Here is a 115343-nt window from a genome sequence, read left to right as displayed (position 1 = left end):
TTGCCCGCTTCGCTTGAACTGCAAGGCATTCGCCGAAAACAGCATCGTCGAATTTCCGCCCAGCAAGAAACACATTCAAAAAGACTGGCACGGCACCGTACTCGTCATCGAAAGCGCCGATCACAAAATTCTAGCCATTCACGGCGGGCAAAAATTTTTCAAGAACCAGTTTACGCTACCGCATTTTGAATCACCGCGCAACGCCACCGCAGGCCTACCCTCCCAAGCCGAGGCGTACGTCAACGCAGACCAAGTTACAGACGTTCAAAACATCGGAAATTTCAAGCACAATATCACCATCCATAAAATGGATTGCGATGTTTTGCACATACGCCTTAAAACAAAGGCCCCGCAGCATTGCGCTCCAGAGCTTCGGTGGGTCAACATTTCCCAGACCCAAGAATTTTTCGCAAACAGTTTCTGCCTGAAAGCGCTCGCCCTGCTACATTAAGCCCTAAAAAGTCTTCCTCGCCTGACAAATGAAGCGAATGCGGTCATAGCCACCGTTAACCGTTTCCATTTCTTCGTCCGCAAGCACATGCATGAGCGTGCCCGTCAAGGTAATGCCATACTTCGGGAACATCTGCGAGAACGAAGCATCCCACGCCCAGTCGCCCTTCACGACCATCGGATTTTGGCTGCGCAAATTCCACTTGGCATCGCTTCTGTAGCGCAACGAATGGGAAATCTTGAAAGTCTTGTTCAAGAGCCAGTCACCTATAAAGCCGGTGTAGAATTCAGCCGGAGTCACTTCGGCATTTTCCACGGGGCCATCGATATGTTCAAAGCCTACCATGGCCGTGAACTTGAACATATCGCGGTACCAAGTATTGAAACTCATTTCTGCAGACAAGCCCTTAATCCAGGCATCGATGCGAGAAACATTTCCAAATCGGGTTTCCAGCCCATATTCTTCATTATAGTCGTATTCATCAACATCGAAAGTTTCGGCACCATGTTCTGCCCAAATGCTGCCACGGCCACCGATCGAAACAAAACCGCCTAACGTATCTACATACGAAGCATAAGCTTGAATCAAGTTCATCTGGCCGTCGGCCGTCAAATCTATTTCGCGACCGTCGTAAAACTCCTTCGTATCGGCAAGCGGATTCAAGCGAGAACCTGATATATTCTTGACACCCACTACAACGCCCATATTTTCAGGTGCAGGAGCCAAGTATTGGACGCTATCTTGAACAAGCCAGTCTTTTTCGTTCACGCCGAGGGTCACGTCAGCGGTCAAGCGTTGTAAGGGCTGCACACGCATTTCCAAGAAAGACCACATCACACGATCTTCCTCAAGTTCCGTATACACCGTACCTTCATCATCGACCGCACGGAATGCGACACCGGCTGCAATCTGGTAGAATTTCTGCTGACAGGCCTTGCCGCACTTGTAGTAAACAGAGCCGTTCACTTCCTTACGGGAGCCATCTTCTTTTTTGTGCAAATTTTCAAATTCGATATCTTCGTAGGCGACCGTCAACGACAAATCCTTGATGTCGGCACGGGCTTCTACACGGGGCTTGTAATGCGAGGGTATCCAGCGAGAGGTCGCCGTATACGTCCAGAGGTATTCTTCGCCCGCCAAGATTGAAGCGTTCACGAATGAATTCGTGTAGCCGAGGCCGCCGTATGCCGTACTGAACATTGCCCAGTTCGCGCCCAAGTGCGTGTAATTGTCATCTACCATATCGCGGCGGTAGGCGTAAGCGCCACTGCAGAAATGGTCATCCTGGAAAAATCTTGCCGTTGCCCACAAGCCTTTGTAGCTAGGAGAGCGGAAACCGCCTTCTAAAATCGGCGTCCGGTTTTCGGGGCGGTCATCACCTTCGGTAATAAAATCCTGATAAATCAAGTCACCCAGTTCATTGCCTGTTTTCAGCCATACACCCGGTTCAAGCGGAGTCCACGAAGGCGTTCCCGACCAGCGATTAAACAGCAGACGATTCCGCATCTTTGCAGGAGTCCAAAGTTCACTTTCAGAATGCAAACCGCCCGCACTCATCGGCCGGTCAAAGGCATAAGTCGGGCCGCCAATCAAGAACGTTCCATCGGCACGGGTTTCATATTCCATGCCTTCCATTTCGGCCGGAATCTGGGCGAAAGCAACAGAAGCCGTCAACAAAGATACGAGAGCAAAATTCTTCATTACCAAAGCTTCCTTTCTATATAAAGGCCCGCATACAACATATTAGAACGCTTAGGCAAAGTCCAAATTTCTTCCCACAAGACATTAAAGCCTGCGCGATAATTTTCCGTGTTAAAAATCGCCAAATTCAAGCGCGCAAACCAGCCGAATTCTGTTTCGTTATCGCCAAGCGTTCCTCCCGGCAACCAATAAATATCATCCTTGACTACGTCGTCACCCAAGTCGGCGCGGGTCCAGTTGCAAGCAAAGCCGCCACCAACCACAATGGGGCTAATGGCAGGCAAACGCCAGTCAAGCCCGAGTTTACCCGAAGCTTGGTGCACTCCGTCATAAGGCACTACATCGGGACGAGGCTTAAAGTAGGCATAGTGAAACATCACCACGCCATCGACATTTTTCCAATAGGAATAACGGAAATTGAGACCGCCGTACAAAGTATTTTTAGTTGCATCAGCCAGGTCGCCAAACGGGTAGATTTCGCCACCTTCAATTCCGAGATACGCTTTCGAGAAGGCAATATCTTCCACATTTCCTGATTCACTTTGGGCAAATGTTGCAACAGCAACGCCTAAGGCGAATAAAACAATCTTTATTAAATTCCCCATAAGTTCCTTTTACTCTCAAGCTTGTTTAAGACGCAAGGCTTGAGCAAAAAATCCATCAAAACGAGAATCGTCTAATCCCGGATACGCAGGCTCACCCACCTTTTCAAATTCGGGGCGTTCCTTGACAAAACGGTTAATGACCTTGGTGGTTTCTTCAGGATCAGGACTGCAAGTTGCATACACCAGAATTCCACCCGGAGCAAGTTTTGTCGAGGCAGCCTGCAAAATCGAATACTGCAATTCTGCCAATTCCTTGACCGATTCCGGCGTTATACGGTAAACAGATTCCGGACGACGCGCAATCACGCCCATGTTGCTGCAAGGAACATCGAGCAATATCCTGTCAAAGGGGTAAGCCTCGCCAGAAGCGAGTACATCACGGCATTCCACGCGGACATTCGTAAGGCTCAAGCGATCCACGACATCGCGCATCTTAAGCACGCGCGATTCAGACACATCACTAGCGAGAATATCGAGCGAAGAATCCATCTCGGCCATAAGGGCCGCCTTTCCGCCAGGGGCTGCGCACGCGTCCCAAACCTTAAGGCCAGGCTTCAAGTCCAGCAGTTTCACGACTTCGTAAGCCGAGGGATTCTGCATGCTGAATTCGCCCTTCGCAAAAGATTCCGATTCCAGAATCAGCTTGAGTTTTGCGTCGGCGGGCACCAGAATGTAGCGGTCGTAAAGAATGCTTGCGCCCGTGAGCCCGAGCTTTTGGGCAAGCACCGGCGCAGAAGTCTTCTGCAGATTCACGCGGATCCATTCCACGGGGCGCTCAAGCGTCGCTTTCGCGAGCGCTTCGGCGCGTGTACCGCCATAAATGTCGAACCACCTGCGCACCAGCCATTCGGGCACCGAATTCTCGATGGACACGCGCCGCACCTTTTGAGGTGGGAGCGCCGGCAGCCCGGACTTGCGCGCGGCATGCAGCACCGCATTCACCAGCCGCGCGGAACCTTCTTGAAGGTTCGCCGCCTTCGCAAGCTCCACGCTTGTCGAAACGGCGGCATGGTCCGGGATTTCCATAAAGAACATCTGGAATATTCCCATTTCAAGTACCGTCGCCACTTCAAGTGAGGGCTTTTTCTTTACGAGAGTCTTTAAAAAGTATTGCAGGTACAAATGCCTGCGACAAACGCCCAAGGCAAGTTCCATCGCGAAAGGCGAAAGTCCGCTTTCCTTGATAAAGCTTCCGTCCTTCTGCCAAAGCACAAGGACGCGAAACGCCTCCATTCTCTCTTTCAGCGATTCATCTAGCAAAAGCAAAGTCCTTCACGCTTCTGGATTCCGCGCATAAAGTCGGCCACCGGCATCGGCTTCTTGCCCTCGGCCTGAATCTCAATCACTTCGAGAACGCCTTCGCCCGTGCCCACGTAGAACCGGTTATCCTTGAATTCCACCGCGCCCGGGGCGAGTTTCGGGCCATTTTCTGGAGTATCCGTCTTGCGCAAGTAAACCATACGGCCACCCAACTTTCCATAGCCACCCGGCCACGGATTGAAGGCGCGAATTCTATTGTGGATTACTGCAGCGGGCAAATTGAAATCAATCAAGCCTTCTTCTTTTTTGAGCTTCGGAGCGCCACTGGCCTGCGCATGGTCCTGCGTCAAATCCTTTTCACGGCCTTCGAGCAACTGGTGAATCGCATCGTCCAACGCATCGCAACCGGGAGCAACCATCTTGTCCAGCAACGATGCTGTCGTATCCTGATGGTCAATCACCACCGTCTTCTGCGCAAGAATCGGCCCGTGGTCCATTTTTTCGTCCAGGCGGAACACCGTCACGCCCGTTTCAGGGAGTCCGTCGGCAATCGCACGCTGCACAGGGGCAGCACCGCGGTACTTAGGCAACAAACTTCCGTGAACATTCACCGCGCCATGCTTGGCAACCGCCAGAATATTCTTCGGCAAAATCGAATAGGCAACCACCACGAACAAGTCCGCATCGAAGGCGCGCAGGGCGTCCTCAAATTCGGGCGCTTTCAAGTCGATCGGCTGGAGTACGGGCAGCCCGTATTCGAGGGCCAGTTGTTTCACTGGCGGCGGCGTTAACACGCGCCCACGCCCTGCCGGCCTGTCAGGTTGCGTCACCACAGCCACCACGTCTGCAAAGTCCGATTCCTTGAGATGCTTCAAAAAACAAGCCGCGAATTCCGGCGTTCCCATAAATACGATTTTCATAACATGAAATATAGAATATACTTTTCTACATTTGCACCCGTCATGAGAATACCGCTCCAACTTGCCGTGATTTTCGCCATTTGCGTCGCCGGGGAATTTCTCCACCGCATCGTAGGCGTACCCCTTCCGGGGAATATTATCGGCATGGTCCTGCTCTTGATTTTACTTTGTTCAAAAATAATCAAGCCGGAGCAGATTTCGGGAGTATCGAGTTTTTTCCTGAACCACCTGGCCCTTTTCTTTTTACCGCCGAGCATTGCCATCATGGTCGTCGGCGACGAAGTCCTTTCCAAGTGGCCACTTTTGCTGTTCCTCTGCATCGCCTTCACGCTTATCAGCATCGCTGTCGGCGGCCGCGTTACGCAATTGTTCATTCGTAAGCAAGAATACCGCGAAAATTTGGCCCTGCGCGCAGAACGCCTCGCCGACCGAGCATCCCGTAACAAGGCAAACGGGGGGCAACAATGAACGCCATCATCAATTCTCCCCTGTTCGGAATCTTGCTCACGCTAGTCACCTTCGAAATCGGCGTCACCATCAGCAAAAAATTCAAGTATTCCTTCCTGAATCCGCTCCTAATCGCAAACATCCTGATTGTAGGATTCCTGCTCATTACAGGAATCAGCCTCGAAAGTTACAATGTGGGCGGCGACTACATTTCCGTCATGCTCTCCCCCGCCACCGTAGTGCTCGCGGTTCCCCTCTACAGGCAGATTTCCAAACTCAAGCAATTCTGGAAACCGATTCTCGCCGGAATTTTCGCAGGCAGCCTCACCTCTCTTGCCTGCGTCATTGTCGTAAGCAAGCTTGTCGGTCTCAGTGAAACACTCATGCTTTCGCTCTTGCCCAAGTCCATCACGATTCCCATGGGTTCCGTCGTATCGGCTCAAATTGGCGGCATTCCACCAGTCACCATCATTGCCATCACCATTACAGGAATCACGGGTGCCGTTTCCGCCCCTGCCGTATGCAGGTTCTGCCGCATCAAGCACAAGGTGGCCCAAGGTATCGCTATCGGCACCGCAAGCCACGCGCTTGGCACCACCAGAGCTATGGAAATGGGCGAAGTTCAAGGCGCCATGAGCAGCCTCTCCATCGGAGTCGCGGGCCTATTTACCGCAATCGTCACCCCGATCATTTTAAGCTTGATTCCTTAGGCTGCTACGCCTTTCCCACCAGAATTTCGGCGACAATACTTTCACTTTCAGGAATTTCGCACAATTCTTTCAATTCGTCTTGATAGAAGAACCTTTCGCTACGCACGGTCCTGCGAAGCAGTGTTGCAGACAAAGTCATAGACTGCGCAAAATAGCCTGCATTCAAGTTCATATAACGGTAAGCGCGCTCGCCCAACAAGTTGCAGGATTCATTCAAGTCTGCCGTCAGAATCACCGCATAGGCCGTGTTCTCGGCCGTTTCGGGAGCCAAATGACACTTGGCAAACTTCTTGACATTCAGCATGCCCGACTGCATGTAGATGGACTTGCGCACAGGCACGTAACGATACACACCCGGGTAGACAAACATCACATCGAAAGAGACTATCCAGATTTTCAAAAGGCCCGCACCGAACAAATTGATTTGTCCCACTTCAAGCCAACGAAGCATACTGGAGAAATCATCCAAATCCAGTCCCGCCTTCTTAAAGGGCAAATGATTGTTCAGAGGAGTCTCAATATCCGAAATTTTATCCAAATAGTGAGCAGCATCGAATTTTGCGGGCGTCAGCGGAAATTCATCACCCGGATAAGCCTGCGTCGAAAGTCTGCGAATGCGAATGCACTTCAAGAGGTCTGTAATATTTTCCACGCGGTTTTGGCGCATAAACAGCGACGGATAGCGGGTCGAATCATAAGTAACGACATTGTCTGCCGCCTGCAATTCCGTCAAGTCGCCGGCAGAAGCCTCCATTTCGCTTCGGTTTGAATAAGCGGTTTCGCCGACACCGCCATCGACCGAATCAAACGCCAATTCGCAGTATTCCGGAAACACAGCCAAGGCTGCCAGCGGAATTTCAGTCGAAGGCAAATTCAAAGCCACGGCAATTTGGTCATCTACAAAACCGCTCAAGGCAAAAACTTTTGCCCCCTTGGACTTCGAATGCAACAAGACACTGCCCGCACAGGCCCCCACATCTTGCATCACCTGCGCATAAGCCGCTTCTCTAAAGCGCCAAACGGAACGTTCCAAAAGTCCCGTAAAAATGTAGAGCATCGGAGCTTCTTCGGCAAAATCCTTATCGGGAAAGGCATCCACGATTTTTTTCATTTCTTCTTTGCCGCCAATGCGCACCAATTGTCCCTTTACATCGGGAGCATTGCTTTTGCCGGCAGCATCGTACACATACACGCCATTAGGAATCTTTCGCCCTCGCATGACGACGTAAACACCGACCGGTTTCAGGTTATCGCCCGAAATGTAACCGTAAGAGGGGACTTCCCCTTTCTGCAAATCAATGCGGTTGCATCCGGCATAGCGCCTATCAACCATTTTCTGTGATTCCCAACACAAATCTATAGGCTTCTCCTTCCGGGCAAAGCTAATGGATTTATGGTAATTTTCAGAAAAAAAGCGCATTTACGAGAAAAATAGCAAAAAAAAGCTAAAACAGAGTCCAATACACCCGATACACCTACACGAAAACAAACCTATTTATCAAGTTCTTCGCGTTCATTTAATAATAGATTTAGGGTAAAAGGGAATTGGGACAACCCAAGGTTTCAAACAAAATGAGGTTCACATGAATTTCAAGACTAAAACAAGTTTAGCACTCTCTGCAGCGGCACTTCTCTTCTTGAGTGCCTGCGGTGACGATTCCAGCAAGTCGGCTGCACCCGACGAACAACCGGTTGTCACTCCAACTGATTCTACAACAACTCCTTCCCCGCTTCCAGATAATTCCACTGAGATTCCGGGCGACTCTACCGCAAACCAAACCGATTCTACCGCAACGCCTTCGGATACAACGAATAAGGGACCTTCAACCAATCCTGACGAAGGAACCATCATCACTCCGCAAGGCAAGGGCTTGCTCGTCGATGACTTCGAAGACGGTGACAACCATTCGGCAACTATCGACGATTATTGGTACACTTACAGCGATAACGACAACGACGGAGCCTCTGTCATCACGACCCCTGTAAACGAAGACGGAGACATGGTCGCCGGCGCCGTCAACAACGGTTCCAAATACGCCCTGCAAGTCAACTACACGCTTGACAAGGGCGAATACGCATACGATCCGTATGTGGGTTGGGGCATTCAGATTGCCGAAGACGATGCCAACGGTCGTTTCGGCGGCCTTACCTACTGGTACAAGGGTGGCGCACACGAAGTCCATATCGAAGTTTCCGACGTCAAGGACTACGACGTTCACCTGGCAAAGGTCAAGGCCTCTCGCACCTGGACCCAGGCCGTTATCCGCTTCAAGGACTTGGTCCAAGGCGGCTGGGGCAAAGAAGTCGCCTTTGACGCCAAGCATATCAGGGCTATCAGCTTCCAAGCCAAGGGTAACGCCAAGGTCTCTAGCGATTCGCTCTTTATCGACAACATTTACTTGCAAGACACTTCTGAAGTCGAAGCGGACAAGCCCGACATGACCATCAACGACCCGGTCATTCCGAAGGTCGAATTCACCGAAGCCGAAATCACGGTCACGAACCCGTTGCAGGCAAAGGCCATGAAGTACTTGAACAAGGGTATCAACTTTACCAACTGGCTCGAAAATGCCGACGGAAAGTTCAAGGAATTCGTCTTCGACGAAACCGACATCAAGCTTTTGGCCGACAACGGAATCAAGAGCCTTCGCTTGCCCATTGACCTTGACCTGTACGCTACCAACCGCGACACATTTGTCAAGGACACCACGGGAACCGTCGAACTCGCCTTTGACGACAGCACTCTCTTTACCGTTCTTGATTCGTTCGTGGAATGGACCGCTGCAAACAACATGTCGTTCGTGATCGACTACCACGAATACGATAATGGCTACAACAAGACCAGCGCCAATAACAACAAGTATATCCAGATGATGGCCGAAACTTGGAAGCATGTGGCCGCTCACTATGCCGAAAATCCGCGTGAAGACTTGTTCTTTGAACTGTTGAACGAACCCGACATGAGCGATGGCAAGGTGACTGCCGCCCAGTGGACCGTTGCCGCCCAGGCCATGATCGATTCTATCCGCAGCGTCGACAAGAAGCACACGATTCTCTTCGGCGATGCCCAGTGGTATTCGATCAGCTTGCTCGCCAAGCGTACCCCGTTCACCGACAACAACATCGTCTACGTGATTCACACTTACGAACCGTTCGTCTTCACCCACCAGGGTGGTTCCTGGACAGACTACGCCACCATCAAGGGAATTCCGTTCCCCTACGATCCGGCCAAGTGGTCTACAGTTTCTGGCGACTTCGGTGTCACCAAAAGCACTCAGAGTTATGTGAAAACGAATGTCAAGAACTACTACAAGACCGGCAGCAAGGAAGCCATCATGGCAGAAATCCTGAAAGCCAAAAAGTGGGCAGCCACCAACAATGTTCCGGTTATCATCAACGAATTCGGCGCATTGAACCTCCGCTCCACGGCTCAGGACCGCTTGAACTACCTGACTGCTATGCGTGAAATCTGCGACACGCTCCAGATTCCTTGGACTCACTGGGGCTACACCGGCAACTTCTCGCTGTTCGAAGGTGACCTCAAGGGCACCAAGCTCATCGACGGTATCGACAAGGCCCTTGGCCTCGGCATTGCAGAATAATAAATAAGCTTAAACATCAACTCCTTAGAGCCGCGTAACCATCCCAGGTTGCGCGGCTTTTTCCTCCCTTTTTTGTATATTGTAGTTAACTATGCGTGCGTCTATTTCGAATTTTTTATTTGTTTTAACAGCAGGTGTTCTAACGGCAAGTGTTTCTTCCTTCGCCGTAGGCTTTTACGGCAACAACAGCGACATTCATTGGAAGGCTGCAAGCACCGACCACTTCAACTTTATCTACCCAGCCGAATACAGTTCGCACGCATCCAAAATTTCCGCTTACGCCGAAGCGGTCTATGATTCCGTGGTCAATCGTTACCACCACGACTTACCCGGCCGAGTGAATGCGACTCTTAACAACGCCCTCTACAGTAACGGCAACGCCATTCCGAGCGAAAATTCCATTAATCTTTGGCTCACCAACTGGGATTTTAAAATCCGCAGCAGCCATGGTTGGCTTTCGGACGTGGTGACTCACGAATTCAGTCACTTGGTGAGTATCGAAAACGCAAGCAAGTTCAAGCCGAGCATTTACGGTTTGCAAATCAGCTATACCGACTATTATAACGAGCGTACCACCCAGGATTTTGCCACTCTGATTCCCTTTACGCTGCAACCGCTCTGGTTTGCCGAAGGTACTGCGCAATACGAATCAAGCCGCATGGGTTTTGACGCCTGGGACACCCACCGCGATATGTTGCTTCGCGTGGCTACCCTGAACGACTCTCTCCTTACGCTTCCCTACATGCACGAGTTCTCGGACAATTCCCTGTTCGCCGAACTGGGCCCTTACACCCAGGGCTTTTCGCTAGTGCGCTATATCAGCCAGACTTATGGCGAAGATGCCATGCCGAAAATTTGGCACGAGATGTCCAAATATCACCGGCTCACTTTGGACGGAGCGATTAAGAAGGTTCTAGGCATTAGCGAACAGGAACTTTACGACAACTGGAAAGCGGAAATCACCAAGCATTACCGAGCCCAACGCGACAGCGTAGGTCACCTTGTCGAAGGCATCAAACTCACCGAAGGATCTTTCTGGCAGGACTTCCCCGTTGTCGCAGGCAACGAACTTTACGGCGTTTCAAACTTCGGCGGACTCTGGTTCGACGGCGGACTCTTTAAAATGAAACTCCCCGGCACAGACAAGGTCGACTCCAGCGCCAAGGATTCGAGCAACAATATTGACGGCGTCGAAATCGGCGAAATTGAAATCGAGAACGAGACCGACATCATTGACATTGGTGACTACGCAAAGCACGGCTTTAAAATCAAGAAGGGATGGATGGACAAGGGCATCGATGTTCACCAAGACAGCATCCAAGGCCCCATTCTAGCTTACGTCAGCTACCAAAATCGCGATAAAGATGGCCATGCTCACTTTGACATTGCCGTCAGCGACACCAACAAGAATGAACTTTATGTCACCTACCTCGCCGACGCCGTTTATCCCGCCATTGATGCCCAAGGTACGACCATTATCTTTGCGATGCGCGAACCCTACAGCACACGATTCAAACTGGCCAAGGTTCCCTACCCCAAGGATATCAGCGACTACACTTCCGAAGATCCTGTCGACATTTTTGTACCTGACGCCAAATTCGACTACTACAATATCTACAGTCCGAAATTCAGCCCCGACGGCAAACGCATTGCGTTCGGATTCTTCGATAACGAGACTCGTGGCATCGCCGTTATCGATAGCGACGGCAAGAATTTCAAGATTGTCAGCACCGAAGGCTACGACGAACGAGACGTAAACTGGCTAGACGACAACAAGATTGTCTTCGCCAGCAACCGCAACGGAATTTTCAACCTAATTGAAAAAGACTTGACTTCTGGCGTCGAAACCCCTCTGACCAACGTTATCGGCGGCGCCTTCACTCCCGTACTCGCCGGTGACACGCTCTACTTTACGGAATACGACAAGGATGGTTTCTCTCTTTACAAGATTGCCTATACCACCGTTCCCATGATCGATGACACCACGGTCACCGTCACCGAACGCGACAGCATCATCCAGATTGCAGACACCACGTGGAATTGCGAAGACTCTTCCGTCACCGATTCCTGCACCAAGGTTCCTGCCGTTGCCCTCCGCGACTCCGTTCTGAAAGTCACTGACACCACGCGCACCATTACGCAAAAGCCAGCCCCTGCCGCCATTACCCTGCAAGGCAAGCTTTCCGAACGTATCGTAAAGCCCATTGAAATGACCGACATCGAACTTGCAGGCATCGAAAAGGACTACAAACCCATTCCATTCGTTCCCCTGTTCGTTCCCATGGTCGTCTTCAGCGAAAACGCCCCCGACCTCACCGTCTTCGGCGACGGCAAAGTCAAGGCCAAGGCAGGCCTTGCCGCTATCCTTTCGGACCCGCTCAAGAAAAACACCGTGCAAATCGGATTCTTGTTGGAACTCGGCAACGGCATCGACTATATCAACGGCGATGGCCTCAATCCCGAACAGGAAAAAGAATTCTTCGTTTCTTGGGAAAACAAGAGCACTCCTATTGACCTCTCGCTCAGTTACACCTACGCCAACTACACCAGCAAGGACACCATCCGCTACGAAGATGTACGCGCCAATAATGGCGACAGCATCGGCATTACCCACTACGCCATTCCGATGCAAGCGATCATGGCCGGGGCAGGCTACAGTATTTTCAAGAGCATCGACACCTTACAAGTCGCAGTCGGCTACGACTGGGCAAACTTCAACCTCTACGAAGACAATTTTGACTGGACTTACCAGAAACGCTTGAGCATGCTCGTCGCCCTCGGCCTTTATGGCGATCATGCCGAAGGCTCCGAAATCAACGGTCAAGGAAACGGAATGCGCTTCTACTTGCAGTCCTCCAATTCCGACTTGTACCGCCCAGGCACCTTCGCCGAAAGCTTTACCGTTAACGCAAGTGGTAAAATCACGCCCAAGTACCGCAACTTCCACATCAACGAAGTGGGCTTGAATCTTTACGGCAGCATCCAGAGTCCGCTTACCGGCGCCCGCCTTGCGGCCGGCGGCAAAATCGCCGGCATATATAAGTGGAGCACCGACGCAAAGCAAGACACTCTCGACTCTTACTACTACGACGCCTTATTCCTCGAAGGTTACCCCTACCTGCGCAATTCCGAAAACTACACGCTAGCCGGCATGCGCACCGCTATCGCCGAACTCCATTACCTGTTCCCCGTGTACGACGACTGGCGCAAGAGCGCCTGGATTTTCGAGACCCGCAGTTTCTACATCGATTTGTTCTCGCAAATGGGTGCCGCCTGGAACGGCAAATGGTTTGACACGGATAAGTTCACCGACCACCGTTTCTGGGATCGTTCTGTAGGCCTCACCTTCCGCATGAGCAACCGTATTTTCTACAGCACGCCCTTCGACATTTCGCTTACGCTCGCCCGTGGTCTAAGCCGCATCGGTGAAGACGAGAACCTGCATGGCGGAGAAAAACTTACACCGATTGACCTTCCGGTAATTTCCGAAAGCATCGCCCCCACGAGAATCAAATTCTCCATTGGAATGGGGTTTGTTAATAGTTGGCAATAGCCAAGAGTTTGGCAGTAAAAGAAAGGCGGACTTTTGCCCGCCTTCGTTGTTTTAAAGTTCGCCGTATTTTTGTTTGGGCTTGACTTCGCCGGGGAGCAACTGTCCGGGACTGGTGCGTTCAGCGTCGCGACCTGTAAAATTCGGATTGAACTGTTTGACCTGCGCCTTTTTCTGTTCGGCCTGCAAGTCAAGCATATGCCGTTCCCATTCCTGCATGGCCTGATCCAGTTCGTTACGGGCGTTCAGCATGAGTTCCTTCAGCTGCATCAGTTCCAGCATCTTGTCACGCTTCATGATCCACAGCTCTTCTTCTTCGGGCATTCGCTCGATATTAAAGAGCAGGTTCATGTATTCTTCTTCGGCAGCGCGATAAGCCTTTTCCATTTCCTTGTAGACCATGTAACGGTCATCGACCATCGTCTGTTGCGGCGACGGATGCGTGGAACAACCCGCAAGAACGAGCGCGCCAACAAGCAAGGATACGTAAAAAGACTTGCACATTCCGATTTATTCCTTAGCTTCTTCCGTTTCGGGTTTCTTCACGGTGTAAAGGCGTTCAAGCGTAATCTGACTCTTGAAGGTGGTAGTATCCTTAGTTTCAGGGTTCACCATCGTGTGCGTTCCGACCTTGACTTCGCGCTCCTGACAGGGGATGCCCGTCGTGGGGTCAATCATCACCTCAAACTGAGTCTGGTATTCCGCCTTAAGTCCCTTATTGTAGTGTTTGAACTTTTCAGGAACAATGTTGCTATTCACGTGCTGTTCCCAGATGTAGTACGGGAAACTTTCCATTTCCCACAAGTACACGACATAATCCAGGCAACGGCGGTGGTCACGGTTTTCAAAGCCCTTCACCACCACGGAATCCACCTGAATCAAAGCAAAGTTCAGACGGCCCTGATCTTTAAGCATCTGCGTAATGTTGCCCTTGGCAGGCACATCGCCCAACAGCATGTGGTCCATTTCCCAGCGGTGCTTTTCAAGGCGTCTCAAGTGCGGTTTGTATTCCGGGTTCAGAAGCTGTTTACGCCAGACCTCGGGCATGGGAATGCGGGCTAGCAAGGAATCATAGCCATTGTCGAGGCCATCTACGCTTTTTACCTCGCGGTCAATAGCCTTCAAGTCCACCGACTTCACGCGCCAAGCCAGTTCCGAAGGCATGTAGTTCTTAAGATATCCGCGAGACTTGTCCATCACGTAATCGCGATGAACCTTCAGGGTGTCGCCCGAATTAGAATAGGTCAAGTTCGCATAGGCGGCAGTCACCGTCCCCATTTTTTCTTCACCCTTCAGGTCTATCGTCGAAAAATAACCTTCGGCATAAAGTTCTACCGTAACAGGAGCGTCCACCTTGTAGCTAACGTTGACTTTTGATTCACCGCAACCGCCAAGGATAAGGGCAGCTGTGACAGCGCATAAAATTTTCTTCATGTGTTACCGATTTTTAGTAAGGAGAATCTGTTTAGACAAAAGCACCTTGCCGTCGCCACTGACTTCAATGACAACCGGACCCGGTTCTTTTTTACGACATAGTTCGCGAGCAGTCATCACACCCATATGATGGCGAGACTTGCCCTGCAGCGTGTAGACCCACTGCTTGTCACTAACGGCCACTTCGTGGTCCCAAATCTTTTCACCCTTGTGGGCAATCGTACCTTCGTAGAAGGATGTCTTGAGCATCGAAAAGTCAAAGCTCTTTCCGTAACGGAACTGCACTATCAGCGGGTCTCTCATTTCGAACTCGCTCATGGTATCGGCCACGACATCGAGGGCCGGGTTCCATTCCCTGCCGCAAACGATTGCGGTTTCTTCGACCGAACACCCAGCAAACAGGCATGCGGTCACTATCGCAAACAACCATTTTTTCATACTCGCCTCCATTGCTTACCGAATAAACTAGAAAAAACTCTTTTTTTCGGCTATCGCGAAAGGATGAACATCATCTCCAAATGGGGCGTCTGGGGATAAAAGGCGAATCCTTCCGCCTTTTTGAGGCTAAACCCCGCCTGCGCAAATTTTGCATAGTCACGGGCAAGGGTCACCGGATCGCAAGAAACATAGATCAGTCTGTTAACAGAACTTTTCACAATGGCGTCAAGAGCTTCTACGGGGAGGCCGGTACGGGGCGGGTCCACAATCAAGGTTGCGGGTACATCCACCACGTTTTTCACAAGCCATTCTTCGGCAGGCGCCGAGACATTATCGGCCCCGTTTAAATTCACCTTGGCATGTTTAAGGCAACCTTCTTCGCGTTCCACCGTCGTAATCTTCTTGAACTTGTCCTTCAGTATCGCTGCAAAGAATCCGACTCCGCTGAACAAGTCTATCAGCCAAACATCGCTAGCTTCGCCGCTTGCAATGCCCGCATCAACAGCTTCTTGCACCGACTGTACAAGCTCCGGCAAAAGGGATAAGTTGCTCTGGAAAAATACCGAAGCATCTGAACGGATTTGCGAACCTGCTATTTCTACAACGCTGATGGCACTCTTTTCAAAGTCTTGCGCAGGCATGCCCTTATAGAAATAGCTGATGTCACCCTTGCCGTTATCAAAGAGATTCACATCTAGTTCAAAATTCCTAGGCGGTCGCTTAGATACCTTCATCGATTCTTCGAAAATCTTCGACGCATTTTCTTTCAGGAATGCATTGAGCGCAGGCGTTAGCACCGGGCAGTTTGCAAACGGAATCATTCCGTTGCTTTTTTGCATACGGAAACCGTAAACAATCTTGCCGTCTTTTTTAGAGGCAATCACCACACGGGCGCGATTTCTATAGCCCCACGCAGGGCCGACATGAATCTTGAAATCATCAGGCAAGTCCGCATGAGCCAACCGTCTAAAATTTTCACGTTCAACCTGTTCCAAATAAGACGCCTGTTTTTCGCTTGCCAAATGTTGCAGGCTACAGCCGCCGCACTTACCAAATAAAGGGCACTTCGGTTCCGCGCGGTCGGTACATTTTTCAAGCACTTTAACAACCCGACCCCGCGTAAAATCCTTCTTGTTCTGCAAAAGTTCAACTTTACACAATTCGCCCGGCAGCCCCCCCTGCACAAAGCATACGCGACCATCTGGCAGGCGGGCCATTCCTTCGCCGCCCTGTACCATTTTTTCTATGCGGAGCTCATAAATCACATTACAAATATAGCAACGAGATGTGGATTATGGAATGTGATTAGTTTTCACCCGTAACCACTTTCTACCTCGCGCCCCCTACCTACTTTTCTTCAAAAGGTCTAGATTTATAGAAAACAAACAAGGATGTTATTATGGAGTTCAGAAAAATTCTTTCCCCCGTTCTTGCGATAACTGCTCTTGGTACGAGCAGCCTGTTCGCAGCAACAGCCTACATGAACCAGGTCGGTTTCTTGACCAAGGGTCAAAAGCAGATGGCCGTTATCGGCGCCGAAGGTAAAGAAATCGTCTTCAAGTCCGAAAGTGGCGAAGAAATCCTTAAGGTCACCGCCCCCGAGGCCCAAGTCTGGATTCCCGCAGGCGACACCGCCGCATCCTTGGTTGATTTCTCTGAAATCCAAGCCGCAGGCAAGTACCAAGCCTATCTCGATGACGAACCTATCGGTCACCCCATCACCATTGGTGATAACGCCCTCGAAGATGCTGGCAAAGCCTCTATCAAGTTCTTCTATTTCCAGCGAGCCTCTACCGCCCTCGAAGAAGAATATGCGGGTATTTATGCCCGCGCCGCCGGCCACCCGGATACAGCGGTAAAATACCATGCCTCTACTGGCAAGACTGATCTCAATGCCACCTTTAACGGTTCGAAGGGCTGGTACGATGCTGGCGACTACGGCAAGTACATCGTGAACTCCGGCATTTCTACCTACACTTTGCTGCAGCTTTACCAGCAGAACAAGGCCTACTACGATACTCTGAACCTGAACATTCCCGAAAGCAAGAACAATGTTCCGGACCTGTTGGATGAAATCCGCTGGAATTTGGACTGGATGCTTACCATGCAAGATGACGATGGCGGCGTCTTCCACAAGCTCACCACCAAGCAGTTTGCCGGCACCATCATGCCCGCCAAGGCAACCGCCCAGCGCTACGCTATCGGTAAAGCTGTAGAAGCTACTTGGGACTTTGCAGCAGTCGTTACGCTTGCTTCCGAAATTTACAAGCCCTACGATCCTGAATTTGCAGAAAAATGCATTATTGCAGCCCAAAAGGCTCACAACTGGGCAATCGCTCACCCCTATGAAGTTTACGAACAGCCCAAAGATGTCGGCACAGGTTCTTATACAGGAGCTACCGACTGGGCATCCAAACTTTGGACTCTCATCGAAATGTACCGCGTCAGTGGCGACACCACTGTTGTAGCCGCCATCAAGAAGCTCCCCATCAATAACAAGAAGGCCAAGCTCCAAAGCTGGCAGAACAACTACATGTTGGGAATTTTCTCCATCGCTATGAGCCCCGACGCCTTCGAGCCCGAAATGGTGGATTCTGCAAACGCCATCATCATTAACATGGCCGACAATTTCATCAAGTCCCTCGACAACAACGGCTACGGTATCGCTCTCGATAAAGACGACTTCTACTGGGGATCCAACGGCGTTGCCGCCAACAAGGGCATGGTTCTGATTCACGCCTACATTCTGACCAAAGAAGAAAAGTACATGAACGCAGCCCAGAGCATTGTGGACTACATCTTGGGTCGCAACCCCATTGACAAATCATACCTCACCGGCTACGGTGTCAACCCGGTCATGAATCCGCATCACCGCGTAAGCCAGGCTGACAGCATCGAAGCCCCTGTTCCGGGAATGGTTGCCGGTGGCGCCAACGCTTCGGCTACGGATTGCGCCAAGCAATACAACAATGCAAATGCTGTTGCCAAGTCCTATTATGACAATTCCTGCAGCTACGCAACCAACGAAGTGGCCATCAACTGGAACGCCCCCTTTGCCTACATTATCGGAAGCTTGCAAGCTATCGCAACAACCGGTACCACTTACGACGTCAAGACACCGGTCAACGCCAAGTACGAACTTACTACGATTCCGGCAGCCCGCAACCGCATCAAGTACGCCAAGCCTCAAGAAGGCAAGCGCCTCGTAATCCGCGGTCAAAAGGTCCAGCTCGAATACACCGACAAGAACGGAATCAAACGTTACTTCAGCATTGGCGGCAAGAAGGTCCGCTAACGGAAACAAGTTCCTCCCAATCCCACCCAATACAAAACAAATGCAGCATCATCCGATGCTGCATTTGTTATATCAAGTTCTTGATTGCATCTTGCAATTGCGCTTCGTCGCCCGAATTATCAATAAAGCGCAATTTCTTATTTGGAAAAAGCCGAGTCCATTCTTCTTCATTATCTTTGGCCGATTGTAATTCAATGCGGCGCTCCGCATCTTCTTCACTAAAGCCGCGATTTGCGATCAGGCGACTCTTGCGGACATCCCGAGCAGCGCACACCACCCAAATTTCATCCAGGTGCTTTACTAGCTCAGGGACATTTTCAAATAGGGCTGCCTCGACAAAAGCCGGATTCGCATGCAACAGGTACTGAGTCAGCGCCGGGTACACTAACACCTCCAGGCGCTTTCTTGCCGTCGGGTCGCTAAAGACCAAATCTGCCATACGGCTCCGGCTAATGCCCTTCTCCGTCAGCATCTCTTCGCCGAATTCGTTGGCAATGGCGGCGCGTAAAGATTCATTGTCTCGGTACAAGTGATGCACAGCCACATCCGCGTCAATCACGCGGATTTTACGGTCGCGCAAAATGCGACCGACCAGCGACTTTCCTGCACCAATTGTTCCTGTAATGCCTTTCATACCGATAAATTTAGTAGAAAGCTAGACTATTTTCCGAGAGCTATCAGACAAATACCTAGAATCACTCCCAGCAAGGCGACAAACTTCATCTTGCTCTTGCGTTCCTTGAAGAAAACAAGTCCTGCAAAGAAAGAGATCAGCACGCTGGAACGGCGGAACACCGTGATAATCGAAATAAGGGCATCTGGGTCGCTCACCGCCACAAAGTAGCAACGGTCCGCCACAATCAAAAGCACTGCCACTAAAAGCATCGACCAGCGGAATTTAAAGGGAGTCGTCTTGTGCCGCGTCGGGAACCAAGTAACGGCGCAAATCACGAACTGCCAAAGCATCATATAAATGCTAAACCACACCTGAACCGTAAGGGGGTCAAAGTTCATGCGCTGCAAAATAAACTTGTCGTACACGCCGCTACAGGCCGCCAAAAGCGTACCCAGCACCATGCAAATCACCCAGCCGTTGCTAAAGAAATGGCCCATTTCTTTACGGCCTGCAAGGCTTAAACCCACATAAGAGCAAATACAGATGGCTACACCTATCCACTGGAGCGCAAAGGGGCGCTCACCCATAAAAGTCACGGCAATAAAAATCGTAAATACGGGAGCAAGCGCGCGAATCGTGGTCGCGATGCTCAAAGGCAAATGGGCCAGAGCGTTATAAGTCAAAATCCAGCTGCCGCCCACAATGGCCGCCTTCCCGAACAAGTAAACATGGCTCTGCAAAGGCAAGGATTCGCAATGCCCTGTCAAAAGGAGCGGGCTCATAAAGAGGGCGTAAAAGGCGCTGCAAAAGAACAGTGTCACACGGACCGCATTGTCCTGCACCGACTTTTTCTTGGCAAGATCATAACACCCCAAAAAGAATGCCGAAAGTAAAGCTAAAACGAACCATGACATAGCGTGCAAAATTTAGAAAACCCTCTTGCCAAAGCGATATTTTAAACATATTTTTATCTTAACTTTAACAAAAGGATCCAATATGGGAATCAAAGGCAAAGCATCGTCCCTGCTCGAAGAATTCAAAGCCTTCGCGTTCAAGGGTAACATCGTCGATATGGCTATCGGTGTAATCATCGGTGGTGCATTCGGCAAAATCGTCACCTCCTTCGTTAACGACATCGTTATGCCGTGCGTTACCGCCATTATCGCCATGGGCGGCGGCAAGGATGCTGGCGAAGGTCTCAAGGCTCTCGCATTCACGACGGCCGAAGGCGTGACCATTCCTTACGGAAGCTTCATTGGTGGCATCATCGACTTCCTCATCGTCGCCATCGTGGTGTTCATCGTCATGAAGAAGTTCCTCGGCTTCATGCAGAACATGCGCAAGAAGGAAGAAGCCCCGGCCGCTCCTCCGGCACCTCCTGAACCGTCTGCCGAAGAAAAGCTACTCACCGAAATCCGTGACTTGCTGAAAAAATAATTGGCTGTTGGCAGAACTTAGAGCCTAGACTAATGAGACCCCGCTTAAAATGCGGGGCCTTTTTTTGCCCAAACGTCTATCCGCCTACAGCCAACTTCCTACCGCCTACTTCCTACTGTCTACTGCCTACTTCCGACTCTAATCTCCGCATCAGCCTTAAACGGCAATTCCTCTAGCTGCGGAGTCGCAATAATTACTTGGCAAGACTTTTCACGAATGAGTGTCGCCACCGCATCGCGACGGTCCACATCTAGTTCAGCAAAAATATCGTCAAGCAAAAGAATCGGTTTGCTCAGGTAGCGAGAAGCTACGTCTACCGCGGCAAATCGCATGGCAACTGCGGCACAACGGCACTGCCCCTGGGAACCCGCAGAACGCATTTCGCTTTCACCAATGCATAAGCCCAGATCATCTTTATGCGGCCCGGACAGCGTAATTCCCTGAATCTTTTCGGCAAATTCCAAGCCAGCAAGCTTGCGGCGGTAAGCTTCACGCAAGGCGTTTTCGTCCACAGAACCGTCTTCGGATTCTCCTGAATCCGATGCAATATAAAGTCCACTCCTGTCTGCCGCCATGGCAACCTTGTCGAGTTCGGATTCGTCCAGGAATTCCGCGCCATCGAGCGCATCCAGTTCCTTAAGGATAGAACTCTTGTAAGCGCAAGCAATTTCGTCGACCCCGCCCGAAAGTTTGCGGTAGTAGCCCGTAATGATCGAAGAAATCTCTTTGGAAAGTTCAATACGGGTCGCCCAAAGTTTTGCACCCAAATCCACCAGCTGTTCCGTAAGCACATGGAACAGTTCTTCGCCGCCGGTAGCGGCTCCATCGCGCTTGTATTGACGCAGCCACTGGTTACGCTGTTGCAGCACGCGGCGATAACGTTTTAGCACAGAGGCATTCGCCTGCGAACGGTAGCAAAGGATTTCATCGAGCCAGCGTCTGCGCACTTCGGGGGCGCCACGCAAAAGTTCAATATCCGAGGGTTGCATCACCACGGCAGGCATACGACCGAAAAAAGCCGTCGGCGATTTCAGGCTCACTCCATTCTCGCGGACATCGCTACTGCGACGTCCCACGCGAATTCCGCGATTAACACATTGACCGGAATCGTCAAAGCATCCTCGCAGAATCAGTTCATCGCCCTTCCAGGCGATCATCTCTTTCAGGTCCTTCGCCCTGAAAGAAAACCCCTGGGCAAGCAGGTGCACCGATTCCAGTATAGAAGTCTTTCCGCAGCCATTAGGACCATGAGCCACCGTAATGCCGGGCCCGAACTCAGTCTCAAACCCGGTAATGCTACGAACGCCATCTATAAAGATTTTTGAAATCACGGGATAGAGCCCCGCAGACCAAAGCTAAGAGGAGTCCAGATTCCCGCTTCCGTTTCGTAAATCAAGGCGTAGTTCACGTCGAAGGGATACTTCTTCTTGCCAATGCGAATCTGGAACTTGTAGCCTGCACCTACGGTCCAGTCCAAGTCATCCATACCCAGACGCAATGTACCATCGGGAATCACTTCGCATTCAAAGCCCACGCGCCCTGTCCACACGTGCAAATCGGGGTCAAAAGCCAACAAGGTGTCGGCAATCTGGTAATCGAGCGCTTCCATCCAGGCGTAAACAGGCATGCCCGCAATCCTGGAACGATACCCCACACCGATCTGCAACACCTTCGGACGCACGCCATCGGTACTTTCGACAGAGTTGTCGGTGCTTGTATTCTTGCTCCACTTTGCAGACAAATTTTCGCTGAAGCTCAAGTTACGGATAACCACAGAGGTAGACCACTTGTCATTCCACTGTCTAAGCCAACTCAAGTTGAGAGTCACCGGACTGCGGTAATCATCCACCAGTTCAATGCCCTCGTAATATTCCGAAATGTCCATATTATCGTAACTCATGGACAAAGAAATACCAAAAGCGTCTCGACGGGTGGCACGGTAAGCAAAGCCCAAGTACATCATGGTAAAGTAAGGCGTTGCCGTACCCATGGTTTCATCGTCTTCGTTAATAACGTCAAAGTTCAAGTCGCCACGGTAAAGCATGGCAAAACCCACGCCCATGCGCCTACCCACCTTGGTTTCAAGACCCAAGGAACCACCCATACGGTCCAGGTCGCGCTTTTCGGCATTCAAGTTGTACACAAAGTTTTCGCGGAAACCGAGAATGGCCGGGTTCCAGTAAGCCGCCGGCATCGATGCCGTATCCGCAGAACCCGTATTACCACGGCCCAATTCGCGTGTTCCTGCACCCATACGTTCCACAAAGCCGTCAAAGCCACCAAGCGTCGCTTTCTTGCCCGCAAACGCCGATGCCGTTAAAAGCAAAAGCATTATGCATATAAGACCAAGATTCTTTCGTCTAAACATCATTACTTGTGCCCTCCCAAGGTCATCACCTTGCCCCAGCCGATATGGCCGTGGTTATCCTTGACACGCACATAGTAAACGCCCATGGTGCAAGCCTTGCCGGCCTTGTCGCGACCGTCCCAGAAATCTTCCTTCGGGTTCGTGCTGCGCGAAGCATCGGCATCGCGATGAGCATCCTTAACAATGGTGCGAACTTTTCGCATGTCGTAACTAAACACGTCGATCGTAATCTTCGATTCCTTGCTTACCTTGTAAGAAACCAGCGACTGGTCACCAGCCGTAATCACTGACGGCACCATGCGAATGGATCCCAGGTTTCCACCTAGTTTGGCGCGGTTCAAGATGGTGCTCCAAGATTTACCCGAATCCGCCGAGACCGCAATGCCGTTGCCGTAAGTAGAAATGGCTAGGCCTTCCGTCTTGCTATCCAGCGGGAAGGAGCAAATAGAGGTAATAATCGCATCGCGGTCGGTGGCACCCGTAGCATAACCGTACAGCCACTGGTTCTTACCGTCTTCGTCCATATCCCAAGCGCGAACACCTGCTGAATCAAGTTTGAAATAGCCACTCACGCCACCACCCGGGCCAAGAACAGCCACATAGGCCACATTCGCGATAAAGGCTACGCCACTCACCGTGTAGTCGCCATCGTCATATACGTCCTTCTTCTGCTTTTTACCGGCCGTATCCAAGAAATCCACCTTCGCAAAATCCTTGGCGCCTTCACGCAACACCCACAGTGCACCCTTCATCGACTCCTTTTCCATACGCGAAGTCTCGGCAACAATCGTCAGCGGATCGCCACCCATCCAAAGTCCCGTAACGCGGGCATTGGTATCAAGCACCGTAGAAGCCTTGGACAGTTTGCCATCGACAGAACGCTTCCAAAGCCCCTTGGAAGTCGCAAGCCAGAGTTCACCGGTAGCAGGCTCTTGCTTTACGTCAAAGATACGAGGATTCATCTCGTTTTTCCACTTGTAATTTACCTTGGCCGTATCCAATGCACCCGTCTTCAAGTTCAATTGGAACGTTGACGCTTTAGGGCTACCCCCCGAAACATCGTAAAGTCCAAGGCCTGCAGCACCGCGGGCAAACCAGAGATGTTTCTTGGATGAATCAAAGGCAAAACCGCTAACGGCATAGTGCATCGCCGAATCTATATCCTGCAAAGCCTCAGGAGTGGCAATAGGCGTTTCAATCAAGTTGTCAATGCCGCGAACCGAGAAGAATCCGCTAGGCTGCAAAGAATTGCCATCATCGTCAAGACCGAACATGGGCAGCACATAGCCAAGCTTGCCCGCATAAATCGATGGCGTACGGCGATGCTCTGCAAGTACATCGCTAAAGATTCCCGCCTGTACGGCCGACATGGAATCGGACACCTGTTCCTGCTTGGATTCGGCTACCTGCACACCTGTCGCACCCACCTTCAAGTCCAACAAGGTCACGCCACTATAAAGGTCACCTCTTGAAAACACCCACAGGCTTCCTGCCTTCCCCGTCGAGTTCACGTTCAACGCATAGTTGCTGAACAATGTTTCTGCAGCAAAGGCTGGGAGTGCCGCCAGCGCAAGCCACACGCATTTTCTTAAAATCTGCTTCATAAATTACCGCATGTCAATTTCGTCAACGCCCTTGATAGGCTTATACTTGAAGTCTTCCGGCTTCCAGGACTTGACCACCGAAAGGTTCACGATATTGTACCAGGAACCGTTTCCGGTAGGATCGACCGTATAAAGACGCTTCGGAGAAAAATCCTTTTGCGAAAGCCACACTTCCATCTGGGTAAACTGCCCGGCATACTTGGACGGATCCAGTTTAAGCACCCACATTTTCTGCTTGTTGAATTCGCCTTCCGAAATTTCCTTCGCCTTGCAGTTCAGGTACTTGAACAAGAGTTCTGAAGGGTGTAGGGAACTAGACAAATCTTCCACCGACTTAATAAGCACTTGCTTCTGATCCACATTGTGCTGCCACAAGTCCTCGCCATCGCTGTAAAACTTGATGCCAGCCATATCCAATACAAAACGGTCCCCTTCAGCGACCAGGAGTTTTCCATTTTGAGAAGCGATGTCCGGGGAATCCGCATAAAAAACCTGCACCTTGAATTCAAGCTTCCAAGCTTTTCCCGACTTGAACCAAGCCTTGGATTTTTCCATAGCTTCGTCTGCCGAAATAGCGAAAGCACTCTGCAATGCCAACAGGGCATAAATTACAAACAGCCTAATAAAACTCATGCGTTTGAACATCAAGAGACCTCATGAATAGGAATATGGGCAAATTTACAAAAATCGCACGGTCTTGAATTGGCTTTTTCCTTCGGATATTTCTATCTTTGCACAAGAAATTTCAAATCATATTGGAAACTGATATGCGCAAATTGATCATGCCACTGGCAATTTCCTCTGCCGCCACATTGGCTCTCGCCGCCGACATTCAAGTCCACGGCGACGTGAACATGGACTACGCCAGCTATTTTGACAGCGATTTTGACCCGACCAACGCCGGCAACCAGGACATCGACCTTGCCCTGCACGCCCACCTCGACGAAAACATTTCCGTTATCGTCATGGGAACCACCCATAGCACTTTTGTAAACGAAAACGGCGACTTGGAAGAATCTGAAGTCCGTCACGGTCTCGCCCGTTCCACCGCCATGGGTTCGGATGGCCGCTACAACTCCTTTGATTTTGACGGCGTCCAGTTCCGCTGGGATGTGAGTCACCAGGTTACCCTTATTTTCGGTGACATGACCTACAGCGCCGGTACATTCAACTATTACTTCTGGCGCGACGCCTCCCGCTACGCCGTCATTACCCGCGAAGAAAGCCTCCGCGGTTTCGGTGCCGAAGTAGGTAACGAAAAGTACGGCAAGGGAGCCTTCTACTTGGGCGCCTCCGACGACACTGACCACACGGTTTCCATGTTCGCCACCTACGCCTTCCCGCTCCTGAACCACACCGACGAACACTTGATTATCAAGCCGAGCCTCGACTGGGTGTTCGGTTCTGACATCGGTCGCCCCTACACCTACGTTCTGGGGACCGAAGTGGACTACTCCAAGAGCTTCGAAAAGTTCAACTACGGTATCTACGCCGTTTGGGGACTCCACCCGTACAAGGGCAAGGGAACTCACTCCTTCTTGCTCGAACCCAGCATGAACTACGCCATTTTCAACCTGGGCGCCACGTTCTTCTACGCCATTACGGACAAGGATTATCCTGCTGACGAACAGCTCATGACCGACGACCAGATGCTGTTCGCCGTCGAACCCAGCTTCAACATTCATAAGAAGTACACCCTGGGTGTTTCTTATGAATACCACGATCCGGACCGCGAAGTACATAAAGACGACTTCCAGTTCCTGGGCATGAACCACTACCTCTACCCCACCATGAATACGGAAATCGTTATCTGGTACGGTTACAACTTCACCGACACCGACGAAACTCCGTTTGGCAAGGCAAGGTTTTCCCTCGGTTTGAGCGGCAAGGCTAGTTTCTAACAAGACCGCTCGGCTCTATCGCATAATAAAAAATGTGATATCGCCTCGCTCTCGCAATCGCCCTCGGTTAACACCCGAGGGCTTTTTGCTCACAGAAAACCGCTCGCGCCCAATCTAGACCGCTTGCGCCCAATCTTAAAAGTTTAAATAACCGTATAAAAGTCGGGCGACAAGCTCGGCTTTTTCTCACTAGCCGGGCCACTGAACTTTGTTCAGTGAACTAAGGCTCGTTCGCCCAAAACTAGCCTTCTTTTAAATTCCCCTTATATGTAAAAGACGGCTCGGTAAACCGAGCCGTCTTCAAATACGCCAAAGGATTTTACTACTGGCCCAAGTACTTACGGCCGATACCGAATTCATCCTTGTATTCGATGTAATCCGGAACAAAGTCCTTCGCATAAGAGAAGCTTACGTTCACAGAGCACTGGAATTCGTTCATCAACTTGCCCTTGCCCTTGAAGCTCTGCTTCTTCTTTTCGATCTTTTCCTGACCCTTCTTGCCTACGAGGACTTCAGCTTCGCACCAGCCGCTGTTACCCTTGGCAAAGACTTCCTTGCCGTCGGTAGAGACGAGCTTGATCTTGCTCGGGTCGAGTTCAGTGTTGTTACCCGTAGAAGCCCAGAACTGGAGTTCAGCAGAAAGAGAACCCGGAGCCATCTTGAGGGTCGGCATAGCCATGACATAGCCCCACTTGTCCACGCGGCGGCTGACCGGTTCACCGATCTGTTCACCGAAGATCAAGAAGTAACCGCGAGTACCCTTACGGCTCTTGTTCAAAGCAGCCTTCACGTCGGCATTTTCCGGTGCCATTTCGGCAATCTTCATAATCTGGTATTCGCTCACCACCGGGTCAGATTCGCCCACGGCTTCGGAGAGGTTCTTGGCAACGTAAGCGTTTTCAGCTTCGGTGCGGATAGCCTTCACGGCAGCTTCACCAGCACCCTTGGCCTTTGCAGTCACCAAAGCGGTGTCAATCTTTGCGAAAGCGTTCACGATGGTACCGTAATCCATGCCTTCCTGGGAAGCCTGCATCTTACCGATGTTGGCAAGCGTCGTCACATATTCCTGGACAACATCTGCATTCTGGACTTCAGCCATGTTCACGGAAGCCTTGTCGAAGTAACCATTGATAAGGTCGCTGTTCAGGTCCTTCTTGGCTTCAGTTTCGGCGGCACGAACCAGGGCGAGCGTGAAGTTATCATAGAATTCATCGGACATGCTACCCTTCTTCTTAGCCTCAAGGTAAGAATTGATAGCGTTGCGATAACGACCTTCCTTAAGGTGTTCGTCACCGCGCTTTTCGTTAGTACCCTTACAGCCGACCATCGTGAATGCGACGGCGGCAGCCAGAGAGGCAATAAAGAGTTTTTTCATTTGATTTTCCTTCAACTGAGTGATTTTGTTTTGTAATAATACCTTTTTTCCTAGGAATTTAATTCCGAGGATTATTCTTTCTAAAAATAATTAAATAAATTTATGTTATACTTTATCTATAGGTAAATTTTTATTTGGAGTATTGAGCAGGAATGAACATCCTTGTCGTAAGCCCCGAGGCCGGAAACTGGCGAAAAACCAGCCCTCTGGCAACTGCGGTTAACCGCATGACCGACGCTTTTGCAAGCGCCGGAACTACGGTTCTTACCTGTTCTCCGTTCTTCAGGAACCTCATGGTTGACGTAGACAGCTACAGCTGCGTTTACAGCGGCGTCGAAAAGCTGCAGGGCAAGCCCTACGAAATCTGGGTTTCCGAAAAGGACCCCCTCCACACCTATATCTACAATGAAGAATACTTCGGCAGGCCCTATGTTTATGGGCCTCCCCAGAGCGCTCCGTATTCGGACAACCATATCCGGTTCGCATTCCTTGCATCGGCCGCTCTAGCCTATGCCGAAGAGACAAAATTTGAATGCAACGCCATTCTTGGCCACGAATGGGGCGGCGCCCTCGCCGGCGCCCTCGCAAAGACCACCTACCAGGCCTTCGCAAGCAAGATTCCGTTCTTCTTTACCGTCCACAACATCACCTACGACTTCCATATTCCTTCCAGCGAAATCGAAAAGATCGGTCTTCCCCGCAAGGATTACAATATGGACGGCTACGAGTTCTGGGGTAAAGTCAGCCTGCTCAAGGTGGGAATTCTGTACGCCACCAAGGTGCTGTTCCCCTCGCCCGGCTACCGCGACGCCATGCTGAACACCAACCTGCCCGGTGGCATCAGCGGATTCTTGAACAGGAACGCCGACAAGCTCATCGGCGTACAATTCGGCGTCAGCTACCAAGTCTGGGACTTCAACAAGGACAACCTCCCCATCAAGGAAGCCAAGGCAAAAGCCCGCGCACAGTTGCAATCTCAGCTGGGCGTAGACTTCGACGGCAAGTTGGTTCTTTACGTGCACCTGGACGAAGAAGCGGGCAACACCTCTGAAACCTTGGCCACCATCCTTTCGGACATCGCGCGTCTTGACATATTCATTATCGTAGGCATTTCGTCCAGAAACGGAGAATGGACCTACTACCAGGATTTCGCCAAGCAGTATCCAGACACCATGTACGTCCAGGATTTGGATTCTGAACTGCAAGACAGCACCATACAACTGCGCGACACCCTCGCCGGCTCCGACGCCCTCTTCGCAGCGAACCTCCGCGAGCCTTCGTCTTCGATTATCCTTAAAGCCATGGCTGCAGGAACGCTCCCCGTTACCGGGCGCACCGTAGGCGTATCTACGATGCTCACCCACTATTCCCTGGAAACCGCCGGCGAAGCAAACGCATTCTTGGCAGACGACGCCAACGCGCCACACCAAATGCTGCGTTGTGTAAAAGACGCCGTAAACGTCTACAAGACCGAAGTGGCCGACTGGGACAAGTGCGTCGTAAACGCATACAGCGGATTCCATTACGAATGGTGCAGGACTATCTCCAAATACCTGCTCATTTTCGGCGAATTGGGACTTTAGGTCTCTTTTGGCAAGCTTCGGTTACACTCTTTTACTCGTTCTAACCGCCGCCATCTGGGGGTCGGGCTTTGTAGCCCAAATTGAGGGCAACGCCTTCGGGCCGTTCACCTTTTCGTGCATACGCTGCTTTATCGCGGCAGGCTTTTTGGCCCTGACTTTCAAGATTCTTGACATTTTCGGCAAAAGTCCGCGCAGGCCACACAACCGCGAAGAGCGGATTCTACACTGGAAAGCCGGATTCTTTTGCGGGCTCGCCTTATGCACGGCCATGAACTTGCAACAGCTGGGAATGTATCTCGGCACCTCCGCCGGAAAGTCCGGATTCCTCACAGCATGCTACATCGTACTTGTGCCCGTTGTAAGATTAATCCTCGGTCATCGCATTTCGGCAAAGACGTGGGCTTGCGTCGTCATCACGACCTTCGGGCTTTACCTGCTCTGCATCAAGGACGGTTTTTCGCTGGAACTTTCGGATGGTGTTTCGCTGCTGTGCGCTCTCGCCTTTTCAATCCATATTTTGGTCATCGACAAGTTCGTGAACAAAGTCGACCCGATTCGAGTTTCGGCGATTCAGTTCCTCACTATCGGCGTTTTGACGGCACCGCTCATGATTGTTTTCGACATGAAATTCCCTGTTATGGACTTTAGCACGATTGCTGCCGCGCTTGTCAATCCAAGAGCAGTTGCGGGCCTCTGCTTTGCCGCCTTCTGCTCTAGCGGAATCGCCTACACGCTACAGATTGTTGCTCAAGACAAAGTAACCCCCACCATCGCCTCGCTTACGATGAGTCTAGAATCGGTATTCGCCGTATTTGCGGGCTGGGCAGTTCTAGGGGAACAACTTTCAGCCCGCGAAATCTGCGGTTGCGCCATCATGATGGTCGCCATCGTTTTCGCACAACTTAGGCGCTAGCTTTCTTTTTTGCAGGCTTTTTAGGGGCAAGTAATTTCTTGAGCGAGAACTTTTTCTTGCGGCCAGATCCACGGCGCTTTTTCACAAACAACAAACCGCCCACAACCAGCACGACACCCACAAAAAGCGAGAGCAACGCACTGCGAGTGAACCCTGCGATAATATAGCTGACAAAACTTATCGACGCCACGCACAAGGCGTAAGGCAGCTGCGTTTTCACATGGCTCACATGGTTACATTCAGCGCCTGCGCTTGCCATGATTGTCGTATCCGAAATGGGTGAAATATGGTCACCGCAAACGGCACCCGCCATGCAAGCGGAAATCGAAATAATCATGAGACCAGGATCAACGCTAGAGAACGCGGCCACCACAATCGGAATCAAGATGCCAAACGTACCCCACGAAGTTCCTGTCGAAAAAGCAAGACCGATTGCCACCAAAAAGATGATAGCCGGCATAAAGTTCATTAAAGTTACAGCACTTCCCGAAACGATTCCCGCCACATAGTCCTTTGCGCCAAGCGTATCGGTAACGCCCTTCAGACTCCAGGCAAGCACAAGGATAATGATTGCAGGGACCATCGCCTTGAAACCTTCAGGCAAACATTCCAGGCACTTGTTGATTTTCAAAACCCGGCGACCCATGTACCAAACCACGGTCAGAAAGAATGCACCAAAGCTGCCAAGCACAAGTCCCACCGAAGCATCGCTTGCGCCAAAGGCTTCGACAAAACCCTTGTGAGCCTCTCCACTCGAAAAGAAGCCTCCCGTATAAACCAAGCCCGCCACGCAGAAGATGATCAGCACCACTATCGGGAAAATCAAATCGAGAACCGTTCCACGGGCTTGCTCGACATTCATTTCATCCATCTTGGCCGTAATTATGTCTGCAGCCGATTCGCTCCTTCTCATCGGCCCAAAATCGACCTTCAAAAGAACAAGGGCAAAAAGTGCCACAATCGTCAGTAAAGCATAGAAATTGAACGGAATCGCTTTCACAAAAAGACCAAGACCATCTTCGCCTTCGACAAAGCCCGTTACCGCAGCCGCCCAGGAACTCACCGGTGCGATAATACAAATCGGAGCCGCAGTTGCATCGATCAAGTAGGAGAGTTTTTCATGGCTGATCTTAAATTTATCCGTAACCGGACGCATCACGCTGCCCACCGTAAGGCAGTTGAAATAATCGTCCACAAAAATCAAGATACCAAGAACTATCGTCGCTATTTGCGCACCAACTTTAGTTTTGATATGTAACTTCGCCCAGTTTCCAAACGCCGCCGCAGCCCCCGACTTATTCATGAGGGCAACCATTGCGCCAAGCATCACCAAGAAAAACAGAATACCCACATTCCACGGGTCCGACACCTGTTTGACCATTCCGTTCTTGAATACCGCATCCAAAAATCCGGGAAAACTCCCCTGACTAATGAAAAGCCCCCCGATAAGGACGCCGATAAACAACGACGAATAGGCTTCTTTGGTAATGAGGGCTAGGACGATCGCCACAATAGAGGGGACTAACGCCCAAAAAGTGCCATGAAAAAAGGACAACGCTTCTACAGCTTGCTGTTCCATAATCTGATTCCTTGCTGAACATCGTAATTATAGTAAATCCTAAAAAAACAGCGAGCGCCGCGCCTTGTTGACAAAAATTAACGTAAAAAATCGGAACAAAAGTTTCCACTTTAAAAAAAAGAATGTATTTTATTTACACATTTACGAGTGCAGAATTCACTACACTCTAATTGGGATTGGATGTATGAACAAATATAAATATCTATTGCCAGCGGCAATTATTGCCGCCGGTTTTTGGGCATGCGGCGACGAAAACACGACCGCTACCGAATGTACCACAGAACAGTGTCTCATTGACAAATATGGCGAATTTAACGCAGATTCGGCAAATTTAGCCAATCAGCAGCCGCCTGTCGAGACAATCGACTTTGAAATCAACGAAGGGCCGAACGTGATTGACGTGCCGGCAGACTCATCGGGAGCCACCACCCAGGAACCGGGCTCAACACCGCAAGATTCCAACCAAACAGGCAACCCCGTTGACGTTCAAAACGACTCTATTCCAAATAATTCTTACACATCTTCAAGTTCTTTGACCACAGAACCGGTTGTTGCATCTTCGAGCAGTGGACACCATCATCACCGCTCTTCTAGCAGCTCTGTCGGCGACGTGAACCCCGTCGAATCCAGCTCCAGCGAAGAAGAAGTCATTCCGCCGACACCCGGCAACGACTTCGTGGAAGATCACCGCAGCGAATGTCAGATTGGCAACATTCCTACAAGCGTGGATAACGCGAAACTCCCCGACCCGTTCAAGGGTCTTGACGGCAAGCGTATTTCTAGCAAGGCCGATTGGAAGTGCCGTCGCGAAGAAATCGGCGCCATGTACGAAAAACTCATGTTCGGCGAAAAGCCGCGCAATCCCGAAAAGGTCGAGGGCAAGAAGTCCGGCAACAAATACACCGTCACCGTTACCGACAAGGGCAAGTCCGCCTCCTTCGACGTCACCATCAACAGTGCCGGCACCAAGGACAAGCCGAAGCCGGCCCTCATCGGCCTGGACCAGGGATTAGGCGCATGCGGAAGCCTCGGCTCCTCGACCAACGGCTTGGACATCGCCATGATAACCTTCAATACGAACAATGTCGCTCCCGAAAGCGGTGGCGGCAAGTTCTTCCAGCTTTACAACGGCGGCCAGGGCACCATTATCGCCTGGGCATGGGGCGTGAGCCGCCTGATCGACGCTTTGGAAAAAGACCCCGATGCAGGCATCGATGTCAAGCACCTGGCTGTTAGCGGTTGTTCCCGCCTGGGTAAGGCAGCCCTCGCCATCGGCGCTTTTGACGAACGCATTGCGCTCACCATTCCGCAGGAATCCGGTTCGGGCGGCGCATCGCTTTGGCGTGTAGGCGCCCAGGTCAACAGGCAGAAAGGCAAGCAGTTCGTGCAGGGCCTGGCCAGCGCTGGTTCCGAAGGCAAGTGGATGATTTCTAGCTTCAAGAACTACGACGGCAGGGAAAATACGCTCCCGTTCGACCAGCACATGCTCGTGAGCATGGTCGCCCCGCGTCCGCTCCTCATCCTCGATAACGCGGGCCAGGAATGGCTGGGCGAAGTGCCGTCTAACTACTGCGGTCAGGCTTCTCTCGAAACCTACAAGGCTCTCGGCGTGACGGAAAATTACACCTATAGCCAGGAAGGCGGCCACGCGCACTGTTCGCTCCCGAACGGACAGTTCGACGAAGTGAAGGACTTCATCAATAAGTTCCTGCTCGGCAAGGACGCCAAGACGGGTAAGATTGATTATTCCAAGAATACGCAGACAATCAACTTCAAGAAGTCCGAGTGGATTGACTGGGAAACTCCTGCGCTGAACTAAGATTCCTCTAGAAGACCAAACACCTCAAAGACCTTCGACGCAAGTCGGGGGCCTTTTTTGCATAACTTTTTTGCATATTTTTATGCGTTTTGCCCCATTGAGCCTTGACAAAACCCCTAAAAATTTCTCTATTTGGAGGCACATTTTTAAGTTTAACCCTTAACGGAGAAACAACATGCCTTGCGGAAAGAAAAGAAAGCGCAGGAAGATTGCGACTCACAAGCGTAAGAAGCGCCGTCGTCGTGACCGTCACAAAAAGAAACTTCGCTAATATCCGTTAGCATTCTATTGTGATTTCCTGTTAAAGACGGAGTGTAAAAGCTCCGTTTTTTAATTTTTTTTGTTTTACGGGCTTGCCCAAAGGAATCAAAAATGATTGATCGCAACAAGCACTTCCTCCGCCTCATGGACTGGAGCGAAGAAAAAATCCTGGAAACTATCGAAATCGCTTCTCGCCTGAAGGCAGAAGTCCACGCCGGCAAGGTGTCTGACCGTCTGCATGGCCAGAACATCGCCATGTTCTTCGAAAAGCCCTCGCTGCGAACTATCACCACATTCCAGGTGGGCATGAACCAGCTCGGCGGCCACGCCGTGTTGCTCGCACCCGATTCCATTGGCCTTGGCAAGCGCGAAAGCGTCAAGGACGTCGCCCGCTGCCTCAGCCGCTGGGTAAACGCCATCGTAGTCCGCTGCTTCAAGCAGGACCTGGTGGAACAGCTCGCCGAATACGGCAGCGTCCCCGTTGTGAACGCCTTGACCGACGACTACCACCCGTGCCAGGCAATCGCATTCGCCCAGATGATCAAGGAAAACCTCGGCGGATTCAAGAATGCCGACGGTAAGCCGAAGACCGTCGCCTTCATCGGTGACGGCAACAATGTGGCCAACTCGTTCCTCGCCCTCGCCTCCAAGGTGGGCATGAACTTCACGCTCGCCTGCCCGAAGGGCTTTGAACAGCCCGCCAAGGTGGTCGAAGAAGCTCAAGAAGGCTTGAAGAAACACGGCTGCCAGTACCGCGTATTCCACGATCCGAAGGAAGCCGTCAAAGACGCCGACATTCTCTATAGCGACGTGTGGGTCTCCATGGGTCAGGAAGGCGAAAAGGCCACCAAGCAGTCTCACTTCTTGCCGTTCCAGATCAACGACGAACTCCTGAAGCTCGCTCCGGCTCACTGCAAGGTCAGCCACTGCCTGCCGGCTCACCGCGGCGAAGAAATCACGGACTCCGTGATGGACAACCTCAACGTGAACATGAGCTTCGAAGAAGCCGAAAACCGCTTGCACGCTCATAAAGCCGTATTATGGCAAGTGATGCCTCCGTTCGCTAAATAAGCGGATTTCTCAGAAAAAATTTAAGCTCGGCGCTGCCGAGCTTTTCTAGTTGTCTGTTAAAATTTTTTAGATATCGTCTTCATCATCAGGGATTATTCCCGTCCGCTGAATTTCTTCGCAGTATTCAGTCATCTCCGGAGCAATGAAAGGGAGCGGGTTAAACGAGCTCGGCACAGCTATACGTTCTGTAATCGTATTGTCACCACAAGTCACATTCACAACCGCACCATCTTCCTCCACTTCACCTGCATCGACCTTAGCTTCTGCACAGAACGCATTAATAGAATCCAGAGGCATGGCCGGCAAGAAATCAAACTGGATGAGAGTCACAAGAGAATCCATTTTATACTCATACAAAGTTGTAATCGACCCCGAATCCGGCTGAACAGCAACCATCTCAAAAGCGGTTCCCGTTTTTTGGGTAATCTTGCAAGTGGCTTTGCCAGAAGTTGAAAAAGCATTCGGGTTCGGGTCATCAATCACAGGCGTTTCGTTTGAACCAGGTTCCTCCGGAAGATTTACATCACTATTTTCCGACAGGTACGCATTCATCGTTTTACAGACTTCTTTAGCAGATTCCAAAGCTCCATCAAAGCCAATTTCGGCACCAGCGATTTCATGAATCTTCATGGTCCGGCCATCACATGTTACAGTCGCATTCTTCGTTAAAGCCTCTTGCTTGTTCGATTCACATAGCGACTGAATCATTGCTTCCGGCACAGATTCGTCGTATTCGGTCACGTAATCATTTTCTGCTTGTCCACCTGCTATTGTAGTCGTAATCGTTGTCTTCGCACCATCCTCTTTCATTTTTATGACAAAGGAATTAGCGGAAAGTTTTTCTACTGAACAAGGAACTTCGGTAGATGTATTCGCAGAAACAGGATCTGTTTTTACAATGGAACTATTAGCATCATCACCATTTGTTGTACCAGACTGTTCCGAGACATTGTCCTTAGGTTGTTCATCGTTTTTTGGCGATGTAGAACTGTCAGAATCGCAAGCGGTAAAAACCAAGGCCACTATAGCGGCGGACAGGAATAGTTTTTTGAGCATATAACCCCCTTTTCGGATTAAAAATTCACCTTCTTAATATAATATATCTTTTCTATATTTGCACGCGAAAATGTTCAAGGAGCAAGATATGTCTTTTATCCAGGAACTTAAGGAAAAGGTTTTAGGCGGTTACGAAATCAACCGCGAAGAAGCAATCAAGCTTTTAGGTGAAAACCTCAACGAACTCACGAAAGCCGCCAACGAAATCCGCGAAAAATTCCACGGCAACGACTTTGACTTCTGCTCGATCGTGAACGCCCGCAGCGGCCGCTGCTCCGAAAACTGCAAGTACTGCGCCCAGAGCAGCTACTACCACACCGGAGCCCCCGAATACAAGCTTCTCAGCGCCGACGAAATCGTTGCTGACGCGAAGAAGAAAGAAGCCGCAGGCATTCCGCGTTACTCCATAGTCACCTCAGGCCGCACGCTCTCGAACCGCGACGTGGAACAGATCAGCGAAGCCATTCGCCGCCTCAAGAAAGAAACCAAACTTTCCGTATGCCTTTCGGCAGGACTCTTGAACAGAGAACAGTTCGACAAGCTCAAAGAAGCAGGCCTCACTCGCTTCCACAACAACCTGGAAACTTACCGCAGGCACTTCCCCGACGTGTGCACCACACATACCTACGACGACAAAATCGGCGCACTCCAGAACGCACTTGCCGCAGGTCTTGAAATCTGCAGCGGCGGCATCATGGGCCTCGGCGAAACCATGGAAGACCGAATCGACATGTGCCTCGATCTCCGCAAACTCGGCGTCAAGTCCACACCGGTGAATGTGTTGAACGCCATCCCGGGCACGCCCTACGAGAACCTCCCGAAACTCACGAACGATGAATTCTGCCGCATCGTGGCCATTTACCGATTTATCAACCCGAAGGCATTCATCCGCCTCGCGGGCGGCCGCGGCGTCTTGGGCGACGACGGCAAGCGCGCCTTCAAGAGCGGCGCAAACGCAGCCATCACCGACGACATGCTCACCACCGCCGGTGTCAACAGCTGCAAGGACTTCGAGCTGGTGAAAGGGCTCGGCTTTACCCCGCACGGGTTTATCGGTTAGCACCGACTATTCCAACTTGGAATATCGAAAATAAAGAAAAACGTACCACTTTAAAAATAAAGTGGTATATTAATGATTGAGCCCTTCTGGTGGATAAGAAGCGCCGGCATCGCAGCCGTTCCAGTCAGCAATCGCGAGCCGCAAGTCTCTAGACGAGACAGACCCACCAGAGCGGCTTTTTTTTGTACTCCATTTTCCCGGACACCATGCGCTCCGGGAATTTTTTTTCATTCTTTCGCAGGTTAATCCATGAATATGACAACGTGCTTTCACTCTCGTGTAAAAGCGAAGCTGTCCAATTTAGTGAGAATGACAAAAAGGACTGCATCGCTGCAGTCCTTTGAATGTTTTGGACCCTATCGCGCTTTCGCGCTCCAGGGTGACTCTTGAGGAGTGGATTGCTTCGGGGCTTCTCGCCCCTCGCAATGACGTTCACTTCCTACTGCCTACCGTCTACTTCCTACTACACTTCTTCAATAGAAGCATGGTACTCTTGCAGGCTCTTCACTGCACCATGTCCGTTACGAGCGGCGGCGATGCCCTTCACGGTGTTGTACGCACCGGCGAGGGTCGTGATGTAAGGAACCTTGTACTTGATGGCGGCCTTGCGGATGGCGCTTTCGTCCTTGATGGCGTCGCGCTTTGCCCACGGCGTGTTGATGATGAGGTTCACCTGCTTGTTCAGGATGATGTCGAGGACGTTGGGGCGGCCTTCGGCAATCTTGTTCACCACTTCGCACTTGACGCCGGCGGCTTCGTAGAACTTGGCGGTACCTTCGGTAGCGTAAATCTTGAAGCCGAGCTTCTGGAATTCCTTACCGATTTCGATGGCCTGTTCAGACAAGTTAACCTTATCGGACAAGCTAATCAGCACGGCGCCTTCGTTCGGGAGGAAGGAACCTGCGGCTTCCTGGCTCTTGTAGTAAGCGAGGGCGTAGTCGTCGGAGAGGCCGAGCACTTCGCCGGTGGAGCGCATTTCGGGACCGAGAACCGGGTCCACCTTCGGGAACTTGTCGAAGGGGAACACCGCTTCCTTGGCGCCGTGGTGGTTGAACTTCTTATCCTTGAGCTTGAGGTCTTCGAGCTTGGCACCGAGCATCAGGCGGGTAGCGAGACGGGCCATCTGGGTATTGCAAACCTTAGAGACCAGCGGCACCGTGCGGGATGCGCGCGGGTTTGCTTCGAGGACGAACACCTTGCCATCTTCAATGGCGTACTGCATGTTCATGAGGCCGCAAACGTGGAGGGCTTCTGCAATCTTGCGAGTGTAATCCTTGATGGTTGCCAAGTTTTCCTTGGTGATGGTCACCGGTGGGATGATGCAGGCGGAGTCACCGGAGTGGACACCGGCAAGTTCCACGTGTTCCATCACGGACGGGATGTAAACGTGTTCGCCGTCGGAGAGGGCGTCGGCTTCGCATTCGAGAGCGTTGTGGAGGAAGCGGTCGATGAGGAGCGGACGGTCCGGGGTCACGCCCACGGCCTTCGCCACGTATTCGCGGAGCATGTTCTCGTCGTAGATAACTTCCATGCCGCGGCCGCCAAGCACGAAGCTCGGGCGGATCATCACCGGGTAGCCGCCAATCTGCTTGACGCAAGCGAGGGCTTCGTCGATGTTCGTGGCCATGCCGCTTTCCGGCATCGGGATGCCGAGCTGGTCCATCATCTTGCGGAACAGGTCACGGTCTTCGGCGATGTCGATGGAATCGATGCTCGTACCGAGAATCTTGACACCTTCGTCGCTCAAAGCGCGGGCGATGTTCAGCGGAGTCTGGCCACCGAACTGCACGATGACGCCAGCCGGCTTTTCCTTGTGGTAAATCTGGAGAACGTCTTCGAGGCAGACCGGTTCGAAGTACAGCTTGTCGGAGGTATCGTAGTCGGTAGAAACCGTTTCCGGGTTGCAGTTCACCATGATGGTTTCGTAACCCATTTCGCGGAGGGCCATGGCAGCGTGGCAGCAGCAGTAGTCGAATTCGATGCCCTGGCCGATTCTGTTCGGGCCACCGCCGAGAATCATAATCTTCTTCGGGTTGGTGGAAGCGGTAGATTCGTCCTTGCTGTTGTAGGTGCTGTAGTAGTAGTACTGGTCCTTCACGCCGCTCACCGGCACGGCACACCAGCCTTCGACCACGCCGAGTTCCGTACGCTTCTTGCGCACATCCTTTTCGCGGATGCCGAGAATCTTGGCGATGTACTTGTCGCTGAAGCCGTCCTTCTTGGCCTTGATGAGGAGTTCATCGGAAGGCAGGCGACCCGGAGTCTTGAGCATTTCTTCTTCGAGTTCCACGAGTTCGCGCATCTGCTGCACGAAGTAAGCCTTTTCGTAGGTGGAAGCGAAGATTTCTTCATCGGTTGCACCCTTACGGAGGGCTTCGTACATCTGGAAGTGACGTTCGGAGCTCGGGGTCTTGAGCATTTCAAGGAGTTCTTCCTTGCTCTTCTTGTTGAAGTCCTTGGCAAAGCCGAGGCCGGAACGACCGTTTTCGAGGCCGCGGATAGCCTTCTGGAGGGTTTCCTTGTAGGTCTTGCCGATAGCCATGACTTCGCCCACGGCCTTCATCTGGGTGCCGAGGCAGTCATCGACGCCGCGGAACTTTTCGAATGCCCAGCGAGCGAACTTGAGCACAACGTAGTCACCGCTCGGGGTGTACTTTTCGAGGCTTCCGTCGCGCCAGTACGGAATCTGGTCGAGGGTGAGGCCTGCGGCGAGCTTTGCAGAAATGAGGGCGATCGGGAAGCCGGTAGCCTTGGAAGCAAGGGCAGAAGAGCGGCTGGTACGCGGGTTGATTTCGATAATCACCACGCGGCCCGTCTTCGGGTCGTGAGCGAACTGCACGTTGGTACCGCCAATCACGCCGATGGATTCCACAATCTTGAAGGCCTTTTCCTTCAGTTCTTCTTCGAGCTTCTTGTCAATGGTGAGGAACGGGGCTGCGCAGAAGGAGTCGCCGGTATGCACGCCCACCGGGTCGATGTTTTCGATGAAGCAGATGGCAATCATCTGGTTCTTGGAATCGCGGACCACTTCAACTTCGAGTTCTTCCCAACCGAGAATGGATTCTTCGATGAGGCACTGGTGCGTCATGGAGAGTTCAAGACCGTTACTGCAAATGGTGCGGAGTTCTTCCACGTTGTAGCAGAAACCGCCGCCTGCACCGCCCATGGTGTATGCCGGGCGAACCACCACCGGGTAGCCGATTTCTGCAACGATCTTTTCGGCTTCTTCCACGGAGTGGCAAATGCCAGAGCGCGGAGTGTCGATGCCGAGCTTCTGCATGGTTTCCTTGAAGATTTCACGGTCTTCGCCGCGTTCGATAGCGTCGAGGTTCACACCGATGACCTTCACGCCGTACTTGTCCAGCACGCCAGCCTTGCTCAGGGCAGAGGCGAGGTTCAGGCCGGTCTGACCGCCCAAGTTCGGGAGGAGGGCCTGCGGGCGTTCCTTTTCGATAATCTGGGTGAGGCGGGCGACGTTCAGCGGTTCGATGTAAGTGGCATCGGCCATGACCGGGTCTGTCATGATGGTAGCCGGGTTGGAGTTCACGAGCACAATCTTGTAACCCTGTTCGCGCAGGGCCTTGCAAGCCTGGGTGCCGGAATAGTCGAATTCGCAAGCCTGACCGATCACGATCGGGCCAGAACCGATGATAAGGACTTTGTCGATGCCTTCAATCTTCATTTTGTTTTCTCCGTTTGTCTAATTATTAAATCCTAAAAAAAAAGCTGAACTAAAAAGTCCAGCAAAATCAGAAAAACTATTAACCTTGGAAAAACCCGTTGCAGTTGCGCAGTGGATTGCGCAGGTCTCGCAGCTCTGGGGCTTCGACATTGCAAGATTTTTGTTCATCTTCCTGTCTAATTCGCTCAAGGTTTAAACTTGCGCAAATATAGACAAAAATTGTAAGCCTTTCAAGGCGAAAAACAAAAAATGAAAAATAATTTCGACTTACGGTTCGCCAGCAGGATCAGCCGCCGGTTCTTCCTTAACGCAATCCGGAGCATTCGGATCCACAGTGCAGTGGTCATCCGATTCTGTGCTTGCCGTGCCACAACCGACAAACGCAAGGGCCAAAGCCAAAATTGAAGCAAAACCGATAAGTTTACGGATCATAAATCCTCGCTATTTAGTTGACAATCAACAAGATAACAAATAAAACGCTGTTGGCAGGACTTAGAATTCAGATACCCCCCTCAAAACACAAAAAAAAGCACCCGGGAAATCCCGAGTGCAAAAGCAAATCGCTTTAGAGCAAAATTACTTCTTAGCAACCTTGGTCTTCTTAGCGGTTTCCTTGAGGCCAGCACCGACCTTGAAGGAAACAGTCTTGGAAGCCTTGATCTTGATCGTAGCACCAGTCTGCGGGTTGCGGCCGGTACGTGCAGCACGTTCCTTAACAGTGAAGGTACCGAAACCGATCAGCTGAACGAGACCGTCCTTCTTGATACCAGCGGTGATACCGTCGAGAACGGCGTCAACAGCGCGGCCAGCGGCAGCCTTGGATTCAATGCCAGCTTCCTTGTTAGCGAGGATGGCGTCGATGAGATCTTGCTTATTCATTTTATTAACTCCTTGAGTAGGTTAAGAATTTTATAGTGATATTATACTTTTTTTTTTGCGTTGCGGCACACTTTTTTTGAAAATTTTTTGAAAAATCCTTATAAAATCAAGCCTCGGGCGGTGGTTCGCCTTCAGACTCTACAATCGTGTCTGCTTTCTTCTGAATTTTATCTAAGTACACCAGACACAAACAAGTGAATGGAATCGCAACGATCAAGCCGAGGAAACCAAGCAACTTTCCCCAGATAGAAAGCGACAGGAGAATGCCTACGGGCGGCAAATCCATCGACGATCCGACAATCTTCGGGACAAGAATCATGTCTTCGATAATTTGCACCACCAAATAAATCGCAGCAACGATAGCGGCCACTTCCCAGAAGGGCATTCCCTTGTCAAGAGCATAGACCACTGCCAGCAGTAAGGCCACAGGGATTGTCGCCAGCTGCAGATACGGCACCATGTTGAGCGCGCCAGAGAAAAGTCCAAAGGCGACTCCCATAGGCAGTCCGATGATTCCAAAACCGATTGCATACAAAATACCAACCGTCAACGCGACCAAGGATTGCGCACGGAAATAGCTACCCATGAACACGTCCATCTTCTTTGCGAAATCAGACGCGCCCTCTTTATACCTTGTCGGAAACAGTTTCTTGATACCGCCGCGAAGCTTAGGCATATCAAGCATAATGAACACGAGATACATAAAGATAAGGATTGCACCGGAGAGCCACACAAACAAATTAGAAGTCTTGGCAAGCACGTTCCATGCACTCGGCAAAACCTTTCCGGCCACGGACTGCGCCGCATTCCAGAAGTCGAGAGTCTGCATAGCGACGGCAACCTTGTTCCAAGAAATGAACGTCTTTATTTCTTGCCACAAGTTTTTCGGCACGAACATCGACAAGCGTTCGGCCCACGTGGAATCGTTAAACAGCTTTGGAATCAATTCGCCAAGGTGCCTGATTTCGCCCACCACCATCGGGATAAAAAGCCACAAGGCTCCACCCACCACAAGAATCATGAGCGTAAGCACTACTATGACAGCGATAATGCGGAACCTGACCTTGTTCTGGATTTTTGTAACCAGCGGATCAAAAATGTAGGCGATCAGGAACGCCGCAAAAAACGGAGCGAGCACACCACTCAAGTAATGCAATACCCAAAGCAGAATGCCAACGCCGGCAGCCATTATCACGAGCCGCATCACACGGTCAATAGTCCAAATTCTACGCATTTTACTTACCATTCTTCTTTCTGTATTCTAAAGGTTTTACGCCATAGACTTTGGCAAAATTCTTTTCAAACGCCCCAGATTTTTTTTCACCTACGGCAAGCGCGACTTCGGCAATAGACTTGTCCGAGTTCTTCAATATACCAGCGGCCTTTTCCATTCGGGATTTTAGGTCTTCCTGGTTTTTCTGACGTTTCGCGACACAACCTTTGGAATTCCGAACCACCAGGGAAATCACGCCCGCATACACCAAGACCACAACCACCAAAGCCACATACATCAGGGCCTTGAATGTGCGGTTTTCGCCCCACAACTTGATGGAACGTATGACAATGTCATCAGGAATACCCAACATGGTTCCTTCGCCATTACAGATTTCAAAGAACATGCCACGATTCATGTAACGCAAACCATCGTCTTCTTCGAGGCCTTGCATGGCAAGCCACCATTCGGGGACCTTAAAGTCAAGCATCGAAACGGAGGCGCGGCTCACGCGGTCGCGAATAATCACCGGAGCCTGAGCCACCATGGGGCGATAGCTCTGGTACACATTCTTTTTACTGTACACCGGGTCGTCGTTCAAGATCTTAATGCCGACGCGCTGCATACGTCCCGTTTCAACATCGATGACTAGCGAGTCAAAATCCGAGAAATCGAAGAACCCGGTCGCCGGGCGGTTGTTCACCGAAAGAAGGTTGATTCCGACACCTGCATAAGGGTAAGCCATACCCGAACGTATATTCACACGAACCGAGATAACGGAATCCTGATTAGAAAGTTCTACTGTCGAGAATCCACCCACGTTTGCGTCAGAAACGGCGTACACCTGATAAGTGCCACCCGGGAACAGAATCTGTTCTGATGCGCTGAACTTGACGAACAGGCAAATCCATACGGCGACAGCAACTACAAGCGTAGCTGTTGCGATGACGATTTTCTTCATGCCTTAGGTTCCGCCTTTTTATTTTCGTTTTCTTTGTTGTAGGAATGCGTACGGCCAATGGCCACGATCATCAGTCCAAGCATAATGAACATCACGACGCCAAAAGAAAAATTACTGACACCCTTGGCCATTACGGAATACAATTTGAGCGAGAACTTTTTACCACGAGGTTGATTCCAACCAGGAGCAAATTCGACACGAGCCACCGTTTCTTGATGTCGACGATTCAGCGTACGGTCCACATGTTCGTCGTCAAACCAGAAATCCGGCGTATAGAACTGTTCAAAGGGAATGGCGATCCGTTGGCGTCCCTTGGTCAGCGGAATTTCCTTCATGAGCAAACGGAAGGTGCGGGGTTTCTGGATGTCGGTCACATCCGGATCAAACGTCCAGACCTTCACCAGAATTTCGTCCGTGCCGCTAGATTCCAAATCAAAAATCAGGGAGTCCACGAACGTCCAGTTACGGTACAGCGCTTCTTCTCCACGACTCAAATCGAACAGAAGTCCGCACCAGGCGCTTTTCGTAGTATCGGCCCCCAGCATGCAGCTAAAGTCCAAGGAGGAATCTGCAAGTGCGAACGAAGTCTCAGAAAAGCCTCCATCCGTCCTATCGTCATATTCAAAGACAGTGGCCCCGTCATGCAACGGGAACACGTTATCGGCAAAATGCCTATCGGGCAAGGCGAGGTACGCCACAATAACTGCAGCCGCAATCGCCACTATAATGATATAGGTTTTAGTCATTGGAATCGGGTTCCAGAATCGGTTTCAAATGAAGGCTGTACTGCACCAAGTCCAGCGGATCTTCATCAGGCATTTTTTCGCCAAACAGTTTATTAATCAAGGCGTCAAGAGCACGGATAAAGAAGAAATGATGTTTGCCTTCTTTCGTTACCTGCTGGAACGGGTGTTCCAAGGTGCGTTTCAAAAGCGTAATCGTCATGGAAGGCGGCATATGGAACATCTTGCAGCAAGTGGTGACCTTGCCGTCGTAACCGTAATCCGGAAGTTTGCCTGCAGCAAGCGGTTCACCGTGGTCAATGCAACACGGATTTTCGCAAGCCGGGTCTTGCACGTTCTTGGCAAGCAAGGCCTTGAGCCAAAGCTCGCGGGACTTGTCAGTTAAGTCGCTGCGAAAAGCCATGGTCTGGTCGCACGGAAAAAACGTTGAATAGCACTTGGGGCAAATGCGCAAGTCCAAATGTTGGAACTTGATTTCTGCCACCTCCGATTTGCAATAAGGGCATATACTCATATGATTGAATATAGTTATTTCTATATTTAGAGTATGGCTAAAGTTGTACAGATTACCGCTGAAAATTTTGAAACCGAGGTCGCGCAGGCCTCTGAGACCCGCGCCGTAGCAGTCCTTTTCTCCTCTGCAGAATACCCCGACTGCGCACCGTATTCCCAATTGCTGGGCTCGCTTTCGACCAGCATGGACTTTACGCTTGGCGTCGTGAGTTGCGACGAACGCGAAAACATGCAGCTGATCCAGGCGTTCCGCGTGCGCTCGGTGCCCGAAGTTCACATTGTCGAAAAGGGCCAGATTGCAGATGTAATCCAGGGCGTGCTCCCCGAAGCAGACCTCAAGAAGCGTCTCGAAAAGTTCTTCGTGAGCGACGAAGCACGCTTCCAGATGGCCCTGGAAGATGCCATTGCACAGAAGAATTTTGACCAGGCGCTCCCGATGCTCGACGAAGCGCTTGCCAAGACCCCCGACGACAAAAAGCTGCAGCTCTTGTGGGCCAAGGCAAGTCTCGGCATGGGCGACACCGAAAAAGCCAAGGAAGTTCTTGCCAAGTTCACCGAGGCCGACGACCAGTACCGCGAAGCAAAATCGCTGCTGGAACTCCTTGACTTCCACGCCGAAGCCGCCAAGAAAGACGTGCAGGGCAAAGAAGCGATCGTGTACCACGAAGCTTGCAAGCTCGCCTGTAGCGAAGATTTTGAAAGTGCCTTGCAGGCATTCCTGAACTTGTATGTAGAAGCTCCGGAATGGAACGACGGCGCCGCGAAGAAGGCGATGCTTACTTTGTTCGGAGTCTTGGGTCCGAAGCACGAACTCACGTGGAAATACCGCGCCAAACTCAACACGATGATGTTTATCTAATGAATCTTGATTTTAACCGCAGATTATCTATCGCCCCGATGCTCGACTGCACCGACCGTCACGAACGGTATTTCTTGCGGTTACTGTCGAAACACATCCTGCTTTACAGCGAAATGGTGACGACCAACGCGCTGCTGCATACCGACCCGGACCAGTTCCTGCGCCATCAGGAATTCGAATACCCCGCGGTGTTGCAGCTGGGCGGCAGCAATCCTGCCGATTTGGCCAAGTGCAGCAAAATGGTCGAAGAATCGGGATTCCAAGAAGTCAACCTGAATTGCGGCTGCCCTTCGGACCGCGTGCAGAACGGAAACTTCGGTGCCTGCCTCATGAAAGACAAGAACCTGGTCGCCGACTGCTTTAAGGCGATGCAAGACGCCGTGAGCATTCCCGTGTCTATCAAATGCCGCATCGGTGTCGACGAATTTGACTCTTGGGAATTCTTCCGCGACTTTGTAGGCACCATCGCCGATGCGGGCTGCCGCGTGTTCATTGTTCATGCCCGCAAGGCGTGGCTCAAGGGCTTAAGCCCTAAAGAAAACCGCGAAGTTCCTCCGCTACACTACGACTTTGTGCACAAACTAAAAGCCGAAATGCCGCAACTAAACATTTCGATTAATGGCGGCATCAAGACGCTCGACCAGACGCTTGAACAGCTTCTGGATTTAGACGGCGTAATGGTTGGCCGCGAAGCTTACGAAAATCCGTGGTTCCTGCTCGATGCCGACGAAAGAATTTTCAACGACACTTCCGCAAAAAAGCCCGAAAGTCGCAAAGCGCTGCTCGAAGCCTACCTCCCCTATGTGGAAATGGAAGCGGCCCGCGGAACACCCGCCACTATTTTAGTGCGCCATATTTACGGGCTCTTTAACGGCAAACCAGGTGCTCGCAAGTACCGCCAGTACCTCGGCGAAAATGCCCCCAAAACAAACAACCCCGCGGAAATGATCCGCAGGGCTATGGACTTGGTTACAGAACCTTAAGTTCTACTTGATTAGAACAAAGCAATGCTATACGGAGCGAGAGCACCCTCCACAGATTCAACCGCCGAGGCCTTGCCGTCCTTGACAACAAAGACCTTTTCGTTGGCATAGCTGCGGTCACCCACATAAACAACGCCACCCTTTACAGCAAGAGAACCTTCGGCATCGACAATGCCTTCTACCGTGGAGGCCTTCTTTGCAGCAAGGTCAATCTTGGCAAGAGGTACATCGCCATAGGCCTTGTAAATGGCGGCATAGGCAATTCCGTCTTCAGCAGCAAAAGAATAAATACCACCACCAAGAGTCTTGCCTGACACGACCAGTTCAGACTTCTTTTCGGCAATGTTCACCTTTTCAATACCGCGTTCTTCATCGGCATCGGTGCCATAAGCGGCATTGTATTCGCCCTGGCTTGCCACATAAAGGCTACCATCAAAGAACGTCATGGCAGTGGGGTTCTTCTTCAGCAGCTGCACCGTATCCTTTAGGTCACCCGTGGATGCGTCATAAATGGCAAGGAGTCCCTGAGGATAAGTCGTTACCCAAGTAGCCGGATCCGACGTGTAGCGCTGCATCAGCACATAAAGCTTACCACCGTTCAGTTCGATGTCGGCCACATAAGGAGATGCTTCACCTTCGTAAGCAAAATCCGTTGTCTTGATAGACTTAGAAATCTTGCCATCCTTGGTAGAAATCTTTACAAGGGAGTCTGCATTCTGGAGAGCAACCCAGGCGTTTTCGCCGTCGAAAGCCAGGTCAACCGGGTTTGCGTTATCGTCCAGCGAAATCTGCCAGACAACAGCTTCTGCACCCTTTTCTTCAAGTTCCTTGGAATTCAACTTCGTGATATTGTCCGCCTTCATACGTTCGAGAACATACAAATCGGAACCGTTTGCAATCACCTTGGAATCCTGGAAGAACGCGATGCTCTTTTCAGATATTTTTTTACCGTTGATCACCCAGCGAAGTTCGCCCGTAGTATAGTCAGAGCCAAACACAGCTGCCGTTACCACATCTCCAGCAGAAGAGCTACTGACTTCCTCGACAGAAGAAGAACTTTCGTCCTTAGCAGAGGAGCTGCTCTCATCCTTCACAGCGGAAGAACTGCTTTCGTCCTTAGCCACAGAACTGCTGCTTTCATCCTTTGCGACAGAGGAGCTGCTTTTGTCCTTTGCAACAGAGGAACTGCTTTCAGCCTTGACGCTAGAGCTGCTAGCGTCGTCGTTGGACGAAGAGCTGAGTTCAGCATCGTCGCCGACGACTAACACCGTAGAGCTAGAATCGTCACCGCAGGCCACGAGACCGAACGCAAGGCTTGCCAAGGCAGCGCCCGCGATAAGTTTATTTTTCATCTGTTTCATATTTTTCCTTTTCTGGCTTTACGCGTTTAGCGCGGGGGCTAGAACCCCTGTATGATTGTGAACTTGTATTCTCGCCCAGGCATAGGGAAGGGCGTATAGAAATTTCGATACTTTTCGTCGGTAATATTATCCACGGTAAAAGTCAAACGGGTTTTATCGAACGGATAATACGCAAGATTTGCTCGGTGTGTTGCCACGGCAGGCTGATCCATCTTATTCGCTCGATCACTATATATTACGCTTCGCCACTGCGAAGTCCACGCAAAATCAAAATGCAGCGGCAAGTGGAGTGTCGCCTCGGCAAAATAGTCGCGTGCAGGCTCACCAGGAAGCATATTACCATGATACGTATTAGAATTGCTCCGGTCTTCTGTTTTTTGGAAGGTCGCCCGCAACAGCACATCCAAGAATTTTGAAGGGCTGCTATTGAGTTCAAATTCCGCACCGCGCACAAGTGACCGAGCCACATTTTCGGCGCGCAAAAGTTCCACCGAAATAACCCAACAAATTCCATCTTGTATATGCGACTCAAAATACGCCGCACGAAGCGTTGTATGTTTCCCGGGGAATTTGTAAAGCCCTGCCGCCTCAAATTTAGTCGCCTTTTCACGTTTGAGGTTCGGATTTGATAATGCGCCGGGGAATGTTCCATAAAGTTCCATCAAGGCGGGCTGCTGGTAAAAGCGTCCTATCGAAACTTCTCCTGTCAAAGGCGATTCGGAAGCACCCAAGCGCGTATAAAACCTTCCCGCAAAAGTGGCTTCGCGATCAGCCGCATCTTCTAGAAAATGCGACCCGGAAGGTTGCACAAAAACGCCATCGTTCAATTCATCTTTCAAGAATTGGACAGAGCCTTCGCCGCCCAAGCCACCGTACTTAAATATTTGGTAATACAAATCACCGGAGCCCATCAAAGTCCACCGATCCAGCGACCATTCCTTAGAATCGCCTCGCGCCTCGGCTCGTTCCCATTCCCCCGCAATACGAGCAGAGCCTTTCAAGCGTTCTATAGGCGTAAAATCAGCCGAAATTTCAGGAACAACTTTATAAGTGGCAGCACCATATTCCATAAAGCGGTTGTTGCCGTAACCGATATGATCTAACGGATAATAGGCACTCGACAAATTCTTATCGACCCGCGCAGAAAGGCCTCCGTACAAGAAAAGCCTATCATCAAAGTAACTGTCTGACTCAAGACCATAACGAATGAGAGCCGACTCCCCTACAAACTTAGCCACTTTCGTTTGCTGCTCTTCTTTACCGGGGTTTCCCCCTTCAAAACGCGAAGCAGTTACGGACAACGTTGAAAAATAGCCGTTCCCGTGCAACATGCGGAACTGGACGTTTCCAGACACATCGGTATACTGGGCATTCTCGCGAGTCGCCATGTAATCGTCATCGTCGTTGTATTGCGTGCCATTACGATTTAGATACTCATAGTCGTTGTCAGAATGCCTTGTCGCAAAAGACGAGGCGAACATAATGCTGTCGGTCACAGGAGCAGCCACCTGAAACGAGCCCTCCCACGTATTGTGGTTACCGTAGGCCGCTAAAACACGTCCACCCTTTTTCACGGCGTTTTTCGTCACGAAATTGATGGCGCCCCCCAAACCCGATACACCGAACTTTGCAGGCACATTGTTCTTGTAAACCTCAATCTTTTCCATCTGGTTCAGGTCTACAGACGCCAAATTCACCGCACCGCCACTTGCATCGTTCAAGGGCACTCCGTCTACACAAATCAGAATGTTACGGGCCGCAATTCCACGAACCGAAACGGTCTGAAAGCTCCCAAGCCCGCCCTGCTTGTACGACTGGATTCCCGGCAGTGTCGCAAGCAAATCCGCAGCGGTAAGCGACTTGCCTTCCCATGCGGCAGCAGTAATTTCAGTGTAACTGGCGTTTCGCGTCTGAATCGCGGGAACTTCACCTACCACATCGGACAAACCCAGGTCCTGCACAGGGGTCGCATCATCTACAGCTACAGGCTTTGCCGAAATAACAGAAACATCCTCCAGGGAATCACCCGAAGGCTCCGCAAAGGCGCTACAGAACACTCCCCCAATGAGTACGTAGCACCCCAAAACCGCGCTTTGCACGGTCTTAAAGAAAGACGTCGTTCGCATCGTTCCTCAAAAAGCGTTTCCCACAGTTCTTCTGGCTCGGGGCTCTCTCTACTCCCGGCTCCTTCACATCGCAAGCGACATTGGTTCATGCCGGTTTCGTCCTCCCTTACAGCGGCGCGACCGCCCCCGGCTTTCACGGGATTCTCTCCTTGCAGGCCTCCCAGTAGGGCTCCCGCATGGGCTTTTCAGGGCATAGGAAACTTTTCGCTTTCAAATATAGAAATATTTTTACAATTTGCTATATTTACGCCCATGACAGCAGAAGAACTCTACAAACGTCTCAGCACCATTCAGCCGGGCGCCGTCCTTTGCACCTATTCCATGGAAAAGTGCGAACAGATGCTCCCGCTCATCAACGAAATCAACGAACTGAAGAAGGAGCGCGATGCCGTGATTCTCGCCCACAGTTATGTGGCCCCCGAAATCATCCTGGGCGTTGCCGACTACGACGGCGACAGTTTCAAGCTGAGTCAGGACGCCACCAAGGTGAGCGCAAAGACGATCGTATTCTCTGCCGTGCGTTTTATGGGCGAAACCGCCAAGATCTTGAACCCGACCAAGGACGTGCTGATTCCGGGCCCGCTTACGGGTTGCAGCCTCGCCGACTCCATTACCGGCGCCGAGGTCAAGGCTCTCCGCGAAAAGTACCCCGACCACACCTTCGTGTGCTACATCAACACTACCGCCGATGTAAAGGCGAACTGCGACGTGTGCGTCACCAGCAGCAACGTGATGAAGATCGTTTCTAGCCTCGAAAACGACAAGATCGTATTCGTGCCCGATGGTCTCATGGGCCAGAACCTGATCGACGAAATGCAGAAGCGCGGCATCAAGAAAGAAATCGTGCTCCACAGCGGCTGCTGCTACGTTCACGAGACCTACGATTCCGAACTCATCAACTTCTTTAGGAGCCAGAATCCGGGACTCAAGGTGGTGAGTCACCCCGAATGCCACCCGGGCGTCGCCCTTTTGAGCGACTACGTAGGCAGCACCGGCCAGATGGTGAACTACATCAAGGAACAGCCCGAGGGCACGCCCTTCCTGCTGCTCACCGAATGCGGTCTGAACGCTCGCATGCAGTACGAATTCCCGAACAAGACATTCATTGGCAGCTGCAGCATGTGCAAGTACATGAAGTCGAACTCGCTCGAAAACATTCTGGAAACACTCCGTCACCCAGAAAAGGCGCAGCACGTAGAACTTGACGAAGCGACCCGCGTTGCCGCCAAGAAGTGCATCGACGCGATGTTCTATTACGCAGCTAAGTAGGGGATGTTGGTTAGGGGTTAAAAAAATGAAAAAGCTGAAAGTTATTGCATTGCTTATTTGCCTTTGTGCAAGTTTTACATTTGCTGAAGAATACCATTGGCCTCGTTCCTATTTTGCAAGTCTCGGTATGGGCGCCCAAGTTTCAAAGGGCGACTTTAACGAACGCGCCATTTCGGGCAAAGATACTGCAGGAGTCAAAGGCTACATCCACCCGCCTGCACTGGAATTTATCGCCACACCAGACCTTATGTTGGGCGTAAATCTCGGAGCATTCTCCTTTGCAATGAGTTTTCAGTACTGGGTTTCCGAACAGGTCATTGCCGATTTTCCGGACGAATCCTACAAGCAGGACACCCGTATCTGGAGGTTTGGCCTTGAGGCTACATACAACTTATTCTACCCCGAATTTTTCCAGGTAGGTTTTGGCCTCGGATACTCTTACAACAGTGTCAAGAGCGACGATATCGCTATTTTCTCCTCTGACACTTACGATGCCGAATTCATGGGATCGGCTGTCGCCTTTATAGCAAACATCCATTACTATATTACCGACAACATTTCCATGGTTCCCGCCATCAAGATTTACGAAAGCTGGTTCAAGAACGTCCACTGTTCCCGTGTAGAAACAAACGATCTTGACCCTTATCTGTGGCAGTCATTCGTTCTAGCCACGGTTTCGGTGCAATACCAGTTCTAAGCACGTTGTGCCGCGCCCCTAATATTGCATCTTTGCCCTAAAGGGCAAGATAGGGCAGCTCGGCAATGCAAGTTCTAGCAAGCTAGACTTGCGCTGCGCTCGCTTTTTTCTATCTTTGGCGCGGTATGAAAAAGCTATTTCTCGCAGCATTTATGATGGGAGCCGCAGCAGCATCCGCTATGGACAATAGCGGCTGGGCCACTGAATTTGAGTCTATGTCCGCGTTCGACAGCCGATACGGCAATCGTTCCGGTTACGTCAAGCCCATTATTGACAACCTAGGCAATGTACTCAACAGCAACTGGTACGCAAGTGCCTCTGTGCCGCAGAGTTTCACCTTTGAAGCGGGTCTCCCAATTTCGATTATTCCCATTGGTGATGACGACAAGACCTACGACGGCAAGCCGACCATCTTTGGTGACCACGGCAACCCCGAAGCCCCCTCCGACACCATTTACGGTAGCAAGACCCTGAACGGTCTCGGCGTATTCACCTACCCCTACCTGCAAATGGGGGCGAGTTTCTACCACTTCAGAGCCGTACTCCGCATGATGTATCTGCCCTCCATCAGCGAGCTCCGCAAATTCAGCCTGTTCGGCATCGGATTTCAGTACAGCTTCGGACACTTGTTCCAGTACATGCTCCCGAAAGCCGCCCAACCGTTCGACGTGAGCATCGTTTACGGCTACAACACCAGCAGCATCGGCTACCGTCCCGACGGATTCGATGGCAAACTGGGTCTCGATATTTCCACACACAACTTCTCGTTCGTTTTCGGTTACAAGCCCGTCAACTTCTTTGAAGTCATGATGTCGCTTGGCTACCAGAGCGCCGAAATGCTGTCTTACGGTGAACTCTATCACACCGACCCTTACATCAACTTCAGAAAAGACGAAATCTACCCTGACATTACCGTCAAGGGTAACAACGGATTCCGTTTCGGCATTGCAATCGCCTTGCAGATCAGCTCGCTCCACCCGGTTCTCGGCTACGATTACGCCGGCAAGTCCAGCTTCACGACTAACGTACTCTACTTTAGACAGCAATTCGGCAAGGACAAGACTCCCGACGAAATTGCCAAGGATAAGGGGTATGTCCGCGGCGGGAACGTGAAAACGCAATCCAGCGAAACCGAAGCCCCGGTAGAACAAGCCTCCACCATAGAAGAAACTCCGACTGAAACGCCCGAAGCACCTGCAGCAGAAGAAAGTTCAGCAGAAACCTCTAACGACGACTCTTTTAACGAGGAATAAAAACTTCCTACAGTCTACTTTTAACTATAACAAAGAAGGCATCACATGATTACATTCCTGATCGGTATCGCGATTCTTATCGGCGGATACTTTACTTACGGAAAATTCGTTGAACATGTCTTCGGCCCCGATGACCGCAAGACTCCCGCCCTCGAAAACCCGGATGGCGTTGACCGCGTTCCCATGGCGCACTGGAAAAACGTCCTTATCCAGCTTTTGAACATTGCAGGCATCGGTCCTGTGATTGGCGTGATTCTTGGCATCAAGTTCGGCGCCATCGTGTTCATTCTGCTCCCGCTCGGAAACGTGCTCGGCGGAGCGGTCCACGACTATTTTAGCGGCATGGTCAGCATGCGCAATAACGGCTACAATGTGCCGGCACTTTCGCGCAAGTTCCTGGGCAAGGGTCCAGCCAAGGTCGTGATGACGCTTATTTCGGTCGCCCTGATTTTGGTGGGCGCCGTCTTCACCAACACGCCTGCCGCTTTGATTAACACGCCAATTCTTGCTGGTTCTGCCGTATCGCCCACTTTGTTCTGGGTCGCGGTCGCCTGCATTTTCGCCTACTACTTTGCGAGCACCTTCTTCCCCATCGATAAAATTATCGGACGTATCTACCCAATTTTCGGTGCACTCCTGATTCTTGCCTCCCTCGCCATTTTCGTGGGAATCGTCCCGAAACTGAACGTTCTCGACGAATTCTGCTTTAGCGACATCATGAGCAACTTCCACAAGCATCCGGCTGGCCAGCCGATTATCCCGATGCTCTTCGTGACCATTGCTTGCGGTATCATTAGCGGTTTCCACAGCACGCAGAGCCCGCTTGTCGCACGCACCGAAGTCACCGAAAGAACGGGTCGTCAGACGTTCTACGGCATGATGATTATTGAAGGCCTGATCGGCATGATCTGGGCCGCCGGCGGCATGTTCATTTACCACCAGATGCCGGAACTCCTGACTGGCGCTTCGGGCGTCAAGGTCTTGAGCGTCCTCGTTTCTACCGTGATTCCCTGGGCTCCGATTTCGATTCTCGTTGTCGTGGGCGTGATTGTCCTTGCTATCACCAGTGGCGACACGAGCCTGCGCAGCCTACGCCTCACGATTGCAGAACTCACCGGCATGGAACAGACCTCCATTCGCAACCGTCTGCTCCTTACTGTGCCTATGTTCGCCATTTGCGCCATCATCATCTTCTGGAGCAACCTGAACCCCGAAGGATTCAACATCCTGTGGAATTACTTCAGCTGGAGCAACCAACTCATGGCCGTGTGCAGCCTTTGCGTGGCCACGGTTTACCTGCGTAGCAAAAAGAAGAACTTCTGGATTGCACTCATTCCGTGCATGTTCATGACCTTCATTACTTGCGACTATATTCTTTGGGTGAGCCCCGAAAACCTGAAGGGAGCTCCGCTGGGCTTCGGTCTCGACTACAAGACCGCCCTTGTAATTGCCCTGCACGACGCCGTCATTCTCGGATTCCTGCTTTGCACTAGGGGCAAGACGCTCACCAAGATGGAAGGTTTCGATCCTGACCGCTGGAACCCCGAACTGGACGAAGGCAAGGTCCCCAAAGCTCAATAAATGGTTCTCGAAGGTTCCGTCAAGTCCATTACCTTTCATAGTCCGCAGAACGGCTTCACCGTGCTGCGGCTTATTGATAGCAGTACCAAGAAGGTGGTGGTCGTTACGGGAACCTTGCCTGAACTTTCCGTAGGCGAAAATCTGCGTTTCGAAGGCGACTGGGGACGCCACCCTAAATTCGGTGAACAATTCCAGGCCAAGCATTTCGAAATCGTCGAAACGCAAAGCAATAATCTGGAAGCCTACCTCGGCAGCGGGCTTTTCCTAGGAATAGGCCCCAAGACGGCTAAGGCCATCGTCGAAACTTTCGGCGACGAACTTCGCGATATTCTGGACTACGAGCCGGACCGTTTCCGTGCCAAGAAAATCAAGGGACTTTCGGCCGCGAAGGTAGAACAGTTCCTTGCGAGTTGGCAAGAAAATCGCCACAGTCGCGAAACCTTATTGTTCCTGTACAATCACGACATCACGGGCAGCGTCGCGAAAAAGCTGTGGATGAAATTCGGGCAGGACACCATCAGCAAAATCCGCGAGAACCCCTACATTCTCTGCGAAGAAATCTGGGGAATCGGATTCCTGAAGGCCGACGAAATTGCGATGAAGGTGGGCGTCCCCAAAGACAGCCCCATGCGCCTGCAAGAGGCGATTCTTTACTCGCTGCAAGAGGCTTCACTTTCGGACGGACACTGCTACTTGCCGAGCAACGATTTAATCGGCCGAACCCTCAAGAATTTGCGCATCGATGTCACCGATGACGATGCCATCCAGAATCTGCTGGAGCAGTTCAAACGCATTTGCGAAGCGGGCCGCATCAAGCGCCACGGCGAAGACTGCTTTTACCCGCCGCTCGACAATGCGGAGCAGAAAATCGCCGAAATCATCAAGCGCAGACTCAACGAAAACGAATTGCCCACTTACGGCTTCGAGCGCGAACTCGTCGACTGGGAACGCGAACATAAATTCAGCTTTCACCCGGTGCAGCGCGAAGCCATTCGCCTCGCCACCGCCCACAAGATTTGCATTATCACCGGCGGTCCAGGCACTGGCAAGACGACGATCCTCAAGGGAATCCTGCACCTGGCGCGCAAAATGGGCGAAAACATTCTGCTCGCCGCCCCTACGGGCCGCGCGGCCAAGCGCATGGGCGACTGCTGCGGCGAAAAGGCCTACACCATTCACCGCCTGCTCGATGTCGATCCCGTCACCAAAAAATTCAACAAGAACGAATTCAACAAGCTTGACTGCAACTTGCTCGTCGTCGACGAATTCAGTATGGTTGACACCTGGCTTGCGGCCTCGCTCCTCGACGCCGTTCCCGAAACCGCCCGCATCGTGTTTGTCGGCGATGCCGACCAGCTCCCGAGCGTGGGCCCGGGCAACGTCCTCAACGATCTGCTGCAGTGTCCGCGCATTCCAAGTGTGCGCCTGCAGCACATCTTTAGGCAATCCGGCGACAACGACATCGCCGACAAGGCCGCTAAAATCAATCAGGGCATCACGCCCGCCCCGATCGAAGGCCCAAACTTCCACTTTGTCCCGTTCGAAACGCCCGAAGAAGCCAAGCTCCACTTACAGCGACTGATCGCGGCCGGCGTGCGCTCCAAAATCGACATTGACCTCAAAACCGACTTGCAGATTCTTGTCCCGATGCGCAAAGGCCCGCTCGGCATCATCGAGCTGAACCCCTTCTTGCAAAACCTGCTGAACCCGGGCGTTCCGCGCCACAAGATGGTCGGCATCGAATGGAGCGTGGGCGACCGCGTCATGCAAATCAAGAACAATTACGACAAGAACGTCTTTAACGGCGACGTCGGAATCGTCTACAGCATCTACAAAGAAAAACGCAAAATCGCCGTCTTCTTCGACGAAAAACTCATCACCTACCAAGACGACGAACTCGACGAACTGCAACTCGCCTACGCCTGCACCATCCACAAGAGCCAGGGCAGTGAATACCCCGCCGTCATCGTGATTCTCGACTCCAGCCACTACGTGATGCTGCAGCGCAACTTAATCTACACCGCAATTACCCGCGCGAAAGGCCACGTGTGGATCCTTTCGGCCCCCGGCGCCTTCCACCAAGCCGTCCGCAACAACCGCAGCACCCGCCGCTACACTCGCCTCAAGGAACGACTGGGCTAAACGAGCGCGCTCCGAACCTATTCGGAGTCCTTGATGCAACGGACTGAATATCCGTCGTACCGACTTGTGTAGAACATGCTCGCATTCACAGAACCGTCATACAGGTTCATGCTGTACGCACGCTCACTATAGTCTTTCCCTGTGGAGTATGCTTCGTAGGTACCTCTCTCTGTAGAACTCCAGAAATAAGCGAGTCCTCCACTGCCGATAAAGCGATCGTAAACGAATTCGTAGCAACCAGCAGGAAATCCGGCAAACCCAAAGGAGTCATCTCCATTGCCGTCATCCTCCCACCCGCACATGGTCTTGAGTTTAAAACCTACCGCAGTGTTGTCCGCCGACGCAAACAGAGCTTTCCATTCGTCGAGACTCGGAAGATGCCAGCCGCTGGGGCAAACGCCCTGAACCGGTAAAGTCGGTGAGCACGTCAAACCATATCCGCATTCAGTCTTTACAGAATCCATGGCAGCTGCCCAAGTGTAGAGGCGTCCCGCTACTTCACAATTCTTGGGTTCGTTATCGTAGCACCAAGACCAATCGTATTTATTCTCACCCGAACCACCCTGGCCAGGATCGTAGTTCAGATTTTCAGCCATCCATTCCATTCCGTCGATTATGATGGTCCTATATTCCTTTCCATCACGACTGTCAATCATGGATCCATATTCTACTTCAGGATTTAAATATGTCTCCTTCGACATATTCCAAACAAAGCCATCCGAAGTCCCTGACGACTCCACATTGTCGCTGCTGCTAGAACCAATTAAATCAACTTCGGCTGGAAGCCCGTCTGTCTTTGAACCAGCAGCACCTTCACCACTGCAACCAACAAACAGCGCAACAACACCAAAAACAGCAAGGAATCTTGCACAAGTCATTCTCGTCTCCTCCAGAGATTTTTTCAACCGTCAAAATAGAAAATCCCGCGAATTTCTCCGCGGGAAATTTTCAAATTCGCTCATACCTCGAAGCGAGTCGAAGACGAGCGACCTCATCGCTCAAAGCGACGGAGTCGCGACCTCTTACAGATCCACCACTTCCGTCCAGCCGAACGGGTCGGGAGCTTCGCCAAACTGGATTGCAGTGTACTTCGTGAAGAGTTCCGTGCAGACCGGACCCGGATTCTTGCCGTCACCGTAGGTGAATTCCTTGCCGGCAACCGGATCCACAATCTTCTTGATCGGAGTAATCACGGCGGCGGTACCGCATTCGGCAGTTTCGGAGAATTCAGCGAGTTCTTCGAACGGGACCTGGCGGCGTTCCACGGTGTAGCCGAGGTATTCAGCCAGCTGCTGCAAGCTCTTGTTCGTAATCGACGGCAGAATGGATTCGGACTTCGGGGTCACGTAGGTCTTGCCCTTGATACCGAAGAAGTTTGCCGGACCGCATTCGTCGATGTACTTCTTTTCCTTTGCGTCCAGGTAAATCGTGCTGGAGTAACCGAGCTTCTTGGCTTCAGCGAGGGAAAGCAAGCTGGCAGCGTAGTTACCGCCGACCTTCACCGTACCCGTACCCTGCGGCGCGGCGCGGTCGTAGTTGCGGCTGATCATCATGTCCACCGGCTTGAACCCGTCCTTGAAGTACGGACCCACCGGAGTCACAAACATCAACAGCAGGTATTCGTCGGCAGGCTTCACACCCACTTCTGGGCTCATACCGATCAGGAGCGGACGAATATAGAGCGTTGCACCGTAGCCATACGGCGGAACAAAGCGCTTGTTGGCCTTCACCACAGTGTGAACCATTTCGCGGAACAATTCAACAGGCGGCACAGCCATGAGTACGCGGTTAGCCGTGTTCTGCATGCGCTTGGCGTTTTCATCGACGCGGAAAATACGGACCTTGCCGTCCTTGCCCGTGTAAGCCTTGAGGCCTTCAAAACCTTCCTGGCCGTAATGCAAGCAAGTAGCGGCCATGTGGATGCTAATGTCCTTGGAAGAAGACAGCTCGATCTTGCCCCACTGACCATTGCGGTAGTAGCAGCGTACATTGTAATCGGTGTCATAATAACCGAAGGGGAGCGTCTTCCAATCGACAGTATTCAAATCAACTTGCATATTATTAACCTTTTTTGCAGTTTGTGCATTTTTAAAGGTATCGTTCGGTACCGAAAGAAAAATACAATTATCGGGGGGATTTTGGCTCGCAACTTTCAAAAAAAAAGCCCTTTTGACGTACAAAGGGGGCGATGCTCCCAATTAAGTACATAGAAAAGAACGGCCACTTTTTTCTATTTTACTCGTCGATGAATTCTCTTTTGCAAAAATCTGTGGATGGCGTTCGCCTTTCTCCGGCCGAGGCGCTGGACATTTTGAAGAACGCCCCGTGGACCGAGGTCGCCCAAGCCGCCAACACCGTACGCCACCGAATCAATCCGGGCAACAAGGTGGGCTACACGGCATTTCGCATCGTGAACTACACGAACGTCTGCGAAATCACTTGCAGTTTCTGTAGTTTCTGCCGCCCGGCTCACAGTCCCGAAGCCTATGTGCTTAGTTTGGACGAAATCCGAAAGAAAACGCTCGAAGCGAAGGCCAAAGGAGCCGACCAGATTTTTTTGCAAGGTGGCGTGAACAAGGATATTCCGCTTGAATACTACACCGACGTGCTGAAAATGCTTACGCAGGAACTCGGCGTGAAAGTTCGCGGATTTTCGCCGGTGGAGCTCGTGCGCATCGCCGAATTCAACGGGATTTCTCTCGACGAACTACTCGACATTTTCAAGGAAGCTGGCCTGAGTTCCGTTCCGGGCGCCGGTGCCGAAATCTTAAGCGACCGCATGCGCCAAATCCTGAGCCCCAAGAAGCTGCCCGCCCAAGTCTGGTGCGATACCCTCGCCGCCTGCCACAAGAAGGGACTCCCCGGCAGCGCGAACATCGTCTTCGGTAGCGTCGAAACGCCCGAAGAAATCATCGAGCATCTGGATTACGTGCGCAAGACTCAGGACATCGCGCACGGATTCAAGAGTTTTGTCGTGTGGACGTTCCAGCCGCAGACCGACAAGTTCCCCATCCGCCACGTGCGCGGCGACGAATACCTGAAACTCCTCGCGCTCAGCCGCCTCTACTTCGACAACATCCCGCACATCGAAGTTTCGCTGCTCGGCATGGGACTCTCGCTCGGCGAACTCGGCCTGCATGCCGGCGCCGACGACATCAACAGTATCGTCATCGAGGAGAACGTTCTCCAGAATCATGGCCTCACCACCATCGAGCAAGCCGAAGATTTCATCAAGAACGCCGGCTTTACCCCTTACAGACGAACTCTAAACTTCGACTAAGGCGAGAGTCGCGACCATGGCAAGCGAAGCATGTCAATGGGCATGACCGAGCCGCCACAAAGTGCGCTACAAAGTAGCGCCAACTTTGATTAAGGCATAAAAAAATACCGATCAGCCTGTTCAGCTTAACCGGTAATCACCAGAGAGAGAAATCTAAAAAAAATAGCCAGGCGGCGAATTAAGCGCGCTTGGCGTACTTCTTGAAGCTCTTGACCAGCAGGGCAGCGAGAATGCAGTACATATTATCCTTCCATCCTTTATTTTCGACGTTTTATCGCCATTTTTTAACAGCGCGCCAAATTTAACAAAAATTTACTAACGCGTCAAGGGGAAATAATATATATTCCGCAACTTTTTTTTAAAAGCCCCCCCCCTTGGAGGATAGGGCGTTGCGGGATGTGCCCGCAGAGGGGGTAGCGAAAGACGAAGGCTGTAGCGAGGGGGAGACCTCCCCCCTTTTCTTTGTTTTTCAGGCTAAAATTTGGTATTTTTGGGGGCATGAAACGAATTATTTTATTTTGCCTAGTCGCTGCCCTGTGCGCTCAAGCACGGCCGTCCCTGCAAGTGGATCGGGAACGCATCGAATCAGGCAAGACCTTTGGCCTTCAGCTTGTATTTCCCTTAAATGAACTCCCCGAAAACCGCAGCAATCTGGAAATTGAAACTGCAAACGGCTTTACGCTCGTCAAACTCGACAGTGCCGACCAGATGATTCGCCCCAGCATGGAAGACATGTTCAATTCGTTTTTCAGTGGCGGGAGTCGCGGCGGTTACAAGGCCCGTATCTACACGTTCAACCTGAAAGCCCCCAAGAAGACAGGTCGTTTCAGCGTCGGTCAAATTTTCATGACCATTGACGATCAAAAGAGGAACATCACAGGCGATATTCCAATCAGCATTCAGCGCGCCTACACCGATGACGCCCTGGGTGTGAGCCTTACCCCGAGCAAGAAGTCCGTTTACGAGGGCGAACAGTTCAGCGTAACGCTCGGGTTCCACACCTACGAACACTTTGAAGGCGGCCTGCAGGCCACCGACATGAACACCGGCGACGACTTTATCGTTCACCGCAGCGACCTAGCCAACATGAAGTTCGAACCGGTTGACGGCAGCCGTCGCGAAATGCAGGCCAGCGCCAAGTTCGCCTGGTTAGCCTCCACCAAGAGCGGAAACCTGCAAATTCCGCCGTTCAAGTTCAAGTACACGAAGCTTGGAGAACCCAAGGTCGTCGAAGAAAACAAGAAAATGGGCGGCATGACGTTCTCGAGCAGAAGCGTCAAGCAGGAATCTGTAGAAACCGAAACCCAGACCCCCACTATTAATATTACTGTAAAGCCGCTGCCTACCGAAGGCAAACCCGAGAACTTTAGCGGCATGGTCGGTAGCTACACCTTTAACGCCAACTTTGACCGCACCAACCTGAAGGTGGGCGAAGCGATGACGCTGACCATCAACATCAAGGGCGACGGCCTGCCAGGTTCCATTACCGACCCCAAGCTCCCCGACTTTGGCGAATTCCGCTCGGTGCCCCCCGAAAACGAAATCAACAAGAAGGTGGTTGGCAACAAGGTGATTACGACCAAGAACATCCGCGTGTTCCTGTACCCCAAAAAGAAGGGCGAATTCACCATTCCCGAAATTACTTACTCCTGGTTCAACCCGAGCAAAAAGGCTTACGAAACCGCCAAGGCTGGTCCCTGGAATGTCGTAGTGGAAAAAGGTGAAGCCGCTGCTGAAGCGATCTTCCAGGCGCCGGTTGCCCAAGGCCCCGCCGCCGTGCAGAAGCAAGAAATTGAATCGCTCGGTTCCGACATCCGCTTTATCCATAAGGTGAACGACGCCAGCAACACGACCGCCCCCTACAAAAGCATTGTTTACTGGGTGATTTTTGCCGCCGCGATTCCGTTCTACCTGATTGTCACCTTTGCCGTGCGCAGTCGCCGCAAGCACAACAGTGACGCCGCTCTGGTGCGTAAGGGCAAGGCCGACAAGATGCTCAAGGTCCGATTTGCAAACGCCCGCGAAGCCTTAAAGAAGGGCGACGCCAAGGCGCTTTATGCCGCCCTCGAAAACGGCCTCATCGATTACCTGAGCGACAAGACCAATCTGGAATTCAAGGGTATGACTAGAGCGCAAATGAACGAAGAACTCGAAAAGCTCGGCGTCAAGAACGAAACCATTACGGCTATCGACAGCTGGCTTGACAAGTGCGCATTCGCCAGATTTGCTCCGGTGAACCCGACCAAGGACGAGCAGCAACAAATGCTCAAAGACGTCGAAAAATTGTGCGAATTAGTTGGAAGTAGGAAGTAGGAAGTATGAAGTTGAAAGTCTTTCTTTTTTCTCTTATCGTCTTGATTGTTGGCACAGCAAGCTCTTTTGCCGTGGAACATTGCAACGGTATTGAATCCGGTGTCGTATACTATAACGAAGGCGAGTTCGAGCGCGCCATTGATGAATGGCGCACTTGTGTTGACAATGGCACCGAAAATTCGGACCTTTACTACAACTTGGGCAATGCCTACTTTAGGGAAGGCAAAATTGGCTTCGCCATTTATTATTACAAGTCGGCTCTGCGCCTCGCCCCCAATAACGACGACATTATTCACAACCTCAAGTACGCGCAGGCCATGACCCGCGACAAGGTAGAAGAAGACGGCGAAGAAAACCCGCTCCTTGCGGGGCTGTTCAAAGCCCACCACGCGCTTTCTTTAAGGACTCAAATGTGGGTGTTGCTTGGAATCTTCTGGGTCATTGCACTTGCCGCCATCGCAAGGCGCATCAGCCGCAGTGGCAGAACCAAGAACGTGCTGATTGGCACCATGTTTGCTTTATCTAGCGTTTTCTGCATTATCGCGATGAGTGCCGGCTACAAGATTTTTGTCGCCGAGACCAACATCGAAGGCGTCGTAACCGCCAAAGATGCCGACGTGACAAGCGCCCCGAACAACAAGTCGCAAACGCTGAACACGCTTTCTGAAGGCACCACGTTCGAAGTGCTTTCGGAACAGGACAACTTTGCCGAAATCCGTTTGGGCGAAAAAATACGCGGATTTGTGAAACTTTCTGATGTCGGAATCGTGAAATAAACTATTTTTCTTCATTATGGAACGCGAAACCTTTAAATCAAGACTCGGATTTATCCTCATTGCCGCCGGTTGCGCCATTGGCCTGGGCAACGTGTGGCGTTTCCCTTACATTGCTGGCCAGTACGGCGGAGCGGCCTTTGTGCTCCCGTACCTCGGCTTCCTGCTTTTCCTGGGCCTGCCCATTTTAATGGCTGAACTCGCCCTGGGTCGTGGAGGCCGAAGCGGTATCGCCCGCGCCTTCGACAACCTGGAAAAACCGGGTACCAAGTGGCATTGGGCCAAGTTCCCGCTGATCTCGGCCAACTATATATTAATGGCCTTCTACTCGGTGGTGACTGGCTGGATGTTCTACTACTTCTACAAGATGGTGACCGATCCCAAGTTCCTCTTGGGCACTCCTGATGAGATTGCGTCCGGCTTCGGCGAAATGCTTTCGAATCCGGGCCTCATGATTTTCTGGATGACGGTTGCCATTGTCATTGGCCTCTTTATCGTGTCGCTTGGCCTTCAGAAGGGTGTGGAACGCATCACCAAGGGCATGATGATCTGCTTGCTTATCATTATGGTGATTCTTGCGATTCGCGCCGTGACGCTCCCCGGCTCTACGGCTGGCCTTGAATTCTACCTGTTGCCGTCCTTGGAACGCCTTACGCAATCGGGCAAGGGCCTGGGCGAGGCTATCTTTGCCGCCTTTGCTCACGCCTTCTTTACCTTGAGCCTCGGTATCGGTAGCATGGCTATTTTCGGTAGCTACATCGGAAAGCATCATTCCCTGGCCAAAGAAGCCACAAGTGTCTGCATTCTGGATACCGTTGTCGCCTTGGTCGCGGGTATCATCATCATCCCGAGCTGCTTTGCCTTCAACCAGTCTCCTGGTCAGGGCCCGGGTCTTATCTTCGTGACGCTTTCTAACGTGTTCGCCATGATGCCTGCAGGCAGGTTCTTCGGTGCCGCATTCTTCCTATTCATGTCGTTTGCGGCCATGTCCACGCTGATTGCCGTATTCGAAAACCTGGTGTCGTTCTGGATGGACCTCAAGGGATACAAGCGCCGCAAGGTCGCCTATTGGAACATCTTGATCGTATTCCTGCTTTCGCTCCCCTGCGCTCTCGGCTTCAACGTGCTTTCCAGCTTTGAACCGTTCGGTCCCGGCAGCTGTGTCTTGGACCTCGAAGACTTTATCGTGAGCAACACCATGCTCCCGGCGGGCGGCATGTTCATCGCCATCTTCTGCTCTAGCCGCTATGGTTGGGGTCAGGAAAAGTTCTTTGCCGAAATGAATGCCGGTAAGGGTTACAAGATCCCTTACAATGCCGCCTTCAGAATCTACTTCAAGTGGATTTTGCCGGCTCTCGTTTCGATCCTCTTGATTCAGGGTTACCTCTCCAAGTTTGCACCGGAACTCTGCGCTAAGATTTTCGGATAACAATCTGACAATCTGACAGCGACATTTACTCAAATGAAACGTCGCCAGAAAAAACGTCTTCCAATGAACCGCTCGCAGATGATGCAGGCGGTTCATTCCGTAGATACGAAACCAGAAATTTTAGTACGCCGAGCGCTTTTTAAAGCGGGGCTGCGCTACAGGCTCCACCGCCGCGATTTACCGGGTACACCCGACCTGTATATTCTTAAGCATGGCGTGGTCATTTTTATAAACGGCTGTTTCTGGCACCAACACGGCTGCAAGTTCACAAGCCGCCCCAAAAGCAATCCCGAATTCTGGAACGAAAAATTCACGAACAATGTGGTGCGCGATGTCAAAACCAACTGGAAGCTTTCGCTACAAGGCTATCGCGTTGCTACCGTATGGGAATGTTCCATCAAGAACGACTTTGACCGCACCATAGAACGCCTCAAGGCATTTATCACAGGCGACGAAGAAAGCATCGAGATTTGAGCCGCACACGATAAAAAAGACTATCTTTCTGACAGATTTTAGGAGGCGTTATGCAGATGAATTATGCAGAATGGGTTTGCCCGGAATGCAAGACCAAGAATCGCGAAGCTTGCAACATGTGGATGTACGGCAGCCCAATTCGCGAGTGCAAGGCCTGTCACAGCGAATACCTGGACAGGCGCTGGCGCGAGGTGGCGATTGACGGATTTGATCCGCGTAGCAAGAATGCAAAATTCTACGCGAAGGGAGCGCTGTTCCTTTTGTCGATGGCGATAATCTGCGGAGTTTTGCTCCAAACTTCTGTCGTACAAGGGAGCAATTCCACAAAGCTTACCCTGGCGTGCGTTCTATGCTCGCTATTCGGCATCGTCAGCGGAGTCATCGCGCTTCGCATCAAGCTCGGCTTTGCCGCCAAGGACAACAGTAAGCACATGGCCGAATCGAAGGCCCGCTTAGGCGACCCGCAGTATGTCGAAAAATTGAGGAAGTACGGATACAAAGTTTAAAGAGCGAGTTCAACTATGCACGTTCTCGAAAAAATCAGTGAATTTGTGGGCAAGTGGATGGCAATTGTCGTTTTGGCCATCGCGGCGCTCTCGCTGTTCCTGCCGAAATCCACACTCTGGATTGAACTCAGTTGGGTGAATTACTTGCTGATGGTCGTGATGTTCGGCATGGGCCTTACCCTCAAGCTGAGCGACTTTGCGCTTGTATTTGCACGGCCGAAGGAAATCACCATCGGGTGTGCGGCGCAGTTCATCGTGATGCCTGCACTCGCATTTTTGCTCTCCAAGATTTTCGGGCTCGATGCAGCCCTCATGGCGGGCGTGATCCTTGTGGGAACTTGCCCAGGAGGCACTTCGAGTAACGTGATTACTTACCTCTCAAAAGGCGACGTGGCGCTTTCCGTGGGCATGACCAGCGTGAATACGCTGCTCGCTCCCGTGCTGACTCCGGCGATTACTTACTTGCTCTTGCGCACCACCGTGAACGTGGACGTGATGGCGATGTTCCTTTCCATCGTGAAAGTCGTCATCGTGCCGATTGCGTTAGGATTTGTCATAAACAAGTTCTTTGGCTCATGGACTGCGCGTGCCGTGAAGGTCTTGCCGCTCGTCTCGGTGATTGCAATCGCGATGATTGTAGCCGCGGTTGTCTCGCACAATGCGGCGAAGATTCTCTCTACGGGCGCCATCGTGTTTGCCGTGGTGATTCTCCATAACCTGCTCGGTTACGGCTGCGGATTCGGCCTCGGGAAGTTGCTGAAATTCTCGACACCCAAGACAAAGGCGCTTTCCATCGAAATCGGCATGCAGAATTCCGGACTCGCCACAAGCCTTGCAGCGACTTCGTTCTCGGGACTTGCGATGGCGACCGTCCCCGGCGCCATCTTCTCCGTGTGGCATAACATTTCGGGTGCGATACTCGCGAATATTTACAGGAAACTTGACGGCAAATAAATTAGCCCAGAGCTATCAGTGGACTAATTCGCAAACTGCCAGGTATCGAACAGCACATCACCCTTTATAATCAGATAGACCGTGTGGACGCCGCTTGAGATGTTGCCGCACTTCGCCTCCTGTTCCTGCCAGTCACTGCCAGCGCTGTTGATTGAGGCTACGTTCGCGCCATCTCGCTTGTCAAGACGGAGCGTTACCGAGCCCTTGCCTTTCACCAGGGCCTTCAGCGTTTTTGCGCTGCTGAAATACACATTGCGAACTTCGATGACGCCTTCTGTAGGTGCCGGGCCATCCTTGCTGGGAGTACCGACGGAAGCCACCATGTGGCCGGGTTCCTCCGTTGGCACGTAGCGAATGCCCAGGGTTGCGGCAGCCGTAGATGCCTGCTGCACGGAATAGGGGTCAAGATTCTTGATGGCCTTTACACCCTTGTAGGTCGGTTTCGCTTCCTTGATAACGACATTTGCTTCGTCCACTTCAATTTCGTCAACCAGAATGCTGCGGAAACCGCCGTGGGAACCTATGGAAGCCTCTAGAATAGCCGCCTGGTAGAATATGTACCACTTGTCCTGATACTTATGGAGATGAGTGTGATTGTTGCCATAGGTCATGCCATTCTCACCCATGTTCTTGAAGTAGTTCCCGCCGTAGGTCCAGGAATCAGGATTCAGGGGCTCGGTGCTGGTGAAGTAGTTCATGCTGCAGGCCGTCGGAGCCTCGCCACCCCATTCCCAAGGAGTATGGTCGTTCCAGTCGTTGTTGAAAGTATATACGTACTTGCCGTTGATATAATTGAGTTCATTTGCCTCAAAGTGGAACGGGGACGGAAGTTTCACCGGATCCCCGTCAAGGGAATGCAAGTCCGGATTGAGCTTGGCAATCCAGCCCTGCCCATTACCGAACGAAATCCAGCCATCGCCGTTGTCGTCAATTACGGCACCCGGATCAAATATGGAGCCGCTGCCTTTTACAACAGGATTGTCGCCATCGATAAGGCTCTTGCTCAAAGGAGATGTCCACGGACCCACCGGAGACTTCGCTTGGATAACGCCGGTGCCAAAGCCGCTATTGGAGAAATAGAGGGAGAAAAGCGTGCTGCCATCGCCCTGTTCCTTGCTAATGATGCTGGGTGCCCACGAAGCCATAATCCATGGAGCCACTTCACCGACAGGAATCAGTCCGTGATAAGTCCAGTTGACCATATCGTCAGTGGACATCATTACCAGCGTCTTGATTTTCTCGTAAGTATTGCTGACACCTTCTTCGTACTGCTGATGGTCGTTGGTACCATAGACATAGAGACGCCCCTTGTACTCAATTGCCGTCGGGTCCGCACAGTACTGGAAATCCAATATAGGATTGGCATTGTCCAAGCCTAATTTGGGGGACTTTACAGGCATCTTGCCTACCGTGCCATCGGAATCCTTTGCCCGGATAATGATTTTACCGAAACTGATCGTTGCAGCATCACTTGGAGTGTCTGGGCTTACGACAAGAGCCAAACTGACAAGCGTCTTGCCCGGTTCAAAGGACAGAACAAGGCTTGTTGCGCCACTGGGAATTCTTTCCGTAGTCTTGGCCTCGTCGCTATAAGTCGCAATCACATCAATGTTATCGTATGCGACGGCCTTGGCAAAGTTTATCTCCACCTTAGTATAGACATCCGTATTCAGGTCGTGTATGTCCCAGTAGTTGTTGGCATACTGCTTATAGGTAAAACTATTGTTGTCGGGGTCCTTTTCGCCACCGCCACCGTACCAATCTACAATGATATCCTCGATAGACAGGGCAATATCGAATTTGGCGACAGCAACCTCATCCTTTATTTCGTCATTACTGAGAGAATCCTTAGGCAATTCTTGAGAAAGGGAATCCCTTGACTGGACGGGATTGACGGTATCCTTGGGCAAAACCGGGTCAACCGTGTCCTTGGGCAGAACTGGATCGAGGGAATCCTCGGGGTTTTCCTGACCGAGAGAATCTCCGGGGATATCCAGAATGGGGGCGTCTTCGTCTAAATCCTTGCTGACGGAATCATCGTCGCCGCAGGACATTAACATGGACGAAACAGTTACAAGTGTTACCGCAAGAAGGATTTTCTTTTTCATATTCACACCCCATGTTACTATGATTAGCATTAAAATATATTGTATTAGCGAATTGGTATACTATGAAAAGCAGTTTTTTCACATAGCGTTGAGCAGTTCTAAACGGCTAATTTTTTATCGCCGCTCCCGAAGGCTTGAAAAAACTACACGAGGCTCATCCCGACGTCCAGATTTACGTCGGACATCTAGACCGCTGCCTGAACGAGGCTGCCTACATTTGCCCAGGCCTCGGCGATGCCGGCGACCGCATTTTCGGAACGAAATAGAAAGAGCGATGTTTATTGCGAGTCCGTGGACGAAGGTTCCTTTTTCACCCAATAGCCGCCGGTCTTTTTAGAACCACGACGTTCAATAAGTTCTTTTTTACGCAAAGACGAAACAACCTTATCAAGTGTGTCAATAGGCATTTGTAGTCTGCCAGAAAGTTCTTTTATCATAACTCCAGGTCTTTTTGTGATTTCCAGGAACACTTTCTGCTGTGTTTCATTTAGTTCAATTTTTAATCCGCCACTTAATCCGCCACTTAATCCGCCATTTAATCCGCCAACATTGCTCTTTTCTGGCACATGATCTGTCAACGGAATCTCCGCTATAAAAATATCGTTATCCACAAATTTGGGTTTTAACCCAGAATAAATTTCGCACAGGTCACTAATTTTACGGATGCCCGTGCCGAGGTATTCCGCAAACCCCATCTGTGCAAACATTGTGGCAATATGCGGATTCTTAGGATAAGAACATAGCTGAGATGCTATTTTCTCGTACGCAAAGGGCTTATTCGCGTTATTCGTCACAAGCTTATCTTTATAAATAACGAGTGTTGTTGGAATCGGATTCATGTATTCACGATGAATCAGCATATTCGCAATCACTTCTCTAAAAATCTTGTCACGCAAAGAGAGTCTTGTTTTCCCATCCAAATAGAATTTGTCAGGGAGATGCTTTTCGATAAACCCGTTCAGCAATTCGTAACCATCAATCAGATTGCATGTGACGGTCAAGCGATCATCGTAGCGCATCAGGTCTTGTTTGCGGACTATTGCTTCAATTTTATAATATGGCAAATAACTTGAAATCGCTTCGTCCGTGCCGAACAGCATAAGTGCAGCAAGTGTATAGCCCGACTTTCCAATGGTAGAATCATAGCGAATCAAACCAGCCGCTTTGAAAAAATCTTCCTTGTTCAACTTGAGCCACGGGTGATTGGACCTGATAGAACGAATCAAATCCTTGGCCTTCTTAAGCATTCCGCGTTTAATATCAATTTCGCGAAGCCCCGGATAAACGGTATTTTCCGTATAGCTGTTGCTTTTGCGCAAATACATTGCACTAATTGCGCTCTGCGTCTTTACCACAAAATCGCCATCGACGCTACGGTCGAAGACCTTCTTGCCGGTCTTGTGGACCTGCGAACTGGCGGGAACAAAGAAGTAGATCAATTTTTTGTCTTTGTAGTCAACAACTTGCGGGTCAATCAAGTACTGAGGATCCAATTTTTCAGGATTGTTGCTTAGATTCGCTATTTGCTTGCAAAGTTTTTCGACGCAATTGGGGTCAACACCCTCAATTTTTTTGTCGTCTGTAACTCCAAGGACAATATGGCCCCCATTGCGGTTTAAGAACGCCGCAACGGATTCGAAAAGATTGTCGGGCAATGCAGTCTTTGCCCTCTTGAATTCGACCGTCAAGCCTTCGCCCTGACGAATGATTTTTCTCAATTCTTTTTCATCCATATCGGCACCCCTTTTATCCTCTCGGATAACGCAGTTTCGCACCGCATTTTGGGCAACGCAGAATCAGTTCCTTAAGCCGTTTGATTTCGGCATCTTTTTCTTCTAGTACCTTGGCAAAATCCCCGATGGCGTTGTTAGCACCGCGATTCGGGCCTCCGTTGAATTTTCCGAAAATTTCATCGAACATAATTATTTCTTATAAATTTTAGTTGAACGTCGCCATTGGGCGACATTTTGACAGGCCGTTGCGATTATGCTAAAAAACAGCGCACAACATGCCCTTGCTTATTTGTTATGTATTGAGATTTTCCACGCCTTGCGCGGAATGGGATGATCTTGCAATCCTGTTGGCGGGGGCTTTCCCCGGCGTTACTTGCCACTCTTTCGAGTGAACTCGAGTAGGTCGTGTTCCTACCAGCTATCCAACAGCATCAACAAGAAGGTTAATGCGCCCCGCCGCGAATGCACGTACGGACCCGAAGGTCTATGTCGACTGTCGCGAGGATTATCGAATATCGGCTATAATATATACAAATAGGTTGTCGAAGTCAAGGGATATCTTAACGCTGTTTTTTTATAAAAAGTGGACCATTGGACTAGTTTTTCCCTCAAATTGTCATGTCGGGCTTGACTTGTTAACTCCTTTTTCCCTGTCATCCCCGCGTAGGCGGGGATCTCCCTCTCGCATATTTATATATATTTTCCACTGACATAGCCCCGTACCGAATGGTGCGGAGCGACCGGAATTTTTGAGATTCGTCTCTTATTCTCGCAACTGAAACTACCACTTTCAAACCGTATGAGGATAAGACGAACGCTCACGTCCCGATTGGGGCGTGGGTCGTTTTGTGCTTATTATACGGAAGGGTGTGGTAGCCCGCAGTTGCGATAAGCACGCGAAGCGACTCCACGCCTTTTTTGTTTTTCCAACGATTTTGGCCAGAGTTACCTTTGTGCACTTAAACAAGAGCGGATTCAAACAACTCTTGATAAGGAACAAAATATGGTGGAACTAGAAACTAATGCCCTCAAGTCTAAGGTAGAAGAACTCCTCTCTTCTGTTCCTGAATTCGTTGACAGTGAAAAACACCTCAAAGTCAATGTGATAAAGGATTATGCCGAACGCGGCGATGTGAAGCTTATTGAGCTGCTCCTCAAAAACAAACAGACTAAAAAAACTTTCTTCACACCCATCTTGGATAGTTTTGTCTTTAATACCGCTCAATTTAAGGAATTTTTGGAATACAACTCAGGATGTAATTCTTACTCAAAGTATCTCGGTCAAATTGGTTTGTACTCTGGGGATATATCCCTTATTGATCGGGACGAAGTGGTGCTCAATTTTCCGTTTAAAGATTGTGTGTTAGAAGGCGGACAGCGCAAAGAAGATGGAGACGATACTTATTACGAGTTTGATGAAAAAAATGATAAATACATTGAGAGACAGGGCAAACGTCGTGAAGTTTTTTTCAACGAAGTTCTTGCACGCGACGAAATTGATAATCTTTTTTCACCCAAAGCATTTTGTAATGCAAAGCGTTTTGAACTAGGCAAAAATAAAAAAGCAAAAGAATCAGAATTTAATTCGTTTAACCGTGATGCAGAAGTAAACAAGAACCGCGGTCTTGCCGAGGATACGATTACAGATAATTTGATTGTTAAGGGCAACAACTTGCTTGCCCTACAATCACTCAAAGAAGAGTTTGCCGGAAAAGTAAAGTTGGTTTATATTGACCCGCCTTATAATACGGGTAGCGATGATTTCAAATATAACGACAACTTTAATCATTCTTCATGGTTGACATTTATGAAAAACCGCTTAGAAACCGCGAAGGAATTGCTTTCTGAGAACGGGTCAATTTTCGTACAGTGTGATGATAATGAAATGGCGTACTTGCAGATTTTGATGAATGAAATTTTTGATTTTATTCAAATTGTTGAAATAAAAATGAACGAAGGTGCTGCGAACGAGTTTCAAAATCCCTTTATGCCAAAGAATTGTGAATATGGATTGCTTTATGCGAAAAATTACAATGCAAGGAAATACAAACCTATTTGGGTAGAACGTGATTAGGAGGAAAATCACATGAAAATAATTAACTTAGGCATTCTGGCTCACGTTGACGCAGGAAAGACAACATTAACGGAAAGTTTATTGTATACCAGTGGTGCAATTGCAGAACTAGGGAGCGTAGATGAAGGCACAACAAGGACAGATACAATGAATTTGGAGCGTCAAAGGGGAATCACTATCCAGACAGCAGTGACATCTTTTCAGTGGGAGGATGTAAAAGTCAACATTATAGATACGCCAGGCCATATGGATTTTTTGGCGGAAGTATACCGTTCTTTATCCGTATTAGACGGAGCAGTATTATTAGTTTCTGCAAAGGATGGCATACAGGCACAGACCCGTATACTGTTTCATGCACTACAGATAATGAAGATTCCGACAATTTTTTTCATCAATAAAATTGACCAAGAGGGGATTGATTTGCCAATGGTATATCGGGAAATGAAAGCAAAGCTTTCTTCGGAAATTATAGTGAAGCAAAAGGTTGGGCAGCATCCCCATATAAATGTAACGGACAATGACGATATGGAACAGTGGGATGCGGTAATTATGGGAAACGATGAACTATTAGAGAAATATATGTCAGGGAAACCGTTTAAAATGTCAGAACTGGAACAGGAAGAAAACAGGAGATTCCAAAACGGAACGTTATTTCCCGTTTATCACGGAAGCGCTAAAAACAATCTGGGGATTCGGCAGCTTATAGAAGTAATTGCCAGTAAATTTTATTCATCAACGCCTGAAGGTCAATCTGAACTATGCGGGCAGGTTTTTAAGATTGAATATTCAGAGAAAAGGCGGCGTTTTGTTTATGTGCGTATATATAGCGGAACATTGCATTTGAGGGATGTTATTAGAATATCTGAAAAAGAGAAAATAAAAATCACAGAGATGTATGTTCCGACAAACGGTGAATTATATTCATCCGATACAGCCTGCTCTGGTGATATTGTAATTTTACCAAATGATGTTTTGCAGCTAAACAGTATTTTGGGGAACGAAATACTGTTGCCGCAGAGAAAATTTATTGAAAATCCTCTCCCTATGCTCCAAACAACGATTGCAGTAAAGAAATCTGAACAGCGGGAAATATTGCTTGGGGCACTTACAGAAATTTCAGATTGCGACCCTCTTTTAAAATATTATGTGGATACTACAACGCATGAGATTATACTTTCTTTTTTGGGGAATTTGCAGATGGAAGTCATTTGTGCCATCCTTGAGGAAAAATATCATGTGGAGGCAGAAATAAAAGAGCCTACTGTTATATATATGGAAAGACCGCTTAGAAAAGCAGAATATACCATCCACATAGAAGTCCCGCCAAATCCTTTCTGGGCTTCTGTCGGGTTGTCCATAGAGCCGCTCCCTATTGGAAGCGGAGTGCAGTATGAAAGCAGAGTTTCACTTGGATATTTAAATCAATCGTTCCAAAATGCGGTTATGGAGGGGGTTCTTTATGGCTGCGAGCAGGGGCTGTATGGATGGAAAGTGACAGACTGTAAAATCTGTTTTGAATATGGATTGTATTATAGTCCTGTAAGTACCCCCGCAGACTTTCGGCTGCTTTCCCCTATCGTATTGGAGCAGGCTTTAAAAAAAGCAGGGACAGAACTATTAGAGCCATATCTCCACTTTGAAATTTATGCACCGCAGGAATATCTCTCACGGGCGTATCATGATGCTCCAAGGTATTGTGCAGATATTGTAAGTACTCAGATAAAGAATGACGAGGTCATTCTGAAAGGAGAAATCCCTGCTAGATGTATTCAAGAATACAGGAACGATTTAACTTATTTCACAAATGGGCAGGGAGTCTGCTTGACAGAGTTAAAAGGATACCAGCCAGCTATTGGTAAATTTATTTGCCAACCCCGCCGCCCGAATAGCCGTATAGATAAGGTTCGGCATATGTTCCACAAGTTAGCTTAACAGCTTGCAAAAGTCATATAAAATGAGATTTGAAAGGATTAGAGACTAATTATGATGAAATGCGAATGGATATTGTGTCCTGTTTGTGGGAGCAAAACCCGTAATAAAATTAGGAAGGACACTGTTTTGGAGAATTATCCCCTTTATTGTCCAAAATGCAGACAAGAAAGATTGATTAAAGTTGACAACTTGAAGATAACTGTCATCAAAGAGCCAGACGCTTAAGACGCAGAGCCGATGAAATTGTGGAACAATTCACGAATCATCGGCTCTTTTTGTTTCGTATTTGAAAGAACAAACTCACCAAATAAAAAAAACGATATTCGGGTGGGTTATTTTGTTATACCCTAAATTACCCTCTGAGTAAGCACGACCTTAAAGACTTAAAGGAACGGTGCAACGAGCAGAGCTGGGAACAGGGCTTGCATGTGCCGGAGAAAGGAAAGACATTTGCTGGAGAAGTCCGGGAAGAAACGGTGGCATGGAGCAAAGACACCTACCAGCTTTTGAAACAGGCAGAGCAGGGAAAGGTCAAAAGCTATGTGCAGGATATTGCCCTTGCGGTGCTGGATTGTAAGGAAACAGCGACCAGCCGGGAAACCTTTATCCGGCTGATGAATGAAAGAGGGTACGGGGTGGACTGGCAGGACAGCCATAAGTACATCACATATACCGACTTAGCCAGGGAACAGGCAGGAGAAAAGGCTTGTAAAATCAGGGATAACAAGCTGGAAAAATACTACAATATGGATTTCGGAAAGGAGAGCATGGAGCATGAGTTTGAGAGAAATGCACGAACAGCAGAAGCAGAGCAGTCCAAGAGAGCAGCTTCAAGAGTTAAACCGACAGAGCCGGACAGAGCTGGAAAACAGTCTGCTCAAAGAAGCGTTGGCGATGTCGAGCGAGAACTGCGAGGAATTGATGAAGCAGTCAAATCAAGAACAAGTGAGGGCAGAGCAGAACAGGCAGAGAGACGCAGAGCAGAACAGGAAGCTCATCAGCGAGCTGAAGCAGAGCGTAGAGCTGCTGAAGAACAGCAACGAATTGCTTCAAGACGCTATATCGGGCGAGATTGGGAGCCTGAAAGATGAGGTTAAGGAAAACACCGTCCAAGAGGTTAGAAAGGCGTTACAGGCGAATATAGAGGCTATACAGAGGGCTACAAAGCTTCTTGAGAAGCAGTCTGATACACTTACGAGCGTGATGAAGCAGAAGATCCGGGAGCTTGAGGAAAGTAAGAACAGTTTTTTTAGATATGAGGGCTTGAAGTTGTACCTGTTTTGGGGCGGTATGGTCTGCAATATTTTAGTGTTTCTTATGCTGTTGTATGGTATGATTAGTAAGTAAAAAGAAATCGATAAATTAGAATTTGACGGGGAGGTCTCATGAGGACAGAATATAAACACAATCCGCCCATTCCATATAGTCTGCATGATATGCGGGTCAAAAAGATTATAATTCAAGATAAAACAATAGTCCTTGAATTCGAGGACGGATATGAAAAACTTACAGAACCTTTTGAACAGGTCGAGGGAAACATCACAATCGAAGGTGTGGATTTTGATTGTACCTGCGTTATGTTGCAGAGCAAATGGGGAAACTATGGAAAATTCAACGGTGAGAAATTAGAACTGGAACGCTTTATAAAGAGATACAAAAACTATAGCTTTGAAATTGTAGATGAATTATACGGGTATAATCAAGTATTGTATTCTGGTTATTTATCTATCTTAGAAACAGAAGATTTAGTTCAAATGGACATTTCAATTTACTTTACGGGCAAAATTATTTACGATACAAAAGAGTAACAAATTCCAGTTTGTCGGTACGAAGAAAAAGGTGCAAAAATGTATTGATAAGATTAGCGGTCAAGGCGAGAGGGAGTGAGGTGCAAAAGACTATGGCAAAATACACCAAAAGGAGAGATAAAAGAGGGTATGAGTGGAAGTCTGCTTATCGGGAGAAAGAAGCCCTTATGTTGGAGAGGGGATACCCGGAAGTAAGTCCTCATGATTTCTATCGGGAGTTGTTTCCGGCTGGCAGTCTCCAGCAAGAGCCGGAGGACGGAAAAGGTAATATTATAGCGACACAGATTAGACCGTCTGGCAAAGGAAGAACCCGGCAGTGGGTAATTGATGATAGTCTGAAAATGCTGGATAAGGTCATAGGAGATAGGTTTGGGCTGATACCGCCTATTAGTTTTTACGGAAAGTCACACACGAAAGAGAACGCTCATGAGCTGTTTGCGGTGGTGGTGGACGTGGATTATGTAGGCAAACAGCAGTTAAAGAACCTGTTGAAGCAGTTTGGGAATGGTGTGCAGCTTCGTCCGACTTATCTTGTCAGCTCCGGCAAGGGGGTACATCTTTACTATTTCTTGCAGGAGCCGGTTCAGTTGTATCGAAACCGGGAAGAAGTGCTTGCGGAGCTGAAAGAAGCCTTTATCCGGCGGCTATGGAATGATACCAGCTCTATCCGTCCGGACAGCCCGGATATAACCGGAATTTATCAAGGTTTCCGGTGTGTGGGGAGTCAGTCGAAGCTGGGTGCAGATTTCCCAGTAAAAGCCTATAAGCTGTCAGAGAACCGTTACACGCTGGAGGACATAAAAGCCAGCATACCGAGCTGTAAGGTAGACCTTGCTCCGTTGTACGAGAAGCCGAGAAGAAAAAGTACCGTTACGCTGGAAGAAGCAAAGGAGCTGTACCCGGAATGGTATGAGAAGCGGATCGTGCAGGGAGAGCCGAAGCAGAAAAGTAAGAAGCAGGGCGGTACGTGGGTATGTAACGAAGCTTTATATGAGTGGTGGAAACGGAAAATAACCGAGGAAGTGAAAGCCGGAGGGCGTTACTTTTCTATTATGGCGTTGTGCTCTTATGGCTTGAAGTGTGGCATATCCGAGCAGAAGATACGGAGAGACGCCTATGCGTTCTTGGACCATTTAGAGAGCCTTACCGAGGACGAGGACAACCATTTCAGCCGGGCAGATGTGAAAGACGCTCTCCGGGCATTGAAAGGGGACAGAAAAAGGCTGTCAACGATAGCAAGCCGGGAATGGATAGAGGACAACACAAAGGTTACGATACCAGCAAATAAGCGGAATTACAGAAAGCAAAAAGACCATGTAAAGGTTATGAATACTATGAAAGCTTTAAAAAAGCAGTTAGGAGAAGAAGTAAAAGAGGGTAGACCAAAAGGGAGTGGAACAGCGGAGCAGACAGTCAGAGAATGGCAGGAGAGCCACCCAGCAGGAAAGAAAGCGGACTGCATTCGAGAGACAGGATTGAGCAAGCCCACCGTTTACAAGTGGTGGAAGTAGGGCATACTTGAAATGCCGAAAGGCATATGCTATAATGCCAGTAGGCAAGAAAGACGAAAGTGCTCATTGTGGCACGCAAAAAGCCCCGGAGGTCGCAACTCCGGGGCTTTTCTATTCCGTTGTGGCAAGGTGGCTTATTCCTTAGGCTGGCTACCGCCTATTTATCTCCGTCCAGCCATTTGCAGATGTAGTAGGCGACTACACTTGCCAAGACAGAGAGTAAGAAAGACGAAAATATACTCATGGTGGCACACCCCCTTTCTGTACCTGTATAGGGGTGGTAGCGTCGCCCATTATACCATAGTGGCAGAAATGCCACAAGAAGCCATTTCCCCTTGTTTATTATCAAAGCCATAAGGAAAAGAGTGTCAAGGGCGGTCATAGACCGCAGCGTTTACCCTTGATACTCTTTTTTGTTGGCTATAATGCCGGAGGGGAAAACGGCTGTCCGTCCGTTCCTTTACTTCCCCCCCCTGTGCTTCATTGTCCGTTCCGGCGGAAGAAAGTAAAGGGTGGTCTGCGACCATTTTTTATCTGCTGTACTCGCTGATCGGCAAGCCGAAGCTCATACTGCAGATAAAAAACAAGCCCTTGACTGTCTTCCTCCTACACTTCCAAAGTCGCCCAAGAGGAAGTAAGCTCCACTATATTCTTGGCAGAATATACGCACGAATATATCCGCTTGATATAGAGTTTATATCATGCTATAATATGTGTAGCGGATATATTGCAAGTTCCCTAAAGTGTTACCACTTTAGAACTTGTGAGGGTGGCAAGCCCCCCTTCAATCCCCCTTTTCAGAGAGCCGAAAGGCTCATAGTGTGACGGTGGTAGCACCGAAGAAAGAGAGGTCAAAGGCATGAAAAAAGAAATGGATAAAATTCAGTTTGAGTACAGATACGAGGTGCAGGAGCTGATGAAAGTAATTGATAAATATGTAAAACAGAACCCGGCAGAAAAGGAAAATAAGACGCTGGAGCGTTTCTTTGACTTGCTTGATGTCATGGATATGGAGTGGTAAGGGTATGAACAAGACAAGACCAAAGCAGTTATCATTCCGAGTAAGTGAAGAAGAATACCGGCAGTTGCAGGAGAAGATTTTAGAGAGTGGAAAGAACCAGCAGGAGTATATCCTTTCCTGTGTGCTGGAGAAGCAGATCGTGAATACGGACGGTATCAAAGAACTTATCCCGGAACTGAAACGGATAGGGAACAACCTCAACCAAATAGCAAAGCGGTGTAATGAGGGGGGAATGTTGCCGAGTGAAGCGGAAGTGCGGAAGCATGGAGAGGAGCTGAACAAAGTATGGCAGTCATTAAGGCGGTATCTTCAAAGGCGGGCATAGGGCACGCAATAGATTATGTGACGAAAAAAGAAAAGACAGAGGAGAAGCTTGTCAGCGGTCTGCATTGTGAGCCGGAGACGGTCAAGGAGGAAATGCAAGCCACAAAGGAGCTGTGGGGCAAGACGGACGGAAGAACCTATAAGCATTATGTGCAATCCTACCATGAGGACGAGGAAATAACCCCGGAGCAGGCTCACAAGAACGCTGTCGAGCTGGCAGAGCATACAAAGGCATGGAAAGGGCATGAAGTTCTGATAGCCACGCATATAGACAAGGGGCATATACACACGCACTTTATTGTCAATTCCGTAAATTATGAGAACGGTCATAAGCTCCAATGGATGTAGGACGGATTTTGCGGACATTCAAAATAAAAAAGAATGTGGAGGTAACAGACAATGGCAAAATCATTATTTGAGGAACTGGGCGGCAAATACGAAAGGCAAGGGGATTATTTGATACCGTGCTTAACTGTACCCGCCGAAGAAGAACAGGCAATAGGCATCTGGGGGCAACGGCATTTAGATTATCTAAAACAGTACCGTAAAGTTACATACACCAATCTTCTTACAAGCGGCAGGCTAAACGCCTACCTTGCCGACATCAACAGACAGGCACAGGAACGCTTTGAAAGGCTCATAGAGGGTATGAAACAGGCACAGGGCATAACGGAACAGCTAAAGGCAGAAAACGCCTTAGAATGGACAGGATGCCTCAATAACATAAGGGCTTGTGCGAGGGAGATTGTGGAAAAGGAAATTATTTTTGCATAAACAGATGATTAGTGGCAGGGGGAAATCCTGCCGCTTTTTCTGCTTTAGTTTGTCAGCTTGACAAATAAAGGGTTAAGGAATATAATTAGATTCAGTATTATACAAGGAGTTAATAAATATGCGGCAAGGTATTCTTAAATAAACTGTCAATTTGATAGTGGGAACAAAAAGTAGCAGTCCCGTTTCACTTTTAATATGGGGCTTAGTTTTTTGTACCCAGTTTAAGAATACTTTTATCATGTAATTTTATATGCCCGAAAACATATAAGTGTTTTGGGGCTATTGGAGTTATTTACCCAGTGATAGGAGTATTTATCACTGGGTATTTTTATGCCCTTTTTTGGGTGTTGATAGTGATACAGCTTATAACAAATTTGTGATTAACAAGGAAGAAATGAACTTTAGAAAATGGAAAGTAAAAAGTGTAAATGAAATTATTAAGGAGAAGAAAATCGAGGAAAAAGATGTAAGACAGTTTGTAATTGATAACGCTGATAGAATCTTCCAAGGGATTGGTCCCAAAGGCCCTGGGGAAGGATTGAAAAATGCAATGGAGCGATCAAAAAAAACAGATGGCTGGGATATTTACGAAAGAAATGAGATGGAACCGATTTATACATATAGAGGTCGAATGGTTCGTTTTTACGAAAAAAACATCAAATTCGATAAAAAAGGAAATCGAACAATCGTAAAAGAATTAGGGTCTCTTTGGTCAGACATAAAAACAACAGGAATCGCTCCTGAAGGAGGTGTCAAGCTTAAAAACGGGAAAAAACCGGAAGCCTTGTTAAACCGTGTAATAGAAATGTGTTCTGATAAATCAGACATTGTTCTAGACTATCATCTTGGTTCGGGAACTACTGCTGCAGTAGCACATAAAATGAATCGCCAATACATTGGCGTTGAACAATTGGATTATGGTGAAAATGACAGCGTTGTCAGATTGAAAAATGTTATTGAAGGAGATCAGTCTGGCATTTCAAAATCAGTCAACTGGCAAGGTGGAGGATCCTTTGTCTATCTTGAACTCGCCAAGAAAAACGAAATGGCGATGGAACAAATTTCCGCTTGCAAATCTTATGAAGAGTTGGTAAAGCTTTTCAAGTCGCTCTGCACCAAATATTTCTTGCACTACAATGTCCGCGTAAAAGAATTCTGTAAAGAAATCGAAAGTGTCCATTTCCAAAAGCAACCGCTCAAGAAGCAGAAAGAGATGTTTGCGCGGATGTTAGATTTAAACCAACTCTATGTGAATGTCGATGATCGAAAGGACAAGAATAGTGGACTTTCCGCAAACGACATTGTCGTTACAGAGGATTTTTACCAACTGAAAAAAGGTGGTAAATAATGCTGCTTGAAGACATTGAAAGTAAAAAAGAAATTCTTGACGAGGAACAATACAACATTCCTTCGTATATAACAGAAAATCTTCGCTATCCACTCTATGAATGGCAACGAAAGGCTCTTGAGAATTTCTTGGTAAACGAAATTACTCGCGAAAAGAAAAAGAGCAAGGGTGAAAAACAGAATCCGAATCACTTGATGTTCAATATGGCAACAGGGAGTGGCAAGACACTTGTTATGGCCGCTTTAATCCTGTATTATTACAAACAGGGATTTCGTAATTTCATCTTTTTCGTGAACCAAAACGCAATTCTCGGAAAAACCCAGGCAAATTTCATCAACAGTAGCCACAATAAATACTTGTTTAAGGAAAACATTGTAATTGATGGCAAAAGAATATGCATTCGCGAAGTTGACGTATTCTCAAATTCAAGCGACGACATTCAGATTAAATTTACCACCATTCAAAAATTACACAACGATATTTACAAAGAAAGCGAAAATGCTTTACTTCTTTCGGACCTTCAAAAAAGAGACCTGATTCATATTGGGGATGAAGCCCATCATCTTAACGCCAGCACAGCAAAGAAAAAGAAGGAACAAACAGAAATTGAGACGCCATCCTTTATAGGTGAACTAAAAGACAGTGCCAAAGATGATGATATCGAAAAATCATGGGAAACAACCATCTGCAACTATATATTGGGAAAGAAAGGCAAAGATGGAGTTTCTTACGCTGCTGAGCAGAATAGGAACGCTCTTCTAGAATTTACCGCAACGATACCAAGAAATGATCTAATTCAAGAAAAATATGAAGACAAGATAATTACAAAGTTCGAGCTGAAAGATTTTGTGGAAGCTAAATGCACAAAGCATATTCGGCTAGTTCGCTCAAATCTTGAACAAAAAGAACGCGTTCTTCAAGCTCTTCTTTTGAATTGGTACAGATATCGAATTGGCGTAGATTATGGTATTCCGAATTTCAAGCCTGTCATACTTTTCCGTAGCAAGGAAATTGAAAATTCAAAGGCGGATTATCAGAGGTTTCTTGCTCTGTGCAAAAATGTAAAGGTGTCCGATTTTGGGTTTGTGAAAAAGCTTTCAAAAATAAAAAATGATAGTGACGATCAAGCCGATAAGACATATTCATTTGATGGCCGAATTTTTGAGAGAATACGCCTCTATATGGAAGAGCGGAAAATTTCTTTTGAAAACGTAGTTGCTTATATTCGTGAGAGTTTCCAGGAACGAAATATAGTTATAACGAACTCAAAAACGAATAAAACGCAAAAAGAAAAAACAGATGGGGAAATAGATTATTTACTGAATAGTCTAGAAGATCGTTCAAATCATATTCGTGCAATCTTTACCGTTCAACGTTTGACCGAAGGGTGGGACGTTCTAAATTTATACGATATTGTTCGTCTTTACACCGGTCGCGATACTGATTACAAAAATAAAAAAGTTGGTTCGCATACAACGAGTGAAGTCCAGTTGATAGGTCGTGGCGTTCGTTATCACCCATTCGCGTACAAGGACAAAGAAAAAGGTCGTCGAAAATTTGACGACGACCTACAAAATGAATTGAGAATTTTGGAGGAATTTTACTTTCATTCTGAAGACGAGGAAAAATACATTTCCGACCTTTCTAATGAGTTGAAAAATCGCGGTCTTATGCAAGATAAGCGAACGCAAAAAATTTTCAATGTCAAAGAAAAATATCAGAGTTTCTTGAATGGAATGTATTTCTTTGTCAACGAAAAAAAAGAAAATCCCAATAGGCGCTTAAAGACTTTACCAAAGGATTTCAAAAATCTCCCTGCATTTGAATGGAGTATAAAGGGATTATATTCTGAGGTGCAAGCAGTAAATCTATCTCAAAAAGAAGATACATTGTACATTAGTGACTCTGCGCCAACAAAAACAAAGGCTATCTCTTTTGCAGAAATTCCGCGACATATCAAGTACAAAGTCATTCACCGATTGAATGCAAATTCATCATCTTATTTCAACTATGAGAATGTTTGTAAAAGATTCAATGTTGATAGTATGGATGATTTTTTGAATTTTGTAAAGGATGTGAAAATCTGTATTTCGGCACCGATGAAATTTGAAGACATCCCAAATGCAGAGTTTCTGAAGATGTGTGAAGGATTTATGTTGTATTTGCAGCGTGAATTAGAATCTTATGATAAACCCTATATTGGCTCTGATTTTAAGTTGGTAAAATTTTCCGACGTATTCTCTTTTGATGACGAGAAAGGAAAAATTGGTTTCAAAAAAGAGAAGATGATTCTTATAGATGATGAGAATGATGATGCAAAAGAAAACAAACGGCTTGAAAAGGAACTGAAAAATGAAGACTGGTATATGCTTGATTCCTTCTGGGGCACAGAAGAGGAGCGAAAACTGATTGAATTCATTAAGTCTCGCAAATCAAATTTAGAAGACAAATACAAGTCTTTCCAACTTTTACGAAACGAAGAAGTCTATAAGATTTTTGACTTTGAAACAGGGCAAGGCTTTCAACCTGATTTCCTGTTGTTGTTACAGGGAAAGAACGGCAATAACAATGCGTATTATCAAGTATTTGTTGAACCCAAGGGCAAACATCTTGCAGGCGAAGAAAATGATGGTTGGAAAGAAAAGTTTCTGCTGGAAATTTCAAAACGCTACGGATTGAACAACATCGTTGTTGAAAAGTCTAAGGAATATATTCTAATCGGACTTCCATTCTTTAACGACACGGATAAAGAAATGAAGGAACGATTTGATGCGGAATTTAAGCAAACCTTAAAGATTTCTTGTTAATTATCAATTAGTTCTATTTTGCTGGGGTTGCTAAACAGCCCCATTTCTCACCTCTTCAGCACAACAAGCGGCAGCTTACTTCAGTAAGCCTGGGGCGTTGCGGGCGCGGCGATTGAGCGCCCGCTAGAAGGGGTAGCGGCCCTTCGACAGGCTCAGGGTCCTTAGCCTATGTGGCTGGAGAAGGAGAGCGAGGGGAAGGCTTTCCCCTACCAGTTTAAAAATTTACTCCAAGAACATCGCCATGTAATACGGCAGGGTAACCATTTTGCCAGCAACACCGATGTTGTTTTTGGAGAGCTTGTAGCAAACTTTTGCATCGTAGTTGTCGTTACTCAGAACGGTCTTTGCCGACTTGGAGCGTCCCGTTGTCGCCTTGACTTCAATAATGGCGAGTTCGCCGCCGACATTTTCTACAAAGTCAATTTCTAGCCCGGATTCTTTGCGGAAGTAGAATAGTTTGCGACCTTGTTTAGAGAAACAATCTGCGATGATGTTCTCGTAGATGGCGCCTTTATAGAATCCCAAATCGCCGCTTAGAATCTTGGCCGCAGTGCCGCGTTCCAGCATGGCGACAAACAGGCCGGAATCCTGCACATAAATCTTAAACGTATTCTCGATCTTGTAGCCTTCAAGGGGTTCTGCGATGTTGGTCAGGTTGTGGCAAATGTTGATTATGCCGCAGTCGTAGAGCCATTGGATTGCGGTTTGGTAGTTTTCGGAACGGCCCTTCTTTTCTAGTTGCGAATAGACAAACTTGTTGTTTTCCTTCGCAAGTTGGGCGGGAATTGAATCAAAGACGCGATTGATGCGGCCAAGAAGCGTGCGGTCGATTTCCTCGTTTTCGTTCTCGTCAAGGTGCTTACCAAAGTCGTCCTTGTATTCTTCAAGAATGTCTTGCTGTTCCTGCCAAACGACGTTCATGTCGTTCGTCTCAACAAATCGAGAAACGACATAAGGGAGCCCGCCTACACAAAGGTATTCCTTGAAGTAGCGGAGCATGGCGTTGTGCGTCGCCTCGCTTACGGGTTCCTTTTTCGTGAAGCATTCCTTTAGGTATGCGATGACGTTTTCGCCAATGCCCTTTGCCCACAGAAATTCCTCGAAATCCATGGGTTTCATATAAATTATTCTTTCAAAACCGGTTGGGACGCCTTTTCCCTTTTTACGGTTGTACCCCTTAATACCAAGCAGGGATCCAGTACAGATGACGTCGTAGCGACCGTCTTCCATAAAAGGCTTGATGCTTGCGCGGGCGTTTGCACATTCCTGAATTTCATCGAAGATGATGACGGTCTTGTTCTCGACAAAATGCGCATTAGGGAAAAGCGCGGAAAGGTCTATGGTAATCCGGCTCACGTTCAGGTCTCCCTCGAAGACCTTCTTCGCATTTTCATTTTCCTTAAAGTTGATATAGACGACGCTCTCGTAGTTGCTGCGGGCGAATTTCAGGACACTGGATGTCTTGCCGATTTGGCGCATCCCCTTGACAACCAGGGCCTTCTTTTTGCCCCCTGAAATCTTCCAATTTTCAAATTCTTTAAGGATTTTTCGCTTGAACATGTTCTAAAACTACACTTTTCCAACCGAATTGTCAATAACAAACTGCACTTTTCCGACCGAATTAGCGTATTAAAAGCGCACTTTTTCGTACGAAAAAGTGCATTTTTGCGTATACGCCTGATTTTATTACGTGTTTTTGTGGTAAAAATTGCCGATTTTACGCAATTTTCTCCAATTTCAGTCAAATCTTCGGCTCCATCAAGAAATAATACCGAACGTCCTCTTTCTAGGAATTATTTTTGCATATTTTATCAATTTTCATTCCTAACATAAAAAAATACGGCTTAAACGGACTATTTTAGAGATTATTTTTGCATATTTTGCCGTTTTTCTTTAATTTCGCCCCCCCCAATTTTCACCTCAAGTTGGGGAGGACAACGGTTTGCGCCTTACGCCTTCACCTAGCAGGGCCTTTTTTCGATGCTCCTATCCAGGCAAAGCGTTCCAAACAAAAAGAACTTTGCGTCGCTGAGAAAAGGGCGCGGTATAAAGTGTAGAGCGTTTTCGGGGTCTTAGGGGCTAAGCCCCTAGGAGAAGGGGTGGGGAGCAACGCAGTGCGACCCAGGGGAAGGCTTTCCCCTTTGTATAATCAGGACTAGATTCTTCGACTTCGCCCTACGGGCTCCGCTCAGAATGACACGTTTAGCCCCTAACGCTGTACTCTAGGGTGACAATCGGGACAGTATTATTTGCCGAACCGCAGGCTAAATGCTATCTTTGCGCGCACCGCCAGATGTCGTATTTCTGGGGAACCGGGCGAGAACCGCCCACAAAAAGGATTACTTATGTCTCAAATCGAACTCACCTTCCCCGATGGCTCCGTACGTTCCGTAGCATCGGGCACCACCGGCCTCGAAATTGCGAAGGGCATTTCCGAAGGTCTTGCACGCAAGGCGCTTGGCGTCAAACTCGGCGATAAGGTCCTCGACCTCACGCGCCCGCTCACCGAGAGCGGCACCATCAAGATTATCACGCCGAGCAACGACGACCCGGATGCTCTGATGCTCCTGCGTCACAGCTGCAGCCACGTGCTTGCCGAAGCCATCTGCGACCTGTTCCCGGGCACCAAGCTCGCCTATGGTCCGGCTATCGAAAAGGGTTTCTACTACGATTTGATGACACCGACCCCGATTCAGCAGTCGGATTTCGAGCGCATCGAAAAGCGCATGAAGGAAATCATCAAGGAAGACCGTCCGTTTACCCGTTGCGAAGTCAGCGCCGCCGATGGCCTGAAGCGCACCGAGGGCGACAAGTACAAGACGGACAACGCTGAACGCGCTCTCGCCCGCGAAGGTAGCGACGGAACGCTCAGCTTCTACGTGACTGGCGAACCGGGCAAGAACTTTGAAGACCTCTGCGCTGGCCCCCACGTGCCTTCTACTGGCAAGCTCAAGAATTTCAAGGTGCTCTCGATGTCGGGCGCCTACTGGCATGGCGACCAGAACAGCGACCAGCTGACCCGCGTGTACGGCACCTGCTTTGCCGACAAGGAAGGTCTCGAAACTTATTTGAAGTTCCTTGAAGAAGCCGAAAAGCGCGACCACCGCAAGATTGGTAAGGAAATGGACCTCTACCACATCGAAGACCATTCTCCGGGCATGGTGTTCTGGCACCCGAAGGGCACCAAGATGGTGAACGCCCTCAAGGACTACATCCGCGGAAAGATTGACCGTCGCGGCTACCTGGAAGTTATCACGCCGGAAATCGTGAACAAGACTTTGTGGATTAAGTCCGGCCACGCCGACAAGTACAACGAGAACATGTTCAAGACGCTGGCTGGCGACGTGGAAATGGCCGTGAAGCCGATGAACTGCCCCTGCCACATCCAGATTTTCAACACTGGGCTCCGCAGCTGGCGCGACCTGCCGATGCGCCTTGCCGAATTCGGTAAGTGCCACCGTTACGAACCTGCCGGTACCATGCACGGCCTGATGCGCGTGCGCGGCTTTGTGCAGGACGACGCCCACATCTTCTGTACCGAAGACCAGATTGCAAGCGAAGTGGCCGACTTCTGTGCCCTCGTCAAGGAAATCTACCACGACTTCGGTTTCGACGATATCGTGGTGAAGTTCTCCACCCGCCCGGAAAAGCGCGTGGGTTCTGACGAAATCTGGGACAAGGCTGAAGCCGCCCTCGCCGAAGCTACCAAGCTCGCTGGCCTCGACTACATTTTGAACCCGGGCGAAGGTGCCTTCTACGGTCCGAAGCTCGAATTCACGCTGAAGGACAGCCTCGGTCGTGATTGGCAGTGCGGTACGATTCAGGTCGACTTCAACCTCCCGCAGCGCCTGGGTGCCGAGTATGTCGGCAAGGACAACCAGAAGCACATTCCGGTGATGCTGCACCGTGCGGCCGTGGGTTCCATCGAACGCTTCCTCGGCATTCTCATCGAAGAATTCATGGGCGATTTCCCGCTGTGGCTCGCTCCGGTTCAGGCCCGCGTGCTCCCGATTTCCGAGAAGTTCGTTGAATACGCTAAGTCCGTGGAACGCGAACTCGTGAACGCCGGCGTCCGCGTGGAAGTTGACGAAAGCAACGAGAAGCTCGGCTACAAGATCCGCCAGTGCGAACTCCAGAAGATTCCTTACAAGATTATTGTAGGCGAAAAGGAACAGGCAGAAGGTCTCATCGCTGTCAACAAGAGAAAGGAAGGCGATAAGGGTCAGATGACGGTCGCTGACTTCCTCAAGATGACCGAAGACGACCGCAAGGTTGTGAGATAATAAACGGTGATCCCGGAACAAGTCCGGGATGACATTTTAGAAAACGCAGACTCAAATGAGCCTGCGTTTTTCATATTCTTCAACCAAGTCCGTGGGCTTACTTCTTCCCGGCCTTCGTTACAGCGGGCTTCGCAGCGGCCTTAAGCTTCTTGAATTCGGCCTGGGCCTTGCGCATGTCGGCCATGAAGGTTTCGTTTGTATGCAAGCTCGGGTAGGCGCCCGAGACAAGCACCTTGGAGGCATCCACATCGCTTTGCCAGTGGAAGCCTGCGATTACGCGGCTCTGTCCCCATTCGTAGGCGTATTTCAGCAGGGCGTCCTGAGCGGCCGGGTTCACCTCGACCAGCAACAGGGCCATCGCCCACGCACGAATGGTATGTCCTGACGGATAGGATCCATTTGTTCTTAGCCTTTCTTCTTCGGCAGGGACAAGCGTCGGTTCATTGAAGCGGTCGTAAGGGCGGCGCCTCATGTAATGTCTTTTGGCCTTGCTCCCCACCTGCTTAAGCGTCCGGATTCCGCGTTCAAGAACATTCATGATGGCAGGAGTCTTCTTTACCGAAATTTCCATGCCGAAGGGTTCGCTGAACATTGCGGCCATCTCTTCGACGGTTTCTACCGCCTGTGCCACCGCAAGAGCCGCACGGGCAGAGTCTAGGCGCATCGATTTACCCCACATGTACTGCGAGATATCGTATATGAACTGCGGCGACATGGTATCGGGGGGTGCAGGGTAATAGTTCAACGCATTCGGGAGCGCATCGGCTTCCACATAGGGTTTGACATCGGCAGCAAAACTGCACAGGACAGCCCCACACAAGGCTATCGCGACTAAGGTTATCTTGATAATGTTCATACATTTCAAATATTAACTATTTTTCACTTGATGTTTTCTCATTTCAGAACCGTAGTTCCCTTACTAGCCCTACTCTGTTTAGGACTTACGTGTTGCTCTTTCCCGGTGCGCACGGGCTACGACCGAAACATTGGCGACTACAAGAGCGTTCCTCCGAGCGAAACTGCATCTACCCCACCTAAAGAAGATACGCAAAAACCCACTCAAGAAGCAGTCCAAGAAACCCCGTCGGATTCTACCAAGCACATGAATTCCGCCGAGAAGGCTCGCGCGGCCATTAAGAAAAAGGAAGCCGCCAAGGCAGCCCAAAAGGCAACGCCCAAAAGCGACTTGGAAACCTACGCCAGGAAATGGATGGGGGCCAAGTACGTTTACGGCAAAGCCACCAGAACAAAGACAGACTGTTCCGGATTCGTGATGCAAGTTTACAAGGGCTACTACAACATTGAACTTGACCACAGCTCCTCAAAAATGTACAAGGATAGCCGCGGGAAATCCGTAAGTCGCGGCGGGCTCAAAGAAGGAGACCTCGTATTCTTCGGAAGTCTCTGGAAGATTGACCATGTGGGAATCTACTTGGGTGGTGGTCGCTTTATTCACGCAAGCACCAGCAAGGGCGTCATGATTTCGCCCATGCAAGACAAATACTGGGGTCACAAATACCAAGGCGCCAGAAGATTTAAGTAAATTTTAGCTATGAAGAAAATTGCATTCCAAGGCCGCAAGGGCGCCTATAGCGATTGTGCCGCACATTACTTGTTCGGTGAAGACATCGAAACGCTCCCGATGGATACTTTCGAAGAAATTTACCAGGCTGTAGAAACCGGCGAAGCCGATGGTGGCGCGATTCCTATCGAAAACTCCACGGCAGGTTCCATTGAGGCAAACTACGATTTGCTCTACAAGTGGCGTCACCGCATTGTAGGCGAGGTCTTGCTCCGTATCGAACACACTTTGTGCGTGATGCCAGGCGTCAAGCTCGCCGACCTCAAGCGCGTTTACAGTCACCCGCAGGCTCTTGCGCAGTGTTCCAAGTTCTTTGCCGAAAACCCGCAAATCAAGGCGGTTCCGGCATTCGATACCGCAGGCTCTGCCGAAGAACTCGCCGCTCGCAAGGCTAAAGACGAAGGCGCCATCTCAAGCGCCTACGCCGCAAAGATTTACAACTTGGACATTCTGAAGGCCGGCCTCGAAAACTTGAAGGGCACGAACTTCACGCGTTTTTACGGCATTCAAAAAATTCCCGCCGCATTCAACGAAACCGAAGGCGCCAAGACGACCATGCTGTTCGAACTCGCCAACAACAATGCAGTAGGCGCTCTTTACAACGCTCTCGGCTGCTTCGCCAAACGCGGCATCAACTTGACCCGCTGCGAAAGCCGCCCGCACCCGGACAAGCCGTGGGAATACATTTTCCACGTATCGTTCGAAGCAAACGTGAATGAAGATCGCGCCCAGGCTGCACTCGCCGAGCTCAAGAATTACACGAACAACATGTACATTCTGGGCACCTTCAAGAAAGGCGTGATTGAAACTTTGAAATACTAAGAGGCAGAATATGGCATACGAACGTACCGACAGAAAGTTTGACGAATACCGCAATTTAAAGATGACCACGGGCTTTATCTCTAGCGCCGATGGTTCTGTTCTGATTGAAATGGGCCGTACCCGCGTTATCTGTAACGCGACACTCCTCCCGAAGGTTCCTGATTGGCTCGCCGGCAAAGGTACCGGCTGGATTACCGCTGAATACAGCTTGCTCCCGCAGAGTACAGGCAAGCGTGTGGAACGCGAACGCAAGGGCGCGAGCGGCCGCACTCAAGAAATCCAGCGCCTGGTGGGCCGCTCGCTGCGCGGCGCAGCCGACCTTTCCGCCCTCGGTGAAAACGCTATCGTGGTCGACTGCGACGTGATCGAAGCCGACGGTGGCACTCGTACCGCAAGCATTATCGGCGGCTTCGTGGCCCTTGCGCTCGCCCTCAAGAAAATCAAGGAACGCCTCGGCCTCACGCAGCAGATTCTGCAGCATGGCATTACGGCAATTTCTGTCGGTGTCGTTAGCGGCAAGCCGCTTTGCGACCTCTGCTATGTGGAAGACTCCGCAGCCGATGTTGACATGAACGTGGTCATGCAAGACGCCAAGAACTTCATCGAAGTGCAAGGCACCGGAGAGCATGCAAGCTTTGACCGCAACATGCTCAACACGCTGCTTGACCTCGGCGAAAATGCCTGCAAGGACATCTACAAAAAGCAGATGGAACTGATCGGTGGCGAACTTCCGTAGTTAGTAGCGGATTTTGCCTTCGGCAACCTTGCGCAGGTGCTGGCCGTAAGGCGACTTTCCGTACTTGGCGGCTGATTCCAGAAGCTTTTCTTTGGTAATCCAGCCGTTGATGTAGGCGATTTCTTCGACAGCGGAAATCTGGATACCTTGGCGATTTTCCACCATCTTCACGAACTCGCCCGCTTCAATCAGGCTGTCCATGGTTCCGGTATCGAGCCAAGCAAAGCCGCGGCCCAAAAGTTTCACATCGAGTTCGCCCTGTTCCAGGTACACGCGGTTCAAGTCCGTAATTTCAAGTTCACCACGGGCGCTCGGCTTCTGAGCCTTAGCGTATGCGGACACGCGATTGTCGTAGAAATAGAGACCGGTAATCGCATAGTTGCTCTTGGGTTCCTTCGGTTTTTCTTCAACCGAAATCACCTTACCCGACTCATCGAATTCCACCACGCCAAAGCGTTCCGGATCTTCGACAAAGTAGCCAAACACGCTTGCACGGCCATTTTCTTCGGCGTTCTTCACGGCGGCCTTCAGAAGCGGGCTAAAGCCGTTACCGTAGAAAATATTGTCACCGAGCACCATGGCGCAGCAATCGTTACCGATAAATTCTTCGCCAAGGATAAAGGCCTGAGCAAGTCCATCAGGGCTCGGCTGCACCTTGTAGCTCAAGTTGAGCCCCATCGAGGAACCGTCGCCCAACAAACGTTCAAAGTTGGGCAAGTCCGTCGGAGTCGAGATAATCAGGATATCGCGAATACCCGCAAGCATCAAAGTCGACAGCGGGTAATAAATCATGGGCTTGTCGTAAACAGGCAAAAGTTGCTTAGACGTCACCATGGTCAGCGGATAAAGCCTGGTACCGGAGCCTCCGGCGAGAACAATTCCTTTCATTAGTATTTCCCGTACTTGTAGCCATACCCTTCGGTGCGACTGTGTTCATACTTATTGATAACGATAGAAGCATGGGCACTAGAATTACCCTTGAGGATCTGGGCCATGCCATCCTTGATAGCGTCGATAGAATGCTTATTGTATTCAATCACCATCACAATCTGGCTAGCTACATGGCAAGCAAGAGCAGCGTCGGTAACAAGCATAATCGGCGGAGTATCAATGACAACCAAATCGAATTCTTTCTTGAACTTATCTATGATTTCGGCATAATGCTTGGAACCAAGCAATTCAGCCGGATTGTTGGGAACATTGCCACAAGGAATCACAAACAGATTTTCAACTTCCGTGGGGAACACCACTGAATCGGCTTCCACTTCACGCAACAGCACCTGAGAAAGGCCGTTGCCGCGCTTGATACCAAATTCCTTATGGAGACGCCCCTTACGAAGGTCCGCATCAATCAGCAACACCTTCTTACCAAGCCCGGCAAACAGAGCCGCTAAGTTCACTGACACAAAGCTCTTGCCCACGCCCGGAATAAGTCCGCTCACGCCAACAATGGAGCCCCCTTCGTCCATCATGGAGAATTCCAAAGAAGAACGGAGGGCGCGCAGCGATTCCACAGCGACATCATCGGGTTCCACCACAGCAAGAGGTCTTGTACCCTTGGTACCCTTGGGGTTACCCTTGGGAACCTTGGCATAAACCGTGAAACCGGTTTCCTTTTCGATGAAGTTCGCACTCTTAACACCGCTGCTGAACTTCGACTTGAAGGAAACAATAGCAGCACCTAACAAGAAACCCAGGAAGAGAGCGACGCAAAGAATGATCTTTTTCTTGGGCTTTGTCGGCTTAGTCACCTCCTCCGCAAAGTCAATAATGCGGACGGAACCAACTTCACCAGCCGAGACCAATCGAAGTTGCTGAATGTTATTGAGCATGGACGTGTACATGACCTTAGCCAATTCAACCTCGTTCTGGAGTTTCAGCACCTCCTGCTGGGTAGCGGGCAATTTCTTCACGGCACTGGACGTTCCTGCAAGTTCACGCTTCAAAGCATTTTCCTGTTCTTCCAATGTCTTTACAGAGGGGTGTTCAGCATGGAACAAGCGAATCGCACTCTGCTTACGCTGTTGCAAAGCAAGAATATCTTGTTGCAACTTCATTCGCTGTTGCAAAACCAACTGCGTTTCGGCATTGATATCCACAGAGCCGACGCGGTTGCGATAAGTATTCAAGTTCAAGAGGGAAGAATCCATCTGAGCCTTGACATCGGGCAACTGTTTTTCCAAGAATTCCAAAGTCTTTTGGGCTTCGGCATTACGTTCTTCAACATTCTGACGCAGGTACGACGAGGCGACCTCGTTCAGGATTTCAACAGCACGATCGGGATAGATATCCTGGTACGAAAATTCAAGAATGCCTGTTTTCTTTCCTTTTTCGGAAACCTTGAACGCACCACGGAATGCTTCAATAGCTTCCAATCGTTTCATTTTAGAAATAGCAAAACGCTGACCTTGACGGACGACGGCGCGGAAGATACCGAAAGTAGCCGTATCGCCAGCATACGGGAAACGATAAGTTTGCCCAGCAGCTCCAGACAGGACCAAATTCTTGTTATGGTCATACAAGTCAAAATTACCTAAGGAATCCTTGGCAACAGCAATCCACGGCATTCCCCGTTCTTCCTTAGGAACATTATCCCAGGGAACATTAAAGTTATTGAGTTCAAGGCGGCCTTCTTTATGCAGCAGACGATCCATCTTATCAAGAGGTTCTGCAACCAGGTCAAGTCTCATCTTTTCGACAGCAGAGCCCATCACCTGACGACTACGGATCAATTCCATTTCTGTTTCGGCGGGGCTACTGGTCGCAAACAAGGCTCCGAGACTACCCATCATTCCAGAAGGCTTGCTATTCTTAGATTCAATCTGTAAAAGGGCATCCACCTGATAAATCGGTCGGGCCCACATAGCAACAAAGACTCCAACAATTGCCGAAAGCAACATGACTGGGGCCATTATCTGCCAGTTCTTTACAAGGATTTTTAAAAATTCACCTAAATCGGTTTCTTCTTTTTTCGATGTCGCCATAGAAAGGTCTTCCTCTAACACAATGTGGATATAATTTAGAAAAAAACAGGGGCTACACAAAAAAGCTATCTTTGGCTTTATGAGTGAAAACGCCCACAAATCGCTGAAAGACTTTTTGCCGACAACCCCTTTTAACGCCGGCGAAGGCGCCGAGACCCTGTTGGATGCGTTCATGGCATGGGCGGAATCCCGCGGCACAACGCTCTACCCCGCTCAAGAAGAAGCGATTCTTGAACTTTTGGACGGCAAAAACGTCATTCTCAACACCCCCACGGGTTCCGGAAAATCCATGGTGGCCCTGGCGCTCCATTTCGACAGTTTGGCACATGGGCGCCGCAGCGTTTACACCTGCCCCATCAAGGCTCTGGTCAACGAAAAATGGATGGCGCTCTGCAAGGAATTCGGTGCCGAAAACGTAGGGCTTTCCACAGGGGACGCAACAGTCAATCACGACGCCCCCATCCTTTGCTGTACCGCCGAAATCTTGAGTAACATGGCGCTAAGTGAAGGCGAGCAGCTTACGATTACCGATGTGGTGATGGACGAATTCCACTACTATTCCGACAAGGAACGCGGAGTCGCCTGGCAGGTACCACTGCTCACTCTTCCGCAGGCAAGATTCCTGCTCATGAGCGCAACCGTCGGCGCCACCGAATTTTTTGAACGCGACATGACGAAGCATACGGGCCGCGAGTCGGTGACGGTAAGGTCATCGCAGCGTCCGGTTCCACTCGATTTCAGCTATTCCGAAACCGAAATTTCGAACACGGTGCAAAAGCTTGTGTCTAGCGGCAAGGCTCCCGTTTACGTGGTGCATTTTACGCAAGCGGCCGCGGCGACCAATGCGCAGAATTTCATGAGCTTGGACCTCTGCACTAAAGAAGAAAAGCAGGCGATTAACGAAGCCATCAAGGAAGTCCGCTTCAGCAGCCCCTACGGCCCCGAAGTCAAGCGCTGGCTCAAGCAAGGCATTGGCCTGCACCACGCAGGACTTTTGCCCAAGTACCGCATTCTCTGCGAAAAACTTGCGCAAAAGGGCCTGCTTAAAGTCATTTGCGGCACGGACACATTGGGCGTCGGCGTGAATGTTCCCATTCGAACGGTGCTTTTCACACAGCTCTGCAAATACAGCGGCGACAAGACGGCAATCCTTACCGCGCGTGATTTCCACCAGATTGCAGGCCGCGCAGGCCGCAAGGGGTTCGACGACATCGGCTACGTAGTGGCGCAGGCGCCCGAACATGTCATCGAAAACTTGAAACTGGAAGCCAAGACAAAACAGACTGGCAAAAAATTCCAGAAAAAGAAACCGCCCGAACACGGCTACGTTCCTTTTGACGAAAGCACCTACAAGCGCCTCATTGCCGCCTCGCCAGAACCGCTCACATCCAGTTTCCAGGTGAGTCACGGAATGCTCTTGAACATTCTCAGTCGTCCCACCGACGGCTGCCTTGCCATGCGCAACTTGCTCAAGGATTGCCACGAAAGTATCGCAAGCAAAAAGAAATTGCAACACCGCGCTTTTCAGCTTTTCAAGAGCCTCGTCAAGAAGAATATCATTGAATTTGTGACACCAATTGCGCCCGGCTACAGCAAGCTCCGCGTCAACATGGACTTGCAAGACGACTTTTCCATGAACCAGCCGCTTTCGCTGTACCTGGTCGATACGCTTCCGAAACTGGACCGCGAAAGCCCCGAATACGCCCTCGATGTCATTACTTTGTGCGAAAGCATCGTCGAAAATCCCGAAGCAATCCTTCGCATTCAGCAGAACAAGGCGCGTAACGCCCGCCTCGACGAGCTCAAAGCACAGGGTATGGAATTCAACCAGCGCATGGAAGAAATTGAGAAGGTGGAATATCCCAAGCCGCTTCGCGATTTCATTTACGACACCTTCAACGCCTTTGCCGAAGAACACCCTTGGGTTGACGTAAATATCGAACCCAAGAGCATCGTGCGCGAAATGTTCGAAAATTTCAGCACCTTTAGCGGCTACGTAAAGCAGTATGGATTGCAGCGCATGGAAGCAATTCTACTCCGACATATCAACGGCGTTTACAAGGTGCTCACCCAAACCGTTCCCGACGGCTACAAGAACGAAGAACTCCTCGACATGCAGGACTATTTGGGCGACATGATTCGTCGCACCGACTCGAGCCTGCTCGAAGAATGGGAAAAGATGGCCCACCCCGAAGACTACCAAAAGCGCATGGAAGCCGCAGGCGCCACGGAACTCGAGACCGCCTTCGGGGCCGACAAGGTGGCCGCCGACATCACCTACGACAAGAAGCATTTTATTGTCATGGTGCGCCAGCGCATTTTCCAGCTGATGTCGGCGCTACAGAAACAGGCCTACGGCGATGTGCTCGACATGCTCGCCGATGACCTCGCCGAAGGGCAGATGCTCGTGGACGGCGAAGGTAAGCCCTGGACAGAAAACGGCCTCATGGAAATCATGGCCGCCTATACCGCAGAACACCACAAGTTCCGTCTCGATGTCGAAGGCCGCTCGTTGCACCATACGATTATCACCTACGAAGGTGATATCATGCACGTGCAGCAGATGCTGCAAGACGAAGAAGACTTTAACGACTGGAGCATCGATTTCGATGTGAATCTTGCCGAATGCCGCGACGCGGGCATGCCGCTCCTTAAAATGAAACGCATCGGCGAAGTGTAATCGCCGATGCGCTAATCATTCCAAGGAGCTTTAGGATGATTACTTTTCAATTCCAGGCTTCAGCGTATACACGTGTTCCATGTGGTTGTCGAAGACCATGTACTTGGCATCGGCATAAACGCCTTCGTTCTTGAGCTTAAACGCCGCACGGGTCATGCAGCCACAGCCTTCGTTCGGCTCCAGCTTGACCGATTCGATAACGCTTGTTTCGGTTTTTGCATAGAGCGTATCATTCGAAGGATACACATTGACCTTTTCAACCTTTTTATCGCAATCAAAAGTCGCTTCAAAGACCAATACGACATCGTCTCCGTCAAAATGCGTTCTTGCATACGGAATGATTTCTCCATCGGAGCCCTTTTCCGTGAAATCATCCCAGCTATCCACAAGACGGAACTTGTTGCTCAAAAGATTTTCATTTTCATCGGGCGATGCATCGCAATAACCAATCACATCCGTCACTTCCTGATGCTGCTCAGATTCATCAAATTCCGGTGCATCGGGAATCGTCGGTTCTTCGATTTCAGGCCTTACAGGCGCGGGTTCAGAAGTCACTGCAAAAACTTCGCCAGAATATTTGAAATACTTGGCATCGGCATCGCTTGACTTAATACTGAACAGGTGATCCTTGATACACATGCAGCTTGTCACGGCGGCATCTTCCAGATTGAACCAGATTTCCAAGGTATCGCCCAATCGCTTAGACTTGAAATCGGCCATAATGTCGCAGTAATCATTCAATTCAGGAACCAAGATTTGATTGTTTCCCGTTGAATCTTCAACTAAGTACGCTTTATCCAATTCATCGGAGCCCGCTTTTTTGTATAAAACGCCCAAGCCGTTATCAAGGCATTTGCTAGCCATCTGCAGGTCAACACGATTGGATCCTGTCAAAGCATGATTACCGTTAGAATTCGACGAAGAATCATCGCTACACGCCAAAAGCGCAAGCGAAAATGCGGCACAACAAGACAAAAACTTTTTCATGTAAACCTCCAACACAATTTAATATAAATTAACATAGCCCTAAAAACAAGCCTTTCTGCCCATTTTTTCATTTTTTGCAATATTCAGTGTTTTTCGTCACGGGAAACAGGCAAATCTGTAATTACTATTTTCAAAAAATACTTTTTTGCTTATTTCGCGTTCAGAACGGGTTTTTCGCGACCACACTAGGCTGAACAGACTAGGAATTATCCCAAATTTTTCTATTTTTGCACCCGCAAAAATTCAAAAGGACACAAACCATGAACTACAATCCTTTAGCACAGGCTCTGAATGCAGAACTTTCCGCCAACGGCTGCAAAGTTCTCGACATGCTCTCTGAACAGGGCAAGGCGATTTTCTTCCCCCGCAAGGGAATCTTGGGCCAGGGCGCCGAAGCCAAGGGCTCCGAGATCAACGCTACGATTGGCACCGCCCTCGAAGACGACGGCTCTCCGCTCGTGCTGGATTGCGTCCTCAAGTCCCTGAATCTGCCCAAGCAGTCCTTCCTGTACGCCCCGAGCTTCGGTAACCCGGACCTCCGCAAGGAATGGAAGAAGCAGGTCATCATCAAGAACCCGACGCTTGCAAACAAGAACTTCAGCACGCCGGTCGTGACCTGCGCCCTCACCCACGCCATCAGCTGCGCCGGCTACCTGTTCCTCGACGCCGGTGACGAAGTGATTATCCCGGACCTGTACTGGGACAACTACGAACTCGTGTTCGAAAACGCCCGCGGTGCCAAGATCAAAACTTTCAACACCTTCAAGAACGGCGGCTTCGACACTGAAGCCCTCAAGGCTGCTCTCGAAGCTAGCAAGGGCGACAAGAAGGTCGTGCTCCTGAACTTCCCGAACAACCCGACCGGTTACACCGCTACCGAAACTGAAGCTGTCGAGATCGCAAAGATCCTTACCGAATGCGCCGCCAAGGGCAACAAGGTGGTGGCTCTCCTCGACGACGCTTACTTCGGACTGGTGTACGAAGAAGGCGTGACCAAGGAATCCCTGTTCGTCAAACTCGTGGACGCTCACGAAAACCTCCTCGCCGTCAAGCTCGACGGTCCGACCAAGGAAGACTACGTATGGGGCTTCCGCGTGGGCTTCATGAGCTTCGGCTTCAAGGGTGCTACCGAAGCACAGCTCAAGGCTCTCGAAGACAAGGCCGCCGGTACCGTCCGTGGCAACATTTCCAACGCCCCGAGCATCAGCCAGAAGATTCTGCTTGCCGCTTACCAGAGCCCGGAATACGCCCAGCAGAAGGCCGAAAAATACGCCACTTTGAAGAAGCGCTACGACATCATCAAGGAAGTCTTGGCCGCCCATCCGGAATACAAGGACGCCTTCGACCCGATGCCGTGCAACAGCGGTTACTTTATGTGCATCAAGCCGAAGGGCGTCGACGCAGAACAGCTCCGCGAAAAGCTCATCAAGGACTACAGCACGGGCACAATCATGCTTTCTGGCCTGATCCGCCTCGCTTTCTCTGCCGTTCCGACCGAAAAGCTTCCCAAGCTCTTCGACAATATCTATAATTGCATTTTGAAGATGAAGTAAGGTGCGGGAACCCGTACCTCCTGGAGGAATAATGTCCGACAACGCCATTTTAAGTTACAACGGAAAGAGCATCGAGCTCCCTGTTGTTGAAGGTGCTGAAAACGAACACGGTCTCGACATCTGCAAACTCCGCAAGGAAACCGGCCTGGTGACCTTGGATTACGGCTACCTGAACACCGGTAGCACCCGAAGCGCCATCACTTACGTGGACGGCGAACACGGAATCCTGCGTTACCGCGGCTACAGTATCGAAGACCTGGCCGAAAAGGCAACCTTCCCCGAAACCGCTTGGCTTCTGATTTACGGAGAACTGCCGACTCAGCAGCAGCTGGCGCGTTTCCGCACGTTGTTGACCGAGAATTCACTCCTCCACGAAAACCTTCTGCACTTCTTTAGGCAGATGCCGCCGAGTGCCCACCCGATGGGTATTCTGAGCTCCATCGTGAACGCCGTGGGCCTGTTTACGCCGCGTTTCTACGACGACGAAAACATCGCCGACGTGTTCGACCTCACGACCGCAAGCCTGATTTCGAAAATCCGCACGATTGCCGCCTTCTCTTACAAGGCGAGCATCGGCGAACCGTTCGTGTACCCCGAAGCGGAACGCAGCTACTGCAGCAACTTCCTGAACATGATGTTCAGCAGCAAGGCTCGTTCCTACCACCCCGATCCGATTATGGAAAAGGCACTGAACACGCTTCTGATTGTACACGCCGACCACGAGCAGAACTGCTCTACGTCTACGGTGCGTATGGTGGGGAGCTCTCATGCTAACTTGTACGCAAGTATCTGCGCGGGCATTTGCGCCCTGTGGGGCCCGCTCCATGGCGGTGCAAACCAGGCCGTGCTCGAAACGCTCCTCCGCATCCAGCAGAGCGGCATGACGATCGAACAGGTGATGGACAAGGCCAAGGACAAGAACGACCCGTTCCGTCTTTCCGGTTTTGGTCACCGCGTGTACAAGAGCTACGACCCGCGCGCCAAGGTGCTCAAGAAGCTTATGTACCAGGTGTTCGAACGCGAACACTTCCACGACCCGCTTCTGGACATCGCGCTCAAGCTCGAAGAAGCCGCCCTCAAAGACGACTACTTCATCGAACGCAAGCTCTACCCGAACGTGGACTTCTACTCGGGCATTCTCTACCGCGCCATGGGCATTCCGACGAACATGCTTACGGTGATGTTCGCCATCGGCCGACTCCCCGGCTGGATCGCCCACTGGAAAGAAATGCACGACGATCCGAATTCCAAGATCAACCGTCCGCGCCAGATCTATACGGGCCACACCGCCCGCCCCTGGGTCGACCGCGACAAAAGGTGACCGTTCGCTCTCAAATAAGTGGATTCGTCCCCAGCGAGCTCACTCTCGCAACCGCCCTCGGTTAACACCCGAGGGCTTTGTTGCTCACAAACGTTCAAAAAAGCAATTAAAAAGATTAATTGGTGCGATTGACGATTTTCGGGCGACCGCTCTGCAGTTTCATGAGCAAGTCTGCGACCTCGTTCCAATGATCCAGAACCACCTTGCCAATGGCAGGGTCGTACATCACGCCCAAATTCTTCTCGATTTCATTGCGGCAGTAATCCAGCGACAAGGCGTCGCGGTAAACGCGCTTGCTCGTCATGGCGTCAATGGAGTCCGCAATTGCAATAATTCGGGCGCCGATAGGAATTTCTTCACCCTTCAAGCCTTCGGGGTAACCGCGACCATCGTAACGTTCATGGTGATGCAATACTATCTGCACCAGTTCGTGGGTGTAGTTGGACTGCATCAGAATCTTGGCGCCAATCACCGGGTGTTGCTTAATGATCGAGAATTCATCATCCGTCAGCTTACCAGGCTTGCCAAGAACACTGTCGCTAATACCCATCTTGCCGATATCGTGCAAATGTGCGGCATGGGTAATCAACGAGACAGAAGCTTCCGAAAGGCCAAGTAACCTTGCAATCTGTTCAGAGAACGCCTTCACGCGGTCCGAATGATGCGCCGTATAGGAATCCTTCGCTTCTTCCACCGTAATCAAGCAAGAAATCAAGTCCTTGAGATTCTGGTTCTCGTTATTTTCTACCGGTTTGTGGTAACGCACCTTGTCGCGGTACATATTCAAGTCGGCTTCCATCTTCCAGTCACTAATGGACTTGCGAACGCCAGAATCGCTACGCAGGCGGCTTTCGCCCACTGCAATGGACAAGTGGTACAAAGCGTCCTTGTTGTATTCTTCGATGCACTTCTGCAGGTTGCTATACAGCACGAACAACGAATCCAGCGGAGCACGCGTCACCACGGCAAATTCGTCACCGCCAATTCTGAAGCAGTTTCCGGTTGCACCGTAAGCGCTCTTGATAGCGTTTCCCGCCGCCACAATCAGGGCATCGCCCGCCTGGTGGCCAAAGGTATCGTTTGCGTACTTCAAGCCGTTCACGTCCATCAACACCATCGTCCAAGTGCCAGCTTCAGCGTCTTCCTGGCTAATGGTCTTGAGGATCTCGTCAAAGGCAAGTCTGTTTTCAAGCCCCGTCAAGGCATCGGTCGTCGCGACATCCTGCAAGTGTTCGTTCATCACGCTCAGCTTGCTGTTAATCTGTTCCAGTTCAAAAGAAGTTTCGCGAATGAACGTTGCCATACGGGCCGCAAGCGGCAAACGCGAAGCCATCCCCTCTTGGATATCTTCTACAGGTGCATGTTCATGCTTTACCGCAGGACCTTCACGCATCGAGGCAAATACGAGCGTAATGTTGTGCTGGTTCAAGTGGCCCTTTTCACGTAGGAACTCGCCATGCGAGAAAAATCCGGTGCTAGAAGCCAAGCCCTTGAACGGAGAAATTTCGTAAGTCGGTTCATGCTGGGACCAGAACGCCTTTCGGGCCGCGCAAGAGAAGATATGCTGCACTTCGGGAGCAAACTTTTCGCACGCTTCACTTTCAGCCTTAATCTTTTCCACAATCAATTGCGGTTCACCATACGACAACCGGACAATGGACCCCTCGTCAATATCCGAAGACATGGAGAGCGAACCATCCGGATTACTCGCACCAGCCGCACGCACAATCGAAACGCCATTATGCTCGTAAAGCATAGGGAATTCAAGCGCGTTGTAGAAGAAATTGCTGTCGTTTTTGATGTTCAAGTACTTGTTATAAACTTCGTAGGCCGGAACGCCGCCCAGTTCATAAAGGATATTGCCCTCCGAACGGGTCACGTGGAAGTTACGTCCAATGGGTTTCCAGCCGCTAATCTTGCGAGATTCAATATAAAGATCGTCACCGCCGTAGAACACGACCAAAAGACCGGACTTCGTATAGCCACCCACCGACGAGAACACGCAGGAATTCGGGCTCGTAATATCGGGAGAGCAAACAATACCGCCAAAAACCTGAATGTTCGGAGCAAGGCTGTCAAGCCCTTCGCAAAGAGCCGTCGTCGAGAAGGGCGAAATGCAGTGATAAATTTCTACAGCCTTGACCCAAGGATCCTTGTCGGTTTCAGCCACGATCTGGCCTGCAATGCCACCGACAGACTCCCTGGAAAAGTCGTACTGCACAATCTTGAACTTGCTGGAGGGTTTTTCGAAAATGATTGCGGACACAGAAATGTCGACCGTCTGTTCACAGTCCACAATATTTCCGCTAGTCGAGTTACCGAACCACGGCGTCTCGGGGAACACGCGTTCCAGAATATCCCAAACGGGCTTCAGTTTTTCGGGATCCAATATGGTTGAATGGATTTGGAAGCACATCGTGGGGGAACCATGTTCCTTGTACCACTTGCTAAACAGGAAGAGTTCGTTTTCGAACCCGACTGCATCCTTATACGCGAATATTTTGTTCTTCATATTATCCCTTCTTAAGAACAATAGATGACTTTAATATATATAAGAAAAATGTTTTTGGGCGTTCCCCTCCTAAAAAATCCGTTTCCCACTCATTCCAAATTGGAATATTTGGGCAAAAAACGACATTTTGAACAAAAAAGCCGTTCCCTAGCATAGGAACGACTCTCTTAACGATTAAGCAAGATTCGATTAGGCAAGAAATCTTCTAGTCAACGCCTTTCGTCTGAACAACCTTTCCCAGCGGTTCAAACGAATGTCCTTTGACATCAAACGGCAACCGGTCTTCGCGGATTGTCATTTTTACGAACATGTTTACTGCAGCCGAAACAGTAATTCCTACGGAATCACAGAACGTTTCGAACTTTTTCTTTGTTTCGTCTTCCATTCGTACGCTTACTATTGCCATAGATCTTTCCCTTAAAAAGTATCTTTAACAATAGTTTATTTTTCTCTTGTTGTCAAACTTACAACAGTTACTTTTTTCGTACAAATTAAACCCGCTATCCACAATTTTTTCACAACCGCAATACAAGGTCATACATACTGCACACAAGTTACTTTTTCAAATGCAGTTTATCTAAAAAATTTCATATAAAAAATTTTTACCGTCCTGCAAACTGGTCGCCAAACCTCAATTCGGTTTCCTTGGCTCCATTCAGGTTTACTAAGCGATTCGGATCATAGCGCATCGATTTTACAACGCCATTTCTCAACACCTCTAGGCGCTCGAAAAATTCCTGCGGTGTCTGCGCGGTAAGGAGCGTCTGTCGCACATGCATGCCGGCTTCGTCACCACATCCTTCTTGGCAAAAGCCCTTGCATAGTCTTGCACCCAACTGTTTCAGGCGGCCTAGAGCCCCCATTTCGGTAGAGCCGTCTTCAAGTTTGAACTTGTAGTAAAGCGGGAACACGTCCAGAGCTTCGCTGGCAGAAATTTCTTTTTCAGGCTTACCTTCCCAGGCATCGGCAATTTGTCCAAAAATCCACGGGTTGTGCATGGCGCCGCGGCCAATGGACACGCCCGATACACCATAGGTTTCAAGTCGCTCGCGGGCAACCGCCACACTGTTCACGTCGCCGTTGCCAATCACGGGAATCTTGGCCGCGGCCGCGACCTTGCCAATCCATTCCCAGTTGGCAAGGCCGTTGTACCCCTGCAAGCGGGTACGGCCATGCACCGTGAGCATTTCGACTCCTTCGCCCTCGGCAATCGCAAGCGTTTCCATCACGTTAATGCTTTCGTCGTCCCAGCCAATTCGGCACTTGAGCGTCAGCGGGATATCGGCACTCGAAGAATCGAGCGCGGCTTTAACATCGCGCAAAATTTCCTGCAATCGCGGCAGGTCTCGCAAAAGTCCAGAACCGCTCCCCTTCCCAGCCACCTTCGGCGCCGGGCACCCCGCATTCACCTCGATAAACTCCGGGTGCAGGTTTTCGGCAATTTTTTTGGCGGCAGCGGCCATTCGGTCAGGGAACCTTCCAAAGATTTGTACCCCGAAAGGCCTTTCCTCGGGGAAAAACTTCAGCTGCTTGTGGCCGTCTAGGCAGAATACGGCATCGCCGTCCGTCGGCACAAACTCCGATACCAGGAGTCCCATGCGATTTCCCGACAAGACGCGGCAAAGTCTACGGAAAGGAGCATCCGTCACCCCATCCATGGGGCTAAGTATGGTATTCGGAAACACGTCCAAATTTCTAAGCCTAAAACTTTTCAACATTTTAACCACAATTATCCACAAATATTCCGCAACAAGAGCCCGAAAAAATTGTTTAATTTTATTCAGACCGGTACGCTAACTCATTGATAAACCTATATTTAAGCCGTGGCAAATATAACTAAACAAGCACTGATTCAAGAGATCGCCAAGTCCACCGGATTTGTGCGTAACGATATTAAGACCGTCATCGAGCAGTTTCTCGACCTTCTGGGCGAAAAGCTGATCGAAGGCAACACCATCGAAATTCGTGGTTTCGGCACCTTTGCCTGCAAGCCCCGCAAGGCTCGCCCGGCTCGCAATCCCCGCACCGGCGAAACAGTCTTGATCGAAGAACGCATGGTTCCCTCGTTCAAGTTCAGTAACGACATCAAGGACAAAATCAATTCTATTGAAGCCCTGGTCGAAGGTGCAAACGCCAAACTTGAATCTGAAGAAACTCAAGTCAGCGACGCCACTTCTTCTTCCGTCATGTAGCGCCATCCGCCCTTGCCAAGGGTCGAGTCCAACACCACAGGGCCGATGGCTTCACGCTTAAGTGTTTCTACATGGTTTCCCACTGCCGCAAACATTCTGCGGACCTGGTGGTACAAACCTTCGCCAATTGAAATTAAGACGGAATCACCGTCAACCTCTAAGGCCCGTGCAAGCACCGGCCTTCTTTCGTCTTTAAGCATCACGCCGCGCAAAAGTTCAGCTTTCTGTTCTTCGGTAAAGGGTCTGGCAAGAGTCACGCGATACTTCTTGAGGTAACCCTTCTTGGGACTTTCCACCTTGTGAATGAAGTCTCCCTGGTTCGAGAACAGCAACAAGCCCGAGGAATCCGCATCCAAGCGCCCCACCGTCTGGATTCCCATGGCCGTAAAACGGTCGGGCAACAGCTCGAACACCGACTGGTGGTCGCGGGCATTATGGCTGCATTCCACATCCAGCGGTTTGTCCATCATGATGTAGAGTTTCTCGATCGTCGGAACTTCTTCACCATTCACCGTGATGAATTCAGGCCTTTCCTTGAATTCCATAAACGGGTCATCAAGGACCTTGCCGTCCAGTTCCACCATGCCCATACGGACAAGGGCTCGGCTTTCTTTGCGGGAACCAAAACCAATCGAGGCCAGCAGCCTATCCAAAGTCAAAGCAGGCATCAGTCATCCTCCGACATCATTTTCACAATCTTGCTGCGGATAAATCCAAGTTCCGGAAGTTCGTTCGTCTTAAGAATATGGGAGCGGCGACGCCAGAACGTAAACGCAACAATGCCACCATAAAAGAGAATGGACAAAATCAAACAAAGCGTGCGGCACAAATTCACCGAGGCGCGCATATGACCCTCCGCCTTCGGCTCATGATCGCGAGTCCAATCCATACGAAAATCCCAAGCGCCTATGTAGGGGTAACTCTTGAGGAACCCGTTCAACGCAGCCGCATAGCCCATGTTTTCGTATTCCTGAAAACGGATGCCTTCTACAAAACAATCGACAAAGCGGATTCTGAACAACTTAAACAAAGCAGACAAAGCATGGCGTACCGCCCACCAGGCGCGTACATCGAATTCAGGCGTGAGCAGGAGCGTCCAGAATTCTTCATCCGTCAGCGAACGCTTTTTTTCTTTTTCATCATCATCCGACGATTTTTCCTCTGACGTTTTTTCTTCTGACGATTTCTTTTCTTCAACCTTCGCAGGTTCTTTTTTTTCGACCGGGTGCGGCACTTCCTTCTTTTCGGCAAGTTTTTCAGGCTGCGGCACTTCCTTCTTTTCGGGTTCCGCAGGCGTTGCCGGCTCGGTTGTCTTTGCTGGCTCCGCTGTTTTTTCTGGTTCGGGTTTCTGCTCTACCTTCGGGGCACTCTTCGATTCCACAGGTGTCGTCGGAGCCACAGCCGTTTCTTCATCATCTACAGCAACGGAACCGTCCTCATCCTCGGACAGTTCCTTCTTGCCAAATTTCTTTTCGTAGGTGTAAATGGCTTTCTTAAAAAAACGAACGTGAACCGTTACACGATTCAAGTCCACCGAAAAGTCAACCCAGAATATAAACGGGAAGAACAGGGCGACAAGCGCCAAAGCACAAAGTACGCCCAGAACCCAAATCAAAACGGTTACTTCTCCGATTCATCAGCTTTTTTGCTGATGATATCAATCAGTTCCGCAAAGCTCTTGGTCTTAAGAATCTGCGAGAACTGGTCCTTGTAATTGCGGGCGGTAGAGAGATCGTCGATTACCAAGTCCCAGGCCATCCACTTGCCATCGACCAAGCTCATCTTGTATTCCAGAACCGATTCCTTGCCCTTGTTCCAAAGGTGCGCCACCACGCGGGCTTCGTTGTCACCCTTCATTTTGGCTGGTTCATAAATCGTAGAATCGGCGCGGTAGAGTTCCAGTCGCTTTGCACTGGAGTTACGGACCATGCGTTGGAATTCTGTGACAAACTTTTCTTGCGAAGTTGCATCCTGAGCCTTCCAGTCATTTGCAGAAAGGGACTTCTTGGCAAGCAGAGCGAAATCAAAAGAATCGCTGAGCAGGCTCTTGACGCGCTCCGTCTCCTTTGCATTACGGCTGGACTTCTTCAAAAGGGTCTGAAGCTCCGCATCCTTTTTCTTGATTGCCGCAACCGGGTCTTCGGCAGCAAAAGCAACCAAAGAGGCGCAGGCAATGGCAATTAAAATTTTCTTAAACATAACGTTCTCCTTTCAAGTCACTGATTCATATAAATCGTGTGGAAATCTTTCAGCGACATGCCCATTTTTGCGATTAATTGGGCAAATTCCACATTGTAAGAGCATACCGCAAAATAGTAATCTTTCTGCATCGTAATATTTTGCGTATAAGCCGAAACCAAATCACCTGTTTTGGACTTATCCAAATCATACTGCATGGCAGCCCCCTTCAGAATACCCTCGGAGGCACGCAAACTTTCTTTCATGGCGTCAAGCTTTTCTTTAGCCGCAACTACCATATAATACTGCTCTTCGGCCTTGGCCATTAGGCCATCAGAAGCATAGGATTCCTTTAGCTGGAGACCGCGCATGTCTGTACGGGCAGAACGGTAACCTTCCCAGTTTTTCCAGAAATTCAGGTTGTAGCGAACGCCTACCCCGAGAACACCGTCAAGCTTGTTCACGGCATCTTCTGCAAAAGCACTTTTCTGCAAGACGCTTCTGTTACCAGCCCAGCTCTTGACATATTCAATTTCGCCCATCACAAAGAACTCCGGGGCAAGTTTAGCCTCGGCCAAATCCATCTGGATTCGGCGGGCACGAATTCCCGCAGAAAGCTGGCGCAGTTCTGGGTGGTATTTCAACGTCATGTTACGGACTTCATCCAAGGAAGGCAGGGGTTCCGTTCGCGGAACCAACACGGAATCGGCCGCCACGAAGGAATCGTTTTCGTCCATTTTCAGCGAAAAACGAATCGCAAGCATCACGCGCTTCATTCCCAAATTGGCTTCGGAAACTCCTTCTTTAACCGTATGCATTTTCGCCTTCAGGTTCAAAAGGTCCATTTGGGACACATTCGGATCGTCATCGTCCAGGGCCTCTTCAAGTTTTTCGTATGCTTCATCTACCTTGGACTGAGCATCGCCCGCAATGCGAATCATTTCTTTAGCCAAAAGGTAATTGTAGTAATAGGTCTGCAGTTCCACATCCTTTTTGTGGACCTGGTTCTCGATATCAAAACTTTTTTGTTGCAAGTCCGCTTCCAGGGCCATTTTCCCGGCACGGTACTGTCCCAAGTTCAACGGCTGTACGAATCTTGCCTGTACACCCCAGAACGGCCCCATCTTGGTAAAATCGTAAACTTCTACCGTATCGCCATTCTGCAGTTCATTCTTTAAACCGGGAGCAGGGCCCACCATCATGCCCACGTAAAAAGTCGGCAAAATGGCTTCGGCTTTCAATTTGCGAATCTGGTTTTTCTTCGCTTCGGTGCCATATTTGAGTTCTGCCACCTGCGGATCCACAGCAAGTCCCTCATTGACAAACTGTTCCAAACTATACCGGATTTCACCGGCAAGCGCAAAAGACGCCATCAAAAGAACTGTCAACACACGGAACATGGTGCAAATTTAGCAAATTCGGCACTATTCCATTTGCCACTGGTCGTCATATACAGGCTGTTGGTCGCTTGTTTTAAAATCTAGCTCCGTCAACTTGCGATATTTTGAAATCACATGCTCATAATATTTAGTCGGCAAAGGCTTGCCCGATTGAAGCATTCGGTCTACCGCCGAATGTCCTAAGTTGTATGCAATCAAGGCGTCTTTCCAGTTGCCGTACTTGGAAATCAGGCGAATCAAGTAAGCTGTACCTACCGTCACGTTGATTTCCGGCTTGAGCAAATCCTCTTCGGTTTCGATCTGAAGCCCAAAGGGTTCACCCATTTTCTTGGCGGTTTCAAGCTTGATTTGCATAAGTCCGAGCGCTCCCGAATAGGCTCCGGACTGTTTACGACCACGAGCATTGGGGTTACCACGGCTTTCTTGCGCGACCACTGCCAAAATAAGCAACGGGTCCGTGACATAAGACCTTGAAATCTGCCACAGCTGTTCAGTCAGCATTTCTCGTTGCTCTTCACTCAGGCGGCCTTTTGAAAGGTAATCGAGAGCCCGGCTAATCTTGACATAATCAACGGTCCACTTGCCCCATGCACTCAACTGCTCGATATCGGCGCGCAAGGCGGCTTCCCGTTCCACAAGCACCTTGATTTCGGCCTGACGGGCAAACCAATAAGACACAAAAAGTCCCAAAGCCCCGAAGCAAAACACCAGGGCTATGGCAAACGTGAGCTTGGATATGCGAACGTTACTTTTCACGCCTTGTATTCTCTAGATATTCCAAGTAGCTCACCCAATCCTGAATAAGTCCGAAGGAACTGAGTCTTGTCGTATCTTGAACCACTCCCAGTTTACGGAGCGGACCAATCGAGGACTCCAGCTTGTCAATTTCCTTGATGTAACGATCCTTCTGGTTCTGGAGAGCAATAATTTGAGCCTGCTTGTCAGCCAAATCGTGCCCCTGGGTCGAAATAATCACAAACAAGGTAATCATCCACCCGAGGATCAAGGAAATCAGCGCAACCGCAACACCCGAACTCACCGTAATACCCGAGCGTAGTCCGTAGTGCAGTCCAATCTGCTGTAACTGTTTCTTGGTCCCCGATTTCTTGTAAGCCTTTCGGTTCTCGTAGACTTCAAAAATGTTCAGGTATTTCGAGAAGTAATCGTATAGTTCAGCAGAATCAAAAATCAGGATCAGGGCCGATTTTTGAGACTTGACACGGTTCAAGAGCTCCAGGAATACTTCCAGGTAGCGGTCGCTAGTGAAATGTGCATTCTGCAAGTTCAAGAAATAAAAACAACCCGGACCTTCAACAAGCATGTCCAGTTTTTCTTTAACCGCCGAAAGTTGGGCAAGCCCAAGGGAACCGGACAAGGAAAGTTCCACATCGTTTCCGCGAGATTCCACCTGAATATCAATCAAATCCGATTTCATGGGTTACCTCTTGGAAATCTTAACCGTCAAGCTTAACGAGCATTCGGACTGGCCAGCGAGATTCACTTTCTGGAACGGGAACACGCGGATTCCCTGCAAGGCTTCAGGAGCGGCAAGAGCCGATGCGCCGAATATGGGCGAAATCAGCAGCGAAGTCTTTTTTTCGAATTCAAGTTGAATCTTTGAACTGGTCACCATATCCGAGATTTCAAACTTGGACGCATCCGGGAAAATAAGCGGATCGCGGAAGTTGAACATCAAGGGAACTCCATCTACCAGGATATCCTTAGCTGTATAACCGCAGGCAAGAAGCCCCGTGTCCAGAAGTGTACCGAAGAAACCCTTTAACGCCTCGGGGGAATTGTTCGTGAGCTTATACTCTACTGAAAATTCAGAACCCGTAGACGAAAGTCCGAAGGTCTTTTCTACATGAAGATCGCAAGTCTGTGTTCCAAGCACCGGGTGCTGGTCAGACAGCAGGGCGATGTCGGTACCCGCATCGTGACGTTTGATCTGGTATTCGTAACGGGCAGAAAGGACTCCTTCGCGGTCAGATAGAATCTGGTCCAGCTTTTCCGCCTTCAGTTCCACATTGGGTATCATGAAGTCCACGAAACCCGCCGAAGGGTTACCATCATCTCGCCAAGCATCCAGAATGCTGTTCTCGGCGGCCTTGGCATTCAAGATATTCAGAATACCGCCATCCAGATAGTTCAGCAAGAACGAATAGGAATGGTTCTCGGCCCAGATGCACTTGTTGCCTTCCAGCATGAAGTCTGCAATATCCAGGCGAATACCGTCAAAGGAAACCAGATCGGTCAATCGGTTAGCGGCCTGTAGCAAAAAGCGAGAGCCCCACCAACGGACCATCGGTGTACGCATGCCTTCGCTATCCTGCATGTCGCGGTAATAAATAGGCGACATGGCTGGCAGAAGCATCTCGAAGAATTCATCGCGTTCATGGCCCTTAAGGAATGCCGCCGCACGGTGGAACTGCGACAGGAGCATCTTGTGTAGCAAGTTGACTTCGGGTCTTCTAATCAAAAGTTCACGGCAGGTCTTGGCAGCTGCAGGCAAGCCAATCTTACTCCCCGACGACAACAAGAAACTGACGCGGCCTTCGGAACTTTGATCCGCAACGAGACTGGCGACGGTCTTTGTCGAAATTTCGTTCATTTCCACAAATTCAATCAGGCGTTCAAAGAATGGAATAATATCGCCCGGCTGCGGAGGAATGTTCAAGCCGACTACCGCAGACTTGCCATCACGGCAATAAAGTTCCGCAATCTGTTCCCACTGGAAGTCATCATTCGCAATGGCATCGGACAATTTCTGCGAAACCGGAACCACACGCATAAAGGAGCCCTTGTCTTCTACAGTGTACCAACCTGAAACAGGAGTGGTACGACCCAGGGCGTCCTGGAGCGAGGCTTCCTGCACAAGTGCGTATTCAAAACGGTGCTTGGCCAGAAGTTCGGTCATCTCCATTTCCCAAACCATCGAGGAATTGAAATAGCCCGAAGGTTCGATACCGAAATGTTTCCACAACAACTTGCCATGCTTCTTGAGTTGCATGGACTGGAGTTCCGTCGGGAACAGCGGGAGCATCGGGTCGTAAAAGCCTCCGCCTAAAAGTTCAAGCGAACCGTCTTCGATTGCGTGACGCAACTTGCCAAACATCAGCGGACGCGCAACCTTGTTTGCAACCTCAATAGTCGGGCCGTCCATGAAAAGCGAAAACTTCACCTTGCCCGAATCGAGCATCATGCAGACGCCCGAGAGCAAATTCTCTACAACAGATTCAAGTTTTGCATACGCCGTCGATGGCGGCAACTGCAACACAAACGATAACGTCGGTTTCATGTGGTAAAGGATAGAAAAAAGTAGGAAGTAGGGGCCAGAGTTCGACGATATAAAACGTTATTCAGACAAATGCCCCTTGACATTATTTATGAACCTATAACAAAGGCCCTCGCGAAACAGGAATCCGCGAAAGGCTAATATTCAGTGTCAAGTTCGCTATTTTTTATTTAAATGTTCCAGTGTAATTATTCATTACACAATAGAATGGAATCTTGGATGTCGTTGATTGTTGGTATCCACTTGGTGAAAGCTCTACAGGTTCCGAACCCGAAATGGTGCTTATATCCCTAATTGAATATGTCAAAGCATCCGAGCTAGTAATAGAATTAGCTTTTTTACTTGTCCAAACAAATACTTTAAAATTATCTGCACATTTTGTAGTGGCAACACTACTGCTAAAGGAACATTTATTCAATGCTTGGGAATTGCTATAAAAATTGGAAGCTCTTATAAAATATTTGTATAAATTTTTATAGCTAGAATCAAATTCTTTATTGTAATTAATCAAAGTCTTCCAATCATCTTCCGTAGCTAAATGGAAATTACCACCAACACTACCAGTGGATGCTCCTAAAGATTTGCAAAAATTAGTTGCCTCCGTAAAGTTTCTTACAAAATCCTGAAAATAGTTATATACGTCACCACCATAATCCCTAATAGGAATTGTCCATAGTTGAGATCCTTTAGAATAAATGTAACCAACCACAACATCATAACTATCATATAAAGGACCAATATAACAGCCATCCCCATTACAGTTATTCCACCACCTTCCAGTCGTACCCGAACAAGTCCATGATGAGCCTAATATTGTATTGTCTCCATCATTTTTCGTTGTACATACTTTCCTCACAATTTTTTCCGAAGCCGTACTATCACGCCAAACACCTTCTGCAGAGCAAATCCTACTACCATTTGTTCCCCCGATGTTTGTCGTACATCCAATACCTTGAGAAATTTCCGATGCCGTGGCAACTCGTGCTTTATATGAAGAGCATACGTATTTCGTTGTAGAATACAAACCTGCTCGTAATGATATATCTGTAAAATTCTTGCATATTCCAATGGTATCTAACTTCAAAGTATCTTGCTTGGTAGCAAGCCTTGCGGTGTTACTTTCACAAACAAATGGCTTGCCAGAAAGAACTCCTGTCCGAGTATAAATTTTATCTGTAGCAAGACTTGCACAAGCATTTACTGAGCTACTGGACACGCTGACGCTGGAACTAGACCGTTTCACGCTGGAGCTGGAAACCGAGCTGCTTGAAGCTGTGCTGGAACTAGACTGTTTCGCGCTGGAGCTGGAAACCGAACTGCTTGAGACCGTGCTGGAACTAGACCGTTTCACGCTGGAGCTGGAAACCGAGCTGCTTGAAGCTGTGCTGGAACTAGACTGTTTCGCGCTGGAGCTGGAAACCGAACTGCTTGAGACCGTGCTGGAACTAGACCGTTTCACGCTGGAGCTGGAAACCGAACTACTTGAAACCTTGCTGGAACTAGACTGCTTCGCGCTGGAGCTAGATTCTTCCGCGCTTTCCTTTACCCATTTGAAGAATTTGCTTTCGCTCGTACAAAGGTAGTAAGCCTTTTCTGAAATCACATAAACCCGTTCATCAGAATTATCTTTACCGCACTTGCCCAATTCATATATAGATTCAACTTGTCTGGGCTCTGCATTACCGGAACTTTCCACAGATTCACTCGATGTTTCACTGGATTCGCTAGAGATTTCGCCCAGATCTGAGAATTCCGAGGAGTCGTCACCGGCGCTGGAACTATCACCACAGGCCCCGAAAATAAACAGGGCTAAAACTCCAAAGCATTTAAGAACATAAGCTGAATAAGTTTTCAAATTCATTTTTTTCTCCTTAAAATGTTAGAGACCTATCATCACCAACAAATAGAATCTATGAACACTAAATATAGCTTAAATTCCTACAAATATCGTTTTACAAAAGCACTTTGATGCAAAAAAGCCCCCTGCGAGGTTTACCTCGTAGGGGGCGTGAATCCAGCGGCGACCTACTCTCCCGGGCCCGTGGGCCAGGTACCATCGGCGATGAGGGGCTTGACTTCCGTGTTCGGAAAGGGAACGGGTATGACCCCCTCTCGGTAACCGCTGAAACAAATTCCAGGCGACAACTGGTTGTCGAAAAAGTCGTTTGCACAGCCTTGAAGCTGGCGGGTCCGGGCTGCCCACGCGGCAGATGGAACCAAATCGTTGAAAGAAAGGAAAAGCTCTACCGGGCTATTAGTACCGCTCGGCTCAACGTGTCGCCACGCTCACACCTGCGGCCTATCGACGTCGTAGTCTACGACGGCCCTACA

At 49.8% G+C, this 115343-nt stretch carries 96 protein-coding genes, 2 rRNA genes, 2 pseudogenes and 1 riboswitch (1 of these 101 running past the window's edge); of the genes and pseudogenes, 50 read left to right on the top strand and 50 right to left on the bottom strand.

What is annotated here, in order from left to right:
• A protein-coding gene (locus tag B9Y58_RS00505; protein WP_073053361.1) for an A/G-specific adenine glycosylase crosses the window boundary here: on the top strand, positions 1 to 451 show its 3' end. The gene continues 629 nt to the left of window position 1, outside the view; the window shows 451 of its 1080 coding nt (coding positions 630-1080); its start codon lies off the left edge, out of view; its stop codon occupies positions 449 to 451.
• A 3-nt stretch (positions 452 to 454) separates the two neighbouring features.
• Here B9Y58_RS00505 and B9Y58_RS00500 read toward each other — a convergent pair whose 3' ends face one another.
• Genes B9Y58_RS00500 through fmt form a run of 4 tightly spaced genes read right to left on the bottom strand, consistent with a single transcriptional unit; the run spans position 455 to position 4937 of the window.
• Positions 455 to 2152 (bottom strand): hypothetical protein, encoded by a 1698-nt coding sequence (locus tag B9Y58_RS00500; protein ID WP_073053359.1) that lies wholly within the window; start codon positions 2150 to 2152, stop codon positions 455 to 457.
• Complete coding sequence (locus B9Y58_RS00495) at positions 2152 to 2757, bottom strand: hypothetical protein (RefSeq protein ID WP_143154611.1); 606 nt, start codon at positions 2755 to 2757, stop codon at positions 2152 to 2154. The genes B9Y58_RS00500 and B9Y58_RS00495 overlap by 1 nt, the downstream gene beginning before the upstream one ends.
• Positions 2758 to 2772: 15 nt before the next feature.
• Positions 2773 to 3969, bottom strand: a complete 1197-nt coding sequence (locus B9Y58_RS00490; RefSeq protein WP_233247784.1) for a transcription antitermination factor NusB — start codon at positions 3967 to 3969, stop codon at positions 2773 to 2775.
• Between the two features lie 41 nt (positions 3970 to 4010).
• Positions 4011 to 4937, bottom strand: a complete 927-nt coding sequence (fmt, locus tag B9Y58_RS00485; RefSeq protein WP_073053353.1) for a methionyl-tRNA formyltransferase — start codon at positions 4935 to 4937, stop codon at positions 4011 to 4013.
• Between the two features lie 42 nt (positions 4938 to 4979).
• Here fmt and B9Y58_RS00480 point away from each other — a divergent pair, with 42 nt between their 5' ends.
• Entirely contained in the window at positions 4980 to 5405 is a 426-nt protein-coding gene (locus tag B9Y58_RS00480; protein ID WP_073053351.1) for a CidA/LrgA family protein, read from the top strand.
• Positions 5402 to 6094 carry an LrgB family protein gene (locus tag B9Y58_RS00475; RefSeq protein WP_073053349.1) on the top strand — a complete coding sequence of 231 codons (693 nt, stop codon included), beginning with the start codon at positions 5402 to 5404 and terminating at the stop codon, positions 6092 to 6094. The genes B9Y58_RS00480 and B9Y58_RS00475 overlap by 4 nt, the downstream gene beginning before the upstream one ends.
• A gap of 4 nt (positions 6095 to 6098) precedes the next feature.
• Here B9Y58_RS00475 and B9Y58_RS00470 read toward each other — a convergent pair whose 3' ends face one another.
• Entirely contained in the window at positions 6099 to 7427 is a 1329-nt protein-coding gene (locus B9Y58_RS00470; protein ID WP_233247783.1) for a nitroreductase family protein, read from the bottom strand.
• Positions 7428 to 7677: 250 nt separating this feature from the next.
• Between B9Y58_RS00470 and B9Y58_RS00465 the strand changes: the two genes are divergently transcribed.
• Both B9Y58_RS00465 and B9Y58_RS00460 read left to right on the top strand, forming a co-directional pair.
• The gene (locus B9Y58_RS00465) at positions 7678 to 9696 is read left to right on the top strand and encodes a cellulase family glycosylhydrolase (protein WP_073053345.1); all 2019 of its coding nucleotides are present in this window, start codon (positions 7678 to 7680) and stop codon (positions 9694 to 9696) included.
• A gap of 91 nt (positions 9697 to 9787) precedes the next feature.
• A complete protein-coding gene (locus B9Y58_RS00460) occupies positions 9788 to 13249 on the top strand; it encodes a PD40 domain-containing protein (RefSeq protein WP_073053342.1) in 3462 nt (1153 codons plus the stop codon).
• Positions 13250 to 13300: 51 nt separating this feature from the next.
• Here the strand turns inward: B9Y58_RS00460 and B9Y58_RS00455 are convergent, their stop codons facing one another.
• The 4 genes from B9Y58_RS00455 to B9Y58_RS00440 are packed head-to-tail and all read right to left on the bottom strand — an operon-like array spanning position 13301 to position 16383.
• Positions 13301 to 13750 (bottom strand): hypothetical protein, encoded by a 450-nt coding sequence (locus B9Y58_RS00455; protein WP_073053341.1) that lies wholly within the window; start codon positions 13748 to 13750, stop codon positions 13301 to 13303.
• Between the two features lie 6 nt (positions 13751 to 13756).
• Entirely contained in the window at positions 13757 to 14680 is a 924-nt protein-coding gene (locus B9Y58_RS00450; protein ID WP_073053339.1) for a hypothetical protein, read from the bottom strand.
• A 3-nt stretch (positions 14681 to 14683) separates the two neighbouring features.
• Positions 14684 to 15118 (bottom strand): hypothetical protein, encoded by a 435-nt coding sequence (locus B9Y58_RS00445; RefSeq protein ID WP_233247782.1) that lies wholly within the window; start codon positions 15116 to 15118, stop codon positions 14684 to 14686.
• 50 nt (positions 15119 to 15168) lie between these two features.
• Positions 15169 to 16383 (bottom strand): class I SAM-dependent RNA methyltransferase, encoded by a 1215-nt coding sequence (locus B9Y58_RS00440; RefSeq protein WP_233247781.1) that lies wholly within the window; start codon positions 16381 to 16383, stop codon positions 15169 to 15171.
• Between the two features lie 134 nt (positions 16384 to 16517).
• On the opposite strand from B9Y58_RS00440, the gene B9Y58_RS00435 reads away from it, so the two are divergent.
• Positions 16518 to 18413, top strand: coding sequence for a glycoside hydrolase family 9 protein (locus B9Y58_RS00435; protein WP_073053336.1), 1896 nt, complete (start codon positions 16518 to 16520; stop codon positions 18411 to 18413).
• Between the two features lie 67 nt (positions 18414 to 18480).
• Here the strand turns inward: B9Y58_RS00435 and coaE are convergent, their stop codons facing one another.
• Both coaE and B9Y58_RS00425 read right to left on the bottom strand, forming a co-directional pair.
• The gene (gene coaE, locus B9Y58_RS00430) at positions 18481 to 19047 is read right to left on the bottom strand and encodes a dephospho-CoA kinase (protein ID WP_073053334.1); all 567 of its coding nucleotides are present in this window, start codon (positions 19045 to 19047) and stop codon (positions 18481 to 18483) included.
• A gap of 26 nt (positions 19048 to 19073) precedes the next feature.
• Entirely contained in the window at positions 19074 to 19943 is an 870-nt protein-coding gene (locus B9Y58_RS00425) for a DMT family transporter (protein WP_073053332.1), read from the bottom strand.
• An 82-nt stretch (positions 19944 to 20025) separates the two neighbouring features.
• Here B9Y58_RS00425 and mscL point away from each other — a divergent pair, with 82 nt between their 5' ends.
• Positions 20026 to 20466, top strand: a complete 441-nt coding sequence (mscL, locus tag B9Y58_RS00420) for a large-conductance mechanosensitive channel protein MscL (protein WP_073053331.1) — start codon at positions 20026 to 20028, stop codon at positions 20464 to 20466.
• A 119-nt stretch (positions 20467 to 20585) separates the two neighbouring features.
• Here the strand turns inward: mscL and B9Y58_RS00415 are convergent, their stop codons facing one another.
• The 4 genes from B9Y58_RS00415 to B9Y58_RS00400 are packed head-to-tail and all read right to left on the bottom strand — an operon-like array spanning position 20586 to position 25083.
• Positions 20586 to 21797, bottom strand: coding sequence for a DNA replication/repair protein RecF (locus tag B9Y58_RS00415; protein WP_073053329.1), 1212 nt, complete (start codon positions 21795 to 21797; stop codon positions 20586 to 20588).
• Positions 21794 to 22798 carry a PorV/PorQ family protein gene (locus B9Y58_RS00410; RefSeq protein ID WP_233247780.1) on the bottom strand — a complete coding sequence of 335 codons (1005 nt, stop codon included), beginning with the start codon at positions 22796 to 22798 and terminating at the stop codon, positions 21794 to 21796. The genes B9Y58_RS00415 and B9Y58_RS00410 overlap by 4 nt, the downstream gene beginning before the upstream one ends.
• A gap of 38 nt (positions 22799 to 22836) precedes the next feature.
• Positions 22837 to 24438, bottom strand: a complete 1602-nt coding sequence (locus B9Y58_RS00405; RefSeq protein ID WP_073053327.1) for a hypothetical protein — start codon at positions 24436 to 24438, stop codon at positions 22837 to 22839.
• 3 nt (positions 24439 to 24441) lie between these two features.
• Positions 24442 to 25083, bottom strand: a complete 642-nt coding sequence (locus B9Y58_RS00400) for a LolA family protein (protein ID WP_233247843.1) — start codon at positions 25081 to 25083, stop codon at positions 24442 to 24444.
• Positions 25084 to 25205: 122 nt separating this feature from the next.
• On the opposite strand from B9Y58_RS00400, the gene B9Y58_RS00395 reads away from it, so the two are divergent.
• Entirely contained in the window at positions 25206 to 26339 is a 1134-nt protein-coding gene (locus tag B9Y58_RS00395) for a hypothetical protein (RefSeq protein WP_073054665.1), read from the top strand.
• 322 nt (positions 26340 to 26661) lie between these two features.
• Here B9Y58_RS00395 and B9Y58_RS00390 read toward each other — a convergent pair whose 3' ends face one another.
• Entirely contained in the window at positions 26662 to 27714 is a 1053-nt protein-coding gene (locus tag B9Y58_RS00390; RefSeq protein ID WP_073054663.1) for a hypothetical protein, read from the bottom strand.
• Between the two features lie 152 nt (positions 27715 to 27866).
• On the opposite strand from B9Y58_RS00390, the gene B9Y58_RS00385 reads away from it, so the two are divergent.
• Both B9Y58_RS00385 and B9Y58_RS00380 read left to right on the top strand, forming a co-directional pair.
• Positions 27867 to 29297 (top strand): glycogen synthase, encoded by a 1431-nt coding sequence (locus tag B9Y58_RS00385; RefSeq protein ID WP_073053317.1) that lies wholly within the window; start codon positions 27867 to 27869, stop codon positions 29295 to 29297.
• A gap of 7 nt (positions 29298 to 29304) precedes the next feature.
• Positions 29305 to 30210, top strand: a complete 906-nt coding sequence (locus B9Y58_RS00380) for a DMT family transporter (RefSeq protein WP_073053315.1) — start codon at positions 29305 to 29307, stop codon at positions 30208 to 30210.
• Here the strand turns inward: B9Y58_RS00380 and B9Y58_RS00375 are convergent.
• On the bottom strand, positions 30200 to 31789 hold the full coding sequence (locus tag B9Y58_RS00375; protein WP_083532157.1) for a Na+/H+ antiporter NhaC family protein: 1590 nt from the start codon (positions 31787 to 31789) through the stop codon (positions 30200 to 30202). The genes B9Y58_RS00380 and B9Y58_RS00375 overlap by 11 nt on opposite strands.
• A 184-nt stretch (positions 31790 to 31973) precedes the next feature.
• On the opposite strand from B9Y58_RS00375, the gene B9Y58_RS00370 reads away from it, so the two are divergent.
• Both B9Y58_RS00370 and argF read left to right on the top strand, forming a co-directional pair.
• A complete protein-coding gene (locus B9Y58_RS00370) occupies positions 31974 to 33608 on the top strand; it encodes a glucuronyl esterase domain-containing protein (RefSeq protein ID WP_073053312.1) in 1635 nt (544 codons plus the stop codon).
• Between the two features lie 372 nt (positions 33609 to 33980).
• The gene (gene argF, locus B9Y58_RS00365) at positions 33981 to 34940 is read left to right on the top strand and encodes an ornithine carbamoyltransferase (protein ID WP_073053311.1); all 960 of its coding nucleotides are present in this window, start codon (positions 33981 to 33983) and stop codon (positions 34938 to 34940) included.
• Between the two features lie 66 nt (positions 34941 to 35006).
• Here the strand turns inward: argF and B9Y58_RS00360 are convergent, their stop codons facing one another.
• Positions 35007 to 35996: a hypothetical protein gene (locus B9Y58_RS00360; RefSeq protein ID WP_073053309.1), complete on the bottom strand. Its 990-nt coding sequence runs from the start codon at positions 35994 to 35996 to the stop codon at positions 35007 to 35009.
• Between the two features lie 88 nt (positions 35997 to 36084).
• Here B9Y58_RS00360 and bioB point away from each other — a divergent pair, with 88 nt between their 5' ends.
• Positions 36085 to 37056: a biotin synthase BioB gene (bioB, locus tag B9Y58_RS00355; RefSeq protein WP_073054661.1), complete on the top strand. Its 972-nt coding sequence runs from the start codon at positions 36085 to 36087 to the stop codon at positions 37054 to 37056.
• A 463-nt stretch (positions 37057 to 37519) separates the two neighbouring features.
• Here bioB and carB read toward each other — a convergent pair whose 3' ends face one another.
• From carB to B9Y58_RS00325, 7 genes are all read right to left on the bottom strand, one after another.
• Positions 37520 to 40738 (bottom strand): carbamoyl-phosphate synthase large subunit, encoded by a 3219-nt coding sequence (gene carB, locus B9Y58_RS00350; protein ID WP_073053308.1) that lies wholly within the window; start codon positions 40736 to 40738, stop codon positions 37520 to 37522.
• Positions 40739 to 41005: 267 nt separating this feature from the next.
• The gene (locus tag B9Y58_RS14500) at positions 41006 to 41170 is read right to left on the bottom strand and encodes a hypothetical protein (RefSeq protein ID WP_158278292.1); all 165 of its coding nucleotides are present in this window, start codon (positions 41168 to 41170) and stop codon (positions 41006 to 41008) included.
• A gap of 144 nt (positions 41171 to 41314) precedes the next feature.
• Complete coding sequence (locus B9Y58_RS00345) at positions 41315 to 41617, bottom strand: HU family DNA-binding protein (protein ID WP_073053306.1); 303 nt, start codon at positions 41615 to 41617, stop codon at positions 41315 to 41317.
• A gap of 106 nt (positions 41618 to 41723) precedes the next feature.
• On the bottom strand, positions 41724 to 42851 hold the full coding sequence (locus B9Y58_RS00340) for an AI-2E family transporter (RefSeq protein WP_073053304.1): 1128 nt from the start codon (positions 42849 to 42851) through the stop codon (positions 41724 to 41726).
• A 1-nt stretch (position 42852) separates the two neighbouring features.
• Positions 42853 to 43791, bottom strand: a complete 939-nt coding sequence (locus B9Y58_RS00335) for a helix-turn-helix transcriptional regulator (RefSeq protein ID WP_073053303.1) — start codon at positions 43789 to 43791, stop codon at positions 42853 to 42855.
• The gene (locus B9Y58_RS00330) at positions 43788 to 44513 is read right to left on the bottom strand and encodes a hypothetical protein (protein ID WP_233247779.1); all 726 of its coding nucleotides are present in this window, start codon (positions 44511 to 44513) and stop codon (positions 43788 to 43790) included. Before B9Y58_RS00330 ends, B9Y58_RS00335 begins: the two co-directional genes overlap by 4 nt.
• Positions 44514 to 44529: 16 nt before the next feature.
• Complete coding sequence (locus tag B9Y58_RS00325) at positions 44530 to 45048, bottom strand: hypothetical protein (RefSeq protein ID WP_073053299.1); 519 nt, start codon at positions 45046 to 45048, stop codon at positions 44530 to 44532.
• Between the two features lie 33 nt (positions 45049 to 45081).
• Between B9Y58_RS00325 and B9Y58_RS00320 the strand changes: the two genes are divergently transcribed.
• The gene (locus tag B9Y58_RS00320) at positions 45082 to 45906 is read left to right on the top strand and encodes a tetratricopeptide repeat protein (RefSeq protein ID WP_073053298.1); all 825 of its coding nucleotides are present in this window, start codon (positions 45082 to 45084) and stop codon (positions 45904 to 45906) included.
• Positions 45906 to 46889, top strand: coding sequence for a tRNA dihydrouridine(20/20a) synthase DusA (gene dusA / locus B9Y58_RS00315; RefSeq protein WP_073053296.1), 984 nt, complete (start codon positions 45906 to 45908; stop codon positions 46887 to 46889). The genes B9Y58_RS00320 and dusA overlap by 1 nt, the downstream gene beginning before the upstream one ends.
• Before the next feature lie 11 nt (positions 46890 to 46900).
• On the opposite strand, the gene B9Y58_RS00310 is transcribed toward dusA, so the two are convergent.
• Positions 46901 to 48250 carry an NHL repeat-containing protein gene (locus B9Y58_RS00310; RefSeq protein ID WP_143154610.1) on the bottom strand — a complete coding sequence of 450 codons (1350 nt, stop codon included), beginning with the start codon at positions 48248 to 48250 and terminating at the stop codon, positions 46901 to 46903.
• Positions 48251 to 48288: 38 nt separating this feature from the next.
• Entirely contained in the window at positions 48289 to 50376 is a 2088-nt protein-coding gene (locus tag B9Y58_RS00305) for a TonB-dependent receptor (RefSeq protein ID WP_073053293.1), read from the bottom strand.
• Between the two features lie 3 nt (positions 50377 to 50379).
• Positions 50380 to 50573, bottom strand: a riboswitch (cobalamin riboswitch).
• Between the two features lie 55 nt (positions 50574 to 50628).
• Here B9Y58_RS00305 and nadA point away from each other — a divergent pair.
• From nadA to B9Y58_RS00280, 5 genes are all read left to right on the top strand, one after another.
• A complete protein-coding gene (nadA, locus tag B9Y58_RS00300) occupies positions 50629 to 51645 on the top strand; it encodes a quinolinate synthase NadA (RefSeq protein ID WP_073053291.1) in 1017 nt (338 codons plus the stop codon).
• Between the two features lie 25 nt (positions 51646 to 51670).
• Entirely contained in the window at positions 51671 to 52342 is a 672-nt protein-coding gene (locus tag B9Y58_RS00295) for a hypothetical protein (protein WP_085534716.1), read from the top strand.
• A 125-nt stretch (positions 52343 to 52467) separates the two neighbouring features.
• Positions 52468 to 53595: a DUF6588 family protein gene (locus tag B9Y58_RS00290; RefSeq protein ID WP_073053288.1), complete on the top strand. Its 1128-nt coding sequence runs from the start codon at positions 52468 to 52470 to the stop codon at positions 53593 to 53595.
• A 45-nt stretch (positions 53596 to 53640) separates the two neighbouring features.
• Positions 53641 to 55176: a carbon starvation CstA family protein gene (locus tag B9Y58_RS00285; RefSeq protein ID WP_073053287.1), complete on the top strand. Its 1536-nt coding sequence runs from the start codon at positions 53641 to 53643 to the stop codon at positions 55174 to 55176.
• Positions 55177 to 57318 (top strand): SF1B family DNA helicase RecD2, encoded by a 2142-nt coding sequence (locus tag B9Y58_RS00280; protein ID WP_073053285.1) that lies wholly within the window; start codon positions 55177 to 55179, stop codon positions 57316 to 57318.
• Between the two features lie 17 nt (positions 57319 to 57335).
• On the opposite strand, the gene B9Y58_RS00275 is transcribed toward B9Y58_RS00280, so the two are convergent.
• Together B9Y58_RS00275 and B9Y58_RS00270 are read right to left on the bottom strand one after the other, a co-directional pair.
• On the bottom strand, positions 57336 to 58196 hold the full coding sequence (locus B9Y58_RS00275; RefSeq protein ID WP_073053284.1) for a fibrobacter succinogenes major paralogous domain-containing protein: 861 nt from the start codon (positions 58194 to 58196) through the stop codon (positions 57336 to 57338).
• A gap of 144 nt (positions 58197 to 58340) precedes the next feature.
• Positions 58341 to 59474, bottom strand: coding sequence for a branched-chain amino acid aminotransferase (locus B9Y58_RS00270; RefSeq protein WP_255370600.1), 1134 nt, complete (start codon positions 59472 to 59474; stop codon positions 58341 to 58343).
• Between the two features lie 89 nt (positions 59475 to 59563).
• On the opposite strand from B9Y58_RS00270, the gene B9Y58_RS00265 reads away from it, so the two are divergent.
• From B9Y58_RS00265 to B9Y58_RS00235, 7 genes are all read left to right on the top strand, one after another.
• Positions 59564 to 60598 carry a radical SAM protein gene (locus B9Y58_RS00265; protein ID WP_083532156.1) on the top strand — a complete coding sequence of 345 codons (1035 nt, stop codon included), beginning with the start codon at positions 59564 to 59566 and terminating at the stop codon, positions 60596 to 60598.
• Positions 60599 to 61096: 498 nt separating this feature from the next.
• On the top strand, positions 61097 to 62911 hold the full coding sequence (locus B9Y58_RS00260) for a BatD family protein (protein WP_073053280.1): 1815 nt from the start codon (positions 61097 to 61099) through the stop codon (positions 62909 to 62911).
• A gap of 5 nt (positions 62912 to 62916) precedes the next feature.
• The gene (locus B9Y58_RS00255) at positions 62917 to 63687 is read left to right on the top strand and encodes a tetratricopeptide repeat protein (protein ID WP_073053278.1); all 771 of its coding nucleotides are present in this window, start codon (positions 62917 to 62919) and stop codon (positions 63685 to 63687) included.
• Positions 63688 to 63703: 16 nt separating this feature from the next.
• Complete coding sequence (locus B9Y58_RS00250) at positions 63704 to 65113, top strand: sodium-dependent transporter (protein ID WP_073053276.1); 1410 nt, start codon at positions 63704 to 63706, stop codon at positions 65111 to 65113.
• A 33-nt stretch (positions 65114 to 65146) separates the two neighbouring features.
• On the top strand, positions 65147 to 65587 hold the full coding sequence (locus tag B9Y58_RS00245; RefSeq protein WP_073053273.1) for a very short patch repair endonuclease: 441 nt from the start codon (positions 65147 to 65149) through the stop codon (positions 65585 to 65587).
• Positions 65588 to 65637: 50 nt separating this feature from the next.
• Positions 65638 to 66093, top strand: coding sequence for a hypothetical protein (locus B9Y58_RS00240; protein WP_073053271.1), 456 nt, complete (start codon positions 65638 to 65640; stop codon positions 66091 to 66093).
• 15 nt (positions 66094 to 66108) lie between these two features.
• Complete coding sequence (locus tag B9Y58_RS00235; RefSeq protein WP_073053269.1) at positions 66109 to 67047, top strand: bile acid:sodium symporter family protein; 939 nt, start codon at positions 66109 to 66111, stop codon at positions 67045 to 67047.
• Positions 67048 to 67070: 23 nt separating this feature from the next.
• Here B9Y58_RS00235 and B9Y58_RS00230 read toward each other — a convergent pair whose 3' ends face one another.
• The gene (locus B9Y58_RS00230; RefSeq protein ID WP_073053267.1) at positions 67071 to 69155 is read right to left on the bottom strand and encodes a glycoside hydrolase family 43 protein; all 2085 of its coding nucleotides are present in this window, start codon (positions 69153 to 69155) and stop codon (positions 67071 to 67073) included.
• A gap of 116 nt (positions 69156 to 69271) precedes the next feature.
• On the opposite strand from B9Y58_RS00230, the pseudogene B9Y58_RS00225 reads away from it, so the two are divergent.
• A pseudogene (locus tag B9Y58_RS00225) lies at positions 69272 to 69421 on the top strand (uracil phosphoribosyltransferase); the annotation flags it as partial.
• Between the two features lie 12 nt (positions 69422 to 69433).
• Here the strand turns inward: B9Y58_RS00225 and B9Y58_RS00220 are convergent.
• Entirely contained in the window at positions 69434 to 70888 is a 1455-nt protein-coding gene (locus tag B9Y58_RS00220) for an RNA-binding domain-containing protein (RefSeq protein WP_073053265.1), read from the bottom strand.
• 13 nt (positions 70889 to 70901) lie between these two features.
• Complete coding sequence (locus B9Y58_RS14495; protein WP_158213015.1) at positions 70902 to 71075, bottom strand: hypothetical protein; 174 nt, start codon at positions 71073 to 71075, stop codon at positions 70902 to 70904.
• A gap of 816 nt (positions 71076 to 71891) precedes the next feature.
• Here B9Y58_RS14495 and B9Y58_RS00215 point away from each other — a divergent pair.
• The 13 genes and pseudogenes from B9Y58_RS00215 to B9Y58_RS00145 all read left to right on the top strand — a co-directional run bounded on the left by B9Y58_RS00215 (position 71892) and on the right by B9Y58_RS00145 (position 84487).
• Complete coding sequence (locus B9Y58_RS00215) at positions 71892 to 72962, top strand: site-specific DNA-methyltransferase (protein WP_199220931.1); 1071 nt, start codon at positions 71892 to 71894, stop codon at positions 72960 to 72962.
• A gap of 12 nt (positions 72963 to 72974) precedes the next feature.
• Complete coding sequence (tet(O), locus tag B9Y58_RS00210; protein WP_073053263.1) at positions 72975 to 74894, top strand: tetracycline resistance ribosomal protection protein Tet(O); 1920 nt, start codon at positions 72975 to 72977, stop codon at positions 74892 to 74894.
• Positions 74895 to 74945: 51 nt separating this feature from the next.
• Entirely contained in the window at positions 74946 to 75119 is a 174-nt protein-coding gene (locus tag B9Y58_RS00205) for a cysteine-rich KTR domain-containing protein (RefSeq protein ID WP_002779755.1), read from the top strand.
• 203 nt (positions 75120 to 75322) lie between these two features.
• Positions 75323 to 75622, top strand: a pseudogene (locus B9Y58_RS15095) (hypothetical protein); the annotation flags it as partial.
• A 46-nt stretch (positions 75623 to 75668) separates the two neighbouring features.
• Positions 75669 to 76241 carry a hypothetical protein gene (locus B9Y58_RS14690; protein WP_002801799.1) on the top strand — a complete coding sequence of 191 codons (573 nt, stop codon included), beginning with the start codon at positions 75669 to 75671 and terminating at the stop codon, positions 76239 to 76241.
• A gap of 38 nt (positions 76242 to 76279) precedes the next feature.
• Positions 76280 to 76702, top strand: a complete 423-nt coding sequence (locus tag B9Y58_RS00185) for a hypothetical protein (protein ID WP_002801797.1) — start codon at positions 76280 to 76282, stop codon at positions 76700 to 76702.
• Positions 76703 to 76794: 92 nt separating this feature from the next.
• Positions 76795 to 78213, top strand: coding sequence for a repa (locus tag B9Y58_RS00180; protein ID WP_055166539.1), 1419 nt, complete (start codon positions 76795 to 76797; stop codon positions 78211 to 78213).
• A gap of 859 nt (positions 78214 to 79072) precedes the next feature.
• Positions 79073 to 79234, top strand: a complete 162-nt coding sequence (locus B9Y58_RS14685) for a hypothetical protein (RefSeq protein ID WP_004614779.1) — start codon at positions 79073 to 79075, stop codon at positions 79232 to 79234.
• Positions 79235 to 79238: 4 nt separating this feature from the next.
• Positions 79239 to 79559 (top strand): MobC family plasmid mobilization relaxosome protein, encoded by a 321-nt coding sequence (locus B9Y58_RS00165; RefSeq protein ID WP_021638906.1) that lies wholly within the window; start codon positions 79239 to 79241, stop codon positions 79557 to 79559.
• On the top strand, positions 79520 to 79906 hold the full coding sequence (locus tag B9Y58_RS00160; protein ID WP_002860781.1) for a relaxase/mobilization nuclease domain-containing protein: 387 nt from the start codon (positions 79520 to 79522) through the stop codon (positions 79904 to 79906). Before B9Y58_RS00165 ends, B9Y58_RS00160 begins: the two co-directional genes overlap by 40 nt.
• A gap of 51 nt (positions 79907 to 79957) precedes the next feature.
• The gene (locus B9Y58_RS00155; RefSeq protein ID WP_001129922.1) at positions 79958 to 80332 is read left to right on the top strand and encodes a TnpV protein; all 375 of its coding nucleotides are present in this window, start codon (positions 79958 to 79960) and stop codon (positions 80330 to 80332) included.
• A 376-nt stretch (positions 80333 to 80708) separates the two neighbouring features.
• The gene (locus B9Y58_RS00150) at positions 80709 to 81680 is read left to right on the top strand and encodes a DNA methyltransferase (protein WP_143154727.1); all 972 of its coding nucleotides are present in this window, start codon (positions 80709 to 80711) and stop codon (positions 81678 to 81680) included.
• Positions 81680 to 84487: a DEAD/DEAH box helicase family protein gene (locus B9Y58_RS00145; protein ID WP_073058223.1), complete on the top strand. Its 2808-nt coding sequence runs from the start codon at positions 81680 to 81682 to the stop codon at positions 84485 to 84487. Before B9Y58_RS00150 ends, B9Y58_RS00145 begins: the two co-directional genes overlap by 1 nt.
• Before the next feature lie 222 nt (positions 84488 to 84709).
• Here the strand turns inward: B9Y58_RS00145 and B9Y58_RS00140 are convergent, their stop codons facing one another.
• Positions 84710 to 86047, bottom strand: a complete 1338-nt coding sequence (locus B9Y58_RS00140; protein ID WP_073058221.1) for an ATP-binding protein — start codon at positions 86045 to 86047, stop codon at positions 84710 to 84712.
• Between the two features lie 785 nt (positions 86048 to 86832).
• Between B9Y58_RS00140 and thrS the strand changes: the two genes are divergently transcribed.
• Complete coding sequence (thrS, locus tag B9Y58_RS00135; RefSeq protein WP_085534715.1) at positions 86833 to 88770, top strand: threonine--tRNA ligase; 1938 nt, start codon at positions 86833 to 86835, stop codon at positions 88768 to 88770.
• Positions 88771 to 88867: 97 nt separating this feature from the next.
• Here thrS and B9Y58_RS00130 read toward each other — a convergent pair whose 3' ends face one another.
• The gene (locus B9Y58_RS00130) at positions 88868 to 89626 is read right to left on the bottom strand and encodes an acid phosphatase (protein ID WP_085534714.1); all 759 of its coding nucleotides are present in this window, start codon (positions 89624 to 89626) and stop codon (positions 88868 to 88870) included.
• A gap of 30 nt (positions 89627 to 89656) precedes the next feature.
• Here B9Y58_RS00130 and B9Y58_RS00125 point away from each other — a divergent pair, with 30 nt between their 5' ends.
• From B9Y58_RS00125 to rph, 3 genes are read left to right on the top strand one after another with little or no spacing between them, the layout of a single operon-like run.
• Complete coding sequence (locus tag B9Y58_RS00125; protein WP_085534713.1) at positions 89657 to 90313, top strand: C40 family peptidase; 657 nt, start codon at positions 89657 to 89659, stop codon at positions 90311 to 90313.
• 9 nt (positions 90314 to 90322) lie between these two features.
• On the top strand, positions 90323 to 91174 hold the full coding sequence (gene pheA, locus B9Y58_RS00120) for a prephenate dehydratase (protein WP_085534712.1): 852 nt from the start codon (positions 90323 to 90325) through the stop codon (positions 91172 to 91174).
• A gap of 10 nt (positions 91175 to 91184) precedes the next feature.
• On the top strand, positions 91185 to 91910 hold the full coding sequence (rph, locus tag B9Y58_RS00115) for a ribonuclease PH (protein ID WP_085534711.1): 726 nt from the start codon (positions 91185 to 91187) through the stop codon (positions 91908 to 91910).
• On the opposite strand, the gene rfbA is transcribed toward rph, so the two are convergent.
• Together rfbA and B9Y58_RS14310 are read right to left on the bottom strand one after the other, a co-directional pair.
• Entirely contained in the window at positions 91911 to 92798 is an 888-nt protein-coding gene (gene rfbA / locus B9Y58_RS00110) for a glucose-1-phosphate thymidylyltransferase RfbA (protein ID WP_085534710.1), read from the bottom strand. It lies immediately after the preceding gene.
• Positions 92798 to 94894 carry a polysaccharide biosynthesis tyrosine autokinase gene (locus B9Y58_RS14310; RefSeq protein ID WP_158278291.1) on the bottom strand — a complete coding sequence of 699 codons (2097 nt, stop codon included), beginning with the start codon at positions 94892 to 94894 and terminating at the stop codon, positions 92798 to 92800. The genes rfbA and B9Y58_RS14310 overlap by 1 nt, the downstream gene beginning before the upstream one ends.
• Positions 94895 to 94973: 79 nt before the next feature.
• On the opposite strand from B9Y58_RS14310, the gene B9Y58_RS00090 reads away from it, so the two are divergent.
• Positions 94974 to 97574 carry a DEAD/DEAH box helicase gene (locus B9Y58_RS00090; protein ID WP_085534709.1) on the top strand — a complete coding sequence of 867 codons (2601 nt, stop codon included), beginning with the start codon at positions 94974 to 94976 and terminating at the stop codon, positions 97572 to 97574.
• Between the two features lie 39 nt (positions 97575 to 97613).
• On the opposite strand, the gene B9Y58_RS00085 is transcribed toward B9Y58_RS00090, so the two are convergent.
• Positions 97614 to 98561 (bottom strand): hypothetical protein, encoded by a 948-nt coding sequence (locus tag B9Y58_RS00085; protein WP_109639608.1) that lies wholly within the window; start codon positions 98559 to 98561, stop codon positions 97614 to 97616.
• Between the two features lie 260 nt (positions 98562 to 98821).
• On the opposite strand from B9Y58_RS00085, the gene B9Y58_RS00080 reads away from it, so the two are divergent.
• Both B9Y58_RS00080 and B9Y58_RS00075 read left to right on the top strand, forming a co-directional pair.
• Positions 98822 to 100114 carry an aminotransferase class I/II-fold pyridoxal phosphate-dependent enzyme gene (locus B9Y58_RS00080; protein WP_085534707.1) on the top strand — a complete coding sequence of 431 codons (1293 nt, stop codon included), beginning with the start codon at positions 98822 to 98824 and terminating at the stop codon, positions 100112 to 100114.
• A gap of 31 nt (positions 100115 to 100145) precedes the next feature.
• The gene (locus tag B9Y58_RS00075) at positions 100146 to 101435 is read left to right on the top strand and encodes a citrate synthase (protein WP_085534706.1); all 1290 of its coding nucleotides are present in this window, start codon (positions 100146 to 100148) and stop codon (positions 101433 to 101435) included.
• A 115-nt stretch (positions 101436 to 101550) separates the two neighbouring features.
• On the opposite strand, the gene B9Y58_RS00070 is transcribed toward B9Y58_RS00075, so the two are convergent.
• The 3 genes from B9Y58_RS00070 to B9Y58_RS00060 all read right to left on the bottom strand — a co-directional run bounded on the left by B9Y58_RS00070 (position 101551) and on the right by B9Y58_RS00060 (position 105605).
• Positions 101551 to 103947 carry an HD domain-containing phosphohydrolase gene (locus B9Y58_RS00070; protein ID WP_085534705.1) on the bottom strand — a complete coding sequence of 799 codons (2397 nt, stop codon included), beginning with the start codon at positions 103945 to 103947 and terminating at the stop codon, positions 101551 to 101553.
• 205 nt (positions 103948 to 104152) lie between these two features.
• Positions 104153 to 104353 (bottom strand): type II toxin-antitoxin system RelB/DinJ family antitoxin, encoded by a 201-nt coding sequence (locus B9Y58_RS00065; protein WP_073058198.1) that lies wholly within the window; start codon positions 104351 to 104353, stop codon positions 104153 to 104155.
• A gap of 196 nt (positions 104354 to 104549) precedes the next feature.
• Positions 104550 to 105605, bottom strand: a complete 1056-nt coding sequence (locus tag B9Y58_RS00060; RefSeq protein ID WP_233247778.1) for a tRNA dihydrouridine synthase — start codon at positions 105603 to 105605, stop codon at positions 104550 to 104552.
• Positions 105606 to 105770: 165 nt separating this feature from the next.
• On the opposite strand from B9Y58_RS00060, the gene B9Y58_RS00055 reads away from it, so the two are divergent.
• Positions 105771 to 106139 carry an HU family DNA-binding protein gene (locus B9Y58_RS00055; protein ID WP_072801329.1) on the top strand — a complete coding sequence of 123 codons (369 nt, stop codon included), beginning with the start codon at positions 105771 to 105773 and terminating at the stop codon, positions 106137 to 106139.
• On the opposite strand, the gene B9Y58_RS00050 is transcribed toward B9Y58_RS00055, so the two are convergent.
• The 8 genes from B9Y58_RS00050 to B9Y58_RS14305 form a co-directional block, all read right to left on the bottom strand.
• Positions 106103 to 106807, bottom strand: coding sequence for a pseudouridine synthase (locus B9Y58_RS00050; protein WP_085534703.1), 705 nt, complete (start codon positions 106805 to 106807; stop codon positions 106103 to 106105). The two genes, B9Y58_RS00055 and B9Y58_RS00050, sit on opposite strands and share 37 nt — an antisense overlap.
• Complete coding sequence (locus tag B9Y58_RS00045; protein ID WP_144066143.1) at positions 106807 to 107754, bottom strand: energy transducer TonB; 948 nt, start codon at positions 107752 to 107754, stop codon at positions 106807 to 106809. The genes B9Y58_RS00050 and B9Y58_RS00045 overlap by 1 nt, the downstream gene beginning before the upstream one ends.
• A gap of 5 nt (positions 107755 to 107759) precedes the next feature.
• Complete coding sequence (locus B9Y58_RS00040) at positions 107760 to 108338, bottom strand: MlaC/ttg2D family ABC transporter substrate-binding protein (protein ID WP_085534701.1); 579 nt, start codon at positions 108336 to 108338, stop codon at positions 107760 to 107762.
• Between the two features lie 17 nt (positions 108339 to 108355).
• Positions 108356 to 109717, bottom strand: coding sequence for a TolC family protein (locus B9Y58_RS00035; RefSeq protein ID WP_233247777.1), 1362 nt, complete (start codon positions 109715 to 109717; stop codon positions 108356 to 108358).
• 24 nt (positions 109718 to 109741) lie between these two features.
• Positions 109742 to 110473, bottom strand: a complete 732-nt coding sequence (locus B9Y58_RS00030; RefSeq protein ID WP_143154725.1) for a lytic transglycosylase domain-containing protein — start codon at positions 110471 to 110473, stop codon at positions 109742 to 109744.
• On the bottom strand, positions 110463 to 111152 hold the full coding sequence (locus B9Y58_RS00025) for an STAS domain-containing protein (RefSeq protein ID WP_073058193.1): 690 nt from the start codon (positions 111150 to 111152) through the stop codon (positions 110463 to 110465). The genes B9Y58_RS00030 and B9Y58_RS00025 overlap by 11 nt, the downstream gene beginning before the upstream one ends.
• A 3-nt stretch (positions 111153 to 111155) precedes the next feature.
• The gene (locus B9Y58_RS00020) at positions 111156 to 113015 is read right to left on the bottom strand and encodes an alpha-amylase/4-alpha-glucanotransferase domain-containing protein (RefSeq protein WP_085534699.1); all 1860 of its coding nucleotides are present in this window, start codon (positions 113013 to 113015) and stop codon (positions 111156 to 111158) included.
• A gap of 163 nt (positions 113016 to 113178) precedes the next feature.
• Positions 113179 to 114228 carry a hypothetical protein gene (locus B9Y58_RS14305; RefSeq protein ID WP_143154724.1) on the bottom strand — a complete coding sequence of 350 codons (1050 nt, stop codon included), beginning with the start codon at positions 114226 to 114228 and terminating at the stop codon, positions 113179 to 113181.
• Positions 114229 to 114286: 58 nt separating this feature from the next.
• Here B9Y58_RS14305 and B9Y58_RS00015 point away from each other — a divergent pair, with 58 nt between their 5' ends.
• Positions 114287 to 114595 carry a hypothetical protein gene (locus B9Y58_RS00015; RefSeq protein WP_085534698.1) on the top strand — a complete coding sequence of 103 codons (309 nt, stop codon included), beginning with the start codon at positions 114287 to 114289 and terminating at the stop codon, positions 114593 to 114595.
• A gap of 429 nt (positions 114596 to 115024) precedes the next feature.
• Here the strand turns inward: B9Y58_RS00015 and rrf are convergent.
• Together rrf and B9Y58_RS00005 are read right to left on the bottom strand one after the other, a co-directional pair.
• A 5S ribosomal RNA gene (rrf, locus tag B9Y58_RS00010) occupies positions 115025 to 115139 on the bottom strand.
• Positions 115140 to 115244: 105 nt separating this feature from the next.
• Positions 115245 to 115343: ribosomal RNA gene (locus B9Y58_RS00005) — 23S ribosomal RNA — on the bottom strand; the annotation flags it as partial.

The organism is Fibrobacter sp. UWB15, assembly GCF_900177705.1.
Lineage (GTDB): Bacteria > Fibrobacterota > Fibrobacteria > Fibrobacterales > Fibrobacteraceae > Fibrobacter.
The sequence above is the reverse complement of the archived record's forward strand: the minus strand, read 5'-3'. Positions and strand labels throughout refer to the sequence as shown.

Coding starts and splice junctions, on each gene's coding strand:
- B9Y58_RS00500 (WP_073053359.1), bottom strand. CDS start 2,152: ATGAAGAATTTTGCTCTCGTATCTTTGTTGACGGCTTCTGTTGCTTTC.
- B9Y58_RS00495 (WP_143154611.1), bottom strand. CDS start 2,757: ATGGGGAATTTAATAAAGATTGTTTTATTCGCCTTAGGCGTTGCTGTT.
- fmt (WP_073053353.1), bottom strand. CDS start 4,937: ATGAAAATCGTATTTATGGGAACGCCGGAATTCGCGGCTTGTTTTTTG.
- B9Y58_RS00480 (WP_073053351.1), top strand. CDS start 4,980: ATGAGAATACCGCTCCAACTTGCCGTGATTTTCGCCATTTGCGTCGCC.
- B9Y58_RS00475 (WP_073053349.1), top strand. CDS start 5,402: ATGAACGCCATCATCAATTCTCCCCTGTTCGGAATCTTGCTCACGCTA.
- B9Y58_RS00470 (WP_233247783.1), bottom strand. CDS start 7,427: ATGGTTGATAGGCGCTATGCCGGATGCAACCGCATTGATTTGCAGAAA.
- B9Y58_RS00465 (WP_073053345.1), top strand. CDS start 7,678: ATGAATTTCAAGACTAAAACAAGTTTAGCACTCTCTGCAGCGGCACTT.
- B9Y58_RS00460 (WP_073053342.1), top strand. CDS start 9,788: ATGCGTGCGTCTATTTCGAATTTTTTATTTGTTTTAACAGCAGGTGTT.
- B9Y58_RS00455 (WP_073053341.1), bottom strand. CDS start 13,750: ATGTGCAAGTCTTTTTACGTATCCTTGCTTGTTGGCGCGCTCGTTCTT.
- B9Y58_RS00450 (WP_073053339.1), bottom strand. CDS start 14,680: ATGAAGAAAATTTTATGCGCTGTCACAGCTGCCCTTATCCTTGGCGGT.
- B9Y58_RS00445 (WP_233247782.1), bottom strand. CDS start 15,118: ATGAAAAAATGGTTGTTTGCGATAGTGACCGCATGCCTGTTTGCTGGG.
- B9Y58_RS00435 (WP_073053336.1), top strand. CDS start 16,518: ATGGAGTTCAGAAAAATTCTTTCCCCCGTTCTTGCGATAACTGCTCTT.
- coaE (WP_073053334.1), bottom strand. CDS start 19,047: ATGAAAGGCATTACAGGAACAATTGGTGCAGGAAAGTCGCTGGTCGGT.
- B9Y58_RS00425 (WP_073053332.1), bottom strand. CDS start 19,943: ATGTCATGGTTCGTTTTAGCTTTACTTTCGGCATTCTTTTTGGGGTGT.
- mscL (WP_073053331.1), top strand. CDS start 20,026: ATGGGAATCAAAGGCAAAGCATCGTCCCTGCTCGAAGAATTCAAAGCC.
- B9Y58_RS00410 (WP_233247780.1), bottom strand. CDS start 22,798: ATGCTTTTGCTTTTAACGGCATCGGCGTTTGCGGGCAAGAAAGCGACG.
- B9Y58_RS00405 (WP_073053327.1), bottom strand. CDS start 24,438: ATGAAGCAGATTTTAAGAAAATGCGTGTGGCTTGCGCTGGCGGCACTC.
- B9Y58_RS00400 (WP_233247843.1), bottom strand. CDS start 25,083: ATGTTCAAACGCATGAGTTTTATTAGGCTGTTTGTAATTTATGCCCTG.
- B9Y58_RS00395 (WP_073054665.1), top strand. CDS start 25,206: ATGCGCAAATTGATCATGCCACTGGCAATTTCCTCTGCCGCCACATTG.
- B9Y58_RS00390 (WP_073054663.1), bottom strand. CDS start 27,714: ATGAAAAAACTCTTTATTGCCTCTCTGGCTGCCGCCGTCGCATTCACG.
- B9Y58_RS00385 (WP_073053317.1), top strand. CDS start 27,867: ATGAACATCCTTGTCGTAAGCCCCGAGGCCGGAAACTGGCGAAAAACC.
- B9Y58_RS00375 (WP_083532157.1), bottom strand. CDS start 31,789: ATGGAACAGCAAGCTGTAGAAGCGTTGTCCTTTTTTCATGGCACTTTT.
- B9Y58_RS00370 (WP_073053312.1), top strand. CDS start 31,974: ATGAACAAATATAAATATCTATTGCCAGCGGCAATTATTGCCGCCGGT.
- argF (WP_073053311.1), top strand. CDS start 33,981: ATGATTGATCGCAACAAGCACTTCCTCCGCCTCATGGACTGGAGCGAA.
- B9Y58_RS00360 (WP_073053309.1), bottom strand. CDS start 35,996: ATGCTCAAAAAACTATTCCTGTCCGCCGCTATAGTGGCCTTGGTTTTT.
- bioB (WP_073054661.1), top strand. CDS start 36,085: ATGTCTTTTATCCAGGAACTTAAGGAAAAGGTTTTAGGCGGTTACGAA.
- carB (WP_073053308.1), bottom strand. CDS start 40,738: ATGAAGATTGAAGGCATCGACAAAGTCCTTATCATCGGTTCTGGCCCG.
- B9Y58_RS14500 (WP_158278292.1), bottom strand. CDS start 41,170: ATGATCCGTAAACTTATCGGTTTTGCTTCAATTTTGGCTTTGGCCCTT.
- B9Y58_RS00345 (WP_073053306.1), bottom strand. CDS start 41,617: ATGAATAAGCAAGATCTCATCGACGCCATCCTCGCTAACAAGGAAGCT.
- B9Y58_RS00340 (WP_073053304.1), bottom strand. CDS start 42,851: ATGCGTAGAATTTGGACTATTGACCGTGTGATGCGGCTCGTGATAATG.
- B9Y58_RS00335 (WP_073053303.1), bottom strand. CDS start 43,791: ATGAAGAAAATCGTCATCGCAACAGCTACGCTTGTAGTTGCTGTCGCC.
- B9Y58_RS00325 (WP_073053299.1), bottom strand. CDS start 45,048: ATGAGTATATGCCCTTATTGCAAATCGGAGGTGGCAGAAATCAAGTTC.
- B9Y58_RS00320 (WP_073053298.1), top strand. CDS start 45,082: ATGGCTAAAGTTGTACAGATTACCGCTGAAAATTTTGAAACCGAGGTC.
- dusA (WP_073053296.1), top strand. CDS start 45,906: ATGAATCTTGATTTTAACCGCAGATTATCTATCGCCCCGATGCTCGAC.
- B9Y58_RS00310 (WP_143154610.1), bottom strand. CDS start 48,250: ATGAAACAGATGAAAAATAAACTTATCGCGGGCGCTGCCTTGGCAAGC.
- B9Y58_RS00305 (WP_073053293.1), bottom strand. CDS start 50,376: ATGCGAACGACGTCTTTCTTTAAGACCGTGCAAAGCGCGGTTTTGGGG.
- nadA (WP_073053291.1), top strand. CDS start 50,629: ATGACAGCAGAAGAACTCTACAAACGTCTCAGCACCATTCAGCCGGGC.
- B9Y58_RS00295 (WP_085534716.1), top strand. CDS start 51,671: ATGAAAAAGCTGAAAGTTATTGCATTGCTTATTTGCCTTTGTGCAAGT.
- B9Y58_RS00290 (WP_073053288.1), top strand. CDS start 52,468: ATGAAAAAGCTATTTCTCGCAGCATTTATGATGGGAGCCGCAGCAGCA.
- B9Y58_RS00285 (WP_073053287.1), top strand. CDS start 53,641: ATGATTACATTCCTGATCGGTATCGCGATTCTTATCGGCGGATACTTT.
- B9Y58_RS00280 (WP_073053285.1), top strand. CDS start 55,177: ATGGTTCTCGAAGGTTCCGTCAAGTCCATTACCTTTCATAGTCCGCAG.
- B9Y58_RS00275 (WP_073053284.1), bottom strand. CDS start 58,196: ATGACTTGTGCAAGATTCCTTGCTGTTTTTGGTGTTGTTGCGCTGTTT.
- B9Y58_RS00265 (WP_083532156.1), top strand. CDS start 59,564: ATGAATTCTCTTTTGCAAAAATCTGTGGATGGCGTTCGCCTTTCTCCG.
- B9Y58_RS00260 (WP_073053280.1), top strand. CDS start 61,097: ATGAAACGAATTATTTTATTTTGCCTAGTCGCTGCCCTGTGCGCTCAA.
- B9Y58_RS00255 (WP_073053278.1), top strand. CDS start 62,917: ATGAAGTTGAAAGTCTTTCTTTTTTCTCTTATCGTCTTGATTGTTGGC.
- B9Y58_RS00250 (WP_073053276.1), top strand. CDS start 63,704: ATGGAACGCGAAACCTTTAAATCAAGACTCGGATTTATCCTCATTGCC.
- B9Y58_RS00245 (WP_073053273.1), top strand. CDS start 65,147: ATGAAACGTCGCCAGAAAAAACGTCTTCCAATGAACCGCTCGCAGATG.
- B9Y58_RS00240 (WP_073053271.1), top strand. CDS start 65,638: ATGCAGATGAATTATGCAGAATGGGTTTGCCCGGAATGCAAGACCAAG.
- B9Y58_RS00235 (WP_073053269.1), top strand. CDS start 66,109: ATGCACGTTCTCGAAAAAATCAGTGAATTTGTGGGCAAGTGGATGGCA.
- B9Y58_RS00230 (WP_073053267.1), bottom strand. CDS start 69,155: ATGAAAAAGAAAATCCTTCTTGCGGTAACACTTGTAACTGTTTCGTCC.
- B9Y58_RS00220 (WP_073053265.1), bottom strand. CDS start 70,888: ATGGATGAAAAAGAATTGAGAAAAATCATTCGTCAGGGCGAAGGCTTG.
- B9Y58_RS14495 (WP_158213015.1), bottom strand. CDS start 71,075: ATGTTCGATGAAATTTTCGGAAAATTCAACGGAGGCCCGAATCGCGGT.
- B9Y58_RS00215 (WP_199220931.1), top strand. CDS start 71,892: ATGGTGGAACTAGAAACTAATGCCCTCAAGTCTAAGGTAGAAGAACTC.
- B9Y58_RS00205 (WP_002779755.1), top strand. CDS start 74,946: ATGATGAAATGCGAATGGATATTGTGTCCTGTTTGTGGGAGCAAAACC.
- B9Y58_RS14690 (WP_002801799.1), top strand. CDS start 75,669: ATGAGTTTGAGAGAAATGCACGAACAGCAGAAGCAGAGCAGTCCAAGA.
- B9Y58_RS00185 (WP_002801797.1), top strand. CDS start 76,280: ATGAGGACAGAATATAAACACAATCCGCCCATTCCATATAGTCTGCAT.
- B9Y58_RS00180 (WP_055166539.1), top strand. CDS start 76,795: ATGGCAAAATACACCAAAAGGAGAGATAAAAGAGGGTATGAGTGGAAG.
- B9Y58_RS14685 (WP_004614779.1), top strand. CDS start 79,073: ATGAAAAAAGAAATGGATAAAATTCAGTTTGAGTACAGATACGAGGTG.
- B9Y58_RS00165 (WP_021638906.1), top strand. CDS start 79,239: ATGAACAAGACAAGACCAAAGCAGTTATCATTCCGAGTAAGTGAAGAA.
- B9Y58_RS00160 (WP_002860781.1), top strand. CDS start 79,520: ATGGCAGTCATTAAGGCGGTATCTTCAAAGGCGGGCATAGGGCACGCA.
- B9Y58_RS00155 (WP_001129922.1), top strand. CDS start 79,958: ATGGCAAAATCATTATTTGAGGAACTGGGCGGCAAATACGAAAGGCAA.
- B9Y58_RS00145 (WP_073058223.1), top strand. CDS start 81,680: ATGCTGCTTGAAGACATTGAAAGTAAAAAAGAAATTCTTGACGAGGAA.
- B9Y58_RS00140 (WP_073058221.1), bottom strand. CDS start 86,047: ATGTTCAAGCGAAAAATCCTTAAAGAATTTGAAAATTGGAAGATTTCA.
- thrS (WP_085534715.1), top strand. CDS start 86,833: ATGTCTCAAATCGAACTCACCTTCCCCGATGGCTCCGTACGTTCCGTA.
- B9Y58_RS00130 (WP_085534714.1), bottom strand. CDS start 89,626: ATGAACATTATCAAGATAACCTTAGTCGCGATAGCCTTGTGTGGGGCT.
- B9Y58_RS00125 (WP_085534713.1), top strand. CDS start 89,657: ATGTTTTCTCATTTCAGAACCGTAGTTCCCTTACTAGCCCTACTCTGT.
- pheA (WP_085534712.1), top strand. CDS start 90,323: ATGAAGAAAATTGCATTCCAAGGCCGCAAGGGCGCCTATAGCGATTGT.
- rph (WP_085534711.1), top strand. CDS start 91,185: ATGGCATACGAACGTACCGACAGAAAGTTTGACGAATACCGCAATTTA.
- rfbA (WP_085534710.1), bottom strand. CDS start 92,798: ATGAAAGGAATTGTTCTCGCCGGAGGCTCCGGTACCAGGCTTTATCCG.
- B9Y58_RS14310 (WP_158278291.1), bottom strand. CDS start 94,894: ATGGCGACATCGAAAAAAGAAGAAACCGATTTAGGTGAATTTTTAAAA.
- B9Y58_RS00090 (WP_085534709.1), top strand. CDS start 94,974: ATGAGTGAAAACGCCCACAAATCGCTGAAAGACTTTTTGCCGACAACC.
- B9Y58_RS00085 (WP_109639608.1), bottom strand. CDS start 98,561: ATGAAAAAGTTTTTGTCTTGTTGTGCCGCATTTTCGCTTGCGCTTTTG.
- B9Y58_RS00080 (WP_085534707.1), top strand. CDS start 98,822: ATGAACTACAATCCTTTAGCACAGGCTCTGAATGCAGAACTTTCCGCC.
- B9Y58_RS00075 (WP_085534706.1), top strand. CDS start 100,146: ATGTCCGACAACGCCATTTTAAGTTACAACGGAAAGAGCATCGAGCTC.
- B9Y58_RS00070 (WP_085534705.1), bottom strand. CDS start 103,947: ATGAAGAACAAAATATTCGCGTATAAGGATGCAGTCGGGTTCGAAAAC.
- B9Y58_RS00065 (WP_073058198.1), bottom strand. CDS start 104,353: ATGGCAATAGTAAGCGTACGAATGGAAGACGAAACAAAGAAAAAGTTC.
- B9Y58_RS00060 (WP_233247778.1), bottom strand. CDS start 105,605: ATGGATGGGGTGACGGATGCTCCTTTCCGTAGACTTTGCCGCGTCTTG.
- B9Y58_RS00050 (WP_085534703.1), bottom strand. CDS start 106,807: ATGCCTGCTTTGACTTTGGATAGGCTGCTGGCCTCGATTGGTTTTGGT.
- B9Y58_RS00040 (WP_085534701.1), bottom strand. CDS start 108,338: ATGTTTAAGAAAATTTTAATTGCCATTGCCTGCGCCTCTTTGGTTGCT.
- B9Y58_RS00035 (WP_233247777.1), bottom strand. CDS start 109,717: ATGTTCCGTGTGTTGACAGTTCTTTTGATGGCGTCTTTTGCGCTTGCC.
- B9Y58_RS00025 (WP_073058193.1), bottom strand. CDS start 111,152: ATGAAATCGGATTTGATTGATATTCAGGTGGAATCTCGCGGAAACGAT.
- B9Y58_RS00020 (WP_085534699.1), bottom strand. CDS start 113,015: ATGAAACCGACGTTATCGTTTGTGTTGCAGTTGCCGCCATCGACGGCG.